The organism is Geobacillus sp. TFV-3 (genome assembly GCF_009901865.1).
Taxonomy (GTDB): domain Bacteria; phylum Bacillota; class Bacilli; order Bacillales; family Anoxybacillaceae; genus Geobacillus; species Geobacillus thermoleovorans_A.
The window spans coordinates 3170112-3285454 of sequence record NZ_MPSP01000001.1; the positions used below are offsets into that span (position 1 = coordinate 3170112).

The following is a 115343-nucleotide window of genomic DNA, read 5'->3' on the forward strand; positions in this document are numbered from 1 at the left end:
GCGCAGGCGCTCATGGAAAAGGCGAAAAAAGAAGGGGTGCCGATCCACGAACTCGTCGCCCAGACGCTGCTCACCGAAGCGGATGGACACGATGAGGCGGGAGAAGATGAGATCGCCATTCGCATTGATGTGCACCATCAGTTTCGGGCGTTCGTCCAACAGCTGCAAAACATCGACGAACTTCCCGCCGTCGCCGTGCCGCCGTCGTTTCGCGGCACGCTCCGCCCATATCAGCAGCGCGGCGTCGACTGGCTCGTCTTTTTGCGCCGCTTTGGCTTTGGCGCTTGCTTGGCCGATGACATGGGGCTTGGCAAAACGGTGCAACTCCTTGCCTATTTGACCTATGTAAAGGAAACGGAACGTCCGAACACACCGGCGCTTCTCATCTGCCCGACAAGCGTGATCGGCAACTGGCAAAAGGAATGCGCCCGCTTTACCCCAGACTTGCGCATCTATGTCCACCACGGACCGAACCGGGCGAAAAACGAAGCGTTCGCGCAAACGGCAGGCGAGGCCGATCTCGTCATGACGTCTTACAACCTTGCTCATTTGGATCATGACGATTTAAAACAGATGCACTGGCATACGATTTGCCTTGATGAAGCGCAAAACATCAAAAACGCGCAAACGAAACAAGCGCGCGCCATCCGCCGCCTGCATGGAAACCATAAAATCGCCTTGTCCGGCACGCCGGTTGAGAACCGGCTCGGCGAACTTTGGAGCATCTTCCACTTTCTCAACCCAGGCTATCTCGGCAGCCAAGCGGAATTTGAGCGCCGCTTTGCCGGACCGATCGAAAGAGAAGGGAATGCCCGCAAAAAAGCGGCGCTGCAGGCGCTCATCCGCCCGTTTTTGCTGCGGCGGACGAAAACGGATGAAGCCGTCGCCCTCAACTTGCCGGACAAAATCGAACAAAAAGAATATTGCCCGCTCACAGCCGAACAGGCGGCTTTGTACGAGCAGCTTGTCAACGACACGCTTGAACGGGCTAAAGAAGCCAGTCCGTTTGCGCGGCGCGGATTGATTTTGCAGATGTTAAACGGCATCAAACAAATTTGCGACCATCCCGCCCTCTATTTAAAAGAGCGCCATCCACGCCAGCTCGTCGAACGGTCGCACAAGCTCGAAAAGCTCATCGAACTCATCGAACAAATCCGCACCAACGACGAGTCGTGCCTCATCTTCACCCAATACGTGCGGATGGGCGAGATGATCCAAGAGCTGCTTTCCGACTTGTTTGACGAACCGGTGTTGTTTTTGCACGGCGGCGTCCCCAAACAAACGCGCGACCGGATGGTCGAGGAGTTTCAAGAACGCAAGGCGCCGATTTTCCTTTTATCGCTCAAAGCAGGCGGCACCGGGCTCAACTTGACAGCCGCCAACCACGTCATCCATTTCGACCGCTGGTGGAACCCGGCTGTGGAAAACCAAGCGACCGACCGCGCCTACCGCATCGGACAGACGAAATTCGTCCATGTCCATAAACTGATTGCGACAGGGACGATCGAGGAAAAAATCGACGAGATGCTCGAACAAAAGCAAGCGCTCGCTGACATCATCACCGAAGGCGAGGCGTGGATTACGGAATTGTCCGATGACGAACTGCGCGACTTGCTCGCCTTATCCGCGGCGGCGAAAGGAGGCGCTTGAGCATGGCGGAAGAAAAACCAAAACGGAAGAAAAAACCGATGGAAAATCCGTGGGAGAAATTGCTGAAACGAATGGAAGAAAAGCTGAAAGAGCGGGAAAAGCGGCAAAAGCAACCGTAAAGGGACATCACGCGGGCGATGAACGTCGCCCCGATCCCGTTGGACACCAAAACAGCGTGGGAACAATCCCACGCTGTTCGCTTTCAAGCCATCCTCTCGGCATCTTGTCAACGAAACAATTCAGCCATGTCGACCTCAAGCCCCGAAAAATAAACAGAGCGAACCGTTCCCGTTTTCACTTGAACATCCGCCTGCTCATATAGCCGTTCCTCATTGAGCACATACACCGTCACAGCCTGCTTCATCGGATTGACAATCCAATATTCATGAACGCCGCACGCCATGTACAAATTGAACTTTGTGACAAGATCGTGCGCCTGGTTCAACGGACTTAAAATCTCGACGATCAGCGGTGGAACCCCAATATACTTCGTTCCATCCAACCCTTTTTCGCCGCCAATGACCGTCAAGTCGGGAACGACCACATTTCGTTCCCCTGTTTGTTCATCAACAAGCTCCACATCAAGCGGCGCCGCCAACACATAGCACGGCTTTCCTCGAAAAAACAAACTGAACTGAAAATGAAGCCGGCTCGAGATGAGCTGATGCCGAACGCTTGGCGACGGGGTCATATACACGGCCCCATCAATATACTCTAAACGATCATCGCTTTGTTCACGCAGGACCCAATAGCGCTCATACGACACACCAGAAGCAAGCGGCAAAGACAAAGAAAGCCCCTCCCCATCCCCTTTTTTCTCAGTATACCGGATGGCTTCGTGAGGGAGCAATGGAGGAGAAAAATCGTTTCCCCTAAAAAAGCAACGCAACTCCGATTACCGCTCTGCCCTACCCCTACGAACAGGTGATGTTCAGGTCAAACCGAAGTCCTTCGCACAAGGCAAGAAACATGGCCGGCCAAATGTGAAAAAGGATCGGCCGCCAACCTTCCTCATCAAGAGAAGGTCTGTCGCACCGATCCTGTTCGCTAAACGGAAGCATACATCCGATCGAGCTCTTGCGCTTCGTATTTCACAAACGGGTCGATGAGCGAAATTTTTTGCGCTTCGGCATCGCCGACGCCGGCGTACAGCTCAGCGGTGCCGTCGCCTTTGCGGACGAGCCCCCCGCTGAAGACAACGTTCGCCAAATCCGGCCGTTTCGCCGGCCCGTCTAAAAAGTGGGAGCGAAGCGCAAGCAATTCCAGCTCAGAACGCTCCATCGTCTCTGGATTCAACACGAACACCATCGGGTAGTAATGGCGGTTGCCTTGCTCGTCAAAGCAAGCGATATGGCCGAGCGCCCCGACAAGCCCGTTTGAAAGCAAATGCGCCTCGTTCACGCCGCCCCATTCTTCATCCGTAAATTGGGCATCAAGAATCGGCGCTGCCTCGATCACTTCTGGCGTCAACTCATCAAGCGAAAAAATGCGGGTGAAACCGATTTTCCCGCGGCCGCCTTTTTCCCCTTGCGGTCGGGTGAAAACGCCGATCGAGCCATCTTTCAACTCAACCAGGCGGATGTCTTTCATTCCGCCCGGCCCTTCGGCGAACTTTTCTAAGCGGCGAATGTTAGGCCCGCGGTAAAAGACCGTTCTCCAGCTATGCTCGCCAACAAACACCGGATGCGGAAACGTCTCCACGCCGCCAAACACAAGCTGGCCGTGAATCCGCGACACGAACGGGTCTTGCAAGGCGAACACCGGCGCCCCTTCACGAGGGACCCAAACACCGTCGCGCTCGACAAAAAAGTACACTTCCGACTGCTCGCTGTCGCGCGACTCGACGCGCCCAGCGATCACCCATTCTCCCTCATCCTCAAACGGTGCGGAAATATTATAAACGTCTCGGCCCCCTACACCTGCAAAACGAAGTTTTTCCGGCTCAAACGGCTGTGGGGCCAGGCGGAATTCATCGACTAATACTTGACATGTCTTTAATGTTGGCGATTGGAATAACATGATCATCCCTCCGGATGGCGCCAAAAACGCCTACACGAGCATTTTTGGCCGTTTTTCCTGGTCGCGGTTCGAACAGGAAACCCCACTTCCTCTTCACACCGGCTTCGTCATTCGGACAACAAAGACGTTGCCACCTCCCGTCAGCCGGATCAGGAAGTCAATGAAACTCATTCATTCGTGTGTTCCTATTATAATATGATATGAGAAAGAAAGAAACACGTTATTCATTTCCAAAAAAAGAAGGGCCAACCGACGTCAAGGCCCTTTTTCTCCCTTTATTGGCGCTGTTGGACAAAATCGATGAATGCTTGATCAATATCCACGACCACAAACTCCACGTCCTCGACCGGCCCGAGCACCTCGACAAACAACCGCGCCACTTTTTCTTTGTCAAGGCCCCCGACACCTGTCCCCAACGCCGGCAGCGCCACCTTCTTGATCCCGTGCTCTCGGCAGTACGAGACAAGCTGCTCAAGACACAGGCGGACAATCTCATAGGATGTCTCCCCGGCCGGCTGCTTCATCGTCACTAAATGAATCACCCCGCGAAACGGCAGCGAGCCTGCCCCCGTCACATACAAGTCGCCTGGCTGTGGGTCTTGCGCCTGGCAGACGCGGATCGCCTCGTCCTCAATCACGCGTCCCCCCGCCCGGCGGATCGCCGCCGCCACCCCGCCGCCCATCGGCCCGATGCCGTTGGCGGCATTGCAAATGTACTCGACCCCTTCGACTTTCGTCAAATCGCCGACCATGGCACGAATCATCCGAACCCCTCCTTAGCGGTTTTGCGCAAAAACTCCTTAAGAACGACGGCATGGTTATGCTGCTCGTCTTTGGCGGCATACAACAGCGTCACCGTTCCGGAAAGCGAAAGCAGCTCCGTAATGAGCGCTTGCTTCGTCGTAACAGTCGCCAGCTCCTGTTCATACGTTCTCGCAAACTCGGCAAACCGCTCTGGCCGATGGCCAAACCATTGCTGGAGGGCAGTCTCTTTCACCAGCGGTCAAGGCACGCTTCGACCTTTGACACCACGGCCAAAGGCGGTCGACGAGAATGCGAATGCCGTCATCCCGTTCCGCTGGAATATAGATTCGCTTTGTTTGGAACACAGGTCCGTTTCCCTACTTTCCTTTACACCTCTACCTCGTCCCAGTTCACTTTCACCACTAACGAACCGCCCGTTCTCCTCAACATTTTTTCCAGCTTGATCCTATAGGTCGATTTTACAGCAGGCGTCCTCACACGCGTCGTGATAATTCGTCCTTCAAACCGATATCCAGACAACTTCTTGCCTAATTGTTCAACCGTTCGCGTTATTTGTCGCACAGCTTCCTCGAGATCAGACCCTTTTAACTCGACAAAAAACGCTCGGCTTTCTTCTAATACTAAAAATAGGAAATCACAACGCTTTCCCTCCATGAGCAAACAATCATCCACACGGTACAAAGCGACGTGCTTTTGCTGCTTGTTGACGAAACGGACTCCCCTCCCATTTTCTTCAACGACAGCCAACCTTCGATGATCACAGTATTGCAAACAATGTTCCCACTCTGCAATGGCCATGTTTATTTTCCCTCTTCCTCCGCCTCCATAAGCTCATCCAGCACACGGTTGATAGAAGATGATGCTTCATCGATCGCCTCAGCTTGAATTAACTGCAATTCATCATCGATAATGCTTCGATAGCAAAATCTCCCCCCCTCACTCTTAAGAATATAGGCCTTTACCCTCTCTGGAGAAAGACGCAACCTTCGGTCTACAATCGGATCCCCACGTCGATCCAGTTTTTTTCCGATTTTGGCAGCGTATAAATAAATATTAAAAGCAGACAAAATATATGGACTGTGAGTCGTAATCACGAGTGTACTATTCGTCACATTGAGCAGCAACGCAAACAAGGCAACCATTTCTTTTTGCGCGTTTGGATATAAGTGCGCCTCGGGTTCTTCAATTACCATAAAAACTTTCTGTCTTTCCAAAATAACTGTGAATATAAGCAACAAAATCCAAACGACTTCCTGTTGACCCGAAGATGAAAATTTCAGCTTTGTATACTCTTTTTCATTAAAAAAAATCCTTTCGCCATTGTCAGAGAACATGTACTTCCCTTTCATCACATCTTCGATCATCCCGATGGCCAATCGGATCGCCTCAAAATCAATTTTCTCTGTCGAAAATTTTTTTCGATCCTCAATAATCTCCTCCAGAGAATGCGAAAACATCTTCTTTAACAAATTAATCCGCTCGATGAACTGTTCTGTTAAAACATCGAGTTGCTGCGAGTTAATATCTTGCAACTGATCAGATAACGTGGCAACTAAACTTCTCCCCGCAGGAATAAAAATGGATGTTTTCGAATCGCCAAACACGTCATCAATCGATGTCTTCACGGTTTCCAAAACACTCTGTTGGCGCGCTTTCCAAGAGGAGACATTCCAAAAATCATCCAACCGTTGTTCTTGGTATTGCATTTCCTTTTTCATCTGAACAATATGTTTAAAGGTTTCTAAAATATCCTTTTTCAACGAATCGCTAAAGTGGATTTGTACATAACCGTCTTTTAAATCAAGGAGAACAAACTTTCCAGCACCATACTCATAACGAATATGAAACGGTTTCATATGTTTTGTCGTGCCAAAGTATCCAACAAACTTTCTCCGAAGACGTTTATTGAATTCAAAAAATGGGTTATTTTCTTCCATTTGACGGAATGAAATTAAATAATCTACCCATTCATCAGGAATTGATTGGAAGAAGAAGATAAGTTTACTAATCGTACTTTTTCCGCTCGCTTGGGGGCCGACCAAAATCGTAACATCGGTAATCTCCTCCTCAAACAGCTCGACAGGACCAAAATGCTCGATCCGGATGCGAGGCATACCTACCCTCCTCCCTCTAGAAAGCCAGTGGTTAAATGAAAATTTTGACTTGATAACAGCTTTTTTCAATTTGAGAAACCTTGCAAAATCCGTTTTTTCTCTGGTTGAGAACTACCAATTTACAGAGAACGACTGTTTTTTCACCACTCTTGCAGGCTTAGCCATATGGCCACAATCAACATTTCAACAAGCATGCTTTCCTCCACATACAACTGCCCAAAACAACCTGCAAATCAATCTTCACTAGCCACTCCTTATTGAATTAGCTGTTGGCTGATCCCTTCGCCTCGGCCACCACCCGCTCCAAAAATGAAAGCAAATCATCCCGCAGCTCCTCGTTTTGCAAGGCAAACTCAATCGTCGTTTCGATAAAGCCGAGCTTTTCGCCGACATCGTACCGCTTTCCTTCAAATTCATAGGCAAACACGCGCTGAATTTCATTCAGCCGCCCGATCGCATCCGTCAGCTGAATCTCCCCGCCTGCTCCTGCTTCCTGTTTCTCTAAAAACACGAAAATTTCCGGCGTCAACACGTAGCGGCCGACGATCGCCAAGTTCGACGGCGCTGTGCCCGGGGCTGGTTTTTCGACAAAGCGGCGCACTTGGTAGCGGCGTCCTTGCTGCTCGAGCGGGTCGATGATCCCGTAGCGATGCGTTTCTTCCTCCGGCACGCGCTTGACGCCGATCACCGAGCTGAACGTTTGTTCATATTGCTCAATGAGCTGTTTTAAACAAGGCTTTTCCGCCTGGACGATATCGTCGCCCAACAGCACCGCAAACGGCTCGTCTCCAATGAAATTGCGCGCGCACCAAACGGCGTGCCCCAGCCCTTTCGGCTCTTTTTGGCGAATGTAGTGGATGTCAACTTTCGACGGCTCTTTCACTTTCTCAAGCAGATCGAGCTTCCCTTTTTGCTTAAGCATCTGTTCAAGCTCAAACGCGTAGTCAAAATGGTCCTCGATCGCCCGTTTCCCTTTCCCGGTGACGATGATGATGTCCTCAATGCCTGAGGCGATGGCTTCTTCGACGATATATTGAATCGTCGGCTTATCAACGATCGGAAGCATCTCCTTCGGCATGGCCTTCGTCGCCGGCAAAAACCGCGTCCCCAACCCGGCTGCTGGAATGATCGCTTTGCGCACTTTCTTCATCTCTCATGGTTCCCCCTCTATCCAATGATCATCTGTTCTTTCAAGTCATGGCCAGTGTTGTTGATTTCCCAGTTGCGAACCAGCCATCAAAATGAACAAGTGCCGACTTGCCCCATGTATCGGCGTTGTTTTTATTATACCAAATCCTGTTGAATGGAAAAGAAACGAAATGGGGCCATACAGTTGGCCCGTTTAGGAAGACGGTGAGGGAGCGGAAACTATCGTTCAACAACATCGTTTGTCAAATCGGGAAATCCAGTCTCTTTATGAAACGACCGGTGAAAAACAACCATTTCTTCCGAAGAAGAGAAGGGCAACGCTTATAAAGTTTCTCAACTTGAAAACAGATATGATGGAGCTGCTTTTTTCATTCCGCCACCACCCATTCTAGAGCCTATTTCATGCACCGTATTTTCGCAACAAACCAAAAAAGAAACGCCCGGTCATCCAGGCGTTTCTGTTCTGATGCCGCAACGCGCGTCACCCTTTCACAAGCGAAGCCAAAATCTCGCTAAGCTTCAGCTCGACGCACGCCATCGACGTATCGGCGGCGCCGTAATACATTTTCACAATATCACCGTCAACGAGCGCACCGCACGAGAACACGACGCGGCCGAAAAACCCGTTCACCTCATAATCCGCTTCCGGCTCGACAAGCGGCCGCTCCGAGCGGGCGATGACTTTTGCCGGATCGTCCAAATCCAACAGCACCGCCCCCATGCAGTAGCGGTGGTCATCCGACGCGCCGTGGTACAACTCGAGCCAGCCGTGCTCTGTTTTGATCGGCACCGCCCCCCGCCGATGCGGGCGCTGTCCCACTTTCCTTCACGCAGACCGAACAAAAAGCGGTGATTCCCCCAATGAAGCAGATTCTCCGACTCGGCGATCCACACTTCGGGGCGGCCGTTGCTTCTTGGCACTGGGCGATGGAGGGCGTAATATTTGCCGTTGATCTTCTCCGGAAAAATGAGCACATCTTTGTTTTCCGGGGCGAAAATCATGCCGTGGTGCGTCACCGTCCGAAAATCCGTTGTCGACACCATCGCCTCGCCGACTCCTTTCGGCGAAACGGCGCTGAAGTAAATGTAATACGTGCCGTCCATGTACGTAATGCGCGGGTCTTCAATGCCAAACATCTCGAGCTCATTCGACGGGTAGACGAACGGACGGTCGTCGATCACAAACCGCCGCCCGTCCCGGCTCCGCGCGAGGCGCAAATACGAAAGCGACGTCAAATAGGCAAACCGATCGGCCCCCGCCTCTTTAATGACGCGCGGATCGGAAAAATCATAGCGCGGATCGTCTTTGCGAAATTCGTAAATATCGACCTTCCCCGTCTCTGGATTCCACACCGGCGCTTTCACAATGTTCGGATCATCCGAAACGGGCCGCTCGGCCACCCGAAGCAAAAGCAGCACTTCCCCTTGAAACATCGCCACCCCGGCGTTAAACGCCCCGATCACTTCAAACCCGTCGTGGTACGGCGGCACGTCTTTCGGCGTAATGAGCGGGTTTTCTTCGTAGCGGTAAAGGTGCATCGTCACCCCTGCCTTTCATATTTCGTAAATGGATCAACAATTGTTAGTTTTTGCGCTTCCGCATCACTCGTTCCAGCGTAAAAATCGGCCGTTCCGTCCCCTTTGCGAATCAACCCGCCGCTAAACACGACATCCACCAAATCCGGACGCTTCGCCGGGCCGTCGAGAAAATGGGATCTTGTCGCGATCAGCTCCATGTCCGACGCTTCCCCCGTATCGGGATTGAACGCGAACGCCATCGGATAATAATGACGGTTCCGCTCCTGATCAAAACAAGCGATATGGCCAAGGACGCCGACAAGCCCGTTATCAAGCAAATGCGCCTCATTGGCGCCGCCCCATTCTTCATCGGCAAATTGGCCGTCAATCAATGGAGCCCTCTCAATCGCCTCCACCGTCAACTCGTCAAGCGTGCCGATGCGGATGAAGCCGATTTTTCCGCGTCCGCCTTTTTCCCCTTGCGGACGGGTGAACACCCCGACCGACCCATCCCGCAGCTCAACAAGGCGGATGTCTTTCATCCCGTCGGGACCGGTGGAAAAATGCTCCAATTCCTTGATCGTTTTTCCACGGTAAAACACCGTCCGCCAATACAGCTTCCCGTGAAGCACGGGATGCGGAAACGTCTCCACGCCGCCAAACACGAGATGCCCGTGCACCCGCGAAACAAACGGATCCTGCAAAGCGAACACCGGCGCCCCTTCCCGCGGCACCCACGTTCCTTCACGCTCGACGAAAAAGTATACTTCTGATTGCTCGCTGTCTCTTGCCTCCACCCGTCCGGCAATGACCCATTCGCCATCGTCTTCGAACGGAGCGGAAATGTTGTACACATCGCGCCCTCCAACGCCGGCAAACACGAGCTTCTCCGCCCAAAGCGGCTGCGGCGCGCGCTGGAATTCCTCAAGCAGTGTCTTGCATGTTTTCATCGTCGGCGTCCTTGTCTGCATCACGTCTCTCCCTGCTCCCTCTTCCATCATGATGATTCTATTATTTTAATATGAACTGCATGCCTTCTTTAAAATTCCTGCTAAACAAAAGGAACAAAATCAAAATCGGCAGCGTGAGAAGCACCGAGGCGGCGTACATCGGCCCCGGGTATCCGCCGTACGGTCCAAACATTTGCGCCAACAAAACGTTTAACGTCAACATCTTTTCGTTATTCACCACAAGCATATCCCAAAGCAGTTCCACCCATCGTTCCATAAAAAGGAACAAGAAAATGATCGTTGTGATCGACCGCGACATCGGCCAGACAATGCGGCGAATGATGGTGAAATGGCCCGCTCCATCCATCTTGGCCGCTTCGATCAATTCATCGGGAATGCCGCGGAAAAAGTTCGTGTACATAAAGATGGCCCACAAGTTGACCGCCTTCGGCACGATCATCGCCCAATACGTGTTGTACCAACCGAAATACCGAACGATCAAAAACAGCGGAATGAGCAAAATGATCGATGGATAGAACATTTGAAACAAAATCGCGTTGTTGACCCACTGTCTTCCCTTAAATTTCACCTTCGACAACGCATAGCCGACCATCACCGCCGTCACGAGCATCAACAACGTTGACGCCGACGTGACGAGCAAACTGTTGAAAAACGCCCGAAGCCACGGCCGCGGCACGACATCTTCCCCGCCTTGAAACAGCCATTCATACGAACGAAGCGTCAATGATGACGGGATAAGCTTTCGGTCGACTTCATCCCATGGGGCGAGAGAACCTAACACCATATACAAATACGGAAACACCATGACGGCCAAAACGGCAAACGCCAACACATAAAGCAATCCGACCTTCCATGTTTTACTCCCAGCCATGTTTGCCACCCCATTTTTCCAACACCTTGCGAAAAACGAAAATCGACGCAAAGGTGACGATCGAATTGATGATCGCGACCGCTGTTCCGTAACCCGCATTCAGTTTTTCAAACGCCTGGTTGTAAATCTCCAGCTGCCACGTATGGGTCGCATACTCCGGCCCGCCGCCTGTCAGCACATACGGTTCGGTGAAAATGCCAAACATCAAGCCGACCGCCAAAATCGTCACAGTATAAAACGAAGGATACAGCATCGGAATCGTCACGTGCCAAACCCGCTTCCAGCCGACCGCCCCATCGATTTCGGCCGCTTCATACACTTCTTTCGGGATGCTCTCCAAGCCGGACAAAAACAGCAGCGCATAATATCCGACAAACTTCCACGCCATCATGAGCGCAATGACGAGCGGGGCTAATATCGGCGACCCAAGCCAGTCAACATCCCAGCCAAACGCGTCCCGCAAAAATTGATTCAACGGGCTGTTGTAGGAAATGACGCCTTTCACGACGATCGATGACGCCACCCCTGACGCCAAGTACGGCAAAAAATATCCGACGGCAAACAATCCTTTCCACCGAGGAAGATGGTGAAGGATCAGCGCCAAAAGCAGCGAGCCTGCAATCACGATCGGCACGAACATCAACATAAACTTATACGTCACCCAAAACGCCGCCCGCACGCTCGGGCTGAAGAAAGCGTCAATGAAGTTTTGCATTCCAACTGTCTCGTATTCTGGAGAAATCAAGTTCCAGTTCGTAAAAGCGAGATATAACGCCCAAAACAGGGGAATCAAAAAGAAAACAGCGGAATAGACAAGGTATGGGCTGGCAAGCAGCCAACCCACTTTTGACGCGTGTTTATTCATGTTATTTTAACACCCCATTGATCGCCTTTTCCATGTCCTCCCACGCTTTTTCTGGGGTTTTCTCGCCTTTGACGACCGGATTCAACGCCTCCTTGCCGATCAGCTCTTGAATCTCAACCATTTTCGCGTTGTCCATCGGCGGTATGGCGTTCGGAATGTTTTCCGCATACAGTTTCAGCTGCGGATTTTGTTCAAAATAGGAGACAAACGCCTCGTTCGTCGACAAGTCGTCCCGCGCCGGCGGCAAATTCGTTTCTTTCAGCCATTCCAAATCGTTTTGCGGGTCGGAATACACCCATTTGACAAAATCAAACGCGGCTTGTTGCTGCTCTTTCGTGGCCGAAGCGTAAATGACCAACCCTTTTGTATCGGCGAACGTTTTCGACTGCGACGGGTCCATGCCATCAGGCACAGGCGGCATCGACAAAATGTATTTCTCGTTAAACTTCATTTCCGGGAACTTCTCGGCCCAATACGGGAACGTCCACGGCCCTAAATCAGACATCACCGATGTACCGCTTTCAAACGGGTCTTTCGTCTCTTTCGTCAACACGAGCTTGTTTTTGCTTAAATCAGCGAAAAACTGGAGCGTCTTCACCCCTGCGTCACGATCCGCACTCAACTTGTTCCCATCGATGAAATGCGTCCCATTCGACGCCGCATTGTAAATCATGAAGAAGTCAAACCATCTCGCCCACCACGTCGGTTTGACCAAATCGGCTCTCGCCCATAGAAACTTGTTCGGATATTTTTCTTTCAGCTTTTTGCCGACTTCAATGACTTCGCTGTACGTCTTCGGCGGAGCGTTATATCCCAATTCTTTCAGAATATCGATTCGCCACCCAAACAGCATGGCGTTTGAGTAAATCGGCAGCACATATTGATGGCCATCGGCAAATTTCCATGTTGAAATCGTGCTCTTCATTTGCCGCTTGGCAATTACATCATCAAACCCTTCAATTTGGTCGAGCGGCACAATCGCCCGGCTGTCCGCCAGCTGTGCGGCAAACCCGCGGGAGATGTTTTCCGAAATGACCGGCGCGTTTCCCGCCGCAATCGCCGACTGAATCCCCGCCTCTGAAGAAGGGCTTTCCGGCATCGGCGATACTTTGATTTTCACGTTTTGATGCTCTTCCATATAGCGATCCGCCATCTTCTTCCAGAATGCTTGCTGCGTCGGGTTCGGCGCCGCCCAAAAATCAATTTGTACGGTCGATCCTCCCTTCTTCTGCCCTTGTTCCTTGTCCGTCTGTCCTTGACAACCTGTTCCAATCACCGCGGCAGCCATCAACAACGCAGCCAGCTTGAACCACTTGCGCTTGTTCATCGTCCATTCCCCCCTTGTATGGATGAGCAGTTGATAAAACGCTTACATAAACAAACGCCTCAGAAAACCCTCCCCTTCTCATGACAAATCACTGAGACGGACAACTTTGTCAACTAAAATTAAATGTTTTTATCACGTTACAATGACATTATTTCATGGTTTAAATGAATAGTCAACTTCTTTTTGCAGAAAAGACAAAAAAAGTAATGAACGTTGACATAAGGCATTAACTTGACAATTAATATTTGTAACGTTACAATACCGTTCCGTATATAATATATTTTTCCGGAGGTTTGCATGTCTTTCATTTTCACAAGGAGGTATACTTGAACTAAAGAAAGCAAGAAACCAAACGCCGCGAAAGCGGAAACAACCTTCAAGATTTCGATGTATACTTGAACTATGAGAAACGAGAAATCGCAATTGTCGCCCTTGTCGGCAAAAAATAGCGAACAAGTGGAGGTAGTGCATGAAAAAACGCGTCACCATGCAAGACATCGCCGATCGATTGAACATTTCCAAAAACTCGGTCTCGCAAGCGCTGCGCGGCAAAGAAGGAGTCAGCGAGGAAACGAGGGAACTTGTGAAGCGCGTGGCCAAAGAAATGGGGTATGAATATCCCGCCTCCCGCGCGAAATCGCGCGGCAAACCGCCGAAGCAAATCGCGCTCATCGCCTCCGACCGCACGTTTTCATTGAAATTTTTCGGCGAAATTTATTTAAGCATTGAACAGGAAGCGCTGTCACGCGGCATGAAGCTGCACATCCAATCGGTGAACAAAGAGCAAAAAGAACAGCTTCTTTTGCCTTCGTTCATCGAGGAAAAACAAGTCGACGGGGTGATCGTCCTTTCCCATATCAGCACCGAGTACATTCAACAAATCATCGCCACAGGCATCCCGACCGTCCTTGTCGACCATCACCACCCGAACATTCCAGCCGATGCGGTGCTGACGAACAATCGGTTCGGGGCGTATGCCGCCGTCCAGCATTTGTTGGAGCTCAACCATACCGACATCGCGTTTGTCGGCGACATCAACTACTCGCCGAGCTATCAAGAACGATATGAAGGGTATTTGTTGGCGCTGAAAGACTATGGGGTGAAACCGAACGAAGAGTGGATGTTCCGCCACGCGCAAGAGGACGAGACCGCCATCACGAGCTACATCCGCGGACTGAAACGGCAGCCGACCGCCTGGTTTTGCGTCAATGACGGACTTGGCTTTTTCGTCACCACCGGCCTGCAACAATACGGACTAAAAGTGCCCGATGACGTTTCCGTCTGCAGCTTTGACAACGGCCAGCTGTCGCAAATCGCGACGCCGAAAATCACAACCGTCGACATCGATTTGAAACGTTACGGCAAACGAGCGGTAGAGCTGTTGCGATGGCGGTGGGACAACCCGAACGAACCGTTCCAAGAAGTGTTATTGTCCACAAAACTGATCAAACGGGAATCGACCGCAACGAAACCAAAGCGCTAGGGCGGGGCTTTTGCCCCGCCTGTTTTACGAGCGGCGTGCGGTGGTTCATTCCCATTCACTTGAAGCCGCTTTGTTTCATTTCCTCAATCTCCGCCACAGGCAATCCGGTCAGTTCGTGAATCGTTTATGCGTCAAACCCTTTTATCAACACCCGTTTCGCAATGTGCCGTTTTTCCTGTTCCGCTCCCAATTTGCGTCCTTCCTTTCGGCCTTGAATTTTTCCCTTTTGCTCGTACGAAATGATCAATTCCAGCACGCGTTCTTTTTCTTTCGTCTCCATTTGTTCCACCTCGCTTCGGAGCTGTTGTTCTTCATCATCGGACAGCTTCACATACGTTTCAAAAAAGACGATCAACAAACGCTGTCTTGCCTCGTCTAGCTCGAGACGCACCAACATGCGCAAAAATTGCTTTTTCAGTTCCACTCGTTCATTTTCAGTATAACCCATTTTGCTAAGCAACGAAGCCGTCACCGGCTGCTACATCCCCACCTTCCTTCCCCCAGCCGCCATTTTCGCCCGGCGGAAGCGGGCGATCACATCATCCATTCCCCCGCTGCCAAACAACACGCCCACGACGATGAAAAGAAAACCAGCCAGCTGCATCGACGAAATCGGCTCGCCAAGCAGCCAATGCGCCCCAAGAAGCGAAAAGAACGGATTCAAGTTGATGAACACCGCCGATTCCGCAGGCCCGAGATGCTGCACGGCCTGGTTGTAAAACATATGGCCGAGCGCCGTCGCCAAAACGGCCGACGCGAGGAAAATCATCCAAAGCGGAAGCGTCCCTTCCTTCAAACTCGCCATCCCGCGCGGCTCGAGCACAAAACTTAAAACAAACAGCCATACCGACCCGAACAGAAGCATCCACCCGGTCATCACCCGCGCCTCGACCGTCGCCTTTTTGATCATAATAAAGCTGATCCCTTGCGCCAAGACAGCCAAAAAGACGTACACATCCCCAATGGACAAATGGCCAAGGCCTCCGTCGCCGCTCGCCACGACAAACACGACACCAAAAAACCCGAGCACGATGCCAAGCAGCCGAAACAACGTCGGCCGCTGTCCTAAAAATATGATCGCCAGCAGCGCTGTCACAAGCGGCACAAGCCCTAACACAAGACCCGCATTCACCGCCGTTGTCTTCGTCAACCCAACGGCAAGGAAAAAGTGGTGGGCGACGACGCTAAACAACGCGGCCAAGCCGATCTGTTTCGCCTCCTTCCAACCGACCTTTTGAAGCTTGCCGATCCCCCATAAAAACAAAAGCACGACCAACCCGGCCGTTAGAATGCGCAGCGCCGTCAACGCGACGGGCGAAAAATGCTCTACAAGAATTTTTAACGCCGTCACGTTCAACCCCCAAGCAACCATGATGGCGACCAGCAGCGCATAAATGGATGATTTCCGCATCGTTCTCTACCTCTCCTGCATACTCTGTTTTCAGCGGAACGCCAAAGGAAAAACGGAGCCGATTTACGCTCCGCTTAACTAGAGAAAAAGCACCGTGCAAGCAAAGATACTCGTTCCGCTTTCCCTCTCCTGCCATCTATTGTACTACATCACCGCCCATTTTTTGACGAAAATGCACGTTCTCTTCCCCATATTCCCGACCGTCTTGGCATATCATCGTACCAAGAGAGGAGAGAGGCTGATGTTCCCACGCTACCGACAAAAGAAGATCGCCGCAAGGACAGCTGTTCTCATTTTGGTCCTCGCCGCCGTTTGCGCCATCGTGCTGTCATTCGTTCTTTCGAGCGAACGCCGCGATGCAAGGCAAGTCGTCCAAACGTTTTACCACTACGAACAAGCAGGGGATTTTGGCAGCTCGTGGGAGCTGTTTCACCCGCTGATGAAAAAGAAATTCCCAAAAGACGTCTACATCCAACGCCGCACCCACGTCTTTATGCAAGATTTCGGCGCGAAAACGTTCGAATACCGCATCGATGACATCGAGTCGTTGCCTTCATGGTCGATGTCTGATAGAAGCAAGCCGCTCAAAAACGTCTACCGCGTCCGCGTCATCCAGACGTTCCATAGCGCCTTTGGCGTGTTCGAGATTCATCAAGATGTATTTGTCGCTAAGGAGAAAGGGGAATGGAAAATCCTGTTCCCTTACAACTCAAAGCGGTCTGCTTTCTCACACTAGGAAGCTGGTGACCGCTGTTTCCCTCCAATCAGCCGCCGGCAATTGACATTGAAATATAAAGGGCGAACGATCCGCACGTATCCGATCGGCGTCGGCAAAATGGTCACCGCCACACCCGTCGGCGATTTTGTCATCGTCAACCGCCAGCTGAATCCCGGCTGGCCGTTTGGCGCGATGTGGCTAAGCTTGTCCAAAATCCATTACGGCATTCACGGCACGAACGACCCGTCCTCGATCGGCAAATACGTATCAAAAGGATGCATCCGCATGCACAACAAAGACGTGCTCAAACTCGCTTCGATCGTCCCGAATGGAACGGAAGTGTTCATCCGGCCGTGAGGGCAAAACCAATGGTAATTCGCCATGACAGTCTGTTTTACCGGACATCCACTGACGAGAAACCGTTTTGTCTGCTGAGGAGTACTTTTTGAACAGTCTTGGATTTTAAGCAAGGCGGCCGTTCATCCGGAATGGACAACACTATTCCGTTCAAGGTGGAAGATGACAACCAATCGAACAAGCGGTATAATAGAGACAAAAATGAATGGAGCTGAGACAATGGCAGGCGGGATCTCGCATCACGCCAAGGACATCTTGTTCAAATCACTCAGCGCATTGTACCAAAACCAAGCCCTCGATGTATACGGACTTCACGGACTCCCGCGGATCAAAGCATTGCTTCCAACCGAATTTCCGTCCGTACGGGCGGATGAAAGACGCGCCGATACCGTATTTCTTCTCGAAGACGATTCCATTCTTCTCCTTGAGTATGAAAGCAACGAACGATTCATTGACAACCATTTGAAGTATTTGGATTATGCCTGTCGAATGCTTCACACATACTACCAACAGGAAAAACGAATCCGGCCGATTCGGATCGTCGTCCTTTACACAAGCGATGTCACAAACGCCCGCGAACAGCTTGACGCCGGAGACGTGCTTCTTTCCTCCAAAGCGGTGCTGCTTGGTGAATTCAACGGGGACGCGATTTTCCATGCCATCGAAGAAAAAGTCCGCAACGGCGAACCGCTCACCCCGGAAGAAACGATGAAGCTCATCCTCGTACCGCTCATGCACACCCGCTTCGACCGGCAAACGATGATCGAAAAAACGATCGAACTGGCCAAAACGATCGACGACGAACCGAAACAGCTGCACATCATCGCCGGCGTGCTGACCGCCACAGACAAATTCATCGACCGATCATACGCCGAAAAAGTAAAGGAGTGGATCAAAATGAACAAAGTGTTCCGTCTGTTAGTCGAAGAACTCGAACAAGAAAAAGAAGAAATGTTGAAGAAAGTGATGCAGGAAAAAGAACAAGCAGTACAAAGAGCGATGCAGGAAAAAGAACAAGCAGTACAAAGAGCGATGCAGGAAAAAGAACAAGCAGTGCAAAGAGCAATGCAAGAAAAAGAACAAGCAGTGCAAAGAGCGATGCAGGAAAAAGAACAAGCGATCAAGCAAACGGAAAAACGGAAGGCCATGGAAATCGCCAAAAATTTGCTTGACGTCCTGCCCATTCACGAGATCGCCAAACGAACCGGGCTGACCGTCGCCGAAGTCGCCGATTTAGCGAAGGAAATGGACAAATAGGCAGCGCAAAAGAGCCGCAACCACGCGGCTCTTTTCGTCGGCCCTTTGCCGCTCGGCAAGATCTCCATCTCTCTTGTTTCTCTAACAAAGGTGGTATAACCGATATAAACATCGAGGGAAAATCGAGGCGTACCAATGTTTTGGAGACAGTGGAAAACGGATCATCCCGGCCGCACAGTTTTTTTCACCATCCAAACTGGCCTTCTTTTCTCCAAATGAGAGAGCAGCTGAAAACCTAGTCGATTCGTATCGCAGAAAACATAACAAACGAGTTTGGAGAATAGGGGGACGCTCATACGGAAAATCATCACGAAGTGGAAACTCAAACCCTTTTGCTATAGAGAGACAGAGCTTCCAAGTCAATAATAGCTCCAATATAGAGAAGACAATCGAGGCCGATAATGGCATCTAACTCAACACCGTACTCCATCGCTCCCAATTCTACTTCAAAATGCTTGATTCCGATCGATCCGATCATCACCTCATCCACCGTCTTTGCGTAAACAAACTCCGTTCCCCCTACCCCGCTAATTCGATAAATGACATCATGTTCTTCCGGAACAATCCCGATCTTTGCGGCCTGATCTGCGAAGACGATCGTCCCTGTTGATCCAGTATCAACCAACGCTCTGCGGAACTCTATGGTCTTCCCTCGATGTGTGAGCCGCAATGCCGTGAGCAACAACCCGTCCTCTATATGAAGCGGCATCATCCCCTCCACCCCCCCCCGCCCATCTCCGTTCGGAAATATTGATTTCTTTCCGATTCGTGTGAAGAACGTACAATTCCCGATGAGGAGTTTCTTTATGAAGCCGCTTATATGCCCGCATGGCTTCCATTGGATCAGAAAACGCTTCGATCGGAACAATCTCATTTAAAATCCGTTTGTTGTCCTCATTGGTATAAGCATCCACCGCTTCGATCAACACCCAACGTGTAAATTATCACTTTATTTCGGAACAAAAGAGCCATTTTTTTGCACATTCTTTCAGAAAGCCCTCTCCCCTTTTCTGAAAGAATGTGCTAAATTTTTTGTGAATTATTTCGGAAGAGAAAATCCATCGGTTCAGAGGAGGGGAGGAGGACGTGATTCAATTTCATGACTTTGGCATTGACGTCCAAACGTATGCAGAGCGTGGAAAAGAAAACGACTTCCCTCTTCTGACACAGTGTCCGCATTGCCGGGCCAAGCGCCCGTTGCACCGCCACGGTTACTATGAGCGAAACGCATTGACCCCACATGGTGATTATCGCATTTGGATTGTCCGGTATCGCTGTCGGGAATGCTTGAAGACGGTGAGTGTGCTGCCTTCCTTTCTCCTCCCGTATTTTCAGTATACGTTGTCCGCCGTATGGCAAGTTGTGAAAGAACAGTTGGGATTGACCGAGGGGACGAACCAGGCTCCGTTCCTCCCGACAAAGGACGGCATCATCTTTTATGTCCGACGGTTCTACCGAAACCTATCAAACCTTCATAGCTTTTTTGCGAGGCGGTGGAGGATCATAGGCCCTATCGTGAAAAAAGAAAAGGAACGGGCTTCTTGGTGGATCCGGACGTTGGAGGAACACGGTCTCTATTCGGTCATCAGAGAGATGTGGGAGGACGGATTCCGACACCCTTTTGCAAATTAAATGGGATCCTTATTTTACATATATATCCTAAATTGGAAATGATTGATGTTCCCACAAACCTTTCCTATCGACGGAGAAAAAGCAATTCGGTACGATAAGGGCAGGAGGACCGGAACGGTCCTGATTCCAAGTGAGACCAGGAGGAGATTCGAATGGATGAGTCGATGAGACACGACATTGCCCTGTTTCGGTACGGGCTAATCGCTCCGTTGGTGAATGGGCAGGTGGAACCGAAGACGTATCTGAAAGAGGTGAGCGAGCGAGTGCACCATGTTCCCCACCAGGGCGACAAGCGAATCGCAGCCAAGACGATCCTCGATTGGTGCACCCGATACAAAAAAGGGGGCTTTGACGCCTTAAAGCCGAAGCGCCGTTCGGACCGCGGCCACTCAAGGCGTCTGTCGCCCGATGATGAGGATCATATTTTAGCCCTAAGAAAAGAACATCCCACCATGCCCGTGACGGTGTTCTACGAACACCTAATCGAGCAGGGGGAAATCCCAGAAAACCATACCTCTTACTTTACTATATACCGATTATTGAAAAAACACAACCTTGTCGGGAAAGAAATTTTGCCCATGCCGGAGCGAAAACGCTTTGCGTATGACCAGATCAATGAGCTTTGGCAAGGGGACTTATCCCATGGACAAACGATTCGAGTCAATGGGAAAGCCCAGAAAACGTTTTTGATCGCCTATATCGATGACTGCTCGCGGTTGGTGCCGTACGCGCAGTTTTTCCCTTCGGAGAAGTTTGACGGGCTGCGGATCGTCACGAAGGAAGCGGTGCTTCGTTGCGGGAAGCCGAAGCGCATTTACTCGGACAACGGGAAAATTTATCGATCCGAGGTGCTGCAGTATGCGTGCGCCGAGATGGGGATTACGCTCATCCACACCCAGCCGTATGATCCGCAAAGCAAAGGGAAAATCGAACGGTTCTTCCGCACCGTACAGACGCGGTTTTATCCGCTGCTGGAGTTGGATCCCCCGAAGTCGCTCGAAGAGCTGAACGAGCGCTTTTGGAGGTGGCTTGAAGAGGAGTATCATCGAAAACCGCACGCCTCACTGGACGGAAAAACGCCGCATGAGGTGTTTCAATCGCAAGTGCATCTCGTGTCGTTCATCGAAGATGGCGATTGGCTGGATGCGATTTTTCTGAAACGGGAGCACCGCAAGGTCAAAGCCGATGGAACGATCACCTTGAACAAGCAGCTGTATGAAGTGCCGCCCCAGTTCATTGGGCAATCGATTGAACTCCGCTATGATGAACGGGGCGTCTATGTGTACGAAGATGGAAGGAAGGTGGCGGAGGCCGTTCGAGTTCGTTTGGAGGACAACGCCTATGTAAAACGCCATCGGTCCCCGTTTGCGGCGATTCCGGCGAAGGAGGGAGAACACGGTGTATAAATCGTTTTACTCCCTTTCGCGGGAGCCGTTTGCGAAAGAAACAGACCCGTCCGAGGCGTATCAAGGGGCGCCATTTCAGGAAGCGTTGCGGGCGCTGGAGTACGTGAAACGAACCCGGGGGATCGGGCTGTTGATCGGAGAGCCGGGGGCGGGCAAGACGTTCGCCCTTCGGGCGCTGAAAGAGTCATTGAATCCATCATTGTATCATGTCGTCTACTTTCCGTTATCCACCGGAGGCGTGATGGATTTTTACCGTGGACTGGCCTTGGGATTAGGAGAGGAACCGAAGTACCGCAAGGTAGACCTCTTCCGCCAAATCCAGCAGGCGATCGAGCGATTGTATCATGAACGACGGATCACGCCGGTGTTCATTTTGGACGAGATGCATTTAGCAAAGGATGCATTTTTACAGGACATCGCCATCTTGTTCAACTTTGAGATGGATTCGACCAACCCATTTGTCTTGATTTTGGCCGGGCTGCCCCATTTACAGGGGAAGCTGCGGCTCAATCAGCACCGCCCTCTCGATCAGCGGATCATCATGCGATACCGGATGGGGCCGCTGGAGAAGGAAGAGGTGGCGGGCTACATCGAGCATCGGATGAAACAGGCCGGGGCGAAGCATCCGATCTTCACTCCATCGGCGTTAGAGGCGATTGCCCTGCAGTCGCGGGGATGGCCTCGGGTGATCAACACGTTGGCCACGACGTGCCTGTTATACGGGTATCAGCTGAAAAAGGACGCCATTGACGAAGAAGTGGTGCGCATGGCCGCAGAGGAAATGGGGTATTAGCACGAAAGGGGCCGAATCGGCCTCTTTTGTGCTTTCTCTTTTCCATCGGTCCATCAGGCGCGCTGGAAATCTTCATCTGAAAGAGCGTGCAAACGTTCCGAAAGAATGTGCAAAATCCGGAACAATCCGCAAAAATTTTGCACATTATTTCCGAATCCGCCTGAAATAATTTGAAAAAGGGATTCTGAAATAATGTGCTAATTTACACCCAACGGTTCGGAAACGCTTGACAAACGTCTTCCCATTTCATTCTGCTTTCCTCCTCTCCTTATTGTCCCATTCCATTCTTTCAGTATAACGCAGATTGCGCCATAAGACAGCATAAGGGAACGATTTTTCTATATCAGTAAAAGAGAGTGATCGAATCAATACGAAAGCAGCATCAATGGAAAGCAGGATTGGCCGGAATTTTGCTTGGAATCGCCGTCGTGGCCATTACCGATTCCGCCCTAATGAAAATCACCGCTCCCATCGTACGTATTTTCTATAGACCAAAACCTCTCTCATAAAGCATCAGCCCGTGCTGCTCACTCCACTTCCTTGCCCATCACCCGCTCGATCAGCCCCAACAAGGCAAGTCTTCTTTTTTCAAAAAACTGCTCGAAATCATCGGCTCTCATGGATGCGACATCAATGACATGCGTTTGCAATCGGACATTGGGATTTCCCGTCTGCAGCATCATTACCGCACCGATGGGATAAGAGAGAGAAACACTGATCAACAAATTTCGAATCCGCTCGTCATCCCAAACCCAGCCTCTCTGAAAATCGGGAAGTTGTGTTCGGCATTCTTGAATGCTTTCAAGCAAATCAAGCAGGCTCTCTACCGTGCTGTCAAACGTCGTAATAGCGCCCATTTTCTTCCTCATCGTTTCACGAAAAGTCCTCTCCCACACTACAATACGATTCAACAGCTTACCAATATTCCGTCATCCAAGCCATATTACTGCCCTCCACCACGTAAGATCGACATCCCCCTTTCCATGACGGCATCCCCGTTTTCAGGAAAACCACTTTTTTCCTTCAACAATTGTATTGCTCTTCCTTCTTCTGCTGTGAAACTTTTTACAGAAACATTCTCACCCCATCATCACCCTTGTGACCTTATGCCTAATCACGATCAAAGAAAATCAATGTTTGAATATAAAAACAAAATATTGTATATTTATAAATGAACACTTATTATCGATCGCGAGGGATCCGAATGCAAATCGACCATGCCGTCACCAGCGATGTAAAAGAGATGCATGCGCTCATTCAACACTATGCAAAAAAAGGGTTGGTGCTGCCCCGCTCGCTATTGTCCATCTACCAGCACTTGCAATGCATGTATGTCGCAAGGGAGAGCGGCCAAATCGTCGGAGTGGCTGGATTGCACATTTTGGGGCACGATCTTGGAGAAGTCCGTTCGTTAGTCGTGTCTCCCGATCACATGGGGAAAGGAATCGGCCGCATGCTCGTCAACCATATTGCCGACGAAGCAGCCAGACTCGGGGTGAAACGATTGATATCCTTCACCTACCAAGTCGAGTTCTTTCAAAAATGCGGATTTGAAGTCGTGGACAAATCAACGCTGCCGGAAAAAGTGTGGATTGACTGTGTCAACTGCCCGAAACTGGACTGTTGCGATGAAACGGCCATGATGAAATACATTTGATCCTCCTCCCACCTGCGCAACCGCGAAAAGGTGGGAGATTTGCTTGGAAACACTCGCTCCGAGGCAGGCGACGAACCAAGCCCTCGTCCGTCCCTTTTACATTCCTAAACATTAGTAAATGAAATAAACAAAGAATCTTCACCAAAAGTTGTACTTGACTATTTCAGATCCTGTCTTACTTGCACCCATAGGAAAAAACCGTAAATCATACATGACGGCTCAAGAAAACGCCTCGCTTGCCATGTACATGTTGTGTTAACGGGCCAATAATTTTGAATTTATTCAAAAAATTGGTAAAGAACATAATATAAAAACAATATACTATTAATGATAAGCGTAACAAACAAGATTTTATGGATCGTTGTTTTTCTCTCCCTCAAAAACTTAATTTGGAAAAATAAAAGTAGGATATTGAAAAAGGTAGGCACCAAAGTATAAAAATACCTTTCATCGCTAATTGATACTACGTTTGGATTAAACCGATAAATGAACGCATCGGAATGATGAATCATCAAGCTGAATAAAATAATAAACCATGAAATAACTAACAAGAGAACATTCATGAATATTCATCCTTTTTTGGAAAATATAAGTTTCATAAAAGTAAAAAAAGACAGCAAACTAATGATTAATCAACACTCCTAGATTTGATATCCTCAAAAAACAGAGCTGCCAAACAACGAGATTCACGGATTGCTGTTAACCAAAAAAACGATTCATCACCAAAAAGTTCCATGGGCAACGTTTTGCCCTCCACCCGGGCATGAAAATGACGCATCAAGGCGCGTGGATTTTCACGGAAAAGTATCATAGTCCGTACCGAAAACGGAAATTTTGTCGCGCTGGCCTAACAAGTGCTGCAAGACAAGCGGAATCAAATGCGTTTCCGGGTTATGGTCTTCGCCAATTCCCCCCGACTCGTGCGCCCCAGCGGCATTGAAATAGCGAAGGACGACATCGTCGAGCCCATAGCAGAGGCAAAATCGGCCAAAACTAATGGATTTGTTCGTTAATCATATGAAAATTAATATTCACCGGTATAAACTTCTTTATACGCTCAATATCCCGCTTCTTGTAGTCCATAATCACAATGCCAGTGATGACCTCATCCTCTTCAGAAAACCGGATAAACACACCAGGAGCTGCTTCGTCATCGTACGACACTTTTGGTTCGCCCAAATAAATATAAAGAACATCGTGATCATAGTCATAGGAGTATTTAACGTTTTCCTGTAAATTTTGGACGAACATAAATCGCACCTCCTGTCTCTTGGTTTAACCTGCTTTTGGCGATGACGGTAACAACGTCACCATACGCTTCGTCTTCATGGTCGACAATAACGACCAACGCCTTTAGCGACTTAAACTTAGGCAATTGCACAAGATCTATATATTTTTGTCTTGTATCATGCCGATCGTCCGGATTATTTGGCAATATAAAACAAGGATCTTGAATGACGCTCTTGACCATATCTTCTTGGCCTATAAACTCTTCCCTTGTATGATCCCCACCAACAATATGATAATTCCATGTTGTGCTTTTAAGCCGCACCTCTCTGCCTAGAGGGTCCTCAGTTATAAATATGTAGTCTGTATTGATCTTGTTACCTTCCATTATTGCTCACTCTTCACACCAATAATACCTAATTGCGAAAGTTCCTGAATCTTTTCCTTGCTTGGCGGGGAAGGGATTTCACCGAATATCTCTTCATACTGCTTAATGTAATTCAATAACAAATAGGCAAATTGTTTAGCGTGTTGTGGGCTCATAGTAACCTTTCCGAGGTATATATTCTCATCGGGCGATTGCTGTTGAAGATTAAGGATAATATCATGAAGACTCATACTTTAAACTAATGGAATTACAATAAACATTGAAGGGTCTCTTTTCCATATTCCCTTCCATATACCTTTCCTCTCCCTTTTAAAACGGTATTGTAATTATATTTTACACCTTAAAGAATTTTCTTGCACTCATTTCATTAGGGAAACCGCTGTATATAGAAAATGCCTATAAATAAACCGCCCCACCAAGGGGCGGCCTAATCATCGTCCTTTCCGCTGATGCCATTTCCACGCGCTTTCGATGGCTGACAAGTGACAGATACCCTCACCCCCTCATACCCTCACCCCCTCACAAATTCAGCATATTTTTTCTTCCGCTCTGTTTTTGTGCCTGAAAAGTAATCTAATAATGCATCCATATTCATAAATTTCGGAGGCAGCGATTTTGGATGCATATACAAATAAAAACTACTCCATCGGTAATGTTCCGGCGCATGCACCATATGAGCTTCTACAGGATTGAGATGAATATATCGACTCACTTCCAACATTCCGCTGTGATTGTCAATCAATTTACCATAATAACGCTTTTCAAATACATGTCCCGTCAAACGATAGCGAGTATTATAATAATTCGCATACCGTTTGTTCATGAGCGCCATGACTTTCGAAATCGGCTCCTGTTGTGAGCGCAGCTGCAGGTGAAAGTGATTCGTCATAAGGCAATATGCGGCTATTTCAAAAGGGATTTTTTCGTGAAGCTGGTGGAGGATATGGAGAAAAGCGAGAAAATCATTTGTTTCCTTGAATAGGGGATCACGCCGATTGCCGCGGCAAACGATATGATAAAACCGATGGGGCACCCAGATCCGCTTTTGCCGTCCCATTCTTTTTACCTCGCTGTTGCCTGTTGCTTCGTATATGTTTTCAGCCACCTTAGCGTCATCGCTTCCCAAAGCGATTCATCCGCTATCTCTTCGGTTCCCTTTAAATCGGAAATGGTCCTTGCCAGCCGAATGATTTTCGTTTGTACACGATTGCTCCATTGATGCTGGGATGCCCATTGCTGCAATAGATGTTGCTGCCTTTTGGCAAGCGGGCTTTTTTCCATTAATAACTCAAAAGGAACACGCCCATTCGTTATTTCTTTTCCGTAACGTTCATATTGCTTTCTTCTTGCTTCTTCTACTCTTTTCCTTATGGTTTCCGAAGATTCCGAAACCCTCGTTTCTTTGGTGAAATCAATGACTTCCAATGATAATAAAACATCCATCCGGTCATAAATCGGTCCGGAAACACGATTTCGATACGCTTGAATTTGTTTCGGACTACATGTGCAATAGCGCGTTCTTGAGCCTAAATATCCACACAGACATGGATTCATCGCCCCAAGCAAAATAAAGTCCGCGGGATATGTCACCGTCGACGAAATACGGCTAATCGTCACTTTCCCCGTCTCTAACGGCTGGCGAAGCATATCCAGCGTCTTTTTTGCAAATTCCGCCATTTCATCGAGAAACAAAACACCGCGATGTGCCAGCGACACTTCGCCAGGCTTTGGGTGCGTTCCCCCGCCAATTAAAGAAACCGATGAAGCGGAATGATGCGGATGACGAAAAGGCGGATGGCCGCTCTCGATTTTTTCCCCTGCCAGCTGGTACAAACTGATCACCTCTAACTGCGCATCATGTGAAAGGCTCGGCAAAATCGTCGGAAACGTTTCCGCCAACAAACTTTTCCCGCACCCAGGCGGTCCAACCATTAACACGTGATGTCCGCCTGCCGCTGCGATCTCCAATGCTCGCTTTGCTTGATGATGGCCAATAATCGATTGAAAATCCCGATGATGTTTTCGCTGGGAGTTCGTAATTTCAGGAGTGCGAAAAGCTGGGGATAACGAAAGAACACGTTGTCCTTGCAGATATTGCACCGTTTCTTCCAATGTCTGAACAAAGATACAATCGAGATCTTTCAAATGATGAAGCGGAAGTGTGGAATCATACGGAAGGTATACTTTTTGAAAACCGAGCTTCTTTGCCGCCAATATCGCTGGAAGCATGCCATCCACCGGCTGAATCGTTCCATCCAACGATAACGAACCTAAAAACGCTGCATCGGAGGAAACCGGCGCTGTCAGCTTGCCCATTTCCTTCAAAATCCCAATCGCCATCGCCAAATCAAACATCAGGCTATGCTTTTTCCGCTCCGGCGGAGACAAATGAACAACAAGCCTTTTATCAAAAAAGTCGCATCCGAAAGCATAAAGCGAAGCAAGAACACGTTTCTTTGCCTCTTTCACCGACGCATCCGGCAACCCAACAATCACCATCGCCGCAATCCCCGGCACCTCCTGCGCCTCCACCTGCACCCGATACCCTTCTAACCCCCTCAACCCAATGCTTAAAATCTTCACCGTCACTCATCCATCCCTCCCAATAACAGAACATTAGTTCTCACTCATCATTGTAATACCCTCCCCTTTACCTTTCAATTACCAATATTTCGACAAATTTCGGGTGGTGACAGGCACCACCCATGAATGGGCGTTCGTTGGTGATAACTTGCCGTACCCGGCGTTGGAATACCCGGTACACGACGAGCGCCAACAAAAACAGATATCCCAACACCAGCACCCGTTGCGGTTTCTTCACGTAAATTTCATCCGTAAAAAACGGATCCTTTAAGAAAGAGAAGTTCATCTCTACGTTCACTTGACCCTTATAGAGGGCTAAAATCTCCTTTCCGTCCATGGTTTTGTCCTGCCACTCGACCGGAACGGTCGTGACGAGGACAAAACGGGAAGCGCGGCGTTTTTCCTTTTCCCATGCTTCTTTATCCCATTCGATATCGAGATGAATCGTATAGACCGTCTCCTTTTCAGGTTCGGTTCCTTTTTTGGGGCGGCCACGTTTTACTTTCGTTCGTTCCGTTTCTTCGATCGTGAGTTAGAAAACAACCATTCACTGCCAATTCAATTTTTTGCCCATAAAAAAAGCAGCCCTACATTCAGGCTGCGTACATTTTTAAGATATGGTCTGTTTTGCGACGGATGCACCCTCTTCTAAACTATCACCCGTCCAATACACCAACAGAGAGGTGCGAAATGTTGGAAACCATTCATCAAACTTTTTGCGGAAAATTTCGCTTTGCAGCGGATCCGGCCTCCAGCCGGCGTGGTTAATATCATTGCGGTAGTCGCGAATATTACCTACAGTTTCAAGCAGTTTCGGATAGGAAAGCAGCTCCTTAATTGCCGGGAGATAGTCGTTATAGATTTGCGGGTCAATCATGGCGTCTTTTTCATTGCTGTTTACTTTCACCGCATATGTTAATATCTTGTCGCCAATTTCTCTTTCACTCATCTTTCTTGTGATAGCTTGCTCACTTGTTTTGTTGCTTTCCTCTGCTTGTTCGTTATTCTTCTTGGAAATGAACACTTTTTTCTTCCCGGTCGGATCCAATCCGTTTTTCAGGCAGATCGCCGTCGTGCACAGCTCGCTTGCCATCGTGTAGGCCTGCTGGGTCAAACCGTGGGAAATGCACCATTCAATCGCCGCTAGTCCCGAGCGGATATCATCTTCAGCAGCAAGCTGACGAATATCGCGCTGCATTTTTTCGTGCAGTTCGTTTAACGGACGAAACATCGGGCGGAGCGTCTCAACGGTCTGTAATTGTTCGATCGCCTGTAGCGCCGCTGCCGCCTTCCCGGCAATGAACGGCGCGCGGTTCGTCTGCAAAGAATTCGTCAGCTCCTGCAGCGTTTTCGCCATCTGGCTTATTGCTTTCAAATCCGATGTCGTTTTTTGTTCCTGGCGGCGGATCATCCGATCACGGTCATGAATCCATTCCACCATGGCTCTCGTATTTCCCGATTGAATATACGCATACACGTTCGTAATCCAATCTTGCATGTCAGCAAACGCAGTGACATCCACGATCGGCCATTCTTGCCATTTTAGTTCAGGATCAAATAATCCATGGTAAATTCCACGCACGCGAATCCGCTTCACCACCCGCGCGTAATGAAGCGTCAACAGCGCCAGCATTGGCTGATAGCGGAAAGAATGGGTAATGTCAAAAATAATTTCATCGCCTTCCTCTAGCGCGTTGCTCACAATTTCAAATACGTTCCAAACTTGATCGCCATGCAAGTCGGTAGGAATGGAAACGAACCGATAACGAAACGGTGCTCGTTGCTGCAAGGAATCGAATTCTTGCGATAAATTGGCTTCGTGTTTGTCCCGCGCTTCTTTGGTCACAAAAATGACCGCCTCATCGACAGCCGTTCCGTGCTGAAACAACACATCCAACACGGCGCACTGAATGTAAGGGGTTTCTGCCGCTTTTTTCTCCCCTAAATAGTAAACCGTCGGACGATATGTTCCCTTGCCTAAAAACGATAAAAACTTTATCATCATATCCCCCGTTTTTCATTTTACTTCCGCATGCAAAAACACTAAATGGTCGGTATGGTTAATATGGCGAATGAGCGTTTGCTTATTGTTCACGATAAAATGATGAATCGATGTGTCGGCCGAGTCGACGCGAAAGTCATGATGCAGCGGCAAGTTCATCACTTCTTTTAAAATCGCATTGATCGCGCGTGTTTAGTGCAAAATAAAAATACAGAGTTCTGCAACGAAACGTGCAGAGCCTAAGGCAAAGAAAAAAGGCTTGCCAGCCCCTAACATTTCCTCTACTGTGGAAGTTGTGAACACATAAACCAAACAGTGGAGGAGCGAAAGGATGCTGGCAATGCCCGAAATGAATCGTATCAGAAAACTGCGTGAAAAGAAAGGGTTATCGATTGCGGAAATTTCCCGCGAAACGGGATATAACTGGAGAACGGTCAAGAAATACGCGGATGGCGGCATTTCTGTCCAACCAACCATCAAACGCAAAAAGGGGATGATGGAGGAAGAAGGATACGGGCAAATCATTGATGACTGGTTGGAGGAGGATGCCAAGCTGCCGAGAAAACAACGGCGAACGAACAAGACGATGTTTGAAGCGCTTTGTCGTGACCATGGATTTCAAGGCTCGTATCGCACCGTTTGCGCGTACGTGCAAAAACGAAGACCGCAGCTCAAACTCGAGAAAGAACAGCGCTATGAACGACTTGAGCACCCGCCAGGCGAGGCGCAGGTGGATTTCGGGAAGATGACGGTGGTGACGAAGGAGGGGAAGGAAGAAGAACGATCGGTTTTGATCGTAAGCTTCCCGTATAGCAACGCTGCGTTTGCTTATCCGCTGCCGGCGGAAAACAGTGAATGCTTCCTCCATGGGTTGACGCAGCTGTTTCGTCAGGCTGGGGGAGTGCCAAAGGCATTGCGCATTGACAATTTGTCCGCGGCCATCGTGTCGATTCGAAAAGGGGGAGAACGCCAATTCACCGAGGCTTTTGAGAAATTTCAACTCTACTATCGGTTTGATGTACAAGTGTGCAATCCATACAGCGGACATGAGAAAGGAAATGCGGAGCGAAAAGTCTATTACACTCGCAACCTTTGTTTCGTCCCGGCTCCGTTGATCGAGTCGGATCCGGAGCTGGTGGAGTGGCTGCATCGCAAGATGGTCGAGGACCGAAACCGCCCTCATTATGAAAAGGGGCGGTTGATAGAGGAGCTATGGCAGGAAGAGCGGCCGGAGCTGTTGGCGTTGCCGGAACAAGATCTTCGGATCTTCTCCCTCGATCACGCTTACGTGAATAAGTACGGAGAAGTGATGGTGGATGGGAAGGCGTTCGTCGTCCATGGCCTGTCCGTCCCCAACCGGGTATTGGTGAAAAAAGAGTGGGATCGTTTCTTTGTGCTCTCTCCTGACGGAGGCATACATCTTGAGATGCCAAGGCCGTATACGAACGTGAAACGCGAGATCCCTTGGAAAGAGATTTTCGCTGAGTGGGAGACCAAACCCCGGGTTGTCGGGCATTCCCGATACCGGGCGTACTTGCCGGAAGCGATCCGAACGTATCTGGCTGGCACCCCGCCCCAGGTGGCGGCCCGTTTGAAAGGGCTGCGAGCGCTGTTGGATCGTTGCACGCTTTATGAAATCGCCCAGTGGCTCGAGGAGAGTCAGCGATGGGACTTGGCTCCTCATGAAATCGGGGTGTTGATGGAAGCCGAGCAATCCCATTACCCGGCCAAGTGGGAAGAATCGTACACCCCTTCCGTCCTGATCGACTATGAAACGGATTTAACGGTGTATGATCAACGTCTTCACCCCGTTCGGGAAGGGGGTGTCCAGGGATGAGAGCAGAGGTGAAAGAGATTTGTAAAGCGCTGCATTTGGCCTATATCGCGGATCGATTCGAGGAGGTGATGTTCGAAACGAAAGAGCAGTTTTTGCGGGATGTATTGGCGCTGGAGCTGTCGTGCCGCCAGCAGGCGAAACAGGCCCGGCTGATCAAGAAAGCCAAGTTTCGGGAGTTGAAATGGCTGAAGGATTACGAATGGTCGGATCACATCCACTGGCCGACCACGACATCGAAGAAGGAATTGTGTGACCTTCGCTTTTTGGAGCGAAAGCAAAACGTTCTGCTTTTAGGCTCGCCCGGGACAGGAAAAACCCATCTCGCCACAGCGCTCGGCATCCAGGCGTGCCAACAAGGCCATGAGGTTCGGTTTTTCCGCGTCGCGGATCTCGTCGCCCAGCTGGAAGAGGCATTGAAAAATGGCACGCTCGGGCGGCTGAAACGAAGCATCGATGCGTGCGAACTGTTGATATTGGATGAACTCGGCTATGTGCCGTTTCAAAAGCAAGGATCGGAGCTGTTGTTTCATATTATCGCCGACTGTTATGAGCGAAAAAGCGTCATCGTGACGTCGAATCTGGAATTTGGACAGTGGAATCGGGTGTTTGGGGACAACCGCTTGACAGCTGCGCTGGTGGATCGCTTGGTTCACCATGCCCACATCCTGGCCTTTACGGGAGAGAGCTATCGACTGCGGAACGCTCTCTCCGCGATCCAGCCGTCCTCTTCCCCCGGTCTGGAACCTTAAGTCTTGAGCTGGCAAGCCTATGTATTTTTTCTTGCACTTCTCTGCATTTTTTGCTTGCAAAAAACACGCGCGTCCGTGCGTGACCAAACATACCGTTTGCCCTTGATGCTTTTGCACAAGTTCGTAAAACAATTCAACAATGCGTTGATGAAACTGTGCCTCTGATTCTCCGTCATACGCTTTATTGTAGACGACCCGCCGCAACGGAACAGGGTATAAAATTTCCGCTTCCTCCTTGGTCAGGCCGCTCGGTTTTCCGTAGTTCATCGCCCTGAGGTCATCGACGACGATCGGCGTCAAGCCAAGTTCATTAGCGATGTGCTCCGCGGTCTGACGCGCCCGCATGAGCGAGCTGGCATAGAGCGCGTCGATTTTTGGATAATGTTCTTTTAGATGTTTCGCCACCAGTTTCGATTGCTTATGGCCCGTTTCAGTTAATTCAAAGTCTGCCCAGCCTTCGATCCGCTTCTCTTTTTCGCCGACGTGCTGACCGTGACGGACTAAAATAAACTCTACGCTGCTGTTATGCGAATTTTCGGCTTCCGGTTGGAAGCGCTGGTACAGTTCGACAATGGCGGCGTTGACCTGCAGTTCATCTTCCGCGGTTGTTTCAATGGCAAACAACCATGTTTTCCCTTCCTGGCCGTAAGAGCCTTCAATCACTCCAAGCCGATCTGCCCGATGAAAAGCCATTGGTCCGAATACTTCGGATTTGACTCCCGTGATGCGGACATGACGGACAAACGGCAGCTGGTTAATGCTTTCTAAAATCGTCTGCAAGCGAAGCGGCAAGTCGTTTGACATTCCCTGCACCGCTTGGGTGGTTGCTTCTAACGAGCGCGGCGGCAAATAAAATGCTCCCTGTTCCTTAAAGCGGCTCCATAACGTTTCATGCATTAAAATGCCGACCGACGACAAACGAATTTGCCCGCTTGCCTGTTCTTCTATCAACCCTTTTAGGGCGGATAAATCCGTATGTTCTGGTAGTAGTTTCGTAGACATGACTCCGAGCTGGTACAAGTCGCGGAATAGATGGAAATGTTTCAGCCAAATTTTATAGTCAAAAAACACTGGCATTTCCGGAAGCGGAATGACGGAGGAAAATCCTTCGAACTGATAGTAAACAGGAATTTTCAATACTTGCCCAATCAAGCCGGCGAAAGAAATTTGCGCCTTATATCCTCCCGTTGCGTTAATGACGCATTCCTTTTCCCCCTCCGGCACCACGCCCACGATTTGCACGATAATTTTCACTAAATTGCGCAGCCCTTCATCGCGAAACAGATCGGGCATTTCCCCGTTTAAATGTTCAACGGAAAACGTATGTACATGGCGGAACAGCGGCTGAAAATATGCTTTTAAAATCCGGCTGATTTTTGCGCCTTCAGCTGTATCGGAAGCGAGCAAATATCAATTTTGCGGGTCACTGACGATTCCTTCGCGAAGCAATGATGTAATAGAGGACATTTCCGCACAAAGCTTCTCATGATCTTCTAACTCGTACAACTGTTTGACAATTTCCTCTATCGGCGCATCAAAAGAAATGTTATGGCGTTTCAGTCCGCCTAACAAGGAAATACCGACGGTGGCAATCACCGTTTTCTTCATCGTCTTTCTCCTCCCCTATTGAAACCATAGTACATATTGTCCCAAACCAAACGTCACCGCTTTTCCAACATGAAAGCGCTCTGTAAATAAAAGGAGCGGCAACCACCGGTCCAACGCATCGGTCCGTTCAAGGGCCACGATGGCTTTCATTCCGCCGATTTTCATCATTTTTTGCTGGCGCATCGAATATCTCGTTACATCTTCCCATGTACATTGTATCACCGAAACAGAGTGCTCCGCTATAAGGGGAAGTGGCTCACTAGGTTCACTAGAAAGCAAGTCATACAGACGGTAAAGCTGCCAAACGCGATGGTTCACTTGCCATAGAAACTCGTTAATGGAAAACGTGCGCAATACTTTTCCTTTCCGCATCATGCGCAGCGGAGTAATAAATTGGATGAGTATCTTTTCATACGGTTTTTCTTTCGGAAAAAGTATGTCATTTCTGGCTTTACTACATCGTAATCTTCCCAAATGGCTTCCGTTGCCGTCTCAGTACGTTGGTAAACCGCCTTTAAGCGGAAAAAGACCCGGTCACTTCCAAAAGGATAATGATGGAACTTTTCAAATACGCCTAGGAAGTGCATGGCAAAACCGGCCGCTGACGGACCGAGCAGCAGCAGCTCAAACTCTAGCTCCTGCCCCGCCTGAAAAGACGTGCGGTAATCGTGGCAGCGCACAATATACGGATGCGGCACTGTCCCGCCAATATTCAGCTTTTTTACCGCCTCGTCAGGCGATTCAAATAATAATGCATACGCGCAGGAATGGCGAAACTCGCACGCAGCACAAGGCTACTGCAAATCATAGCAACATACCTGCTGCTTAATCGGGTGGTGACAGGCACCAAACTATGTTGCCCGGACCTTGATCGCTTTCTGCCCAATCGCTATAGTCGGTGCCATCGATCACATCCACGATTCCGACCGCCAACGTTCCTACAGCTACCGTTTTGGCAATGTTGGTCAATCCATTTTTGATCTTTTTCTCATCGTCATCGCCCAGTCCTTCATAGACCTCTTTTCCGTTTTGGTATGTATGTTTGGCCGTCACGTATACTCCTTTAGCCGTGCGCGAAATCGATTCACCGATGTTTCCAAGGCCCTTTTCTATCTTCGCTTCATCTTTTTGAATGATGCCAGGCGCCGTATTCCATACACCGTCTACCGCTTGGCCAAACGTATCGCCGGCAAACTCAGACGCTTTTTTCACGCCATCGCCTACCTCTTTGATCTATTGGCTGCCTGTTATTTCACCGACAACATTCACCGCCCCACCTATCACCGCTCCCGTTGCTTTCCCTGCCAATCTGCCGAGTTCCCGAAAAAAACTCAATTTGATCTCCTCCATATTCTTGATATTGACACCCATCTTTTTATTTCGACACTTTTCCTCTTAATCCTTTTCCCTCCAGCAAATTTCTATAAAAATATACCTACGATTTATGTACACTACTCCATATCCCTTGACCGTCATGCATAGTTTGGCTAATCTGTTATATATAGAATATTCAATCATATATGACCATAAATAAACAAACCGCCCTTAACAAGGGCGGCTTGATCATTTGGATCCTTTCCGCTGATGCCATTTCCACGCGCTTTCGATGATTTGCTCCAACGAATATTCCGCTTTCCAGCCAAGTTCTTCATCAATTTTTTGTGAATAAGGCGTCAAGGCGCGCCGGGTCGCCCGGACGGCGGGCGGTGGATTCAATGACGGCTTTGCGGCCGGTGACTTTTTCACATGTTTCCATCACTTCTTTAACGGAATAGCCTAAGCCGTTGCCAAGGTGGTAAGCGGCGGTTTTCTTTTTGCCTGACAACAATGCTTCCAACGCTAAAGTATGCGCCTTCGCTAAGTCGGTCACATGGATATAGTCGCGAATGCATGTCTCGTCTTGTGCCGAAAACGGAAATTTTGTCGCGCTGGCCTAACAAGTGCTGCAAGACAAGCGGAATCAAATGCGTTTCCGGGTTATGGTCTTCGCCAATTTCTCCCGACTTGTACGCCCAGCGGCATTGAAATAGCGAAGGACGACATCGCCGAGCCCATAGCAGAGGCAAAATCGGCCAAAACTAATGGATTTGTTCGTTAATCATATGAAAATTAATACCCGTGGTGCTAGATAAACTCAAACAAGCATAAATATAGCCCTTGCCTGCGGATCTCCTGTAGAATGAAAGTGCCAACCATCATTCGAAAGGAGAATCCCCATGCAAGAGCACTTTCATTTTACTACAGATCGAGCCAAGATTTAAAAGCAATATGCCGCCATTTGTATCCATTCAGCCCAATACTAGTGAGATTTTCAGAATCCAGCACCAATAGGGCATTTCCCGTATCGAAAATGCCTTAGGAGGAATGGAGAATCGTTTGAAGAGACTCCCCGCTTAGAAGTCTTTGCAACGATTCCCAAGCCGGCTTTCCGTGTTTTTGCAGGGTAGACATGACGCTGCGAATGGTGCAGAAAGCCTCCGCATCGTCTTCCTGACGAAACGTTCCGGAAATTTTTTGTTTGACTTTCACCATCCGCAAATCGCGCTCGGCTTGGTTGTTGTCAAACGGCACTTCTTTCTTTCGCAGGAAGAGAAGCGCTTCTTGCTTGCGCTTTTCTAGACGCTGGATGAAATTCTGCGCGTTGCGGACGCCTTCATGCTTGCCTTGTCGGCAACGTTCCTCGAGTTCTCGGCGGCCATTCGCTAGAAGCTCGTCGTACACGGCTTCCCAATACCGGACTTCCTCCTCCGGCAGCGCTCCGCCCGCGTTCTCCACCGCCTGTTTCATCTTCAACAGCGCTTCGCTCATCTCTTTCGACCATGAATGGCCGTAAAGTTCTGTATATGCCCGAAGCTCCCGGAGATGATGGGCGTGGCAAAGGGCATGGCTCGCCTCTGTGTACATCGGGTGCACCGAATACGCATCGTGCACCATCGTTCCTTTGTACCGTGGCAAGAGCCCGATGTCGTCCGTCGCTTGCTTTCCACGGGAACGATGAAGCCCGTATCGGGTGACCTTGGCAGTGGAAGCCACATGCACCCATTGGTTCTTTCCGTTCACACGCAGACTCGTTTCATCGACGTGCAACGTCTTGGAAGCGAGCAGCGCCGCTTCCATCTCTTCAAGCGCTGCTTCGAACACAGGGAGCCGTCGCGACTGTGCCTGCACTCATCGAATGATCGACTAGCGCTTTGACCATCTCCGTGACACGCTCGTACGGGATCAACTGCGCATGATTCCAGTATAAAATGAGCGAAGTGATGACCGGTCCATATTGTACATGATGGGTTACATAGAAAGGGAACTCCGCCTGCTGGACAAGTCGGCATTCCGGACAACGCTTGATTTCCCGCTCATGTTGAGTCACTTCCATTCGAACCACAGGGAGGTCGAACACTTGGCGAATGTCTGCCTGAAGTGGAGCGACATGTTTGAAAGAGTGACCACACCCTTTGCATTGGGTCACGCGGTGAAGGACTCGGTGGTCAGGATTGGGGACTTGACGGAGCGTCGTTCCTCGGTGCCCCGGCTGCCCTCCCGGCTGTTTCTCCGACGGTTGGCGAGAAGGAGATTTCGCCGCAAACCGGTCAGAAGACGGCGGCAAATGGCTGTTGGTGCTGTTTTTTTTCGTACGGGCTTCTAATTCTGCGATACGTGTTTTTAGTTGTTGGTTTTCTTGACGCAGCTGCTCGTTTTCTCGGATGAGTGTTTCAATCGTTTGGGCTTGGTGTTCGATTTTGGCCACCATGCTTTCGAGTGTGAAGACCGCTTGTTGGAAATCAAAAACAACGTTTGCCATTGTGTTCACCTCCCTTGTCTAGGATGGTACTAGTATAGACAAGGGGAGCAGAAATAAACCCGATCTCGTAAACTTTTTCTATGTAATGGCTGAACAGTTACGATCAAAAGAGACCCAGGAATCTTTTCTTCTTGACCCGTTCCGGCTCTTCGCGGAACACCGATTGGCCGCGGACGAGCAGTTCGGCATTTTCTTGGAAGTAATAGACGGCGCTCGATCCATATTCCTTGCGGATGGCGTCATACGCTGCGCGGAGGCGAAACGGCCGTGTGTTCATGTTATGGGCGTCCGAAGCGATGAAATGGGCTAAGTTCGCCTCGATGAGTTGAAACGAGAACATTTTGATTTTCTTGCCGAAATGGCCGGTAATGCTTGACGCCGTCAATTGGGCCAAGGCTCCGCGTTTGATGAGTTGGTATAGCCGATCGGGTTGTTCCATGATTTCCGCATTCCGCTCTGGGTGGACGATAATAGGGATGATGCCTTTCACTTGCAGGTCAAACAGCAACTGTTCCGCGTATTTCGGCACATGATCGGGTGGAAACTCGATCAGTATGTAGGACGTATCAGCGATCGTCATCACCTCTTGCCGAGCCAGGCCGTCCAGCAAATCCCCGTGGATGCGCACTTCCTGGCCAGGAAGCACGGTCAAGGCGATGCTGCGCCGCTTCAGTTCATCATTCAGCTCTGCTGATTTGGTAAGGACAAACGGTTTCGGATTGTTGTAGCTTCCATTCTGGTGATGAAGAGTGGCGATGATGGTCGTGATCCCTTCCCCCACCGCTGCCTGTGCCATGGGCAATGGCGTCTTCCATCGTTTTGGCCCCATCATCCATACCGGGTAAGATGTGACTATGAATGTCGATCATCGTCACTCCTCCTTATTTTTTCGCTCTACTAAACACCTATTATGGTAACATAGGAAAAACAGTCTATCAATGAATGAAATTTGTCGAAAGTCGTCGGAATGGAAACTACATTCCTTTGATTGAGGCGCAAGCTGGAGGCCCCCTAACGTTGCTTCTAGTTGCCTTCTCTCAGAAAACAGTCTATAATCGAAATGATATGCACGAAAATTTCTCAATGGAAAAGGAAGAATGCCCATGAGAGCAGAACGTCGAAAAAAGAAGAAAACATGGCTTCGCTGGGTGGCGGGATTGTGCGTAGTGCTATTGGCGGGAGTAGGGATGTTCGCCTATTCCGTTTATCATAATGTGAAACAAACAGCGAATGAAATGCATGAACAAGTAAACTGGAAGTCGAAAAAACGGGACGAGGACGTGTCGTTTAAACGGAAGACGCCGATTTCGATTTTATTGATCGGCGTCGATGAACGGAAAGGAGACCGCGGGCGTGCGGACTCGCTGATCGTCATGACAGTCAATCCAAACAAACAGTCGATTGACATGCTGAGCGTGCCGCGCGATACGAGAACGGAGATTATCGGAAAAGGGACGGAAGATAAAATCAACCACTCGTACGCCTTCGGCGGGGTCGAAATGGCGATGGCGACTGTTGAGCATTTTTTGGACATCCCGATCGATTATTACATTAAAGTGAACATGGAAGGATTCCGCGACATCGTCGATGCCGTCGGCGGGGTGACGGTGAACAATCCATTCACTTTTACGTATGAAGGAACGCACTTCCCGAAAGGCGAGATTACATTAAACGGGGACGAAGCGCTAAAATATTCGCGCATGCGGAAAGAAGATCCGCGCGGCGATTTCGGGCGCCAGGACCGGCAAAAGCAGATCATCCAAGCGATTATCGAGAAAGGCGCCAGCTTCTCGTCGTTAACGAACTACAGCGACGTGCTCGCAGCGATCGGAAAAAATGTGAAAACAAACTTGACGTTTGAGGAAATGAAAGAAATTCAAGCGAATTACAAAGACGCCCGCAAACAGATCAAACAGCTCCACATCACCGGCCAAGGGACGAAAATCAACGGCATTTATTACTTGATCGTGCCGGAGAGCGAACGGCTGGCAATTTCGAACGAGTTGAAAGAGCACTTGGAGCTGAAAGCGACGGCAGTGAAGTAAATGAGGGAGGGTGTCCCAAAAGAATCGGGACACCATTTCTTATTTCTGTATGATAGTAGAGATAAATAATTCATAATACACAATATATTGTATTTCTTTTGAGAGGATTGACGCTTTTGGGTCAGCCCCTTTTCATTGAGCGATGAAGTGCCTAGCGAGCTTTGTTCGGATCGTCCGATACTGTTGCGCGATGGACGATTTCGGATTGTCGACGGTAATTAGCTTCTGTTTCGCTTTTGTGTCGTGCTTTCCGGTTTTACGAACCTATGGTTTCACCTCTTATTTACGGAATGGTGACTTAGTGTTTCATGTTTGAATGGTGACTTAGTGTTTCATGTTTTGATTTAAATCGACTCGATCATGCTGACAGCACCAGCAGTGTACTATATCTAACAGAAATTTTATCCAATTTCTACCAATAAAAAAGCTGCCGAACAGGCAGCTTCCATGCGGTTATTCATCTTTATTGTCTTTATCATTCGCATCCCGCGGATCTTCAATCGGGTCTTCGCGGTCCGGAACTGCGTCGCGCTCATCGTCGCCCGGTCCGTTGTTCGTGTCGTCTCCCGGCGGGAGTTGGTTGTTTTGGTTGTCGTTCAGATCGGTATCGCGGGTGTCCGGGATGCCGTCATTGTCTTTGTCGTTGTCGACGTTATCGTTTTGGTTGATGTCATCGGCCGGGTTCATGTCTTGATCGTTGACATCGTTTTGATTGTTGTTCGGCGGCGGCGGATTGTTGTTGTCGCGGTTCATATTGCATCCAGCCGCTAAAAAGAGGGCGACAAGGGCGCTGAACAACCGGATCAACAGCGCTTTTTTCTTCATCCTATCGGCTCCTTTCTGTTTGTTGTTGTGACCTTATGTAAGGCCGGTCCTTGTTTATCTTTCCCAGAAAGAAACTTTTCATTCGTTCGCGATATAGCGCAGCCGACAAGAAAAAACGCGCTCCCCAAAGGAACGCGTTTTGTTCAGTCAGCTGGTTTGTCGCCAAGGGCGAACATCAACTCCGTTTCGCAGACGAGCTCACCGTCGACGGTAGCGACGCCTTTGCCTTTGCCGATAGCGCCGCGGGCGCGGAGAATTTCCACTTCCAAGCGGAGCTGGTCGCCCGGTTTGACTTGCTTTTTAAAGCGGCAGTTGTCGATGCCGGCGAAAAAGGCGAGGCGGCCGCGGTTTTCCTCGCTTTGCAGGAGGACGACGGCGCCGACTTGGGCGAGCGCTTCGACGATCAACACGCCGGGCATGACCGGGTATTCAGGGAAGTGGCCGGCGAAGAACGATTCGTTGGCGCTCACGTTTTTGATGCCGACGGCGCGCTTGCCTTCTTCGATTTCAAGAATGCGATCAACGAGCAAAAAAGGGTAGCGATGCGGGATGATGGACTGGATTTGCTGGATGTCAAGCATGGGCAAACTCCTTTCTCTCGTTTGGCGGCTTCATCAGCCGCGGTCCGTTCCTTTCTCGACGATATCGATGATGTGCTTCCATGTGGACGGGCGGAATACATCGAGCGGCTTCCCATCGCCGATGGCGCTGTAGCCGACGACCGCGCCGGCGGCGAGGCTTGCGGCCATCAAGATGATCACGATGATCAGCCGAAGCCAGATTGGGATGAGCCGGGTGCGGACGAACCGGCGCGGCGCGGCCGCCTTCCCTTCCGGCGGAAGGGCTTTGGCTTCTGGTTCGGCGGGAGCCGGCGGGCTCTTTCTCACTCGGCCTTTCCGCCTCGCCATCCGTGAAGACGGCGCGTGCATAGGTTCTTGATGCCTCTCGTCACTCATAGCGATCCTCCTTATGAGGAGCGCATGCCGTTAATCAGCCCGAGCATTTGTTCGGAGATGGAAATGGCGCGGGCGTTCAGCTGATACGCTCGGCTTGTCGCCATCAGGCCGACCATTTCCTCGCCAAGGTCGACGTTCGACTGTTCCAAGGCGCCTTGCTTGACGCTGATTTGGCCGCGCAAGTTGCCGTTGAGCTCCCGTGCAGCGCCGGAAACGGCTGGCGAGGTAAAGAAGTTTTCGCCTTGCGCTTCCAAAAGCTGCGGGCGGTCAATGGCCGTGACGCCAAGGTTGACGCGGGCGACGACGCGTCCTGCGGCATCAGTTGCCGTCAGCGTCCCGGTAGGGGACAGCTGAAAACCGGTTGCTCCGGCGGGAAGCTCGATGGGCTCGTTCGCTTCATCGAGCACCGGGCGGCCATCGCTCGTGACAAGGGCGAGGCGCCCATCCATCGGCGTGATATAAAAGTTGCCGGCGCGGGTGTAGCCGATCGTTTCCGCGCCGTTTGGATCGGTCAGACGGACGCGAAACCATTGGTTTTCGGCCGTCAAAGCAAAATCCAAGGGGCGTCCGGTCTCGACAAGCGCGCCTTGCTTGGTGATCAGCATCGTCGAAGCGAGGCGCGCCCCGTTGCCGTAGCGCACGCCCGCCGGCGTTTGCCGGGGCGCTTCGTCGTTCGGCAGGCGGTCGATTTGCTGGGTCAAAAGCTCGGCGAAGCTCGCTTCGCGCCGTTTAAAGCCGACGGTGTTGCTGTTGGCGATGTTATGGCTTAGCGTATCGAGCCGCTGCTGCAGGGCGTTCATCGTGTTGGCGGCGGTGAGCATCGAACGAAGCACGGGCTTGTCCTCCTTTTGTCATCATTTCAGGCGGCCGACTTCGTTGACCGCCTTGTCCAAGCTGCGGTCGTACGCTTGGACGATTTTTTGGTTTGCTTCAAACGTGCGGTAGGCGGCGAGCAAATCGGTCATCGTCCGCTCGATGTCGACGTTTGATCGCTCAAGAAAACGCTGTTTCACCGTATACGTCACATTGCCGGGCGCCTGCGGCAGCAGGCCTATCGTGCTGCGGAATAAACCGTTTCCTTCCTTCACCAACGCTTGCGGGTTGGCGGCGAATGCGACGCCGAGACGGGCGGCCGCTCCGTTCTCATCGATGATCGTTCCGTCGTCGCGAACAGAAAACCGCTCGCTTGAAAGCGGAATGCGCCTGCCGTTGTCATCAAGCACATACCAGCCCTCTTGCGTCGTCAAGTAGCCGTCCGGGCTCAAGGTGAAATGGCCGTTTCTTGTGTAGCGGACTTCGCCCTCGCCCATTTCGACGGCAAAAAACAGCGCGCCGCGCTGCCCGCTCGCCCGGTCGACGGGGACTTGTCCGTCCACAAGGGCAACATCGGTCGCCAAGCCGGTTTCCGTTACATCCCCTTGGCGGAAGTTCGGGATGAGCTCTTGCATATAGACGCCCGTGACGAGCGGCCCAATGACGGTTTGCGTCGGGATGGCGCGCCTTGGGGCGGCCGGTTGATCCTCGAGGCGGCTCATCAGCAGTTCCGGAAACGCTCTCATGGCAGCCGCATCAGCTTTGTATCCCGGCGTTTCGGCGTTCGCTAGATTGTTCGTCAACCAATCGACGCGCCGCTCTTGCGCCAACATGCCGCTGGCGGCGGTGTACAACCCTCTCAACATGACTAGCACCTCACTTGTCCAATCGATCAGAAAAAGCCGCGACCGCTCTTTAGGCAACGGCGGATGGGGGCCATATGGTCAAGCGGGCGGCGCGTTGCCCTGCCGCGCCGCTTCTTTCTCTCTTCATTATAAGCAGGCAAGGGCAGCCGCGGCATCCCCCGCCCTTCCTTTTTTGTCCTGATTGTCCGGGCAACAGCTGCGGACGTTTTGATCACGCCTTGAAAACATCGTTCTTCCAAGGCGGGCTCCTGAATCCCTACGCAGGTTGGCCTTTTGCGGTTTCCCCTTCCCGCTTTTTCGAGGTCCGGTGATTTCGTGCAAATTACTGCTTGACTGCACCTGTTTTTCAATTAGAGAAACCTGCGAAATCAGCTTTCGTTTTTAATGAAATGCCGCTGATTTGCATGCGGCAGCCGTTTTTTCACCGGCCTTTTAGATCAGCTGCGATGTCGGCGCCCGATCGATGTTTTCCAGCATAATCCCGGTGCCGAGGGCGACGCAGTCCATCGGGTTTTCGGCGACGAACACCGGCAGTTTCAACTCTTCCGCTAAAAGCAGGTCGATGCCGTGCAAGAGTGCCCCGCCCCCTGTCAAAATGACGCCGCGGTCGATAATATCCGCCGACAATTCCGGCGGTGTGCGCTCGAGCACACTTTTGGCGGCTTGTACAATCAACGACACCGGCTCGCGCAACGCTCGTTCGATCTCCTCCGACCGGATGGTGATCGTGCGCGGCAGTCCGGTGACGAGATCGCGCCCGCGGACGTCGATTTCTTCGGACCGTGCGCCTGGGAATACCGTTGCGACTTTAATTTTGATTTCTTCGGCCGTTCGCTCCCCGATCAGCAACTTATATTCACGCTTGATGTAGTTTAAAATTTCCAAGTCGAACTTGTCCCCAGCCATTTTAATGGAAGAGGCGGTGACAATGTCTCCCATCGAGAGAACCGCCACGTCGGTCGTGCCACCGCCAATATCGACGACCATGTTTCCGCACGGCTGAAAAATGTCCATTCCGGCGCCAATGGCTGCGACTTTCGGCTCTTCCTCCAAGTACACTTTTTTGCCGCCGCTTTTTTCCGCTGCCTCTTTGATCGCTTTCCGTTCCACGGATGTCGTGTTCGTCGGGCAACAAATCAAAATGCGCGGTTTGGCGAAAAAGCCTTTTAGGTCGAGCTTGCTTAAGAAATGCTTCAGCATCGCTTCGGTAATGTCAAAATCGGCGATGACGCCGTCTTTGAGCGGCCGAATGGCAACAATATTCCCAGGAGTACGTCCGACCATTCGTCGTGCTTCTTCGCCGACTGCCAGCACTTTGTTCGTATGTTTATCGATCGCCACGACGGACGGCTCATTGAGCACGATGCCTTTGCCTTTGACGAAAATGAGGACGTTCGCCGTGCCTAGGTCAATGCCGATGTCTCGTGAAAACATATGACTTGCTCCTCCTTGCCTCTGCCCTGAAATCATTCCTAATTGTTTATTTTACCATATTTTCTTGCCGGAATGATACTGCAAACGGCAGATGGCAAGGAAAAAGTCAGTTGTTTTTCACTGCCTGCTTTTTATACTTTTTCTTCGTTGCCTCCCCGCCGCGCAAATGGCGGATCGATTTATGGTAATCGAGAATTTGTTTGACTTCTTGGGCCAGCTCCGGGTTGATTTCCGGCAGCCGCTCGGTCAAGTCTTTATGGACGGTGCTTTTGGATACGCCAAATTCTTTCGCAATGACGCGAACGGTTTTCCTCGTCTCCACGATATACTTGCCAATCTTGATTGTACGCTCTTTGATGTAATCGTGCACACCACTCGCCCTCCCTAAGTTGGATGTGAGAAGTGAGAAGTGTGAAATGAGACTCGTCTTGCCAATGATGAGCGCCGCTTTCGTTGGATGTCTTAGAAGCGTCTTCATCGCGTCGCTTGCCGGTTGTGAACGATCCCCACCTCAACCACTCTCATTGCTGTTCAATTTGTAACATTTTATTAGACAAATCGGGCATATATACCAGAAATATCAAGGCGGACAACGGTTTTTTCACAGTTTTTTGCCGATTGTAACGAAGAGGAAATGGGAAACGACTATAATATAGAAAAGCCAAAGGAGGAGCGAGAATGGGAAAAGGAAAGACGATTGGCATCATTGGGGCGCTCGTGGGAATAGCAGCGGCGAGTGCGTTGTTCATGTACACAAACAGCAGTGATCGACCGCAGGCGAAAGACGATTTGCTTGGCCCCGCTCCCGCGGGCAAACCGGCCCAAGCGGGGGGAAAAGGAATCATTGCTGGGACGCTTGAGCCGTCATTGAGATATGAGAAGGAAAACGGCGCCTATGTGTTTACATTCACAGTGAAAAACCAAACCGAACGCGTGCAAACGGTGACATTCACGAGCGGAAAAAAATACGATTACATCTTGTATCGCGACGGACAGAAGGTGAAGCAGTTCAGCGAAGGGAAAATGTTTGCGCAAATTTATGAGGAACGGCCGTTAAAACAGGGGGAAGAGCTGTCGTTTCAGGAAACGTTCCGCGACCTAGAGCCGGGGACGTATACGCTCGAGTGGTGGCTCGCTGACCGAAATTGGCCGAATGCAAGAGCGAAAGTGACGTTTACGGTCGAGTGAAGGCGCTGCCGGTTTTGCCTTCGCGGCTGTTGCCGCGCTCGCCATTCGGCGTCTAAATGAGGAAACGCTCCTGTCCCGAGCGCTTTTTGCGGCCTTTTCCAACAGGAATTTCTGCATTGATGTTCTTTTTTGCCCGCACTGCGACAAAAAGAGGGATGCTCATCCAAGGATGACGCATCCCGTTGCAGCGCCGAAAGGATTTTCCCTGCATTACAACAAAAAGAACGCCCCGTACACAAGCGACAAGGCGATGACGTACGCCGGGTGCAGGCGCCATTTGCCAAACATCAAAAAGGCGCTGGCGGCGGCAAGAAACACCGTTCGGCCGAGCCCGGCCCCTTCATACGACTCACGGAAAAAGTCGATGGCCATGAGCGCAAGCATCACGGCGATCGCTGGGCGGATATAGGCGGTAAGCCGCTTCACTTGCGGCGCGTCTTTCCATTTGTACAACAGTTGCAAGAGCGCCAGCAGCAAAATGAGCGAGGGAGCGACGCTGGCAAACACGGCGACAATAGCGCCAAGGACGCCAGCCTGTTCGTATCCAATATAGCCAGCCATTTTCGTTGCAATGGGGCCGGGAAGAGAGTTGCCAAGCGCCAGCACTTCGCTGAACTCGTTGACCGTCATCCAGCCGTAGCGGTCAACGACTTCGTGTTCGATGAGCGGAATGGAAGCCGGGCAGCCGCCGTAGCCGAGAATGCCGGGCCAAAAAAAAGGCGAGAAACAAATGCCATTGGTTCATCGAAGTCATCCCTTTATCGTGAGTCTCACCAAGCGGTGACTGCACCGTCCGTGCGCGGCTCCGTCCCGGCGGCGAGCACGCCGGTGTCAGGATCGCGCCAAATGATTTGCCCGCGGCCGAACGGACCTCCGTCAAGCGCCACACGGATGTCATGCCCTTTGCGGGCGAGCGCTTCGGCGATATGGCGCGGGAAGTGCGGCTCCACCAACACCGTTTTCCCTTCCATCCATTGCCAACGTGGCGCATCGAGCGCCGCTTGCGGGTTCAAGTCAAAATCGACCGTGTTCATGATCACTTGCAAATGCCCTTGCGGCTGCATGAATCCGCCCATGACGCCGAACGGACCGACCGGCGCGCCGCCTTTGGTCAAAAAGCCAGGGATGATCGTATGATATGGCTTTTTCCGCGGCGCCAGCCCGTTCGGATGGCGCTCATCGAAGACAAAGTTATGGCCGCGGTTGTGCAAGGCGATGCCGGTGCCTGGGACGACGAGGCCCGAACCGAAGCCCATATAGTTGCTTTGGATGAATGATACCATATTGCCTTCGCCGTCGGCGGCGGCCAAATAGACCGTTCCGCCTTTTGGCGGCGTCCCCGGCTCCGGTGTGAGCGCCTCCTCGCCGATTTGCGCCCGGCGCGCGGCGGCAAACGACTCCGACAACAGCTCGTTTGGGCTGCAGCTCATATAGCGGCGGTCGGCGATGTACGCTTTCCCATCGGCAAAGGCAAGCTTCATCGCCTCGATTTGCCGGTGGTGCGTCTCGACATCCGGGACACTTGGCACGTCAAACCCGTTCATGATGTTTAACGCCATTAAGGCCACAAGCCCTTGGCCGTTCGGCGGAATTTCCCACACCTCATAGCCGCGGTAGGAGACCGAGATCGGCTCCACCCATTCCGCCTCGTACTCGGCGAGGTCATCCGCCGCCAAAAAGCCGCCGTATTGCTTCGAGAAAGCAGCCATTTTTTCCGCCAGCTCGCCGCGGTAAAAGCTTTCTGCCTCGGTCTCAGCGATCAAGCGAAGCGTCGCGGCATGATCTGGTGACGCCCACATCTCGCCGATCTTCGGCGCGCGGCCGCCCGGCGCAAACGTTGCAAACCAGGCGGCGAACTCCGGCCCACGAAGCGCTTCTTTGTATGTACGGAACGCCGCAGCCCAGTACTTTCCGAGCACGGGCGACACCGGGTAGCCGTTTTCCGCATAGGCGATCGCCGGCGCGAGCGTTTCCGCAAGCGGCAGGCGGCCAAAGCGTTTTGACAGCGCCGCCCACGCCGCCGGCGCCCCCGGAACGGTCACCGGAGCGAAGCCGTATTTCGGCATCTCCGTATAGCCGCGCTCTTTGAGCGCTCCAATCGAGATCGCTTTCGGCGCATAGCCGCTTGCGTTCAATCCATACAGCTTCCCGTTCGTCCAAACAAGGGCGAACGCATCGCCGCCGATGCCGTTCGATGTCGGCTCCACGACCGTTAAACAGGCGGCCGCGGCGATCGCCGCATCAATGGCATTGCCGCCTTTTTTCAACACATCAAGCCCCGCTTGCGCCGCGAGCGGCTGCGACGTTGCGACGACGCCGTTTTTGGCAAACACCGTCATCCGCTGCGATGGGTATGGGTGGTATAGGAAGTCCATGGCAACCCCTCCTCACTTCACTTCATGGCAAGCAACGACAACGGTCGATGTCATCTAGTTTCACTGCCTTGTCACCCGCCTAGCATCCATTTTCTATCATTATACCCGTTCCGGCTGCCAGGTTGAAAGCTTTTTCATCCCTCTAGGGCGCAACATGACGATGAAAAAAGGCCCGCCCGTTTGTCTTGGCAAACGGACAAGCCTTTTCGTCGCGTTTTTCGTTTCCTCTTGCTCGACGTTTTGTCGATTACGCTCTTGCCATGCCGATCGAGGCGTCTGGCGTTTTGTAGGACGAAGCGTCGCTGTTTTCGTCTTGATTGTTGTCGCTTGGCGCCGTCGAATGGTCGTCAGCCGGCGCTTGTTCATTCGCTGGGTTTTCGTCTGTCGGCGCTGTTTCGTCGCTTGGCATCAATTCTTTTTCTTTGCTCGTGGCGGCGCGATCGCTTCCTGCGTTGTCTTCCGCTTTGTCAGTCAAAGCCGTCAACGGTTTGTCGACATAATCAATCGGATTCACCGCCCGGCCGTCTTTGCGAATTTCAAAGTGGACGTGGATGCCGGCTTCTTTGTTGAATTCGCTTTGCCCTGCCTTGCCGATCACTTCGCCTTGTTTCACCGTGTCGCCGGCTTCGACTTTCACATCAGCGAGCGATTGATAGACGGTCGTGACCCCTTGTTCATGGTTGATTTCGACAACGTAGCCCAAAATCGGGTCTTTTTCCGCTTTCGTCACCGTTCCGCTTAAGGAAGCGGTGACATCAAACGTTTTGCCGTCTTGGCGCACAAGATCGATGCCTTGGTTCGGGTGGTACGTATGATCATAAAAGACGAGGGCTGCTTCCTGTTCTGCTTCCGATGCTTTGTCATCGTAGAATGGCGTTTTCACTTGCACCGCATTCGGATCCAGCACCGGCATCGCAATCGTTTCGACCGTTTCATTGACCGGAACAGCTGGATTTTCTTGCTGGGCGGTGCCGTTTTTCGCCACGTTGTCTCTGCCCGTATTCTCCTCTTTGCCCAATTGGAACCAAAGCGCACCAGCGACGATCAATGCGGCAGACGATAAATAGATCGCCGGAAACACCCAACGTTTGCGGAACAGACGCTTCAGCGACGATTGTTTTTGTTCCTCTCTCATGTTCATCACCTCAGCAACCATTTTGAACAGAAAGAGGAAAAGATATACACATAGAAAACAATTTTTTCACTTATTTTTTGACATTCGGCTAGATTTTATACAAAAAAATGAGGGGCGTCTCCCTGCCGCTTGCCCCGAAAGTTTGACAGAAAAACCGGGGCGCAGAACCCCGGTTCATCCATTTTTCGCGGTCAATTTGTTTAAAAACGCCGTCGCCGACGAAATATGGACACCGCGGTAATAATATTTGACGATGTCAGCGTACGTTTTCCCTTCTTTGGCCATAAAGTTGGCTCCGTATTGGCTCATGCCGACGCCATGACCATAGCCTTTCGTCGTAATGACGATGTCATCTCCATTGCGCACCCAGGTGAAATCACTCGACGGCAATCCGAGCCGTTCACGCACATCGCGGCCCGTAAACGTCTTGCCGCCGATCTTCACTTCGCCGACGCGGCGGCCGGGAGTGCGCGATACAATGACGCCGACTGAGCCGTCAGCGGGCAGTTCGACCCCCAGTCTTCGCTCGAATTCCGCCACTGGCATCGTTTTTTGCTGGTAAAACTTTGGGGATTGTTTGTCCCATGGGCTGGCGACGCTTTTTAAATACGGAAAATCGCTTTGCCAATAGGCTTCGGAATTTTCTGTATAGCCGTTGCTTGTCGAAAAAAACAGTGCCTCGATCGGCTCGTTGTTGTATGTCAAAATTTGTCCTTGCGTGTCCATCACCGCTTTTGTCACTTTTTTCATTTTCCAATCGTAGTCGCTGCCCCATAGTTTTCGCAGTTCGTCATCGCTGTAATAGACTTGATGAGCCACTGTGTCAGTCACATTCGCTCCTTTTGGCAGGCGAAATGGCTGGTTGGCGAGCAATTGCTTCACGATGTACGTTCTGGCTGTCAACGCTTGCGCCTTTAATGCCTCGAGTTCAAATTCGGCCGGCATTTCCGCCGCCACGACGCCGATGACATATTGCTCAAGGGGAATATGTTCGACGCGTTGTTCTTTGCTTCGATAGACCGCCACGTCGATGGACGGCCCTTCGGCTGCCTGCGATCGCTGGACTTGTTCTTGCTTGTGCAGTTGTTCGGCCAATTTGGCCACCTTCCCGTCATAAAATGGAAGAACGAGCGCCGTCGGAATGACGAGGATGGCGACAAACAGCGAGAGAGCGAGCGCCATCACCGGTTTCAATCGTTTCACCATAGCCGAGCCCCCAATATGCATTTTCCAAGCACAAGCGGACATCGTGAATGAATGCCTGCGTTGGCTTCGGTTCGTTACTATAGTTATGGGCTCGGACAAGTATATATGACAGTTTTCTTTCCAGCCAAAACCTCCATGAGCGCGTTTCGCATCCCGCCTAAAAGGATGGTGAAAAACAACGGATTCGCTCGGTTTGGGAGAAATCGCAAGGAATGACGCTATGGCGTTTCAAGGTTTTTCCATTGGAGAAACACTGTTGGAGAACAGCATTTCCCCTTTAAATCACCCGCCTTCTAAACATGAAGCCGTTGAACTGAACGGCGGCGATGAAACAAACCGCTTTTCGAAAGCACATGTTTCACCACTGCCGCAGCTTGCCGCGCGCGATGCAATCAAGCTTATGGAGAAACTTCATACAGACGGTCTTTCTCTGAGCTTCAAGACAGGCCGTCAGGAACGAACGGTTATTTTTTACCGGCCGTCGACGGTCGCCTGTGTTCCAAGAAAAAACGACCATTCCCTGCTCAAAGGCAGTTCACGGTCGTTTTTTCGCTCGTTATCCGTTCCATTGGATCGTTTGAATTTGGTCGAATTGTTCCGCTTCTTCACGGACGCGTTCAATGTCAGCCCCAAGCGCAGCCAACTTTTCATGGAAGCGGACGTACCCGCGGTCGAGATGACGAAGCTCGGTCACACGCGTGTAGCCGTCCGCCGCGAGTCCAGCCAAAATCAACGCCGCCGCTGCGCGCAAATCGGTGGCCGCCACTTCGGCGCCTTGCAGCTGGCACGGGCCATTGATAATGACGGAACGCCCTTCAATTTTAATGTCGGCGTTCATGCGCCGGAATTCCTCCACATGCATGAAGCGGTTTTCAAAGACGGTCTCCGTAATCATGCTCGTGCCTTCCGCTTTCAACAAGAGAGCCATCATTTGCGACTGCATGTCGGTCGGAAAGCCCGGGTATGGCATCGTTTTAATGTCAACGGCTTTCAGCTTTTCCGAACCAACAACGCGCACGCCGCTTTCCTCTTCAATGATGGTCACACCCATTTCTTCGAGTTTGGCGATCAGCGAGCCTAAATGTTCCGGAACGGCTCCTTGCACGAGGACATTGCCGCCGGTGATCGCCGCCGCCACCATAAACGTGCCGGCTTCGATGCGGTCCGGAATGACCGTATGCGTTGTGCCGACGAGCTCGTCAACTCCCTCGATTCGAATCGTTCCGGTGCCGGCGCCGCGCACTTTGGCGCCCATCGCGTTCAAAAAGTTTGCCAAATCGACGATTTCCGGCTCTTTGGCGCAGTTTTCGATCACAGTCGTGCCTTCCGCGAGCACGGCGGCCATCATAATGTTTTCCGTCGCCCCGACGCTTGGAAAGTCCAAATAAATTTTGGCGCCGCGGAGCCGTCCGTTCACTTCCGCATCGATAAAGCCATTGCCGACTTTCACAGACGCGCCCATCGCTTCAAATCCTTTTAAATGTTGGTCGATCGGGCGCGAGCCAATGGCACAGCCGCCCGGCAGCGCCACGCGAGCTCGGCCGTTGCGCGCCAACAGCGGCCCCATGACCAACACCGACGCGCGCATTTTTCGCACATATTCAAACGGCGCTTCCACTGTCAACGGACCGGTGGCGTCAACGGTGACCGTCTCGCCGGCAATGTGCACGTCGGCGCCTAAATAACGGAGCACTTCACTGATTGTATATACATCGGAAAGAGCAGGCACATCATGAATCGTACTTGTTCCTTTCGTAGCCAATAAAGTGGCAGCGATGACGGGCAAAACGGCATTTTTTGCGCCTTCCACTTTGACGGTGCCGCTCAACCGGTTTCCGCCACGGACGATGATCTTTTCCAAGGTATTCCCCTCCGCGTCCAATTTCTCTATATTAGTATTCAATGGTAATGATTGGGGTTCCAGCAACGACGCGCGTCTTGCCGCCCAAACTTTTCCTCAAGGCGAGTTGCAGGTTGATCGGCTGATGATTGGCGGCCGGGAGAACGTTCTTCCACTGCCCAGTATATGCAGACAGGGAAACGAGTGACTCTTCCCGCAGCCACTCGACAGGCGTCGCGTGGAAATCGCGAAGCAATTGAGAGGCTTGGTCGAACAAACCACCTTCCATATTACCACTGAACTCGCCTTCCATACAAGCAAAAAATGTAGGATGGTTCACAAATAGTCCGTTCGTCGTTTTTTCAATGTGCCTTTTTATGTCTTTCCAACCAGCTTGGCTCCATGTTGGGCCTGCCGCTTCATAGAGGATATACGTTTGCGGCGTTCCATTTGTGACGGTCATCACGAGCTGGATTTGTTCACGAAAGAAGGAATGGTCGTTCGTGCCGATCGCCTTTTGCCAATGGCTAGTTTGGTGGAACGTCCAGCGAAAGGAGCGGTATGTTTGTTTGAACTCCGCCATTTTTTTGAAAAAGTCCGCATCATTTTGAATATCGTGGGCATACTCTCTTGTGTACACGCCCCAGCGGCCGAGCGAGGCACCGTGCTGCGCCAAGGTGTGCGCCATCATTTCCAACGGTTCGGACCATTCGTTCCCCTGCGCGCCTTCCGTCCGATATTGCCCTGCGGCCAACGACAAGACCGCAGCGACGAGCGCCATCAGCCAACAGATTGGATTTTTTCTCATCTTCGTTCCCTTCCTCTCCTTACTTGTTATTGTTGCCACCGGGCAAGGGAACATACGTCAAAAAAATCGACAACCGCCGATTTTTGAAATCGCTTTCATAAATAAACTTTCATAAATAAACATCAAAGCGGAGGGCAAACGGCCGAGAATCTATGGAAGAAGGGGCAGGACGGGGAGCAAAGAGGCGGCAAGAACCGATCACAGAGAGCGGGCAAGCAGGCAGTTGGAGGGGGAGCCGAAGCACCGCGGCGCCCCGGCCTCTTTAATCGCGGAATAAATACGGCAAATCGGTTGACCAAGCCCAATAATCGAGGAAAAAGTTCGCCACCGTCGAGCCGATGGCAATCGTCAATAAAATGTACAGCAGCCGCCCTTGAACGACGCGGTTGGGCCGAAGCAACACCTCGAGCCGCACCGCCTGCAGCGTCCACCACGTCACCGCTAGAAACACCAAATGAACGATAATCGAAATCAACGCTTGTTGGCCGATGGCCGGCATCATCAAGTTTCACCTCTTTCCCAAGCATATGTGAAACAGCGCATGCAAAGCATTTCCTCTTTTTCGGAACGCAACGAGCAGCCAAAGCACTTCAATTCGTTTCGAAAACAAGTGAGCTCTTCTCCCCCGAAACAGAGAAAGCGGCGCATCCAAGGCGCTCTTCGCCCCAACACAAAGCCAGCGGGATGATGATTCCCCTCTTTCTATGAAACGATAAAAATGCGCAGGCCTTGAAACTTCTTGCTAGGTGGAAAGCAAACATTGCTCAATGAAGCTTTCCTGCGCAAAGCAAGCAGCCCATCCCCTCCTTTCCAAACGAAGCCGGCGACGCAAAAAAAGAGGAGAGGCATTCTCCCTCTCCCTTTATTCTACCGTTACGGCAAAAAATCGCCAAAATGCCTGAACTGAGCGAGCACATCGTAAGCAAGCCCCGGCGCCCAGCCGATCGCCAACGTTCCGAGCGCGCAAAGGACGACGGCGGTCGACAGCCCGGCCGGCAGCCGGCCAAGCGGCGCCGTGAACGTCGGGCGGAAAAAGAGCTGGACAATCAAATTGAAATAATACACATAAGAGATGACGGTCGTGATCGCCATCACCGCAGCGAGCACATAATGGCCCGGCTCTGTGACGACAAGGCCGATGAAAATATGCAGCTTGGCGATAAAGCCAGCCGTTCCTGGGATGCCGGCGAGCGAGAGCAAAAACAGCCCGAGCGCCGCAGCCAGCAGCGGACGGTGCCGATATAAGCCGGTGAGTCCATCCAAATCATCGGATCCGGTTTCATTGACCATATGAGCAATAATGGCAAACACCCCGATGTTCATCAGCGTATAGACGAGCAAATACATCCAGAGCGAATCGATCATCGCCCATGACATCGCGGCAAACCCGGCGAGCAAGTAGCCGGCGTGGGCGATGCCTGAGTAGGCGAGCAGCCGCTTTAAACTCCGTTGCCGAAGCGCCACGACGCTGCCGATGATCATCGTCAATCCGGCTAACACGGTGATGACCGGCTGCATCGACAAAAGAAGCGATGATGGGTCACGGCCTTCAGACGGCGCCGCGGCAAAGATCGTCACCAGCAAACGGAGAAGAAGGACAAAGCCGGCCGTTTTCGACACGACAGCAAAAAACGCGGTCGCTGGAACGGGCGCCCCTTCATACACGTCCGGCGCCCACATATGAAACGGAACGGTCGCCAGCTTAAACGAAACGCCGATGAGCAAAAGGAGAAACGCCAAAGCAAGCATGTATGGCTCGTTTGTCTCCTGCAAACGGCGCGCGATGCCGCCGAGATTCGTCGTTCCCGTCAAGCCGAACACATAGCTCATGCCAAACAGCATGATGGCGGTGGCGATGCCGCCGTTGATGACGTATTTGAGCGCCGCCTCATTCGACGAAGGCGCTGTTTTGCGCAAGCCGGCCAAAATGTAGGACGACACCGAGAGCAGCTCAATGCTTACAAATAATGTAAGCAAGTCGCCGCTGGACGCCACCATCATCGCCCCAAGCAGGGCAAACAGCATCATATAGGCAAACTCGCCGCGGTGCGGACTGCCTTCTTTCGGCGCCCATTCGGCCACTAAAAGCAGAGCGAGCGCTCCGCCAGCCAACAAAATGAGCTTGAACGCTTTGGCGAACGCATCGAGCCGAAACGTATCATGCAAAATCGACGCCGGCTCGGCCGGGATCATCGCCGCTGTCGCGATCATCGCGAGCACCGCCGCCGCCGCGGCGCCCCAAGCAAGCGGCCGGCGGCTTCGATCACTCGGCAGCGCCAAGTCCATCACCAACAGCGCTATGGCGGCCGCGAGGACGATCCATTCGGGCGCCATCATGCTCCAGTCGGATTGCCATACATCGTTCATGTGATCACCCTCCTAGCCCGTTCATCATCGTCTCTACGACGGCCGCAAGCGGCGCGGCCAATAGCTGCGGATAGACGCCGACGACCACGATCAACGCGACGAGGATGAACGCCGGCGCCGCTTCTTTCCCTCGCAAGTCGACGGCAGCCCGATGCGCCTCAATCTCCCCCGCCTCCAATCTTGAACCCATGACCGCCTCTTTACGGCCGCGGCCGAATGTGATGTCAAGAACAGCCTTGAGCGAGTAGGCGGCAGCCAAAATCAATCCCAGCGCCCCTACGGCGGCAAGAGCCGGCTTCGTTTGAAACAGCCCGAGAAACGACGTGAATTCACCAACAAATCCCGCCAGCCCCGGCAGACCGAGCAAAGCGAGCGCCGCTGTGAGCAAATACCCCGAAAAGAGCGGCATCGCTTTCGTCAGTCCCCCAAGCCGGTGGATGTCCGTTGTTCCGATTCGATGAACGAGAACGCCGACAAGCAAAAACGACAAGGCCGAGATGAGACCGTGAGCGACCGATTGAAAGACCGCTCCTTGAATGCCGGCCTCATTCAACGCGCCGAGGCCGATGAGCACAACCCCCATATGCGACACGCTCGAGTAGGCGAGCACGCGCTTCAGTTCGCGCTGGCGAAGCGCCAACAGCGCGCCGTACAGCACGTTGATGACGCCAAATAGAGCAAGAACGCCGGCAAACGAGCGGAACTCGTCCGGAAACAAGCCGACCCCGAAGCGAATCATCCCATACGCTGCGATTTTCAGCAACACCCCGGCATGAAGCATCACCACCGGCGGCGGCGCTTCGACGTGGACGCGGATGAGCCAGCGGTGGAACGGAACAGACGGCAGCTTGACGGCAAATGCCAACAGCAGCCCGCCGACCAGCCAGCGACGCCCTTCCTCCGTCAGCGGCGCAATCAGTTGCCCTTCCGCCGCTGGATTATGTAACATTTCATGAAGCAAGGCAAAGTTCGCTGTTCCAGTTCGGCCAAGCAACACCGCGATCACGACAAGCAACAAAGCCGATCCGAGCCCGTTGTACAACAAGTAGCTGTACGCCGCCCGCTCGCGCTCAAACCCGCCCCACTTGCCGACGAGAAAAAACATGGCGACCAACGTCACTTCTAAGAAGAGGAAAAACCAAACGAAATTGGCGGCGGAAAATACGCCGAGCATGCCAATCTCAAGCGCCAACAGCCAGAGAAAATACCCTTTTTTCTCCGTTTTGACAAGCATCGACGCCAAAGCGGCCAACGTCGACAACGCCGCGGTCAGAACGATAAAGACAAGCGACAGCCCGTCGATGCCGAGCTCATAGCGGATCACATACGCCGCGTCCGTCAAAAACGGCAGGTCAGTAAGCCGCACCCAGTCCCGCGCTTCATCGAGCCGCTCGAGGCGAAACCCGCGTCCAGACTGGATGAAAGCGAACAACGCCAAAATGAGCGGCGGCAAGGTGGCAGCTGTTCCGAGCCATTGAATCATTCGTTCATCCGTTTTGCGGACAAACATCAGCAACACGATGCCCAACAGCGGCGAAAAGACGAGCAGCGACAAAAACATCATAGCCAGCCCCCCCTGTCAAGGCGAAAATGACGACCAAAATCGCCAATCCGGCCACCGTCACCGCCCCATACGTCTGCGCCTGCCCGTTTTGCCCGCGCGACCCAGCCGAAGCAGCCGCGCCAACGATGCCGGCGGCAAGCCGGGCGAGCCCTTCAACAAGGAAGCGGTCGACATACGCCAACAGGCGGCTGATGAATGACACGAGCGCCACAACCGTCAAACGGTAGATGTCATCGATATAGTAGCAGCGGCGCAACAGCTCATCGATATACGGAACGCGGGCGGACAGCCAATCGCGCGGCACGGTCCGCTTCCCGTACATCAGCCAAGCAAGAAGAATCCCGGCGAGCGACAAGGCGGTGGCCATAACGGCGATCCATCCCGGCGCCGCTTCATGACGATACGCTCCATCTGTCAACCATTCGCCAAGGAACGAGCCAAACCACGGCGTTTGCATGTATCCGGATGCAATCGACAGCACGCCGAGCACAAGCATTGGCGCCACCATCGAAGCCGGTGCTTCATGAGCATCCTCATGATGCCGCGCTTTGCCGGCAAAGACGAGGAAAAAGAGCCGGAACATATAAAACGACGTCAACAGCGCGGCAGCGGCCGCGAGCCAAAAGAGGAGGCGCGGCCCGTTCGTCCAGGCGGCGGCCAAAATTTCGTCCTTGCTGAAAAAACCGGCAAACAGCGGCACCCCGCTGATCGACAGCGCCCCGATGAGGAATAGCGGCGCGGTCCATGGCAGCCGCCGCCAAAGCCCTCCCATTTCCTCGATGTTTTGCGTACGCACGGCATGGATGACGCTCCCGGCGGCCAAAAAGAGGAGCGCTTTAAAGAAGGCGTGCGTCGTCAAATGGAAGATGGCCGCGACATAGCTGCCCGCGCCCAGCGCCAACATCATATAGCCGAGCTGGCTGACCGTCGAATAGGCGAGGACGCGCTTAATGTCCGTCTGCACCAAGCCGATCGTCGCAGCGAAAATGGCCGTCACCCCGCCGATCGTCGCCACGGTCATCATGGCTATACGGCTTGCTTCATACAGCGGAAACAAGGCCGCCACAAGATACACCCCAGCCGCCACCATCGTCGCGGCGTGGATGAGCGCCGACACTGGCGTCGGGCCTTCCATCGCGTCCGGAAGCCATGTATGGAGCGGAAATTGCCCCGATTTGCCGATGGCGCCGATGAAAATCGAGATGGCCGCAAGCGTCGTCATCCCCGGCGACAGCGTGCCGTCGCCGACGGCGCGGAAAATGTCATCGTAATCAAAGCTGTGCGTTTGCCAAAAGAGCAACATCATGCCGATGAAAAAGCCAACATCGCCGATGCGTGTCATGATGAACGCTTTTTTGGCCGCCGCTTTTGCTTCTTCCTTATAGAAGTAAAAACCGATCAGCAAAAACGACCCGAGCCCGACGAGCTCCCAAAAGATGTACGCCTGCAGCAAATTCGGCGACAGCACAAGACCGAGCATTGCAAACGTAAACAACCCTAAGTACGCATAAAACGTCGAAAACCGCTCATCTCCAACCATGTACCCTTGCGAATACACATGAACGAGCCAGCTGACCAGCGCGACGACGACAAGCATCCAAGCGTTTAGCGCGGTGACGGAAATCCCGACCGTCAACGTCACGCCGCCTATCGTCATCCATGTCCAATTCGCCTCATACGTCGACCCGCCGAGACGGTCCGCAAGCACGGCGAGCGCCAAAAGCAAAGATAACAACGTCGCGGCGATGCCGACATAGGCGCTTGCTTGTTTCCATCTCCGTCCGAACAGCAGCAACAGAATGAACGAACCAAGCGGGAACAGCGGCACAACCCAAGCTAGGTTCATCATCGTTCCCATCCCCTTCTCTAATGTTTCAACGAATTCGCTTCATCGACTTGAACCGTCTTCCGGCTGCGGTAAAAAGCGATGAGCGCGGCTAAACCGACAGCCGCTTCCGCCGCCGCCACAGCGATCGCAAACAGCGCGAACACGTGCCCGTGAACGCTGGGATGGGCGCCGTATTTGGCAAACGCGACGAAATTGATGTTGACCGCATTCAACATCAGCTCAATGCAGATGAGCACAATGACCGTATTCCGCTTCGTGAGCGCTCCGTACAGCCCGATGCAAAATAAGATGAGGGAAAGCGCCAAATAAGCCGATAGTGTCATGGATCTCCTGCCCCCTTGCCGTCTTTTTTCGCCAGCACGATCGCGCCAATTAAAGCGACAAGCAAAATGACGGACACGATTTCAAACGGAATCGTATAATACGAGTAAAGCAACTTGCCGATCGCTTTAGCGTTGTCGTCCGAAAGCGCGCTGCCGTCAGCGCCAAAGTCGAGCCGGCGGATGCCGAAGTAGACGGCAAGGCCGAAGGCGATGACGGAGATGGCGGCAACCGTTTTATGCCAGACGCCGCCAGTCGTTTGGCGCTCCTTCTCATCTCTATGATGGCGCGTCAGCATGATGGCAAACAGCATGATGATCGTGATGGCTCCGGAATAAATGAGCACTTGCACGACAGCGACGAATTCAGCGGACAACAGCACGTACAGCCCGGCAATGCCTAAAAACGTCATGACAAGAGCGACGACCATGTGGACGACGTTCGTCAGCTGGAGCATTGTCACCCCGCCCGCAATCGCCGCGAGGGCAAGCAAGAAAAAGGCGATGTCTGTTCCGCTCACGGCTTATTCTCCCTTCTTATGTTCGTATCGTTTTCATCCAGCCAGGCCAAATCTTTATACAGAGCGTCGCGGCTGTATTCGGCGAGCTCAAAGTTGTTCGTCATGACAATCGCTTCCGTCGGGCACACTTCCGTGCACAAATCGCATAAAATGCAAATTTCAAAGTTGATGTTGTACGTCTCAATCACTTTCCCTTTTTTCGCCGGGTCCGGGTGCTTTTTCCCGGTCAGCTGGATGCATTCGGTCGGGCAAATGTTGACACACTGGTTGCACACGATGCATTTTTCCGGATAAAACTTTTGGATGCCGCGAAACCGATCCGGGAGCGGGAGCGGTTCGTGCGGGTAATCGTACGTCACCTTTTCGCGCGTCAATTCCTTTAATGTATACGCTAATCCTTTCATCAACCCGATCATCCGTCTACCCCTCTCATGGGAAAATGGCGTTCCGACACGACCTTTGTCCGAAGGAGGAGGCCATGCTCATGGGCGGCTGCCCCTTCCTGGCAAGGCAAGTTGCTTTGTTCCTTTAGAAAAACCACGCCTTGACGACCGCCGTCAACACGATATTGACGAGCGAAAGCGGAAGCAGCACTTTCCAGGCGAACTCCATCAGCTGGTCGGCGCGCACGCGCGGAAATGTGGCGCGAAACCAAATGAGGACGAAAACGAACGCACAAAACTTCAACGCAAACCAGACAGCCCCAGGAATCCAGCCGAGAAACGCGACCGGATGCCAGCCGCCGAGAAACAAAATCGTCACGAGCGCCGCCATCGCGAACATGTACACATACTCGGCGAGCATAAAGAACGCCCAACGGAACCCGGAATATTCGACATGGAACCCCGCGACCAGCTCGGACTCCGCCTCCGGCAAGTCAAACGGTGTCCGGTTCAACTCGGCCACCGCGGCAATGAAGAAGATCAAAAACGCCAGAGGTTGGGCGAAAATGAACCAGACGTCTTTTTGCGCCGCAACGATGTCGACCAAATTCATGCTTCCAGCCAAAAGCACGACGCCAAGCGCCGACATGACGAGCGGAATCTCATAGGAAATCATTTGCGCCGCCGCGCGCATGCCGCCAAGCAGAGCGTATTTGTTGTTTGACGCCCAACCGGCGGCGACAACGCCGACGGTCGTCAAGCCGGAGACAGCAATATAATACAGCAGGCCGACGCCGATATCGGCGAACCGGAACGCATCGGTAAACGGCAGCACTGCCAACACCATAAACGACGGCGTAAAGGCGATGATCGGCGCCAGCACGTAGAGCGGACGGTCGGCCGCTTTTGGGATCGTGTCTTCTTTCAACAACAGCTTCAATACGTCCGCGACGGTTTGCAATAGCCCGAAGCGGCCGCCGACTTGGTTCGGGCCGATGCGCCCTTGCATAAACCCCATCACTTTCCGTTCGGCCAAAATGGCGTACGTAACAAAAGCGAGCACGACCGCCAACAACAGCGCCCCAAGCCCGAAAAACAGGGCGATGTTCGACCAGCTTGGCGTGGATTCAAGCCATTGCTCCATCATCCGTCGACCTCCCCTAGCACAATGTCAATCGACCCCAAAATGGCGATGACATTGGCTAAGTTTTCTCCTTTGAGCAGCTTCGGGAGTATTTGCAAGTTGTAAAACGACGGGCGCCGGAATTTGAGGCGGTACGGCTCCTTTTTTCCGTCGCTCGCAATATAGCAGCCAATCTCGCCGCGCGGCGCTTCGATGCGGACGAACGTCTCTCCAGGCGGCGCTTTAATGATGCGGGGCACTTTTCCCATGATCGGCCCCTCAGGCGGAAATTGCTCGCACGCCTGCTCGATGATGCGGAGCGACTGTTCGATTTCCGCCATTCGGCATTCATAGCGGGCGAGGCAGTCGCCGCTGTCGCGCACCGGCACGTCAAAATCAAAGCGGTCATAGATCGAATACGGTTCGTCTTTGCGCAAATCCCATTTGACGCCGGTCGACCGCAAGTTGACGCCGCTCAGCGAATAGCTGATCGCCTCTTCTTTCGTATACCGCCCGACGCCGGCGACGCGCTGGCGGAAAATTTCATTGCCAGTGACAAGCTCATGATAGCCGTGAAGTTTCTCCCGCATGTACGGAACAAACTGCTTCACTTTGTCAATCCAACCGTCCGGCGCATCCCATTTGACGCCGCCGATGCGCATATAGTTGAACGTCAACCGCGCTCCAGACAGCTCATTTAATAGATTAATAATCATTTCCCGTTCGCGGAACGCGTACAAAAACGGGCTCGTCGCGCCAAGGTCAAGCAAGTACGTCCCCCACCAGACGAGGTGGCTGGCGATCCGCCCGAGCTCCATGGCGAGAACGCGCAAATATTCAGCCCGCTCCGGCACTTCAATGCCCATCATCGTTTCGACCGCATGGCAAAGCACGTAGTTGTTCGTCATCGCCGACAAGTAGTCCATCCGGTCGGTGTACGGGATGATTTGCGTATATTGCAGCCCTTCGGCGATCTTTTCCGTTCCACGGTGCAAATAGCCGATGACCGGCGTCGCTTCTTGAATGATCTCGCCGTCAATTTTTAAAATGAGGCGGAACACCCCGTGCGTGCTCGGGTGTTGAGGGCCGACGTTCAAAATCATTTCCTCTGTGCGCAGCATCATCTACACCTCCGCATCATACGGCTCGTAATCTTTGCGCAGCGGATGCCCGACCCATTGTTCGCCCAGGAAGATGCGGATCAAGTTCGGGTGGCCGCGGAAACGGATGCCAAGCAAATCGTACGCTTCGCACTCCGGCCAGTTCGCCCCAGGCCAAAGGGGAACGAGCGAATCAATTTCCGGATTGTCGCGCTCGATTTTGACTTTCAGCGCCACCGGCTGCCGGTTCGGGTATGAGTACAAATGGACGTACACTTCCATATGGGTCTGAAAATCGGTGCCGTGCAGCTCGGATAGGTAATCAAACTGAAGTTGTTCATGGCCTTTTAACAACTCAGCGACTTGGTAGTACGCCTCTTTTTTCACGACAAGCGTCGGCATGTCTTTCGCGAGCCGATTGATGTACGCGTCCTCAAGCACATCCGGCCCGAGATGCTCATGAATGACGCGGACATATTTCTCAAGCAGCGGATCGTTCGGCGACGGGGCGGCAGACCGTCCGGTCCCTCCATCAGTTTCTTCGGCCTTCGCCCGGGCGGCCGCTGCCGCTTTTTGTTTCGCTCCCTCATCGTCAGCGCCGCCTTGTTGCTTCGCCAAGGCCGCCGCCCGCGCTTTTGCCGCGGCCGCGGCTTTCGCTTTCGCCGCGGCGGCCGCTTTTTGCTTGGCCAGTTCGTCATCGTTGCCGGACGCTTCCACCGCTTTTTGTTTAGCTAATGCAGCGGCTCTCGCCTTCGCTGCCGCGGCTGCCTTTTTCTTTGCCAGCTCAAGATCGTCCTTCGCTCCACCTCCCGCGGCTGCCGCCTCGCGTTGCTTCCGCAATTCCGCCGCCCGCGCTTCCTCCGCCGCTCGTTTTTTGGCCAAGGCCAGATCGTCAGCCGATGCTGATTTTGCTGCCTCTCCTTTCGTTGTTTCGATCTGGCTGTCATTTGAGTTTAGATGGGAGTTCAAACTGCCCGTTTCGGCGGTTGACTTGGCCTGTTCATCTGCCTGCCTAGCCGCAAGCCGTTCACGCGCCAGCTGTTTTGCCCGCTCGGCCGCTTCCTTTTTTTGCTGGGCCAAATCTTTTTCCTCACCCATCGATTACAGCACCTTCTTCCCCGTTTTGGCTTCCAAGCGGATTTTTTCTTTCAATTTATGAATGCCGTAGATGAGCGCTGCCGGATTCGGCGGACAGCCCGGTATGTACACGTCAACCGGAACGATCTGATCCACGCCTTTAACGACGCTGTACGATTTGATGTACGGGCCGCCGGCTGTCGCGCAAGAACCCATGGCAATGACCCATTTCGGTTCGGGCATTTGGTCATACAATCGGCGCAAGAGCGGCGCCATTTTTTTCGTCACCGTGCCCGAGACGATCATGACGTCCGCCTGCCGCGGCGAGGCGCGGAAAAACGAGCCGAACCGGTCGAGGTCGTAATGAGCGCCGCCGACTGCCATCATCTCGATGGCGCAACAGGCAAGGCCGAACGTCAACGGCCAAAGCGAACTGCTTCGGGCCCATCCTTTCAACTGTTCGAACGTCGTCAAAAAGACGTTTCGCTTTACCTCTTCCATTTCAGTTTTGGAAAATCCTTCCCATTTCACATCCATCGTAACACCTTCTTTTTCCAAGCATAGATAAGGCCAATGGCAAGCAAAACGATGAAAATGATCATTTCCACCAACGCGAACAAACCGAGTTGGTCATAGACAACAGCCCACGGGTACAAAAACACCGTCTCAATATCGAAAATGACAAACAGCAAGGCAAATAAGTAGTACCGAACTTGGAACTGAACGCGCGAGTCGTGAAAGGGATTGTTACCGCTTTCATACGTTGTCGCCTTTGCATCACTCGGCACGTGCGGCCGCAGCAATCGTCCGGCCGTGAGCGCCCCGATCGGCAACAGCACACCGAGGCAAAGGAAGACGAAGATGATCAAATAACTGTTTGCATAGATGTTGCTCACCGAGCTCGCCCCCTTTCGATTTACTACATACGTATGGTGTTAATGATGGAATTTTTCAATAATTCCTTCGATTTCATTATAACATTTATATCCAGCTGTGTCAGCAAAACTTCAAATTAACACTGTCAACACCGTATCCATTAATGTAAGCGCTTCAAATTTGTTGAAACGACGGAATGCTAGGAAACAGCGAACGACGCGGTTCAGTCGTGGCTAAAGCCGCCCGGTCTGCCGTATCATTCGCATCTACATTTTGAATGCTCTCCCACCTACGCTCACGCTTAGAGATGGGAGGACTCCGATTCATCCTGCACTGACGTTCACTCGTGGAAGTGGGGGGCTCTCGGTTTAAGATGATAAAAAGCCCGGACGGAACATTTTCCCCCCTCTCAAGCGCTTCCTCTTAGCACCGGCTGATTCCTTGATCGTCCTTCAAAAAGAACGAAAAAAGAGAGAGCGTTTGCCCTCTCCTTGACAGATGATTCTTCGGTTTTCATCAAAAAAAGCAGAGGAAAAACTCCCCTGCTTTTTACTTCATTTCGGCAACGTTCAAACGGTTCATGGCGCGTTTTAACGCCAGTTCGGCCCGCTTGAAGTCGATGTCATCCTGCTGGCTTTGCAGGCGGCGCTCCGCCCGCTCTTTCGCTGCTTTGGCGCGCAGGACGTCAATGTCTTCCGCCCGTTCAGCAGCTTGAGCCAAAATCGTCACTTTGTCCGGGCGGACTTCCAAAAAGCCGCCGCTGACGGCAATGTATTGCGTTTTGCCGTCTTTTTTCAGCCGGGCCGCGCTGATCTCGAGCGGAGCGACAAGCGGAATGTGCCCCGGCAAAATGCCGAGCTCACCGCTCTTCGCTTTGACGCTGACCATCTCAACATCGTCTTCGTACACCGGGCCATCAGGCGTGACGACGCTCACGTGGATCGTTTTCATGGTCCAATCCCCCTATCCCGGGTCACACTTCGACACCCATCGCTTTCGCTTTTTCAACGACTTCTTCAATGCGGCCGACTAAGCGGAACGCATCTTCCGGAAGATGGTCGTATTTGCCTTCCAAAATTTCTTTAAAGCCGCGCACCGTTTCTTTCACCGGCACGTAGGAGCCCGGTTGGCCTGTGAACTGCTCCGCCACGTGGAAGTTTTGCGACAAGAAGAACTGGATGCGGCGGGCGCGGTGAACGACGAGTTTGTCTTCATCCGACAGTTCGTCCATCCCTAAGATAGCGATGATGTCTTGCAATTCTTTATAACGTTGCAGCGTTTGCTGCACTTTGCGGGCGACTTGGTAGTGCTCCTCGCCGACGATTTCCGGCGCCAATGCACGCGATGTCGAGGCGAGCGGGTCAACGGCCGGATAAATCCCCATCTCCGCGAGCTTCCGCTCCAAGTTCGTCGTCGCATCCAAGTGCGAGAACGTCGTTGCCGGAGCCGGGTCCGTATAGTCGTCGGCCGGGACGTAAATCGCTTGGATCGAGGTGATCGAGCCTTTCGCCGTCGACGTGATTCGCTCTTGCAATTGACCCATCTCCGTCGCCAGTGTCGGTTGGTAACCAACGGCTGACGGCATGCGGCCTAACAGCGCCGATACTTCCGAACCGGCCTGCGTGAAGCGGAAAATGTTGTCGATAAAGAGCAACACGTCTTGACCTTGCTCATCGCGGAAGTATTCGGCCATCGTCAAGCCGGTCAACGCGACGCGCATCCGGGCGCCCGGCGGCTCGTTCATTTGTCCGAACACCATGGCTGTTTTGCTGATGACGCCGGAATCTTTCATCTCATGATACAAGTCGTTTCCTTCACGCGTCCGTTCGCCGACGCCAGCGAAGACGGAAATCCCGCCGTGCTCTTGAGCGATGTTGTGGATCAGCTCTTGGATCAAGACCGTTTTCCCTACCCCAGCGCCGCCGAATAGGCCGATTTTTCCACCTTTAATGTACGGCGCGAGCAAGTCAACGACTTTAATTCCCGTTTCCAAAATTTCGACTTCGGTCGCCAGTTCTTCGAATTTTGGCGCCGGACGGTGAATCGGGTCGCGGCGGGCGTCAGCCGGAATGTCGCCTTCCAAGTCGATCGGCTCGCCTAAGACGTTGAACACGCGGCCAAGCGTCACTTCGCCGACCGGCACCGAAATCGGCGCACCGGTGTCGATGACTTCCATGCCGCGGATAAGGCCGTCTGTGGACGCCATCGCGATCGTCCGTACCGTATCGTCGCCAAGATGCAAGGCGACTTCCAATGTCAAGTCGATGTCGACTTCGTTTTCGTTGCGCGCTTTATGTTGAATTTTCAGGGCGTTGTAGATCGCCGGCAAGTGGCCGTTTTCGAACTTGACGTCTACAACCGGACCCATGACTTGGATAACGCGTCCTCTTGTCATCGTTTTCCCTCCTAACTTGCTAGTCCGCTATTGCAAGGCGTTTGCTCCGGCGACAATTTCCGTAATCTCTTGCGTAATCGCCGCTTGGCGAGCGCGGTTGTAGGAAAGCGTCAATGTGCGAATGAGCTCGTTCGCATTGTCCGTTGCGTTCTTCATCGCCGTCATGCGGGCGGCGTGTTCGCTTGCTTTTGCATCGAGCAATGCGCCGTAAATGAGGCTTTCCGCATACTGCGGCAATAAGACGTCCAAAATTTCTTCTTGCGACGGTTCAAATTCGTACACCGTTCGTTGCTTATTCTCCGCCAAGTCGGTGAGCGGCAGAAGCTTCCGTTCCGTCACCTCTTGCTGGATCGCGCTCACGTAATGGTTGTAATACATATACAGCTCGTCAAACGTACCATCGGCGAATAACCCCACCGTTTGGCGGGCGATTTCTTTAATATCGGCAAACGACGGCTGATCCGGCAAGCGGGTAATATCGAGAATGACGGGCATGTTCCGCTTGCGGAAAAAGCTCAACCCGACGCGGCCGATGACGATGATCGCATATTCGTCCGGAGAAGCATGGCGTTTTTGGATCGTTTGGTACACGAGGCGCAGCACGTTGCTGTTGTACGCGCCAGCCAGACCGCGATCCGACGTGATCACAAGATACCCGGTCTTTTTCACCGGACGCGAAACGAGCATCGGATGCGAAGCACCCCCGGCGCCAAGCGCCACATTGGCCACGACTTCTTGGATTTTTTCCATATATGGAACGAACGATTTCGCGTTTTGCTCCGCGCGGTTCAGCTTCGACGTCGAGACCATTTCCATCGCTTTTGTAATTTGGCTCGTCTTCTTCGTCGCGTTGATGCGCGTTTTAATATCGCGTAACGATGCCAAAGGTTTCACCACCTTTTTGCTGCACGGGTTCTAACAGGCGAGAGGGGGCGATATGCCCCCGCCGGCCTTATTGTGAAACGACAAACGTTTTCTTGAACGCTTCGATCGCTTTGTTGATATCTTCCTCGTTCGGAAGGTCTTTCGTCGTGCGGATGTGCTCAAGCAAGTGCTGGCCGTTTTGGTCGAGCCACAAGTAAAACTCTTTTTCAAACCGGCGTACATCTTCAACCGGAATGTCATCCAAAAAGCCGCGCGTCAACGCGTAGATGATCAATACTTGTTTTTCGACTGGAATCGGCTGATGCAAATCTTGCTTCAGCACTTCGACCGTGCGCGCCCCGCGGGCGAGTTTCGCTTGCGTCGCCTTGTCGAGGTCGGAGCCGAATTGGGCGAACGCTTCGAGCTCACGGTAAGCGGCCAAGTCCAAACGGAGCGTCCCGGCAACTTTTTTCATCGCTTTGATTTGCGCCGCCCCACCGACGCGCGAAACGGACAACCCTGCGTTGATCGCTGGGCGGACGCCGGAGAAGAACAAATCCGATTGCAAGAAAATTTGCCCGTCCGTAATCGAGATGACGTTCGTCGGAATGTACGCGGAGATGTCGCCCGCTTGCGTTTCGACGAACGGAAGCGCGGTCAACGAACCGCCGCCTTTGGCATCGCTCAATTTCGCTGCGCGCTCAAGCAGGCGGGAGTGCAAGTAGAAAATATCCCCTGGATACGCTTCACGACCCGGCGGACGGCGAAGCAAGAGCGACAATTCGCGGTATGCCGCGGCTTGTTTCGACAAGTCGTCATAGACGACCAACACGTGTTGACCTTTATACATGAAATACTCGCCCATCGTCACACCCGCATACGGCGCCAAGAACAAAAGCGGAGCCGGCTGCGAAGCCGAAGCGGTGACGACGATCGTATAGTCGAGCGCGCCGTGTTTGCGGAGTGTTTCCACAACGGTGCGGACCGTCGATTCTTTTTGCCCGATGGCGACGTAAATACAAATCATGTTTTGACCTTTTTGGTTGATGATTGTGTCAATGGCGACAGACGTTTTCCCCGTTTGCCGGTCGCCGATGATGAGCTCGCGCTGGCCGCGGCCGATCGGCACGAGCGCGTCGATCGCTTTAATCCCGGTTTGCAGCGGCTCATGAACCGATCTCCGGTCCATAACGCCCGGCGCCGGGCTTTCGATCGGGCGCGTCTCCGTCGTTTCCACCGGCCCTAATCCGTCAACCGGCTGGCCGAGCGGGTTGACGACGCGGCCGATGAGCGCTTCCCCAACAGGCACTTCCATGATCCGGCCTGTGCGGCGCACTTCGTCTCCTTCTTTAATGCCGGTGTACGGTCCTAAAATAACGATACCGACGTTGTTTTCTTCCAAGTTCAACGCCATGCCCATCACGCCGTTGGCAAACTCGACGAGCTCGCCGGACATGACGTTGTCGAGCCCATGAGCGCGCGCGATCCCGTCGCCGACTTGGATGACGGTGCCGACGTCGCTCACTTGGATTTGCGATTCATAGTTTTCGATCTGCTGCTTAATGAGCGCGCTGATTTCTTCCGCTCGAATGCTCATGCCTTTCACCCCTGTCTTCAAATGTTAGCCGATCAGCTGCCGCCGAATCCGTTCAAGCTGCCCGCTGACGCTGCCATCGTAAATGCGGTTGCCGATGCGCAGCTTCACGCCGCCGATGAGGTCCGGATCGATGATATTTTCAATCTCAAGCGTCTGTTTGCCGACTTTTTGAGCAAAGACGTCGGAAAGCGCCCGCAGTTCTTCATCCGTCAACGGCCGCGCCGAATAGGCGACCGCCTTGGCAATGCCGCGCGCATCGTCGACGAGGGCGAGAAATTGTTCCGCCAGCTCAGGCACAAGGCCGAAACGATGGCGCTCAAGAAGAAGGAGAAGCGTGTTTTGCACCGGGGTGGACACACCGGCGAATGCTTCACGGATGAGCGCTTTTTTCTGATCGAAGGAAAGTTTCGGATACGAAAGAAGCGATAAAAACTCGCCGTTTTCCGCCAACGCCTGGCGCACGGCGCGAACGTCCTCTTCGATTCGGTCAAGCTGCCCTTGTTCGAGCGCGATTCGGAACAAAGCCGATGCATACCGTTTGGCGATCACTTCTTGGTTCATCGCGCTCCTCCTACCTCTTCAACGTCTTTGATGTACGCTTCAATCAGCTTGCGTTGATCTTGCTCGGTCAGCTCTTTTTCAATCACTTTTGAAGCGATCAAGACAGACAACGAGGCCACTTGTTCACGGAGCGCCGCCATCGCCTGTTCTTTTTCACGCTCGATTTCTTTTTTCGCCGCTTCTTTCACCCGTTCCGCTTCCGCACGGGCCGAGGCGACAATTTGTTCTTTCTGCTCTTCAGCCAGCTTGCGCGCGTTTTCAATGAGCGCTTGCGCTTCTTGGCGCGACTGCTTCATCAGTTCGCGCTGTTCTTCAAGAAGTTTTTCTGCTTCTTGACGGCGTTTTTCCGCTTGGTCAATTTCGTTCGCGATATGTTCTTCACGTTGTTTCATGATATTCATTAACGGCTGCCAAGCGAATTTGCGCAACAAGGCCAGCAAAATGATGAACATCAGCAATTGGTAAATAATCGTGCCGCCGCTGATGCCATGCGCCGCTTCGCCGAGCACCCATACGTTTGCCTTCCACAACACCGCGTTTCACTCCTTTCGACAGCTGTCGCACCAAGGCGATCTCGCAAAATTGCACATAAAGGAATGGCGAAGGTGATCGTTGACACGAACTTCGCCATCACTTTCCATTATCGATTTCTTATCGACCTAAGTAAATGAACGAGAAGACGACACCGATGATCGGAAGCGCCTCAACCAACGCAACCCCGATGAACATCGTCGTTTGCAAAACGGGACGCAATTCCGGTTGACGGGCAATCCCTTCGATGGTACGGCTGACGATTAACCCGTTGCCGATGCCGGCGCCTAACGCCCCCAAACCTACCGCAATCGCAGCTGCAAGTACACCCAAACTCATGTTGATAGTTCCTCCTTCGCAATGTTAAAGTAATGTTTCACAAGTCTTACTATGAAAGGAATGCTCAATGGTCATGACTGACCTTATGAGCCATATAAACCATGGTCAGCATTGTAAAAATGAACGCCTGAATAGAGCCGACAAAAATGCTGAACGCTTGCCACACCATCATCGGGACGGCTGCGCCAACAGCGCCAAGCACACCGTAATGCGTGCCAAGGCTGGCGAGCAAGCCAAGCAAAATTTCTCCAGCGTAAATGTTCCCGAAAAGACGCAAACCAAGCGTCAATGTGTTGGCAAACTCTTCAATGATTTTAAGAGGGAACAACCAGGCGACTGGACGGGTGTAATCGCGCAAATATTCGGACGCTCCTTTCATTTTGACGCCATAATAGTGGGTGAGGGCGACGACCATCACCGCCAGCGTCAACGTAACGGTCGCATCCGCGGTCGGCGATTTCCACCAAAGTTCGCCGTTGACATGGACGGAAAATGGCAGTCCAAGCATATTGGCCACAAATACATACATGATGAGCGTGACGCCCAGCGTCAAAAAGCGGCCGCCCGTTTGCCAATCCATCGTGCTGTTGATGATGCCTCTGACAAAATCAAAGACCCACTCCATAAAATTTTGCATTCCCGTCGGGCGCAACTGAAGCGAGCGAGTAGCCGCAACAGCAATGATGAACACGATTAAGCTCGTGATCGTAATCATCAACATATCTGATAAATTAAACGTAAGGCCTAAAAATTCGACAAGCGGCGCTTTATGCTCCATCCTCTCTCACCTCGCTTTCATGCCTACAGCTTGTCGTTTTTCCATTTGTGAAAGAAGAAATCTATTATAATGACAATGTAGGATGTCATTAATCCCAAAACGGTTGGCACGATATCGAAATGTTGCGGATGCGTCAGAACAATAACAGCGGTCAATGCGGCAAGCGCCAAACGCGACAAGGTGCCTAATGTGCGCACTTTTTTCCGCGCCGCTACCGCTTGTCCAAATTTTTCGATTTTCCAAGTCAAGTTCCAAACCATGAGGAGGCTGATCGATGTGCCGAGAATCAAGCTGAGAAAAACGGTTTTATACGGCGTAAATCCAAAGCCGAGCGTATAGATGGCGAGCAAATACAATATGTACCGAACTTGCCGCCAAAACATCGCTTGAAGACTTCCCATTTTATTACTCCTCAGAGGAATATTGGCGGATCAAGCGCAACATGGCATACACGCCGGCCGCCAGTCCGAGCAAGAGGCCGATGATCAAAAAGATCGGCTCGGTGCCAAACCGATCATCGATCCATCTCCCTCCGAAAACGCCGACCAAAATGGAACCGACAAGTTGGGAGACGATGGCGGACATCAATGCCATGGCTTGAAACGGGTGGCGCTGTTTTGGGGACATGCCAACACACCCTTTAACATAATGAAAACCTTCTCAATCTACCCCTTGTAAAGGATACAATACGGCCTGGTCAATGTCAATGTGTTTCCACGCAAAACCTCATTCACATAGGGCAAATATTAATAATTTGTGACAATTTCTCATTTTCCTCTCACAATGATGATGTATAATGATATATTTTATTTTTAGCCTATTTTCCTTCTCATTATCCTGTATACTTGGTCTTGCAAACGAAGCGGTTTCTCAGCGCCATCTTTCAGCCCCAGCCTAGTCGATGCAAACGCTTAACTGACGCATGGACAAGGCATCTTCTCCGCCCGCTCGATAGAATGTGAGCCCCGCGCGGCGCGGGGCGCTTTGCAACGGTTATTTTGTGCCAAACAGCCGGTCGCCGGCGTCGCCGAGACCAGGGACAATATAACCGTGGTCGTTCAGTCGTTCATCAAGGGCGGCGATGTAAATGTCCACGTCCGGGTGGGCCGTTTCCACCGCTTTGACTCCTTCCGGCGCTGCGATCAGGCACATAAATTTAATGCTTTTCGCCCCCCGCTTTTTCAGCGCATCGATCGCCGCCACCGCTGATCCGCCGGTTGCAAGCATCGGGTCGACGATGATAAAGTCGCGCTCTTCGACATCGCTCGGCAGCTTGACGTAATATTCAACCGGCTTTAATGTTTGGGGATCGCGGTACAAGCCGATATGGCCGACTTTCGCCGCCGGGATGAGCTTCAGGATGCCGTCAACCATGCCGATGCCGGCGCGCAAAATTGGAATGACGCCCAGTTTTTTTCCAGCTATCACTTTCGCTCTGGCTTTGCTGACGGGGGTTTCGATCTCGACTTCCTCAAGCGGCAGATCGCGTGTAATTTCAAACGCCATCAACGTCGCCACCTCATCGACAAGCTCGCGAAATTCTTTCGTGCCCGTATTCTTGTCGCGGATGTAGGTCAATTTATGCTGGATGAGCGGATGATCAAAGACGTACACTTTTCCCATGGGTCAACTCTCCTCTTCCGTATGTATGCGCTGCACTTCTATAAATTTTACTGGAAAACGAGCGCCTGTTCAACTGCCGAACGAACGGAAAAAGGCGCACCGCCAAGTCCGGAGGCGGTGCACCGTACGGTTTCGGATGAATTGGCGGCGCTTAGTCTTGATAGAGCGGAAACTTTTCCGTCAAAGCGGTGACGCGTTGGCGCGCTTCCTCAAGCGCTTGTTCGCTGCCGGCATTTTTCAGCACAAGGCCGATGATGGCGGCGATTTCGTCCATCTCTTCCAATCCGAAGCCGCGCGTCGTGACCGCGGCCGTGCCGATGCGGATGCCGCTTGTGACAAACGGGCTTTCCGGATCGTACGGAATCGTGTTTTTGTTGACCGTAATCCCGACCTCATCGAGCACTTTTTCCGCCGTTTTCCCGGTCAGCTGCTGCGGGCGCAAATCGACAAGCAACAAATGGTTGTCCGTGCCGCCCGAGATCAGGGTGAATCCTTCGTTTTGCAAGGCGGCGGCGAGCCGTTTTGCGTTCTCGACGACGCGCTTTGCGTACACTTTAAAGTCGTCTTGCAGCGCCTCGCCGAGCGCGACGGCTTTCGCGGCGATGACATGCATAAGCGGACCGCCTTGAATGCCAGGGAAAATCGCTTTGTCGATTTGTTTAGCGAACTGTTCTTGGCATAAAATCATCCCGCCGCGCGGGCCTCGCAACGTTTTGTGCGTCGTCGTCGTGACAAAATGGGCGTACGGCACCGGATTCGGATGAAGACCTGCCGCAACAAGACCGGCAATATGGGCCATGTCAACCATTAAATAGGCGCCGACTTCATCGGCAATCTCGCGGAACTTGGCGAAGTCGATGATGCGCGGATAGGCGCTCGCGCCGGCGACGATCAACTTCGGTCGGTGAAGACGCGCTTTTTCGCGCACGTCGTCATAGTCAATGACATGCGTTTCCGGGTCGACGCCGTATTCGACGAAGTTGTACTGAATGCCGCTGAAATTGACCGGGCTGCCATGCGTCAAATGGCCGCCGTGCGACAAGTTCATGCCAAGCACCGTGTCGCCGTGCTCCAAAACGGTGAAATAGACGGCCATGTTCGCCTGCGCCCCGGAATGCGGCTGAACGTTCGCATGCTCCGCTCCGAACAATTGCTTCGCCCGCTCGCGCGCCAAATCTTCGACGATGTCGACATATTCACAACCGCCGTAGTAGCGGCGGCCCGGATAGCCTTCGGCATATTTGTTCGTCAACACCGACCCTTGCGCTTCCATGACTGCGCGGCTGACAAAGTTTTCCGAGGCGATCAGCTCAATTTTCGCATGTTGCCGTTTCCGCTCTTGTTCAATGGCGGCGAACACTTGCGGATCTTGTTGTGGCAAGTAATTCATCAATAGCTCCCCCTTGTGCAAAATCAGTGAATATTCTTTTTTATTTTATCAGCTTCAGCAAGGCAAATTCAAAGAAAAAATGAATGAAATCTCTAGAAAGAACAGGAATCATTCGGATTTTCCAACGAGTAGACCGCGCGGGCGCCTCCGATCAGCTTCGGCCGCGTTTTCGCCAGCGTCACGCACGCCGATCCAATGTGCTTCACCGAAACGCGCACGGGAACGGCGACCGGCTTCAAATGCATGCCGATGAGCGTATGGCCGATGTCAATGCCGGCATCGGCGCGAATCGCTTCGACGACGACCGGGTCGGCGAGCTTTCGGTAAGCGTAGGCAGCCATCGCCCCGCCCGCTTTCGGCACCGGAACGACCGAGACGATCTCCAACCCGTGAGCTTTGGCAGTTTCCCGTTCAACAACAAGCGCGCGATTTAAATGTTCGCAACATTGAAATGCGAGCGCAACACCCATTTCGCGCCGCCATGCGTCAAGCTCGGCAAACAGTATGGCCGCAACGTCCATCGATCCGGCCGTGCCGATCCGCTCGCCAAGCACCTCGCTCGTGCTGCAGCCAATCACAACAACATCGCCGCGGCCAAGCGGCGCCTGTTGGCGAAATTCATGCAAGATGGCTTGCCATTGCTGCCGCCATTCGGTCAATCGTGCGTCCATGCCCTCTTCCCCTCCTTCGTTCGTTTTTATCCATGCTGCCATTGACGAACACGGGCACTTTCGACGGTGATTCGTCTAAACTGAGTCCAGCTCCGGGGATGCCTGCGATGATCACGAATATGTCGTTTTCCTAGAGGGATGGTGAAAAACGACCGATTTCGCCGAACCCGTTGCTTTCGGATGAAAGGGAAGCGTTGATTTTACAGGACTTCTCAATTTGAGAAGGGAGTCCGTTTTCCGCGACTTTTCACTAAATCACCAGCCTTCTAGAGGGATGGTGAAAAAACAACCGTTTCCCCCTGAATCGACAGTTCTCAAGAAAAGAGAAGGACATGCCTGACCGTAAAAAAATGAAAAAATGAAAAAATGAAAAAAATAAACAAGAGACTTTTGTAGCAAGGGGATGGTAAACGTTTTCGCTGCATCTATATACATTTCCTTGCAGCCGCCATCCTCATGAAGCAAGACGCCCACAGCCGGCATGGGCCGCACGGCGTCCCCCGCTTATGGCTCGCAGGCCGCATCCGCTCCGATGCGTCCCTCGTTCTGCCTACAAATGCTTGTTTTCATAGTCGGCGATTTTGCCGATCCGCCGCGCATGGCGTCCGCCTTCAAATTCGGTCTCAAGCCATGCCTTGGCGATTTCGCGCGCCAGGCCGGGGCCGATGACGCGCTCCCCCATCGCGAGAATGTTGCTGTCGTTATGCATGCGCGTCAGCTTGGCGCTGTAGACGTCGTGGCAAAGGGCGCAACGCACCCCTTTCACTTTGTTGGCGGCGATCGTCATGCCGATGCCGGTGCCGCAGATCAAAATGCCGCGATCAAATTCGCCGCGCGCCACTTTTTCAGCGACGGGAAGCGCATAATCCGGGTAATCGACCGATGTTTCACAATCGCAGCCAAAATCGGTGTACTCGATTCCCATTTCATCCAACAGTGCTTTAATTTCCTCACGAATGCGAATTCCACCATGGTCGGAAGCAATAGCGACTTTCATCACGTTCGGGCGAGGAGCCCTAGGCTTCGCCGTGATAGCGAAAGCCAGGGAGGAATCGCCCTTCCCCCTTTCGATGAATCATGTTTGCATGTGCATCAACGAGTGCGGAACCGGGCGACAGCCGTCTGCAATTGTTCGGCCTGTTCAACCAATTCGCCAGCCAGCTTATGCACATCGTTGATCGATGCGGCCTGCTCTTCGGTCGCCGCCGCAACTTCGAGCGCGCCGGCGGACGTCTGCTCAGCGATCGCCGCCACTTCTTGCGTCTGCGCCGCAGCCCTCTCCATATGCCCCATTTGACGCTTCGCCAACTCAGCGATGTCATGGACGGCGCGGATCACTTCATCGGCTGAGGCCGCCATGGCCGCAATGGACTCATTCGTGCGTTCCCCTTTCGCCGCCTCAGCGTTTGCAGCGGCCGCCTGCTTGTCCATTTGCGCCACCACACGGGCGACTTCGTTTTGAATGTTGCCGACCAACTCCGCGATTTGCTTAACCGCCTTGGCGCTCTCATCAGCCAGTTTGCGCACTTCCTCAGCAACGACGGCAAACCCCCGGCCGTGCTCGCCGGCGCGGGCTGCCTCAATGGAAGCATTGAGCGCAAGCAAGTTCGTCTGTTCAGCGATGTCAGCAACAAGCAACGTAATGTTGCCAATTTGATTAGCGTGTGCTTCTAGCTGCTCGACAGCCGCCCGCGACCGTTCTTGATCGTCAGCCAGCTGATCGATGCCGTTAATAAGCGAATGGGTGATATCGCGGCTTGCCTGCAGCGTTTTGGCCATCTCATATACCGACTGTTCCGCACGCTCGGCCGTTTCTTTTACTTGTACTGCGATGGCGAGCACATCCTCAACCGCCGAAGCCGCTTCTTGGATCGCCTCGGCCGAAGACGCCGCCCCTTTGGAAATATCGTCAATGGTCGCTGCAATATCGCGTGCACGGTTTGACACTGTTTCGGACGCCTGCCTCATTTCCGCCGTCTTTTCCGTCGTGCGCGCTGCGCTCTCTTCCACATTGGCGACGACTGCGCGCAAATGGCCAAGCATCCGGTTGAACGCGACAGCCAGCGAGCGAATTTCGTCATGGGAAGAGGGCAACGGAACATCCTCATCGATATGTCCTTCCGTCGCCTTTGCCGCCGCTTCCTCGAGCCGTTGCAGCGGCCTTGTAATCCAGCCAGCGGCCAAATAGGCAAGCACTCCAGACCAAAAGATGCCAAGGAGCAACACGATCATCGTAAACACACTTTTGTTCCACGAGGCGAACCAATGATCATACAAAACGTACAAGAAAAAGGCGCTCGTTGAATACGTGATCAGCGCCAACGCTGTCGTAAAAACGACGAGCTTCAGGCGCAAACCGAACCGATGACTTGTTCCCCCCATTTGTGTTCCCCCTCACTTGTCGACCTCATTATTCTGTTTTCAACTTTTCCGCCAAGCGGTCAATGAGCTTCTCCAGCTCATCGCGCGCCGCCCGGTACACTTCAATCGACCCGCCGAACGGATCGGCGATGTCTCCGTCTGTTCCCGAGACGAACTGCTTCAACGTAAACGTTTTGTCCTTCGCTTCTGGGAAACGCTCGACGATCATTTCTCTATGGCCGGATGTCATCGCCAGCACGTGCGTCGCCCAGTCGATATGCTCTTTTTTCAGCTGTGAGGAGCGGTGGGCCGCTTCGATTCCTTTTTCCTTCAACACCGCCTTGGCATGAACCGACGCCTCGCTCCCTTCCGCCGCAAACACGCCGGCCGATTTCACCTCGACACCGGGCAGTTGCTTATTTTCCAACAATGCAGCCGCCATCGGGCTCCGGCACGTATTGCCTGTGCAGACGAACAAAATGCGGTATGGCATGCAACCACCTCTTCACACTAATGGCTTACCATCAATATACCATAGCGAAAAGAGCAAAAAAAGCAGGCAGTCCGCTTTTTTCCACGGAAGGAAAACCGCCTGCCGCCGTTTATAGAAAAAGCAGCTTGAGCCCGAACGCCAGCAAAATGCTGCCGCCAAGCGCTTCGCTGTAAGAACCGAGCCATTGCTGAAAATGGCGGCCGACAAAAAGCCCAACCCATGTCAGCACCATGCTGAACAGACCAAACAGAAAAATCGCCACCATCGTCCGCGCTCCGAAAATGCCGAGGCTCAGCCCGACGGAAAAGCTGTCTAGGCTGACGCTGAAGGCAAAAAAAAGCAATCCCACCCCACGCGGAAACAGCGGCAAGCCGTCATCCCTCCGGAACGAGGTGATGATCATTTGCCCGCCAAGCCATAACAGCAACGCCCCGCCCGCGTATGTCGCGACACTTCCGAACTCGCGCGACAGCAGGCGGCCGACGGCCATGCCGACAAGCGGCATGAGAATATGAAACAAACCGATCGTCAACCCAATATAAAACATTTGCCGCAGCCGAAGGCGCAACAGCCCCATTCCCAACGCGACTGAAAACGCGTCCATGCCCAGCGCCAGCGCCATCATTGACAGCGCGATGATTTCGCCGATGAATACGCTCATGTTTCTTCCCTCCCGGACCGGCCTTATTGCTAACATATGCACGTCCAAGGCAGTTTAGAAGCAGGGCGGGCAACCAATGGGGCCCGCCTGATTGACGGGCGGACGGAAAAGAAAAAGCCGGCCCGCAACAGACCGGTTTGGCGTTTGGAAACGGCATCCCCCAAGCCTCTAGATGCCATTTGAACCTTACCGTTTGCAGCTTTTGCAGAGCCATTTTCTCGACTGCCGCACGACTGAACAACGCCGCTTCCAAACCCATACATGGATCTGTGAAGCGCATGGTCGTTCGGACGAAGAAGCCTGCGGCTTGCCTCCGACCATCCAAAAAATAGACAAGCTGCTTTTTCAGCCAGGATATGTGAAACTTGTTCGTTGCATCTATACAGACGGCCGTCCTTTCACTTCCGCTGTTCGCTGATGGCGCGTCCGCCGGCCGCTTTACGGAGCCGGTTCATGATCGCCGCACCGATTCCTTCTTCCGGAAACGCCTCGCTGTAAATGAGATCGACGCTCGTTTCATCAAATCGGCGCAGCGTGTCGTACAGCCGGCTCGCGACCGTCTCAAGCGCCTGGCGCGTTCCGCACGGCAGCACGATATCGGCCGCATACTGATCCCGGTTTTCCTCGGTCGTCAACACGCCGACCGTTTTCCCTTCCGCCCGGCTTTCATCGACAAGCCGCTGCAAAAATGCGGGCGAGCCGGCGACGATCCAAAGCGGCGCTTTCGGCGCATAATGCGTATATTTCATCCCCGGCGCTTTCGGCGCCGCCTCGCCGTCCACAGCAGCGGCCTCTTCAACGCGGCCGATCGCTTCAATAAGCACCTCTTTCGTCACCCCTCCCGGGCGCAAAATCGTCGGCACCTCCCCACTGCAATCGAGCACCGTCGATTCAACGCCCACGCCGGTCGGCCCGCCGTCGATCACCCCGGCGATCCGCCCGTCTAAATCGGCAAGCACGTGCGCCGCCGTCGTCGGACTCGGCCTTCCTGACCGATTCGCGCTCGGGGCGGCCAACGCCAATCCGCTCGCCTCGATCAACGCCAACGCCAGCGGGTGATCCGGCATGCGCACCGCCACCGTCGGCAGCCCGGCCGTCACCCGTTCAGACACCGCTCCGACCCGTTTTGGCAATACTAACGTGAGCGGTCCTGGCCAAAATCGTTCCATCAACGTTTTCGCCACGGGCGGGATCGAGGCGGCTACCGCCTCCACTTGGGCCATGCTGGCGACATGAACGATGAGCGGATTGTCGCTCGGCCGCCCTTTGGCGGCGAAAATTTTTTCCACCGCGGCTGTATTGGCCGCATCTGCCCCCAACCCGTACACTGTTTCCGTCGGGAATGCGATGACTTCCCCGGCCCGCAACCATTCAACCGCCTCTCGTATTTGTGGATAAAATCGCCGTTTATCAACAATATTATCCACAATCCAAACGTTTGTTCTCAATTATTTCACCTTCTCCATCGCCGTGATTCGCCTTGAAAATGGCGGATTTTTTTACAAGCGTCAGATTGACGCCCGGCGCCTTTCCACAGTTATGCACAAACTGTGAATAAACTTGTTATTTTTGTGGATAAATTTGTGGATAGATGCTTATGGAATGAGATGGCTGAGCCACTCTTTGAAGAAAAATTTCACTTCCACCGGCTGTTCCGGCTCGGCCATGACGACGAAAGACGACTCGCGACCATCAGCTTTCCCTTCGCTCTGCCCATGATCGGCAGAAGAATCGGGGCGATCTTCGTTTTCCACTGTTGCATCCTTCTCCTCTTTCGGTTCATTCGGTTCGGCAGTCGCTCGATTCGCCGCCATCATTACGGCATCGCTGTTGGAAAAGTCAAGAAAACAAAGCGGCGGGAACAAAACGCACCACCAATTTGCTCCTTTTCCTTCTCCGAGTGTGATCAGCACGGCATCATAGACGCCCGCTGGATACACGTAGTTGCCGTACACTTTCGTCGGAAAATGAACTGGGCCAAACTCCACTTTGTACGTTTGATCGCTTTGTTCATCGCGCAACACGCGGGCGACCGTCTGCTCGATGTCCGGCAGGTGAGAGCGAATGGCGCGCTTCGCTTCCTCGAACGAGGTGAGTTCGGCCACCCAACCGTTGATTTGCGCATTGACCGCATCGCGCACTTTTCGCTTCAATTGTTGGTCTTCATCAGCATCGCTGTTGGCTAAAATGCGCAGGCGGATTGCCTCATTCGGGATGGGGACCGCCGCGTTCGCCCCGACGTCCGTCTTATGGCCGTACAGCTCGAGGAGTACACCTGTCGTTAATAGAATGATATATAAACATATGGCAATGGCATTTCCTTTGATGGTCATGATCAGCACCGTCCTTTCACCTTTCATTGTGGACGGCGCCGCTCATTTTTAAACCTATCAATCTAACACTTTTTCCCGTTTTTCGGACGCGTCATGTACACCATCCGGTCTTTGCCGTTGAGGTCAAAAGCGACTTCCACTTCGGCCTCTGGAAACGCTGCAGCCAAGAGCGCCGCCACTGCTTCCCCTTGCCCGGCGCCGACTTCAAACGCAGCAAGCGCCGGCGCGCCGAGTACAAGCGGCAACTCGCGGGCAAAGCGGCGGTAAAAATCGAGCCCGTCGCGGCCGCCAAAAAGCGCCGTGTGCGGCTCATAGTCTTTGACGACCGGGGAAAGCAAAGCGGCGTCGGCCTCCGCAATATACGGCGGATTGGAGACGACGACGTCAACCTTCCGCCCCGCGGCAATCAATGGCTGAAGCAAATCCCCCCATAAAAAGGAAACGTCCGCCCCAAGCCGCCGGGCGTTTTCCTTGGCGACCGCGAGCGCTTCTTCGGAAATGTCGATGGCGGTTACCGACAGCCGCTCGTCTTCGAGCGCCAGCGTGATGGCGATCGCCCCGCTGCCAGTGCCGACGTCAACGACATCGATCCGCTTCCGACCGGCAAATAGGCGCGACACCCGCTTTAGAACGCCAAGCACCAGTTCTTCCGTTTCCGGGCGCGGGATTAACACATGGCGGTTGACGAGAAACGACCGGCCGTAAAACGATTCATAGCCGATCAAATATTGAATCGGCACGTGATCGACCGCATGGCGGCGCACGTCGGCCGCAAACCGTTCATATACCGCTTCGTCGACCGGCTCGCGCCAGCGGGCGAACAGTCCGGCCCGATCGGTGCGCAAATGGTGGCACAATAGCCACTCCGCCGTCCGCTCCTCTTTTCCATGGGCGCGCAAAAAAGAAGAAGCCCAGGCGAGGACTTCATGTACGTTACGACGCATCGTTCGCTTGCTCCAATTTTTTCGCTTGGTCGTCCAAAATGAGCGCCTCGATGATTTCATCCAAATGCCCATCGAGCACTTGATCAAGCTTTTGGATCGTGAGCCCGATGCGGTGGTCGGTGACGCGGTTTTGCGGGAAGTTGTACGTGCGAATGCGTTCAGAACGATCGCCGGTGCCGACAGCTTGCTTGCGCGTTTGGTCGTATTCAGCGCGCGCTTCTTGCTGGTATTTGTCGTAAATGCGGGCGCGCAATACTTTCATCGCTTTTTCTTTGTTTTTGATTTGCGATTTTTCGTCTTGACATGTAACGACAATGCCAGTCGGAATATGGGTAAGGCGCACGGCCGACATCGTCGTGTTGACGCTTTGCCCGCCCGGTCCGCTTGAGGCGAACGTGTCGACGCGAATGTCTTTTTCATTGATTTCGACTTCGATTTCTTCCATCTCCGGCAGGCAGGCGACTGTCGCCGTCGACGTATGGATGCGCCCGCCTGACTCCGTTTCCGGGACGCGCTGGACGCGGTGCGCGCCGTTTTCAAACTTCAGCTTTGAATACGCCCCTTTGCCATTGATCATAAAAATGATTTCTTTATAGCCGCCGAGGCCAGTCGGGCTCGCTTCGATCACTTCCGTCTTCCACCCTTGCGATTCCGCATAGCGCGTATACATCCGGTACAAGTCGCCGGCAAACAGCGCCGCCTCTTCACCGCCGGCGGCCGCGCGGATTTCCATAATGACGTTTTTCTCATCGTTCGGATCTTTCGGCAAAAGCAATACTTTCAGCTTTTCAACGAGCGCCTCTTCCCGTTCTTCCAGCTCGCCGATTTCCTCTTTCACCATCTCGCGCAGCTCCGGCTCCAGCTTTTCTTCGAGCATCGCTTTCGCTTGGGCGAGCTGCTCGCGAACCGATTTGTATTCGCGGTACGTTTGCACCGTTTCTTCCAAATCCGCCTGCTCTTTCGAATAATCGCGCAGCTTTTTCGGATCATTGATGACGTCGGGGTCCATCAACAGTTCATTGAGCTTTTCATACCGTTGCTCCACAGCTTCCAACCGATCAAACACATCATTCACCTCTGTTTTTTCCACACAGTCTAATTTTAGATTATAGCATGAAAGGAAGCCAAACAAAAACCCCGCTTTTGGCAAGCGGGGGCTCTCAGTTGACGTGCACGATGATCTCGTATGTCGGGATCGCTTTGGTCAGCAGCTTGTCAATGCGTTGCGCCTCGCGCTGCCGCTCCTCGTCAGACAGCTCTTCCGATGCATCAACGGTCACATACATATTGCCGCCATGAAACCAGATGGAGTCGGCTTGGTAATCGGTGTACCGCTCAATGAGTTGCGCTGCCTTGCGCGTATCGGCGCGCTGGTTTTCGCTTCCTTCCGTCAAGCTGATAAAATTCGGGTTTTGCCGCACGTTTTCCGGATCGTCGAAGTTGTTGTACAAGTCTCTGTCAGCGTCGATCTTCGGCCGCCCGTCCGTCATCAGCCGCGCGCCGTTTTTGTCCTCGCTTTGCTGGCGGTAGGACGGATGATCCGGATTCAACGAACAGGCCGAAAGCAGGAAGATCATTCCTAACAGCCAGATGCGTCTCATCCTTTTTCGCCTCCTTAGCTGTTAGGATGTCCATGATCGCCCGTCAATGATACACGGCAATCCATAAATCTTTCTGCCATCATTCGTCTATTTTGCGGCGAATGAATAAAAGGGGCAGCCTAGTCGAGCGAACGACCAATGATGGACAAGCCGCATGCCAAACGCTTTTTCCTCCCATAGCGAATGGACGCACGAGACGGGCGAGGATGATGTCGCCGCTTCCGCCCTTCTCAGTCGGCGAAATATACGAATATGCGCCGTTTCCATCAACGATGGCGGCGCTTCGCCACTGCGCCGATGAAAGCGGCCAAACCACATCAGTGACCGCCTCACCATCACTCACCCGTATGTCCAGCAAGCGGGCGGTTGTATCGCTTTTTCGGTTTGCCGGGCACCTCATGGTGATGGCGGCAGCGCGGCTCATACGTTTCACTGGCGCCGACGAGAATCACCGGATCGTCATAAGAGGCGGGCGCACCGTTAATGAGCCGCTGCGTCCGGCTGGCCGGGGAACCGCATACCGTGCAAACCGCCTGCAGCTTTGTCACCGATTCAGCGATCGCCATCAACGCCGGCACGGGGCCAAACGGTTCGCCGCGAAAATCTTGGTCGAGCCCCGCGGCGATGACGCGGCAGCCGCAATCAGCAAGCGTTTGCACGACATCGATGATGTCGTCGGAAAAAAACTGTACTTCATCGATAGCGACGACGTCGGTGGCGGCGGAAATGTAGCGGAACATTTCCGCCGGCGTCGCGACCGGAATGGCGATCACCGAATTGCCGTTGTGCGACACGACTGCATCTTCGCTATAACGATTGTCGATCGTTGGCTTGAACACTTTCACTTCCTGCTTGGCAAACTGAGCACGGCGGACGCGGCGAATCAATTCTTCTGATTTGCCGGAAAACATGCATCCACAAATGACCTCAAGCCAGCCGGACTGCGTCATCACGTACATCGGGGCCTCTCCTTTCACATAGCACTGTCCTCAAACCATCGGCTGCCCGTGCCGTCTGCCATCGCGACGATCAGCGGGCCTTCCATCTGCTCTCACGAAAAAGCAGGCAAGTTTCGCTTGCCTGCTTTCGTCACGTCCTTGTTACTGAAGGCCGTATTTTTTATTGAATTTATCCACGCGGCCCGCTGCCGTAACGAATTTTTGTTTGCCCGTGAAGAACGGATGGCATTCCGAGCAAATCTCCACGCGCAGTTCGTCTTTGACCGAACCGCTTTCGAATTCGTTGCCGCATGCGCAGCGGACGATGACTTTTTTGTACTCTGGATGGATGCCTTGTTTCATCGTTTTCATCTCCTTCCGCCCTGTATCTTATCGAAACAGAGTGATTCGTAGCATGGAACGCTTCATGCTTATGCGCGCCCGCCCATTTGGCAAGGCGCAGCGCATGGAACAGCCGGGACTCCGCCGAAGCGAAGCCGGCCGGTGGAAATCACGGATCGCACAAACCAAAAGGCGCCAGCCAAAACACACATGTCAAGATTATAACAGCTTTTCTGTCAGTTTGCAACGGGCGATTCGCGGCAAATTCCGCCAACTGCCTACAGACGGAGCGGGCCGCCCTGTTTCCACTCCTGATCGAGCAAGGCGAAAAACTCTTCGTTTGACTGCGTCCGACGCAATTTGTTCAAAAACCGCTCGATAAAGTCGGGGGAATCGGCCATCGTTTTGCGGATCGCCCACAGCTTTTCCAAATGTTCTTTCGGGATGAGCAGCTCCTCTTTGCGCGTTCCTGAACGGCGAATGTCGATCGCCGGAAAAATGCGGCGCTCGGCGAGCGAGCGGTCAAGATGGAGCTCCATATTGCCGGTGCCTTTAAATTCCTCGTAAATGACGTCATCCATGCGCGATCCAGTGTCAATGAGGGCGGTCGCCAAAATCGTCAAGCTGCCGCCTTCTTCGATGTTGCGCGCGGCGCCGAAAAACCGCTTCGGACGGTGGAACGCCGCCGGGTCGATCCCGCCGGAGAGCGTGCGCCCGCTCGGCGGAATGACTAAGTTGTACGCCCGGGCGAGGCGGGTGATGCTGTCCATTAAAATGACGACATCGCGCTTATGCTCGACTAATCGCATCGCCCGTTCTAAGACAAGCTCGGCCACTTTAATATGGTTTTCCGGCACCTCATCAAACGTCGAGCTGACGACGTCGCCTTGCACCGACCGCTCGATGTCGGTCACTTCTTCCGGCCGTTCGTCAATGAGCAAAACGATCAGCTCGACATCCGGGTGGTTCGTGGTGATGCTGTTGGCGATTTCTTTCAGCAGCATCGTCTTGCCAGCTTTCGGCGGCGCGACGATCAAACCGCGCTGGCCAAAGCCGACGGGAGCGATCAAGTCGATGATGCGGGTCGACAGCTTGTCCGGCGTTGTCTCCAGCTTCATTTGCCGATTCGGGTAAAGCGGCGTCAACGCCGGAAAGTGAACGCGCTCCTTCGCGACTTCCGGGTCTTCTCCGTTGACCGCTTCGACATGAAGCAAGCCGAAGTAGCGTTCATTTTCTTTCGGCGGCCGCACTTTGCCGGATACTTTATCCCCGTTGCGCAAATCAAAACGACGGATTTGGGAAGCGGAAATGTAAATGTCTTCCGAGCTCGGGGAGTAGTTGATCGGGCGCAAAAAGCCGAATCCTTCCGACGGAATGATTTCGAGGATGCCTTCCATGAAAAAGAGGCCGTCTTGTTCGGCACGCGCTTTCAAAATCGCAAAAATAAGCTCCTTTTTCGTCAACTTGCTGTAGTATGAAATTTTGTATTGTCTGGCGAGCTCATACAGCTCCTTCAATTTCATGTTTTCTAATGCTGCTAACGTTAATTCCATCTTGACACCACGCTTTGCAAATTTTCCTATTCTCCCATCGTTCGTGTTCGGACGTATTGGTCATCAATTCGACAGGCGAAGGGATTCATTCCGAAGATGATGAAGGCTGATAAATGAAAGAAGTAGAATGGCAGAGCTTATTTTTGCATAAGTAACACGACTATTTTACCCTTTTTCTCTCTTTTTAATCAATCTTTTTTTGTTTTCCGCGCCGGGCGACGCTTTGGCGCCCGGCTGGAAGACGGGAGATGATTGGATCACTGCGTTTGGTTTTTCGGCAGCCATGCCGCATATGGCAGATCATTTGATGACTAAGTTCGGTTTTTTCTTCAAGCTGTGCCGCCCTTCGATGAAGCGGACCGTGCCGGACTTGGCGCGCATGACGACGGAGTGGGTGAGGCCGTAGGCCCCTTTCAGCCGCACGCCGCGCAGCAGCTCGCCGTCGGTGACGCCGGTGGCGGCAAAAATCGCGTCGTCTCCTTTCACCAAATCGTCCATGCGAAGCACTTTGTTGACGTCAATGCCCATTTGTTTGCATCGCTCGACTTCAGCGTCGTTTTGCGGCAGCAGCTTCCCTTGCAGTTCACCGCCAAGGCATTTCAAAGCGACCGCCGCAAGCACTCCTTCTGGCGCGCCGCCCGAGCCGAACAAAATGTCAACGCCGGTATGGTCGAACGCCGTGTTAATGGCGGCGGCGACATCGCCGTCATTGATAAGCTTAATGCGGGCGCCGGCTTCTCGCAGCTCATGAATGAGACGCTCATGGCGCGGACGGTTGAGGACAACCGCGACAACGTCTTCAATATCTTTGTTTTTCGCCTTTGCCACCGCTTTTAAATTGTCGATGATCGGCGCCTCAATGTCAATCATCCCGACCGCTTCCGGCCCAACGGCGATTTTCTCCATGTACATGTCCGGCGCATGAAGCAGATGACCATGGTCAGCGACAGCGACGACCGCCAATGCATTCCAGCCCCCGGAAGCGACGATGTTCGTTCCTTCAAGCGGGTCGACAGCGACATCGACGCGCGGCCCATAGCCGTTGCCGAGCTTTTCCCCGATATACAGCATCGGCGCTTCGTCCATTTCCCCTTCTCCGATGACGACGGTGCCTTTCATCGGCACGGTGTCAAACACATCACGCATCGCCGACGTCGCGGCGTCATCAGCCTCATTCTTTTTCCCACGCCCCATCCAGCGGGCGGCGGCAAGCGCCGCCGCTTCGGTGACGCGCACGAGTTCCATCGATAAGCTTCGTTCCATCGTCGTTCTCCCCTTCCCCTTTGTCGACTGGACATTACGCGTTTTTCACTTGCTCGATTTCTTCATCGGTCATTTTCTCGCGCCAAATGGTAGCGCCGATGTCGGACAGTTTTTCGACGAGGTTGCTGTAGCCGCGGTCAATATGCTCGACGCCGGTGATCTCCGTCACCCCGTCGGCCATCAGCCCGGCAATGACAAGCGCCGCCCCGGCGCGCAAATCACTCGCCTTCACTTTCGCCCCTTGCAGTTTGACCGGGCCGGTGACGATGGCTGAGCGGCCTTCGACTTTTACATTGGCGTTCATGCGCCGCAATTCATCGACATGCTTGAAGCGGGCGCTGTAAATCGTGTCGGTGACAACGCTTGTGCCGCTGGCTTTTGTCAGCAGCACGGTAAACGGTTGCTGCAGATCAGTTGGGAAGCCCGGATAGACGAGCGTCTTGACGTCAACCGCTTTCAAAACATCGGTGCCGCTGACGAGAACTTGATCTTCCCCCGTCTCCACGCGAACCCCCATCTCACGCAGTTTCGCCGTCAGCGATTCGACGTGCTGCGGGATGACGTTGTCAACGACGACTTCGCCATTGGTGGCCGCGGCGGCAATCATGTACGTCCCAGCTTCAATCCGATCCGGGATGATGGCATGGCGGCAGCCCGATAATTTTTCGACGCCGTCAATGCGGATCACATCGGTGCCGGCTCCTTTGATTTTCGCGCCCATATTCGAAAGCAATGTCGCTACATCGATGATTTCCGGCTCTTTCGCCGCATTTTCGATAATCGTCCGTCCTTTGGCGCGCACCGCCGCCAGCATGATGTTGATCGTCGCGCCGACGCTGACCACGTCCAAAAAAATGCGGGCTCCGCGCAGCTCCTCGGCGCGCAAATAAATGGCGCCCTGCTCGTTCGTTACGGTGGCGCCCAGCGCCTCAAACCCTTTGATATGCTGGTCAATCGGGCGCGGACCGAGATGACATCCGCCCGGCAAGCCGACAACCGCTTTTTTGAAGCGGCCAAGCATCGCCCCCATCAAATAGTAGGAGGCGCGCAGCTTTTTCACCTTCCCATTCGGAAGCGGCATAGACACCATATTTGTCGGGTCGATGACCGCCTCTTTGCCGTCAAACGAAAACGAGCCGCCGATTTCTTCGATCAAGCTTCCTAAAATGTGCACGTCGGAAATGTCCGGCAACCCCTCGATCGTCACCGGCGAATCGGCCAAAATGGCTGCAGGAATCAAAGCGACCGCGCTGTTTTTCGCACCGCTCACTTTGATCGTTCCCCGCAGCCGATCTCCGCCGATAATTTTGATTTTATCCATCGTCGTCTCCCTTCTTTGCTCGGAAGTTGGCTTCACCCCTGGGACGAAAAAGCAAAGCCGGGCGGGCTCATCACTCCCGGCCTGACCGCGGCAGAGCGAGCCCGCTTCACCCAAGAGGCAAACGGCTTACTTTCATTTTTGCCGATTCCAGTCGGCGAGAAACTTCTCAATTCCTTGATCGGTCAGCGGATGGTTGAACAACTGCATAAGCACCTTGTACGGAACCGTGGCAATATGCGCCCCGCGCAACGCCGCTTCCGTCACATGGTGCGGATGGCGGATCGAAGCGGCGATGATTTCCGTTTCAATGCCATGAATGTTGAAAATCTCAGCGATGGTGGAAATGAGCTCTAAACCGTTATGGCCGATGTCATCGAGGCGGCCGAGGAACGGAGAGACGTACGTCGCGCCGGCGCGTGCGGCCAAGAGCGCTTGGTTGGCGGTGAACACAAGCGTCACGTTCGTTTGAATCCCTTTTTCGCTGAACGCCCTGACTGCTTTTAAGCCTTCCGGCGTCATCGGCACTTTGATCGTAATGTTCGGGGCGATTTTCGCCAGCTCTTCGCCTTCCGCGATCATGCCAGCAGCATCGGTCGAAATGACTTCAGCACTGACCGAGCCAGAAACGATCGATGTAATTTCGCGCAACCGATCATGGAACGATACGTTTTCTTTCGCCACGAGGCTCGGGTTGGTCGTGACGCCGGCCAAAATGCCGAGTTCATGGGCATGTTTGATTTCTTCCAAGTTGGCGGTGTCAATAAAAAATTTCATGCTGGACCCTCCTTGTTATTCGTTGCACATGCAACGGCAGCCGCGCGGCGGCCAAACGCCGCCCGCGAAGCCGATTCATCGCGCTGCTTTTCCGGACGAGCCGAACTCGCGCATTTTGCCGATGACCGTCGCTTTGATGGCATCGCGGCCCGGGCCGATGATTTTGCGCGGATCATAGACGTTCGGGTCTTTCGCGAGCAGTTCGCGGACGACTTTGGTAAACGCCATTTGGTTTTCGGTATTGACGTTGATTTTCGATGTGCCAAGGGAGATCGCGCGTTGAATTTGTTCGGTCGGAATGCCGGTGCCGCCGTGGAGCACAAGCGGAACGCCGGTTAAATCGCGGATTTGTTCCATTTCGGCAAATCCGAGCTTCGGCTCTCCTTTGTACGGGCCGTGCACAGAACCGAGCGCCGGGGCGAGACAGTCGACGCCTGTCCGTTTGACAAGCTCTTCGCACTCTTTCGGGTCGGCGTAAATGATCCCTTCTCCGACGACGTCGTCTTCCTGCCCGCCGACGATGCCGAGTTCCGCTTCGACCGAAACGCCGCGCGCATGAGCATATTCAACGACTTGCGAGGTGATGCGGACGTTTTCTTCAAATGGATGGTGGGAGGCGTCAATCATAACCGAGGTGAACCCGGCGTCAATCGCCGCTTTGCATTTTTCAAAACTCGATCCATGGTCGAGATGGATGGCGACCGGAACGGTGATGTTCATGTCTTCCATTAACCCTTTGACCATATTGACGACCGTTTTGAATCCGCTCATATAGCGGGCCGCCCCTTCGGAGACGCCAAGGATGACCGGCGATTGTTCCTCTTCGGCCGCCGCTAAAATGGCTTGTGTCCATTCCAAGTTGTTAATGTTAAATTGACCGACCGCGTATTTGCCGCGCAGCGCCTCGTTGAGCATCTCTTTCATCGATACTAACGGCATGGTTACATCCTCCTTAGCTGATCGTCGTCTTTGTCGCCCTGGCGGTGACTGGGTCCACAGGCGCAAAATCCATCTACGTTATAAGCATACCAACTTGCCGGCAAAACGGCAACATTTCCACCCTTTATTCTCCTAAAGACGACAGCGTCATCCATGTCCATCGATGCGCTTTCTTTGCCAAAGGAAAGCCGCTCGTCGATGGCGCTGTCTAGGCGGTCATGTATTTTTTGACGGCAGCGCGCAAATCGTCAATATCAAACGGCTTGGCAAAATGCATCAGCGCCCCGAGCTCTTTCGTTTCTTGAATCATATCGAGCTCCCCGTAGGCGGTCATGATGATCACCTTAATATCCGGATCAATCTCTTTCAACCGTTTTAAAATTTCAATGCCGTCCATGCCAGGAATTTTCATATCAAGAAGCACAAGATCGGGGTGATGTTTGCGGGCGATTTCGAGCGCCTGCATGCCGTTGGCGGCCTGATACGTTACATACCCCTCCCGCTGAAACACTTCGTTGAGCAAAATGCGGATGCCGTATTGGTCGTCGACAATTAAAATTTGGTTTCCCACCGTTATGCACCTCTATTCTCTGTTTTCTCTCTATTAATGTTTCGCATTTGGCCAACCCATTTCCTGCTTGCTTTTCTTGTTGTTTGCCGATTTTGTATAATAGCGGCGAAGGGAGGCCGAACCGTGAAAATTTTAACGACGCAAACGATCGGATTGTTGCAAAAAATCGCCGCGGACGAAGAATGGGCGCTTGAAGACGGGGCGCGCCTGCTCGCTCAGGCCGCCATCGGTGATGGGCGCATTTGGCTGTATGGCATCGGTGAACTCGATGCGGTCGTCACCGCCGCGCTTCTTGGCCCCGATCCGCTGCCGAAAGCCAAACGGCTTGAGCCGACAGCAGCCGATGACTGGCAGGAAACGGACCGAGCGCTTCTATTTGCCCGCTTTTCCGCCGATCCTGAGGCCATTCGCCTCGTCGAACAGCTGCAGGCGCACGGCGTCGATGCAGTGGCCGTCGCGGCGCTCGTCAAGGATGAACCCGGACTGGCCGATACAGCCACCGTCTTTATCGACAGCAAACTTTCCCGCCCGCTCGTGCCGACCGAAGACGGCCGCCGCATCGGCATGCCGACGATCATCACCGCTTCATTCATCTACTACGGACTGCGCGTTTTGCTCGATGAAATTTTGACGGAATATGAATAACAGCCGCCATTACGACCTGCCAAAGGCCAAGAGGCATAGAAACCGCCCTAAAAACGGCGCCTGATCAATGGGCATCGTGCTTGACAAGATGAAACAGATCCAAAAAAGAAAGGGGTCTGAACCCAAAAGGCCGTTCTACGGCTTTTTTGGGACAGCCCCTTTTTCGTCACTCTTTCAGCGATGCTCTGACAAACTCGCGGAACAGCGGCTGCGGCCGCGTCGGACGCGAGGTGAATTCCGGATGGAATTGCGCGGCGACGAACCACGGATGATCCTTGAGTTCGATCACTTCAACCAACCGTCCGTCCGGGCTCGTGCCGGAAAAGACGAAGCCGTGCTCTTCCATGATCGCCCGGTATTGGTTGTTGAATTCGTACCGATGGCGATGGCGCTCGTAAATGACTTCATCCCCGTAGGCGGCGTAGGCAAGCGTCCCTTCCTGCAACTTGCATGGATACAAGCCGAGGCGGAGCGTGCCGCCTAAATCCTCGACATCCTTCTGCTCCGGAAGCAAGTCGATGATCGGATGCGGCGTGTTCGGGTCAAACTCGGACGAATGGGCGCCGGACAACCCGACAACATGGCGAGCAAATTCAATCGAGGCGAGCTGCATTCCTAAGCAAATGCCCAAAAACGGCACGCGCTGCTCGCGGGCGTAGCGGATCGCCTCAATCTTCCCTTCGACCCCGCGGTCGCCGAACCCGCCCGGAACTAAAATGCCGTCCACCTCTTTCAACAGGTCGGCTACATTGTCACGCGTCACATGCTCAGCATTGATCCACTGAATATCAATGTCGGTGTCAAACGCATACCCCGCATGACGGAGCGCCTCAACAACAGAAATATACGCGTCCGGAAGCTCGACGTATTTGCCGACCAAAGCGATTTTCGTCGTTTTCGATAAGTTGCGCACTTTCTCCACAAGCGCCTTCCATTCGGTCATATCCGCTTCGCCGCAGTTGAGGCGCAAATGTTCGCACACGATTTGGTCCAGTTTTTGTTCTTGAAGCATAAGGGGAACCGCATACAGCGTGTCGGCATCGCGCGCCTCGATGACCGCTTTCGGATCGATATCGCAAAAGAGGGCGATTTTCTCTTTCATTTCCTGCGGCATCGGCATTTCCGTGCGCACGACGATGACGTTCGGCTGAATGCCGAGGCTGCGCAATTCTTTCACGCTGTGCTGCGTCGGCTTCGTTTTCATTTCACCCGCCGCCTTGATGTACGGCACGAGCGTGCAGTGAATGTACATGACGTTTTCGCGTCCAACATCGCTTTTAATTTGGCGGATCGCTTCTAAAAACGGAAGCGATTCAATATCGCCGACCGTGCCGCCGATCTCCGTAATGACGACATCGGCGTTCGTCTCTCTTCCGGCCCGGAAGACACGCTCTTTAATTTCATTGGTAATGTGCGGAATGACTTGCACCGTGCCGCCTAGATAATCGCCGCGGCGCTCTTTGCGGATGACGGCGGAATAAATTTTTCCTGTCGTCACGTTGCTGTATTTGTTTAAATTAATATCGATGAACCGTTCATAATGCCCTAAATCCAAATCCGTCTCTGCACCGTCGTCTGTGACGAACACCTCGCCGTGCTGATACGGGCTCATCGTCCCTGGATCGACGTTAATGTACGGGTCAAACTTTTGGATTGTCACGTTCAACCCACGGTTTTTCAACAAACGTCCAAGCGAAGCCGCCGTAATCCCTTTCCCGAGCGAGGAAACAACGCCGCCCGTCACAAAAATGTATTTCGTCATTTTGTCTTCCCCCTTGCCGAAATTGCGATAACAGTTTCAGTGTTTGCGAAAGGCGCAAATAAAAAACGCTCCGCTTACCGTACGTAAGGGAGCGATCAATTTGTTCGTTTTCAAGAGCCCAACACACATTGTACCGGGTTCTCCTGGCAAAGTCAAGCGGTTATTCGTCTTCCTCCGGCTCTTCGAGATCAAGCTCTTCATCAAGCGGCGCATCATCCAGCTCAAACTCTTCTTCGCCGAGAATGTCATCGTCAAACGCGACATCTTCGTCCAGATCAAATTCTTCATCTTCCAAGAGCTCGTCTTCATCCAACTCGAGCTCTTCCTCATCATATTCATCCAAATCGTCGTAATCGAGATCTTCATCTTCAAGCAACTCATCGTATTCATCGTATTCATCGTCAAGCGCTTTTTTCTTCTTCTTCGGCTTGACGATCATCACCGTTTCGTCTTCTGTCTGGTCAAACGGATACCACGCGCGCAATCCCCAGACGTTTTCCCCAACGCAAATAAACCGGCCGTCGATGTTTAAATCGGTGTAATATTGGGCCAGCCGCGCCTCCACCTCTTCTTCCGATATGCCGGCCAGCGCTGCTGCTTCACGAACGAGTTGATCAAACGGCAGCGCCTCCCGCTTGTCAAGCAAAATGAGGTTCGCCAGCTCGACGAACGACATCTCCTGCAAATCCTCCGGCGAGTATTGCTGCTGCAGGCTCAAGTTCAGCACTCCCCTTCTATATTAATGAAACAAATGAATGCAAGTGGAATACATACCATTCATTATAAACAAATTGTCGGGGTTTATGCTACCCATTTGCCGAAAAAAGCAAAGGAGGGCAGCCCTGCGGCGAGGGTGACCCTCCTCCCGATTCCGACCTATCCGTTGTCACAATCACCTTTTGTTCACACCGTTCCACTTTTCCTTACGAAGCCCATTCGTCTTCATCTTTTAGCTCAATCCGCGTTCCGTTCTCGTTTCGCCTCCGGCGGGCCAGTGCGCCAACAGCCGCTCATTCTACCAATCTGCTAAAATTCAATGGACCGTTATCCATTGTGATCGAGGCCATCCATCCAAAGCTGCGAACAACGGAACGCCCTTGAATTACATATTACGCCGGTATTGTCCGCCGACTTCGTACAAGGCGCGGGTGATTTGTCCAAGGCTGGCCGTTTTAACCGTTTCCATCAATTCTTCGAAAATGTTGCCGCCGCTTGTCGCCACTTGCTTCAACCGCTCAAGCGCCGGGCCGGCTTTGTCTTTGTTCCGCTCTTGGAATTCGCGCAAGTTGCGGATTTGCGTTTCTTTTTCCTCATACGTCGCCCGGGCGAGCTGAATGTTGTTCAGCTCCTCTTCTGACGGCGGATTCGGATTCAAGAACGTGTTGACGCCGATGATCGGCAGTTCACCGCTATGTTTCTTCGTTTCGTAGTAAAGCGATTCATCTTGAATTTTGCCTCGCTGGTATTGCATTTCCATCGCCCCAAGCACGCCGCCGCGGTCGTTCAGCCGTTCAAACTCTTGCAACACCGCTTCTTCGACCAAGTCGGTCAACTCTTCAATGATGAACGACCCTTGGAGCGGGTTTTCGTTTTTGGTCAAGCCAAACTCTTTCGTGATAATGAGTTGGATCGCCATCGCCCGACGGACCGACTCTTCGGTCGGTGTCGTGATCGCTTCATCATAGGCGTTCGTATGCAGTGAGTTGCAGTTGTCATAAATCGCCAACAGCGCCTGCAGCGTCGTGCGGATGTCGTTGAAGTCGATCTCCTGTGCGTGCAATGAACGGCCGGACGTTTGGATATGGTATTTCAGTTTCTGGCTCCGTTCGTTGGCGCCGTATTTTTCACGCATGACGATAGCCCAAATGCGGCGGGCGACGCGGCCGATGACCGAATACTCCGGATCGAGGCCATTGCTGAAGAAAAACGACAAGTTCGGCGCAAAATCGTCAATGTGCATGCCGCGGCTCAAGTAATACTCGACATACGTAAAGCCGTTCGCAAGCGTAAACGCTAGCTGCGTGATCGGGTTTGCCCCCGCCTCGGCGATATGGTAGCCGGAGATCGACACCGAATAGTAGTTGCGAACGCGGTGCTTGATGAAATACTCTTGAATGTCGCCCATCATTTTTAAGGCGAAATCGGTCGAGAAAATGCACGTGTTTTGCCCTTGGTCTTCCTTCAAAATATCGGCTTGCACCGTGCCGCGCACCGTTTGCAGCGTCCATTCTTTCACTTGTTCATATTCTTCCGGCGTGAGCGGGCGGCCAAGCTCGGCTTCCTTTTTCTCGACTTGCTGGTCGATCGCCGTATTCATAAACATCGCGAGCAAAATCGGAGCCGGGCCGTTGATCGTCATCGACACGGATGTGAGCGGGTCGCACAAATCAAACCCTTTGTACAGCTTTTTCATGTCATCCAACGTGCAGACGCTGACGCCGCTTTCCCCGATTTTGCCGAAAATATCCGGTCGGTAGTCCGGGTCTTCGCCATAGAGCGTCACGGAGTCAAACGCCGTGCTGAGCCGCTTCGCCTTGTCTTCTTTGCACAAATAATGGAAGCGGCGGTTCGTGCGCTCCGGCGTCCCTTCGCCGGCAAACTGCCGCTTCGGATCCTCCCCTTGGCGCTTGAACGGGAAGACGCCGGCCGTATACGGGAACGATCCCGGAACGTTTTCTTTATACACCCAGCGCAAAATCTCTCCGTAGTCTTTGAATTTCGGCAAAATGACTTTCGGAATGTCCAAACCGGACAACGTTTTCGTCGTCAGTTCAGTCACGATTTCTTTATCGCGCACTTTCGTGACAAATTGTTTTGCCGCATATTTCGCTTTCGTTTCTTCCCATGTTGCCAAAATGCGCTTCGATTCCGGCGTCAATTTCGCCTCATAATCCGCTTTGAGCGTCTCGAGCGCGCGGATGACGTCTTCCGCTTCGCCCCGTTCCTTCGCCGCTTCGATGGCCCCCTCGATTTGGAAGAGGCGTCGGGCCACCTCGACTTGCTGCTCGGCGCGGCGGTGGTACGAACGGACCGTTTCCGCGATTTCGCGCAAATAGTAACGGCGCTCGTTCGGAATGATGACATTATGCTTTTCGACATTGGCGACCGTTTTCAAGTTTGTTTTCCAATTCGTTCCTGCTTTTTGATTGATCGTCTCCACAAGCGCGACAAAGAGCGTATTCGTGCCTGGGTCGTTAAACTGGCTGGCGATTGTACCGTACACCGGCATTTCCGAAACATCGCGGTCAAACAGCTGATGGCTGCGCTGATATTGTTTTTGCACTTGCCGTTTTGCGTCTTCTGACCCTTTGCGCTCGAATTTATTAATGACAATCAAATCGGCATAGTCGATCATGTCGATTTTCTCAAGCTGCGTCGGCGCGCCGAACTCGCTTGTCATGACGTACATCGACACGTCGCACACTTCGGTAATGGCGGCGTCGCCTTGGCCGATCCCGCTCGTTTCAATGATGACAAGATCAAATCCGGCCGCTTTGACAACCGAAATGGCATCGCGAATCGCCGGCGACAGTTCCGTGCGGGAATGGCGCGTGGCCAAGCTTCTCATGTAAACGCGCGGCGAGTTGATCGAGTTCATCCGGATGCGGTCGCCCAACAGCGCCCCGCCCGTTTTTTGCTTCGTCGGGTCGACGGACAAGATCGCGATTTTGATATCCGGAATTTCGTTTAAAAAGCGGCGGACGAGCTCATCGGTGAGCGAGCTTTTCCCTGCCCCGCCTGTGCCGGTGATGCCAAGCACCGGGACGCGCTTCTCGAGCGCCTTCACTTGTTCGATGGCCGCTTCCGCCGCCGCGGCCGCCTCTTTGTTTTCCCCCTCGGCGCGATATTCGCACAGCGTAATGAGACGGGCGATCGCCTGCACATCACCCGACGCGAGCCGTTCGACTTCATCGGTCACCGCCGTCACGGTCGGAAAATCGCACTCCTCAAGCATGACGTTGATCATCCCTTGCAAACCGAGGCGCCGCCCGTCTTCCGGCGAGAAAATGCGGGCGATGCCGTATTCGTGCAGCTCTTTGATCTCGCGCGGGATGATGACGCCGCCCCCGCCGCCGTAAATGCGGATGTGGGATGCTCCCCGCTCTTGGAGAAGATCGTACATATATTTAAAAAATTCCATATGCCCGCCTTGATACGAGGAAACGGCAATCCCTTGCACATCTTCCTGAATGGCGGCATTTACAATCTCTTCCACAGAGCGGTTATGGCCCAAATGGATGACCTCGGCGCCGCTCGCCTGCAAAATGCGGCGCATAATGTTGATTGAGGCGTCATGACCGTCAAACAAGCTCGATGCGGTCACAAAGCGGACGTGATGCTTCGGGCGGTAAATGTGCGCCATCGTTTCTCCTCCCCCTTTTAGACTCGCTGTTTCTCCATAATCCCCTTTAATAAAAACTCAGTTTGCAGTTCGATATATTCATCGAGTGTATACATTTTTCGCAGCACCCAACGGCGGAACGCCCACATTTGCCCAAGAACGACGATGTTGTGGGCAAACAGGCGGATTTCGCTTTCAGAAAGCTGCAGCGCCCCGTTCTCAACGCATGCGCGCAAAATATGTTCGAAAATGGCCGCCATATCGAGTTCTTTATTCAACACATACGGCAGCGATTCTTTGCTTAGCGCTTTCACTTCTTGGTACATGACAAGCACTTCGTCGTCCAGTTCATCCACGACCCGGAAATAGTGGGCAATGGCGCGCCTCAGCCCTTCGATCGTGCCGTGGTGGGCCCCGATGTCTTGTTCCGTCCGCTCCCGCACTTCGTCGTAAATGCGGTCGCACACGAGATAGAGGACGTCTTCTTTCTTGCGGATGTACTCGTACAACGTGCCGATGCTGAAGCCAGACGCTTTGGCGATCTCTCTTGTCGTCGTTTGGTGGAACCCTTTTTGTTTAAACAAGGAAATCGCGCCTTTGATCATCTCATTGCGTCGTTTTTTTACGAGCTTTTCGTCTTTAACCGATGCAATCACTTCCCGTTTTTTCATATTCGTTGTCTCTCCCCCATTCCCATTTGACGGCAGGGCGGCGACCCGCCCCATGCCGATCCGTGCGCCCTTCCCCAAAGCGCCAAGCGACCGTTCAGATCGAAATGAAATGACGCACAATGTCTCAATCGCGCGCCAACACGAATGAGTTGACGCGCAATGTTTAATTGCGTGTCAACACGAATGAGTTGACGTGCAATGTTTAATTGCGTGTCAACACGAATGAGTTGACGCGCAATGTTTAATTGCGTGTCAACATGCGCGAAATGACAAGGCGCTGGATTTCTTGCGTTCCTTCGTAAATTTGCGTAATCTTCGCGTCGCGCATAAACCGCTCGACCGGGTAGTCTTTCGTGTAGCCGTTGCCGCCGAAAATTTGCACCGCCTCGACCGTCACTTTCATCGCCGTGTCGCCGGCAAACAGTTTCGCCATGGCGGATGCTTTGCCGTACGGCAAGCCATTCGACTCCAACCATGCCGCTTGATAGGTCAAGAGCCGCGCCGCTTCAATGGCCGTCGCCATGTCAGCGAGCTTGAAGGCGACCCCTTGCTGCTCGATGATCGGTTTGCCGAACTGGACGCGCTGTTTCGCATAGTCCACCGCCGCATCGAGCGCGCCCTGGGCAATGCCGACCGCTTGGGCGGCGATGCCGTTGCGACCGCCATCGAGCGTCATCATGGCGATTTTAAACCCTTCTCCTTCTTGACCGAGTAAGTTTTCTTTCGGAATGCGGCAGTCTTCAAAAATGAGCTCCGTCGTCGGCGACGAACGAATGCCGAGTTTCTTTTCTTTTTTGCCGAACGAAAAGCCCGGCGTTCCTTTTTCCACGATAAAGGCGCTGATCCCTTTATGCCGCTTTTCCGGATCGGTCACGGCAAACACGACGTAAATTTCCGCTTCGCCGCCGTTGGTGATCCATACTTTTGAACCTTTTAAAATGTAATGATCCCCGTCTTTTACCGCACGCGTTCTCATCGAGGCGACATCCGACCCCGCCCCCGGCTCGGACAGAGCATATGCCCCAAGTTTTTCCCCAGTCGCTAAGGCGCGCAAATACTTCCGCTTTTGTTCTTCGTTGCCGAACTTGTAAATCGGCCAGCTGGCGAGCGATATATGCGCGGAGAGCGTCACCCCGGTCGAGGCACAGACGCGCGACAGCTCCTCAACCGCGATGACATAAGCTAAATAATCGCCGCCAATGCCGCCGTATTCTTCCGGCCACGGAATGCCTGTCAAGCCAAGTTCGGCCATTTTATTGAAAATGCCGCGGTCAAACCGCTCTTCTTCGTCGCGTTCAGCGGCAGTCGGCGCTACTTCGTTTTCGGCAAATTCGCGCACCATTTTTCGCAGCATTTCATGTTCTTCGCTCAATCGAAAGTTCATCTCGTCATTCCCCCGTTTTCCTATATATCCGAAATCCTCGTCCCCCGTGCTAGCGTGATCACCGTTTTCCAAAGACAGACAACGAATCGTTGTTTGGAAAAGAGAATAGGATCGCTCCGGCTGCACAACAAAACGCAGCAAAAGACAGAGCTCCATGTTTATGCCTCGATCCCTGAAGGCGGTATTGTTCAGCCTTCCAACAGAACAACCGTCGGCTTGCCTTCGACAGTCGAAAATGGACAAACCACTTTTCCATCAAGGATATGTTAAACTTCTTTGTTGCATCTATATGGTTCGGATTGGTTCATCAACATGCCTGGCTACAAATGTTTGCTGATCACGATGCGCTGAATTTCGCTCGTTCCTTCGTAAATTTGCGTAATTTTCGCGTCACGGAACAATCGTTCGACCGGGTAGTCTTTCGTGTAGCCGTTGCCGCCGAAAATTTGCACCGCCTCGATGGCATTGTCCATCGCAGTTTGTGAAGCGAAGAGCTTCGCCATCGACGCCTCTTTTCCGCACGGCAGCCCTTGCGCGCGCAGCCAAGCGGCGCGATAGACGAGCCATTTCGCCGCTTCCGCCGCCGTTGCCATATCGGCAAGCTTGAAAGCGACGCCTTGCTGCTCGATGATCGGTTTGCCAAACTGCACCCGCTCTTTCGCGTAGGCGACTGCATGTTCGACTGCCGCCTCGGCGATGCCGAGCGCTTGGGCAGCAATGCCGATCCGACCGACGTCAAGGTTGGCCATTGCGATTTTAAATCCTTCTCCTTCTTCACCGAGCAAGTTTTCCGCCGGCACTTCAGCATCTTCAAACGTAATGGTCACCGTTCGCGACCCATGCAGCCCCATCTTCTTCTCATCTTTGCCGATCGACATCCCTGGCGTCCCTTTTTCCACAATAAACGCGGAAATGCCGCGGCTTCCGGCTTCTTCCGAATTCGTGCGGGCGAAGACGATGTACGTATCCGCCTCTCCGCCGTTGGTGATGAAAATTTTCGATCCGTTCAAGATATAGCGATCGCCGCGGCGCACCGCTTTTGTCTTCAAGCTTTTTGCGTCCGAGCCGGCGCTCGGTTCAGTAAGGCAAAACGCCCCCAAGTACTCACCTCGGGCGAGCTTTGTCACGTATTTTTGTTTCTGCTCTTCGGTGCCGAAATACAAGATCGGGTTCGTGCCGACCGACGTATGCACTGATAAGATGACACCGACGGTCGGGCTCACTTTCGAAATTTCATGAATGGCGATGATGTACGAAACAAAGTCCATACCCGCGCCGCCGTATTGTTCGGGCACGGTGATGCCCATGAGACCGAGTTCCGCCATTTTCGCTAAAATCGGGCGCGGAAACTCTCCTTGTTCCATACGCTCGACAAATGGGGCAATCTCTGCCGCGGCGAACTCGCGCACCATTTGCCGCATCATTTCCTGCTCTTCGGTGAAGCGAAATTCCATGAAATGGCCTCCTTCCGATGTCGCTGACACAATGGTGTTTTCAGGCGCTTCTCCGCTCCATGGGGCAGCCAGCAGGCAGCTGAACGATTCTATAGATTTGCCTTAATTATAGGCCGCAAAACAGCGTTCCCGCATGCACCCAACGTGCGGCGTTACGGTCGGCAGACAGCATAGCGGGCGCCGCCCCCGCACATTGCAGCACGCTTCGGCATTGTCCTGGAGCGACGCCAAGCGGTTTATTCATACGTGTAAAATCCGCGGCCCGTCTTGCGGCCGAGCCAGCCGGCTTTCACATATTTGCGCAAGAGCGGGCATGGGCGGTATTTGTCATCCCCGAACCCCTCATGAAGCGTTTCCATAATGTATAAGCACGTATCGAGCCCGATAAAATCAGCGAGCGTCAACGGACCCATCGGATGGTTCATGCCGAGCTTCATCACTTCATCGATGGCTTCTTTGGTCGCCACCCCTTCGTACAAGGCATAAATCGCTTCGTTGATCATCGGCATGAGGACGCGGTTCGAAATAAAGCCCGGAAAGTCGTTCACTTCGACCGGCACTTTGCCGAGCTTGCGGGCCACGGCTTCGATCGTTTCATACACGTCATCAGCCGTCGCCAAACCGCGGATAATTTCGACGAGCTTCATCACCGGCACCGGGTTCATAAAGTGCATGCCGATCACTTTCTCTGGCCGTTTCGTTGCAGCGGCAATTTCCGTAATCGGCAGCGACGACGTGTTCGACGCTAAAATCGCCTCCGGGCGGGCGAGCGCATCGAGCTCGGCGAACAGCTTTGTTTTCACGTCCATGTTTTCGATGACCGCTTCAATGACAAGATCCGCTTCAGCGGCGGCATGCAAGTCGGTCGAGCGGGCAAGCCGCTCGAGCGCGGCGTCTTTGTCCGCCGCTGTCATTTTTCCTTTTTCCACTTGGCGGGCGAGCCCTTTTTCGATGTTGGCTATTCCTTTGTCCAACTGCGCCTCGCTAATGTCGTACAAAAACACTTGATAGCCGGCGACGGCGCACACTTGAGCGATTCCGGACCCCATCTGTCCGGCGCCGACGACCATGATTGTTTTCACATCCATCTTCTGTTCCCCCTATCGTCCGCTTTGCGTTTCTTGTCCCGCGCTCAAACTCATATGCCTCAGCCGCCAACAACCAACGGCAACCGGTCTTTGCATCGTCATCACAACAACCCTTTGGTGTCAACCGTTGATAGGGCGGCTGTTGCGGCAATGAACAACGTGCCGCGCGCTGCGACAGAGACAGCAGCGGTATGCCGCACCATGACGCGATGCCTCATGACGCAACGCTTGAGGCAGACAGACGTGGACACGCCGCGTCCTATGCCTTGGCGCAACGCGGGAAGGCGGGGGCAGAATGCCGCATGCCCGCCGCCCCGCTCGTTATACCTCGACCAAGATGGCATCGCCTTGGCCGCCGCCGCTGCAGATGGCAGCGATGCCGAGGCCGCCGCCGCGGCGTTTCAGCTCATAAATGAGCGTGAGAATGATGCGCGCCCCGCTCGCGCCGATCGGATGGCCGAGGGCGACGGCGCCGCCGTTGACGTTTACTTTTTCTGGGTCAAGCCCAGCGATTTGAATGGCCGCCAATGCGACAGCGGCAAACGCTTCGTTCACTTCAAACAAGGCAATGTCGTGGACCGTATTTCCTGCTTTGCGGAGCAGCTCATTGATGACAAGTCCCGGCGTTTTCGGGAAGTCTTTCGCCTCGACGGCGATGGCGGTGTGGGCGACGACCGTCGCAAGCGGCTTGAGCCCCTCTTTGGCGGCGCGCTCCTCGCTCATCAAAACAAGCGCGGCGGCGCCGTCGTTGACGCCCGGGGCGTTGCCGGCGGTGATTGTCCCTTCCGGGTCAAACACCGGCGGCAGTTTCGCCAATGCTTCAAGCGACGTGTCTTTGCGCGGCGCCTCGTCGCGTTCGACGACAAGCGGCTCCCCTTTGCGCTGCGGAATCGTCACCGGAACGATCTCTTCCGCGAGCCGGCCGGCTTCGATGGCGGCAATGGCGCGCATATGGCTGCGGTACGCCCACTCATCCTGCGCCTCGCGTGTAATGCCAAGTTCACGCGCTGTATTCCCGCCATAAACGCCCATATGAACACCCGTAAAGCTGCAAGTGAGGCCGTCATACACCATTAAATCTTTCACCGTGCTGTCGCCCATTCGCAGCCCCCATCGGGCCTTCGGCAACACGTACGGAGCGTTGCTCATCGACTCCATGCCGCCCGCGACGACGACATCGGCTTCGCCTAAACGGATGAGCTGATCCGCGAGCGTCACGGCGCGCATGCCCGATGCGCATACTTTATTGACCGTCTCGGTGCGAACATGCCAAGGAATGCCGGCATGGCGCATCGCCTGCCGTGACGGGAGCTGCCCTTGCCCCCCTTGCAGAACCGTGCCTAAAATGACATGATCGACTTGTTCTGCGCTCACGTCCGCGCGGGCAAGCGCTTCTTTCACGGCAATGCCGCCGAGTTCTGATGCTGACAACGCTTGCAAAGAACCGCCCAATTTTCCGAACGGGGTGCGCGCCCCACTGACAATCACCGTTTTGCCCATCTTCCTCTCCCCTTCTCGTTGAATAAGAAAGCGATTACAAAACGCAGACTGAACGCTCGCTCGATAGCGGTGCGAAAGAGAAGGTGTACAACGGTACACCCTCTCCTCTGCTCTTATTCACTATTTTAAAAAATAAAAATTGTCTGCGCAACTATTTTTACGATGCGGCTTCCTCTTTTTCTTCCCCGAACACCGATTTCGCCAACAGTTCGGCGACATCGTACGTAGAGACGCGGTCTTCCACTTCCTTGGCTTTCGTTCCATCGGTCAACATGGTCAAGCAGTACGGACAGCCGGAGCTGATGACCGTCGGGTTGACGGCGAGCGCTTGCTCCGTACGGGCGACGTTGATCCGGTTGCCGGTCGTCTCCTCCATCCACATGAGGCCGCCGCCGGCGCCGCAGCACATGCCGCGTTCGCGGTTGCGCTCCATTTCGACCAGCTCGACGCCCGGGATGGCGCGCAAAATTTTCCTTGGGGCGTCATAGACGTCATTGTAGCGTCCTAAGTAGCACGAGTCATGGAACGTAATGCGTTCATTCACCGGATGTTTCGGCACGAGCCGCCCTTCTTCGATGAGCTTGGCGAGCAGCTCGGTATGATGATACACTTCCGCTTCGAACCCAAAATCCGGGTATTCGTTTTTGAACGTGTTGTAGGCGTGCGGGTCGATCGTCACGATTTTCTTGACGCCCGCTTTTTCAAACTCAGCGATGTTGTTCGTCGCCAACTCTTGGAATAAAAATTCATTCCCTAACCGGCGCGGCGTATCGCCCGAGTTTTTCTCCTTGTTGCCTAAAATCGCAAACTTGACGCCCGCTTCGTTCAGCAGTTTGGCAAAAGCGAGGGCGATTTTTTGGCTCCGGCTGTCATACGACCCCATCGAGCCGACCCAGAACAAGTACTCGATCTCTTCGCCCGCTTTCGCCGCTTCTTTGACGGTCGGCACATGCACATCATCGCGCAGCTCGCGCCAGTTTTCCCGTTCTTTTCGGTTCAAGCCCCACGGATTGCCTTGGCGCTCGATGTTCGTCATCGCCCGCTGCGCATCCGGATTCATTCTCCCTTCCGTCAAGACAAGGTAGCGGCGCAAATCGATGATCTTATCAACGTGCTCATTCATGACCGGACATTGATCCTCACAGTTGCGGCACGTCGTACAGGCCCAAATCTCTTCTTCGGTGATGACATCGCCGATGAGGCTCGGCATTTCGATCGCCGCCGCCTGCTCCGACGCCGCGGCGAACGCGAGCTGATTGCCCCTTGTGTTTTTGAAAGCGAACGCTGGCACCCATGGCGCGCGGGACGTGACCACCGCCCCTTTTTCCGTCAAATGGTCGCGCAGTTTTAAAATCAAGTCCATCGGAGACAACATTTTCCCTGTCCCGGTCGCCGGACACATGCTTGTGCAACGGCCGCACTCGACACAGGCGTACAAGTCGATCAGCTGCTTTTGCGTAAAATCTTCAATTTTGCCGACGCCAAACGACTCTTGCCCCTCGTCTTCAAAGTTGATCGGCGCAAGCTTCGGCCGCGTCAATCGGCTGAAAAAGACGTTGATCGGCGCAGCGATCAAATGGGCGTGCTTTGATTGCGGCACGTACACGAGGAACGTGAGCAAAATCAACAGATGCACCCACCAGGCGATAAAGAAGAGCACCGCCGCTCCGGTTTCGCCGACCCATGAAAACATGGCAGCGATGAGCGAGGCGACCGGCTCGCTCCATCCCGCTTCTTCGCCGTGCCAAATGATGCTCATCCCGTTGCCGAACAACACCGACAGCATGAGCCCGGCGATAAAGATGAGGACAAGCCCGGCTTTGAAGTCGCGCTTTAAACGGACGAGCTTTTCAATATAACGGCGGTAAAAGGCGGCGAGCACCGCGATCAAAATAAGCAAGGTGACGATTTCTTGGAAAAACGTAAATCCCGCATACAGCGGCCCAAGCGGCAAATGCGCCCCCGGCGCAAGCCCTTTGATGATGAAATCAATCGCGCCAAATTGGACAAGAATAAAGCCATAGAAAAAGACGACGTGGATCAGTCCGCTTTTTTTGTCCTTGAGCAGTTTTTTCTGGCCGAACACGTTGACCCAGATGTTTCGCAGCCGTTCTTTTACTTTGTGGTCAAACTCGACTTTTTTGCCGAGTTTGATGTACATCGCCCGCGTTTTGACGACATACGCAAACAAGTAGATTGCGTAAGCGGTTACAAGCAAAAACGCGAGCCAGTTCACCACCAACAAGGCATTCATCTTCTCTCTCCTTCCCCCCGCTTTTCGAGCGAATGTGTTGCCATAACAAAAGAAATTTTCAGAATTCGCTTTATGTCTATTGTACAAATGAATGAGCATTCAGTCAATAGCCTTTTTTCACCCAAGCCGCGAAAACTTCTCCTTTGCAACAGAGCAATCGCCGGGGAATCATTGATTTGTTCCGCCCTCTATAGACTTCCATGACGAAAAATATTCGGTTCATCACCACAACGTGCACTGGACAAATGGGACGTTTCCTTGAGCCACTATGCATCCAAAATATCGATTTACTAATTTCTTCCTTACAGGCGTAAGAAAGGTGTGTTCTGAAACAGTCAAGTACAACTTTGGGTGAAGAGCGGATCTTCACCACAAAGTGTACTTGACAAAGAAAGACGATCATGAGAAAGAAAACCAAAACAGCTTTTTTCCTTTTTATACCACACCTCTCTTTGAGCAACATTGCCATGATGTTTATCTTTAAAAGTCAAGCATATCTTTTGGTGATGAACATTAGGAGACAAAAAATTCATCAATATGGGAATTTTATTCATTTGGAGTTCGGGTACGTTCACGATAGAGGCAATTTGAAACGTTTTGCGCGTTCTCGGGCACATTAATAAATACCGAATCAACATAGGAGGAGATGGGATGGTCGTCATTTCCGTCATTTCCATCGTATTGCTGCTCGTTTATCTTGATGACAAGCTTGGACAGTTCATCTTCCGCAATGGGCGCAAAAAAGTCGTCTACCCGGAGCGGAGAAGCGATATTTCCCTCTATATCAATGGCAGGCATTTATTTTCTGATTACTTCGCTGAACTAGGCCGCGCCCGCGATCATATTCACGTCTTGTTTTACATTATAAAAAATGACGAAACGAGCGCGCCATTTTTCCAAATTTTGAAGGAAAAAGCAGCTGCCGGCGTGAAAGTGCGAGTGTTGACCGATTGGGTCGGCAGCTTTGGACTGCCGAAAGCGCTCATCCATTCGCTCAAGGAAAGCGGGGTGGAGTTCGCCTATGCCCGAAAGCCGCGCTTTCCGTTTTTCATTTACCGCCTCAACCGCCGCAACCATCGAAAAATTACGGTCATCGACGGGCGGGTCGGCTACATCGGCGGCTTTAACATCGGCCGCGAATACAACGGAAAAGACGCCAACTTCGGCGAATGGCGCGATTACCACTTAAAAGTGAACGGCGAAGGGGTTCACGACTTGCAAGAACAGTTTTTGCACGATTGGGAAGAAGCAACGGGCCGGATGGTGTCTGACAAACATCGCTACTTCCCGCCGCTTCCGGCTGGCGCCATTCGCCATCAGCTCGTCGCCACCAACGGCGCTGCCCTTGAAGAACAGTTTATCGAGATCATCCGCCAGGCGAAAAAAGAAATTATGATCGGCAGCCCATACTTCATTCCAAGCCAGCCGCTGTTTCACGAGCTGATGGAAGCGCTTCGGCGCGGAGTGCGTGTGACCGTCCTTGTGCCGCTGAAGGCGGACCATTTATTTGTCAAAGAGGCTGCCTATCCGTACTTTTATCGACTCTTGAAAGCCGGCGCGCGCATTTACCGCTTTTACCAAGGATTTTACCATGCAAAAACACTCGTCATCGATGAGGAGTGGTGTGACGTCGGCACAGCGAATTTCGATCGGCGCAGCTTGTTTTTGAACGGCGAAATCAACTGCTATGTATTTGACCGCGCGTTTACCTGCCTCGTCAAACGGGCGATCGAGCGCGATTTACTGCGCGCCGAGCCGCTGACGGTCGACTTTTGGCACAAACGCTCGCTTCTTGACCGCGGCAAACAGTCGATTTCCCAGCTTATCTCTGCCTGGCTTTGACCGGTTTTACGGGGCATTTCCGAAAAAAAACGGGTCAACCAAAAAAACCCGGCGGGCGCTGCTGGCCGCCTGATGCCGCCAAAACTGCGCCGGCCGGGATTCTGCTCCCTGTTTCTCGATGGTCTTAGTCATGAAGCGTTCGCTTATTTCCAAAACGCCGTGAACCAGTGAAACAACCGCATGCCGAGATACACCCCGACGATGCCGGCGATGCCGGCCAACGCCGGGGGAGCGGGAATCGGCAGACGGAACAGCGTGAACAAAAAACCTACGATCATGCCTGTCAGAAGCGACAGCACGATTTCCTTCATGAGATTCGTCCTCCACTCTCGTTTTTCTTTAGAATGCCCAAAAAAGAGGGGGCGCTCTCTTTGATGCCCCCTCGTTCGTTTACATTTGTTCCGGCGCTGAAACGCCAATAAGCGCTAACGCATTTTGCAGCGTAATTTGCACCGCCTTGACAAGCGCGAGGCGGGCTTTTGTTTTTTCGATGTTGTCCAGATCAAGAACTTTTTCCGCGTTATAAAAGCTATGGAGAGCGGAAGCCAAATCGAATGCATAGGCGGTGACGCGATGCGGCATCCGCTTGAGCGCCGCCTCGGCGACGACATCAGGGAAATCGCCGAGCACTTTGAGCAGCTCGATTTCCTTTTCCGTTTCCACAAGATGGCCAAGCGCCAAGTCGCCGTCATAGGAAATGTGTTGTTCCTCCGCTTGGCGAAGAATGCTCGAAACGCGGGCGTGCGCGTATTGGACGTAGTAAACCGGGTTTTCATTCGACTGCGACATGGCCAAGTCCATGTCAAAATCTAAATGCGTATCGCCCGAGCGCATCGCAAAGAAATAGCGAACGGCGTCGACGCCGACTTCTTCCATGAGCTCGCGCATCGTCACCGCCTTGCCGGTGCGCTTGCTCATTTTGACGCGCTCACCGTTTTGGTATAGGTTCACCATTTGAATGATTTCCACTTCAAGCGCCTCCGGATCGTAGCCGAGCGCCGCGATCGCCGCCTTCATGCGCGGAATGTAGCCGTGGTGGTCCGCTCCCCAAATGTTGATGAGCTTTTTGAACCCGCGCCGCAGCTTGTCTTGATGGTAGGCGATGTCCGGAAGCAAGTACGTATATGTGCCGTCCTGCTTAATTAAGACGCGATCTTTATCGTCCCCAAACGCCGTCGAACGGAACCAAGTCGCCCCGTCCTGCTCGTAAATGTAGCCGCGCTCGCGCAAAGTGGAAAGCGCTTCGTCGATTTTTCCGCTTTCATACAACGATGTTTCCGAATACCAGACGTCAAACGGCACACGGAAGTCGGCCAAGTCTTTCTTGATTTTCTCAAGCTCATAGCGAAGGCCGTACTCGCGGAAAAAGGCAAGCCGCTCGTCTTCCTCCATTTCGACAAATCGATCGCCGTACTCTTCGGCAAGCTTTTTGCCGATTTCGACGATATCGTCACCGTAATAGCCGTCCTCCGGCAGCGGCATATCAACACCGAGCGCCTGAAAATAACGGGCTTCGACCGATTTCGCTAAATTGTAAATTTGCTTGCCGGCATCATTAATGTAATATTCGCGCGTGACGTCAAACCCGGCTTTCGCCAAAATGTTGCAAAGCGAATCGCCGACCGCGGCGCCGCGGGCATGGCCTAAATGCAGGTCTCCGGTTGGATTGGCCGAGACGAACTCGACTTGCACTTTTTCCCCGTTGCCGACGTTCGATTCGCCATACGCTTGTCCCGCCTGCAAAATCGCGGGCACGACCGCCGTCAAATAGCGGTTGTCCATGTAAAAGTTGATAAACCCTGGCCCGGCGATCTCAATGCGGGCAACCGACATGCGTTCGCTGTCAAGCTGCCCGACGATGGCTTCGGCGATCGCCCGCGGCGGTTTTTTCGCGATGCGGGCGAGCTGCATGGCGATGTTCGTCGAGTAGTCGCCATGCGCTTTGTCGCGTGGCACCTCAAGCAACACTTCCGGCAGTTCGTCGGCTGAAGCCAGTCCTGCTCTTACCGCCGCCTGGCGGATTTCTTCTTTCATCTTTTCTTTGATTTGTCCGACAATGTTCACCGCTTATACCCCCTTAAATGTCAACGTCAACGTATGGCGTCCGCTTCGCTCATCGCCTAGCGTCAGTTCATAAGAAAGAAAGAGCCGCCCCTTTTTCCGCTGTTCATCATAGTGAAACTCTATGGCGCTCGTTTTGGCCGCCAGCGCCCATCGCCCAAACGCTGTCCTATAATGGCCCGGCGTTTCCTGGCGACGGCGGAACGTTTGTCTCATCTCGACCGCCCCGGAGCGAATGACAGCGACTTCCTCAGGCGCGATTTTCACCGTCGTTTTCACCCGTCCGAGTTCGTTTTCTTCTTCAAATTGCAAATAACCTGCTTTTCCTTTTATGTAGTACATGCCGTCCGCTTCGAGCACGACCGTCTCTTGACGCGCACCGTCACGTATGACGGTCACTTGGCGGAGGCTCACCGGGATGCCATTTGTCTCTTTCATCTTGATCAGCACACCTTTGCGAGCAAAACAGTCATAATTTATAGTATAAAGAACTGTTCCGCCCCATTCAAGGGGGGACAAAACAGATGGCCGATTCTGCCCCGGTTGGCATGCAAAAGGTTCCAAAGCCGAAAAGGCTGGTGATTTAATCAGGAAATGTGGCTTAACAACGGTGTTTCTCAAATTGAGAAACACCATAAATAGTGCTCTTCTTTTCACTCGAGAACCATAGATTTAGGAAAATGGTTTTTTTACCACCCCTCGAAACCAAAGAAAAAAGCGCCCTCGCGAAACCGCGATTTAGGCGCTTTTCCCTATTTTCATTTGGCCACCCAGCCGAGCAGCATTTCTCTCACAAGCTTGCTCGCCGTATTGGCTGTCTGTTCGGAATGGTCGTAAATCGGCGCGACTTCCACCAAATCGGCACCAACGACTCGCACATCGGAGCGGGCGATCTCATGAATGGCCGAAAGCAACTCTTTTGACGTAATGCCGCCGGCGTCCACCGTCCCGGTGCCTGGGGCATGGGCAGGGTCGAGCACATCGATGTCGATCGTCACATACACCGCACGGCCGGCCAGCTTCGGCAGCACCGAGCGAAGCGGTTCAAGCACCTCAAACTTGGCGATGTACATGCCGTTTTCTTTTGCCCATTCAAACTCTTCCTTCATGCCGGAGCGGATGCCGAACGAAAAGACATTTGTCGGACCGATCAGGTCAGCGACTTTGCGGATCGGCGTCGCGTGCGACAGCGGCTCGCCTTCGTAATGTTCGCGCAAGTCCGTATGAGCGTCCATATGAATGACCGCCAAATCCGGATATTTCCCATACACCGCTTTAATGACCGGCCAGGAAACGAGATGCTCCCCACCGAGGCCGAGCGGGAACTTGCCGGCGTCAAGCACCTTTTTCACGAACTGTTCAATCAGCTCCAAACTGCGGGCCGCATTGCCAAATGGAAGCGGAATGTCGCCGGCGTCAAAGTAGCGGATGTCTTTGAGTTCGCGGTCCAAATATGGGCTGTACTCCTCAAGACCGATCGACACTTCGCGGATGCGGGCCGGGCCGAACCGCGAGCCAGGCCGGTAGCTGACCGTCCAGTCCATCGGCATCCCGTAAATGACGGCTTCGCTTTCTTCAAAATTCGGATGGCTGCCAATAAACACGTTGCCCGAATAGGCTTCATCAAATCGCATCGCCTGCGCCCCCTTACTTCGTTAAATCCGCGACAAATTTCGGCAAGACGAAACACGCTTTGTGCAACTCTTTCGTATAATATTTCGTATCAATGTCATGGAATCGGTCGTCGCTCACGGCGAGCGGGTCGTATTTTTTCGAGCCGAGCGTAAACGTCCAGAGCCCGCTCGGATACGTCGGAATGTTCGCCGTATACAAACGGGTGATCGGGAATATTTCCTTCACGTCGCGATAAACGTTGCGGATCAAATCCGCTTTAAACCACGGATTGTCCGTTTGGGCGACGAAAATGCCGTCTTCCTTCAACGCGTTGGCGATGCCGGCGTAAAACCCTTTTGTAAACAAGTTGACCGCCGGACCGACCGGTTCGGTCGAGTCAACCATAATGACGTCATACTCGTTTTCGCTTTTGGCGATATGCATAAACCCGTCATCGACTTTCACTTCGACGCGCGGGTCATCGAGTTTGCCGGCAATCTCCGGCAAGTAGGTTTTCGAACACTCGATCACTTTGCCGTCGATTTCGACAAGCGTCGCTTTTTTGACGCTTGGATGCTTCAGCACTTCGCGGATGACGCCGCCGTCGCCGCCGCCGACGACAAGCACGTTTTCCGGATTGGGGTGGGTGAACAACGGCACGTGGGCGACCATTTCATGATAGACGAACTCGTCTTTTTGCGTCGTCATGACCATGCCGTCGAGCAAAAGCATGTTGCCAAACTCCGCTGTTTCCACCATATCAAGTTTTTGGAACGGCGTTTGTTCTGTATGTAAAGTGCGGATGATGCGTGCGGTGATGCCAAAATGCTCCGTTTGCTTTTCGGTGAACCAAAGTTCCATCGGTAACATCCTTTCTCCGAGCGTTGCTTACTATACAAGTTTTCCTTAGCCAGCGAAAAACTAAACATGAAAAAGTATAGAGCAATCTAGCAAAAATGCAAGAGGAACAAGTTTAAAATAAAAAATTTTTTTTCATACTGATAAGAAAAAGCGGAAAACCTCGCTGGCGAAGCCTTGACAAAAGCAAGGCGGCGCATTCAGCCGGGCGTCCGCCCGCATGTCTGAAACAACGCCAAAACCGTTGAGGTGATGCGCAATGGAACCGATCCCAGGCAGCCGTTTTCGCGGCACGTGGAAATATGTGCGCGCCGCCGTCTTTATCGGCTTTTTTCTCGCCATCTTTGCCTTCGCCGCTCTCGGGAGCTTTGTGCTGTTCGCGAAAATCGAAGGCGCACCGCCGGTCGCCGTGCCGCAGACGACGATTTTTTATGCCGCTGATGGCAGCAAAATCGGGGAAAGCGACCATGGGCAAAAACGCTACTGGGTTCGGCTCAAAGACATATCCCCGCATGTCATCGAAGCGACGATCGCCGTTGAAGACCGGAAGTTTTACGAGCATCACGGGTTTGATTTGAAGCGAATCGCCGCCGCAATCATTGCGAATGTAGAGGCGATGGCAAAAGTCGAAGGGGCGAGCACGATCACCCAGCAATATGCACGCAACTTGTTTTTGACGCATGAAAAAACGTGGTCGCGAAAAATCCAGGAAGCATTGTACACTATCCGGCTTGAAGCCAACTACAGCAAAGATCAAATTTTGGAAGGCTATTTAAACACGATTTACTACGGCCATGGGGCCTACGGCATTGAAGCAGCGGCTCGCTACTATTTCGGCAAGCACGCGAGCGAGCTGACGCTCAGCGAGGCAGCGATGCTGGCCGGCATTCCAAAGGGCCCGTACTATTATTCGCCGCTTGTGAACGAAGAGCGGGCAAAAGCACGGCAAAAAATCGTGCTCGCCTCCATGGTGGCAGCTGGCTACATCAGCCGCAAAGAAGCGGAGCAAGCGTACCGCGACAAGCTCGTCTATGCCCGGCATGAGAAACAGGAACAGCTGATCGCTCCGTATTTCCAAGATGTGATTAAACAGCAGCTTCGCGCGAAACTCGGCCTTGATGAGCGGACGATTGAGCTTGGGGGGCTGCGCGTCTATACGACGCTCGATCGGCGCCTGCAGCGGATTGCCGAAGAGCAAATCCGCCGCATCATCGACCCGCACTCCGCCATTCAAGCAGCGCTTGTGGCGATGGATCCACGCACCGGAGAAGTGAAGGCGCTCATCGGCGGACGCAACTACGAAGAGAGCCCGTTCAATCGGGCCGTGCAGGCGGAACGCCAACCAGGTTCGACATTTAAGCCGTTTTTGTATTATGCGGCGATCGAGCAAGGATTCACCCCATCGACCCAACTGCGCAGCGAACTGACGACATTTACGTTTAACGGCGGCCGATCGTCGTATACGCCGCATAATTACAACGACTACTATGCCAACGGCCCGATCACGCTCGCTCAGGCGCTCGCTGTATCCGATAACGTCTTTGCGGTGAAAACGCTCCAGTTCATCGGCGCCGACAAACTTGTCGAAACAGCGAAAGCGCTCGGCATTACAAGCAGATTGAAAGCAGTGCCGTCGTTGGCGCTCGGCACCTCGCCGGTGAAGGTGATCGACATGGTGGCCGCGTACAGCACGCTGGCCAACTACGGCAAGCAAACCGAGCCGGTGTTTATTCAAAAAGTCGTGGATGCAAACGGAAACGTACTGTATGAACATAAGCCGGAGAGCCGGCAAGTGCTCGACCGCGACGCCGCGTTTGTGACGACCCATTTAATGACCGGGATGTTCGACCCGAAGTTAAACGGCTATACAACCGTCACCGGGCAGTCAATCATCGATGACATCACGCGTCCGTACGCCGGCAAGTCGGGAACGACGAAAACGGACAGTTGGATGATCGGGTTCGCCCCGCAGCTGGTCGCCGGCGTCTGGACCGGCTACGACCGCGGAGAAACGATGGATCGTCCTGCCGAAAGGCAATACGCCAAACAAATATGGGTTCGCTTTATGGAACAAAGCCTCGCCGGCGAGCCGAAACAATCGTTCAAGCCGACCAAAGGCGTCATCGGCGTCTACATCGACCCGCAAAACGGCAAGCTGGCCACGGACGCTTGTCCAGTGAAACGAAAAACATACTATC

At 53.0% G+C, this 115343-nt stretch carries 108 protein-coding genes and 12 pseudogenes (2 of these 120 cut by a window edge); 17 read left to right on the forward strand and 103 right to left on the reverse strand.

Annotation, left to right across the window (positions count from 1 at the left end; translation table 11 throughout):
* A protein-coding gene (locus tag BJQ97_RS16065; protein WP_160157346.1) for a DEAD/DEAH box helicase crosses the window boundary here: on the forward strand, positions 1-1650 show its 3' portion. Its footprint begins 1113 nt before the window's first position; the window shows 1650 of its 2763 coding nt (coding positions 1114-2763); the start codon falls outside the window, past its left edge; its stop codon occupies positions 1648-1650.
* Positions 1651-1876: 226 nt separating this feature from the next.
* Here the strand turns inward: BJQ97_RS16065 and BJQ97_RS16070 are convergent, their stop codons facing one another.
* From BJQ97_RS16070 to BJQ97_RS16125, 12 genes and pseudogenes are all read right to left on the reverse strand, one after another.
* A complete protein-coding gene (locus BJQ97_RS16070; RefSeq protein ID WP_160157347.1) occupies positions 1877-2440 on the reverse strand; it encodes a Uma2 family endonuclease in 564 nt (187 codons plus the stop codon).
* A gap of 257 nt (positions 2441-2697) precedes the next feature.
* Entirely contained in the window at positions 2698-3669 is a 972-nt protein-coding gene (locus BJQ97_RS16075; protein ID WP_160157348.1) for an MTP-1 family protein, read from the reverse strand.
* A gap of 275 nt (positions 3670-3944) precedes the next feature.
* The gene (locus tag BJQ97_RS16080; protein WP_160157349.1) at positions 3945-4433 is read right to left on the reverse strand and encodes a macro domain-containing protein; all 489 of its coding nucleotides are present in this window, start codon (positions 4431-4433) and stop codon (positions 3945-3947) included.
* Positions 4430-4778 (reverse strand): annotated as a pseudogene (locus tag BJQ97_RS16085) (DUF488 domain-containing protein). The gene BJQ97_RS16080 and the pseudogene BJQ97_RS16085 overlap by 4 nt, the downstream one beginning before the upstream one ends.
* A gap of 22 nt (positions 4779-4800) precedes the next feature.
* Positions 4801-5232: a hypothetical protein gene (locus BJQ97_RS16090; protein WP_160157350.1), complete on the reverse strand. Its 432-nt coding sequence runs from the start codon at positions 5230-5232 to the stop codon at positions 4801-4803.
* 2 nt (positions 5233-5234) lie between these two features.
* Positions 5235-6548: an AAA family ATPase gene (locus BJQ97_RS16095; protein ID WP_160157351.1), complete on the reverse strand. Its 1314-nt coding sequence runs from the start codon at positions 6546-6548 to the stop codon at positions 5235-5237.
* A gap of 262 nt (positions 6549-6810) precedes the next feature.
* On the reverse strand, positions 6811-7698 hold the full coding sequence (gene galU / locus BJQ97_RS16100) for a UTP--glucose-1-phosphate uridylyltransferase GalU (protein WP_160157352.1): 888 nt from the start codon (positions 7696-7698) through the stop codon (positions 6811-6813).
* A 480-nt stretch (positions 7699-8178) separates the two neighbouring features.
* Positions 8179-9236 (reverse strand): annotated as a pseudogene (locus tag BJQ97_RS16105) (BtaManbiosPhlase).
* Positions 9237-9238: 2 nt separating this feature from the next.
* Entirely contained in the window at positions 9239-10186 is a 948-nt protein-coding gene (locus BJQ97_RS16110) for an MTP-1 family protein (protein ID WP_160157353.1), read from the reverse strand.
* Between the two features lie 40 nt (positions 10187-10226).
* Positions 10227-11057 (reverse strand): carbohydrate ABC transporter permease, encoded by an 831-nt coding sequence (locus BJQ97_RS16115; RefSeq protein WP_160157354.1) that lies wholly within the window; start codon positions 11055-11057, stop codon positions 10227-10229.
* Positions 11044-11922 (reverse strand): carbohydrate ABC transporter permease, encoded by an 879-nt coding sequence (locus tag BJQ97_RS16120; protein WP_160157355.1) that lies wholly within the window; start codon positions 11920-11922, stop codon positions 11044-11046. The genes BJQ97_RS16115 and BJQ97_RS16120 overlap by 14 nt, the downstream gene beginning before the upstream one ends.
* A gap of 1 nt (position 11923) precedes the next feature.
* On the reverse strand, positions 11924-13249 hold the full coding sequence (locus BJQ97_RS16125; RefSeq protein ID WP_160157356.1) for an extracellular solute-binding protein: 1326 nt from the start codon (positions 13247-13249) through the stop codon (positions 11924-11926).
* Positions 13250-13718: 469 nt separating this feature from the next.
* Between BJQ97_RS16125 and BJQ97_RS16130 the strand changes: the two genes are divergently transcribed.
* Positions 13719-14732, forward strand: coding sequence for a substrate-binding domain-containing protein (locus tag BJQ97_RS16130; protein WP_160157357.1), 1014 nt, complete (start codon positions 13719-13721; stop codon positions 14730-14732).
* A gap of 55 nt (positions 14733-14787) precedes the next feature.
* Here the strand turns inward: BJQ97_RS16130 and BJQ97_RS16135 are convergent.
* Positions 14788-15207, reverse strand: a pseudogene (locus BJQ97_RS16135) (RpnC/YadD family protein); the annotation flags it as partial.
* 3 nt (positions 15208-15210) lie between these two features.
* Positions 15211-16143 carry a DMT family transporter gene (locus tag BJQ97_RS16140; RefSeq protein WP_160157358.1) on the reverse strand — a complete coding sequence of 311 codons (933 nt, stop codon included), beginning with the start codon at positions 16141-16143 and terminating at the stop codon, positions 15211-15213.
* Positions 16144-16384: 241 nt separating this feature from the next.
* On the opposite strand from BJQ97_RS16140, the gene BJQ97_RS16145 reads away from it, so the two are divergent.
* The 3 genes and pseudogenes from BJQ97_RS16145 (at position 16385) to BJQ97_RS16155 (ending at position 18475) form a co-directional block, all read left to right on the forward strand.
* The gene (locus BJQ97_RS16145; RefSeq protein ID WP_160157359.1) at positions 16385-16879 is read left to right on the forward strand and encodes a hypothetical protein; all 495 of its coding nucleotides are present in this window, start codon (positions 16385-16387) and stop codon (positions 16877-16879) included.
* 27 nt (positions 16880-16906) lie between these two features.
* A pseudogene (locus tag BJQ97_RS16150) lies at positions 16907-17218 on the forward strand (L,D-transpeptidase); the annotation flags it as partial.
* Positions 17219-17437: 219 nt separating this feature from the next.
* Positions 17438-18475, forward strand: coding sequence for an RpnC/YadD family protein (locus BJQ97_RS16155; protein ID WP_160157360.1), 1038 nt, complete (start codon positions 17438-17440; stop codon positions 18473-18475).
* 322 nt (positions 18476-18797) lie between these two features.
* Here the strand turns inward: BJQ97_RS16155 and BJQ97_RS16160 are convergent, their stop codons facing one another.
* Complete coding sequence (locus BJQ97_RS16160) at positions 18798-19187, reverse strand: retropepsin-like aspartic protease (RefSeq protein ID WP_160157361.1); 390 nt, start codon at positions 19185-19187, stop codon at positions 18798-18800.
* Between the two features lie 374 nt (positions 19188-19561).
* On the opposite strand from BJQ97_RS16160, the gene BJQ97_RS17785 reads away from it, so the two are divergent.
* The 3 genes from BJQ97_RS17785 (at position 19562) to BJQ97_RS16175 (ending at position 22306) form a co-directional block, all read left to right on the forward strand.
* Positions 19562-20107 carry a DUF6431 domain-containing protein gene (locus BJQ97_RS17785; RefSeq protein ID WP_015864164.1) on the forward strand — a complete coding sequence of 182 codons (546 nt, stop codon included), beginning with the start codon at positions 19562-19564 and terminating at the stop codon, positions 20105-20107.
* 152 nt (positions 20108-20259) lie between these two features.
* Positions 20260-21513, forward strand: a complete 1254-nt coding sequence (locus tag BJQ97_RS16170) for an IS481 family transposase (protein WP_160157362.1) — start codon at positions 20260-20262, stop codon at positions 21511-21513.
* Positions 21506-22306, forward strand: coding sequence for an ExeA family protein (locus BJQ97_RS16175; RefSeq protein ID WP_015864165.1), 801 nt, complete (start codon positions 21506-21508; stop codon positions 22304-22306). The genes BJQ97_RS16170 and BJQ97_RS16175 overlap by 8 nt, the downstream gene beginning before the upstream one ends.
* 527 nt (positions 22307-22833) lie before the next feature.
* Here the strand turns inward: BJQ97_RS16175 and BJQ97_RS17790 are convergent.
* Positions 22834-23163: a GmrSD restriction endonuclease domain-containing protein gene (locus BJQ97_RS17790; RefSeq protein WP_160157363.1), complete on the reverse strand. Its 330-nt coding sequence runs from the start codon at positions 23161-23163 to the stop codon at positions 22834-22836.
* 347 nt (positions 23164-23510) lie between these two features.
* Between BJQ97_RS17790 and BJQ97_RS16185 the strand changes: the two genes are divergently transcribed.
* Complete coding sequence (locus BJQ97_RS16185; RefSeq protein WP_160157364.1) at positions 23511-23963, forward strand: N-acetyltransferase; 453 nt, start codon at positions 23511-23513, stop codon at positions 23961-23963.
* A gap of 803 nt (positions 23964-24766) precedes the next feature.
* Here the strand turns inward: BJQ97_RS16185 and BJQ97_RS17795 are convergent.
* The 9 genes and pseudogenes from BJQ97_RS17795 to BJQ97_RS16230 all read right to left on the reverse strand — a co-directional run.
* Positions 24767-24928: pseudogene (locus BJQ97_RS17795) on the reverse strand (UDP-glucose 4-epimerase GalE); the annotation flags it as partial.
* 28 nt (positions 24929-24956) lie between these two features.
* Entirely contained in the window at positions 24957-25214 is a 258-nt protein-coding gene (locus BJQ97_RS16195) for a DUF2283 domain-containing protein (RefSeq protein WP_011888351.1), read from the reverse strand.
* Positions 25183-25578, reverse strand: a complete 396-nt coding sequence (locus BJQ97_RS16200; RefSeq protein WP_160157365.1) for a hypothetical protein — start codon at positions 25576-25578, stop codon at positions 25183-25185. Before BJQ97_RS16200 ends, BJQ97_RS16195 begins: the two co-directional genes overlap by 32 nt.
* Positions 25578-25808 (reverse strand): DUF3467 domain-containing protein, encoded by a 231-nt coding sequence (locus BJQ97_RS18110; RefSeq protein ID WP_328718916.1) that lies wholly within the window; start codon positions 25806-25808, stop codon positions 25578-25580. The genes BJQ97_RS16200 and BJQ97_RS18110 overlap by 1 nt, the downstream gene beginning before the upstream one ends.
* A gap of 281 nt (positions 25809-26089) precedes the next feature.
* Entirely contained in the window at positions 26090-26635 is a 546-nt protein-coding gene (locus tag BJQ97_RS16210) for a transposase (RefSeq protein WP_160157366.1), read from the reverse strand.
* 5 nt (positions 26636-26640) lie between these two features.
* Positions 26641-28167: a YifB family Mg chelatase-like AAA ATPase gene (locus BJQ97_RS16215; RefSeq protein WP_160157367.1), complete on the reverse strand. Its 1527-nt coding sequence runs from the start codon at positions 28165-28167 to the stop codon at positions 26641-26643.
* A gap of 112 nt (positions 28168-28279) precedes the next feature.
* Positions 28280-28687: pseudogene (locus BJQ97_RS16220) on the reverse strand (IS1634 family transposase); the annotation flags it as partial.
* An 84-nt stretch (positions 28688-28771) separates the two neighbouring features.
* Positions 28772-30166, reverse strand: coding sequence for a TIGR02221 family CRISPR-associated protein (gene csx2 / locus BJQ97_RS16225; RefSeq protein WP_236567308.1), 1395 nt, complete (start codon positions 30164-30166; stop codon positions 28772-28774).
* Positions 30167-30178: 12 nt separating this feature from the next.
* Complete coding sequence (locus tag BJQ97_RS16230) at positions 30179-30316, reverse strand: hypothetical protein (RefSeq protein ID WP_160157369.1); 138 nt, start codon at positions 30314-30316, stop codon at positions 30179-30181.
* A 178-nt stretch (positions 30317-30494) separates the two neighbouring features.
* On the opposite strand from BJQ97_RS16230, the gene istA reads away from it, so the two are divergent.
* Positions 30495-32000, forward strand: a complete 1506-nt coding sequence (gene istA / locus BJQ97_RS16235; RefSeq protein ID WP_160155321.1) for an IS21 family transposase — start codon at positions 30495-30497, stop codon at positions 31998-32000.
* Entirely contained in the window at positions 31997-32749 is a 753-nt protein-coding gene (gene istB, locus BJQ97_RS17800) for an IS21-like element helper ATPase IstB (RefSeq protein ID WP_021322668.1), read from the forward strand. Before istA ends, istB begins: the two co-directional genes overlap by 4 nt.
* Before the next feature lie 75 nt (positions 32750-32824).
* On the opposite strand, the pseudogene BJQ97_RS18205 reads toward istB, so the two are convergent.
* From BJQ97_RS18205 to cas6, 3 genes and pseudogenes are all read right to left on the reverse strand, one after another.
* Positions 32825-34156: pseudogene (locus BJQ97_RS18205) on the reverse strand (histidine phosphatase family protein); the annotation flags it as partial.
* A gap of 3 nt (positions 34157-34159) precedes the next feature.
* On the reverse strand, positions 34160-34357 hold the full coding sequence (locus BJQ97_RS16250; RefSeq protein ID WP_160157371.1) for a hypothetical protein: 198 nt from the start codon (positions 34355-34357) through the stop codon (positions 34160-34162).
* A gap of 15 nt (positions 34358-34372) precedes the next feature.
* Positions 34373-34732, reverse strand: a complete 360-nt coding sequence (gene cas6 / locus BJQ97_RS16255) for a CRISPR system precrRNA processing endoribonuclease RAMP protein Cas6 (protein WP_328719216.1) — start codon at positions 34730-34732, stop codon at positions 34373-34375.
* On the opposite strand from cas6, the gene BJQ97_RS17805 reads away from it, so the two are divergent.
* Positions 34695-35186, forward strand: coding sequence for a hypothetical protein (locus BJQ97_RS17805; RefSeq protein WP_236567408.1), 492 nt, complete (start codon positions 34695-34697; stop codon positions 35184-35186). The two genes, cas6 and BJQ97_RS17805, sit on opposite strands and share 38 nt — an antisense overlap.
* On the opposite strand, the gene BJQ97_RS16260 is transcribed toward BJQ97_RS17805, so the two are convergent.
* The 4 genes and pseudogenes from BJQ97_RS16260 to BJQ97_RS16275 all read right to left on the reverse strand — a co-directional run bounded on the left by BJQ97_RS16260 (position 35183) and on the right by BJQ97_RS16275 (position 39025).
* Positions 35183-35569, reverse strand: a complete 387-nt coding sequence (locus BJQ97_RS16260) for a hypothetical protein (protein WP_160157373.1) — start codon at positions 35567-35569, stop codon at positions 35183-35185. The two genes, BJQ97_RS17805 and BJQ97_RS16260, sit on opposite strands and share 4 nt — an antisense overlap.
* A gap of 351 nt (positions 35570-35920) precedes the next feature.
* Positions 35921-36436: pseudogene (locus BJQ97_RS16265) on the reverse strand (GDP-mannose 4,6-dehydratase); the annotation flags it as partial.
* Positions 36437-36712: 276 nt separating this feature from the next.
* Positions 36713-38156 (reverse strand): annotated as a pseudogene (gene tnpC / locus BJQ97_RS16270) (IS66 family transposase).
* A 103-nt stretch (positions 38157-38259) separates the two neighbouring features.
* Positions 38260-39025, reverse strand: a pseudogene (locus BJQ97_RS16275) (tyrosine-protein phosphatase).
* Between the two features lie 234 nt (positions 39026-39259).
* On the opposite strand from BJQ97_RS16275, the gene tagU reads away from it, so the two are divergent.
* Positions 39260-40201 (forward strand): polyisoprenyl-teichoic acid--peptidoglycan teichoic acid transferase TagU, encoded by a 942-nt coding sequence (gene tagU / locus BJQ97_RS16280; RefSeq protein ID WP_160157374.1) that lies wholly within the window; start codon positions 39260-39262, stop codon positions 40199-40201.
* 453 nt (positions 40202-40654) lie between these two features.
* On the opposite strand, the gene BJQ97_RS16285 is transcribed toward tagU, so the two are convergent.
* From BJQ97_RS16285 to spoIIID, 8 genes are all read right to left on the reverse strand, one after another.
* The gene (locus BJQ97_RS16285; protein ID WP_160157375.1) at positions 40655-41026 is read right to left on the reverse strand and encodes a hypothetical protein; all 372 of its coding nucleotides are present in this window, start codon (positions 41024-41026) and stop codon (positions 40655-40657) included.
* Between the two features lie 143 nt (positions 41027-41169).
* Positions 41170-41607, reverse strand: a complete 438-nt coding sequence (gene fabZ / locus BJQ97_RS16290; RefSeq protein ID WP_160157376.1) for a 3-hydroxyacyl-ACP dehydratase FabZ — start codon at positions 41605-41607, stop codon at positions 41170-41172.
* A gap of 33 nt (positions 41608-41640) precedes the next feature.
* On the reverse strand, positions 41641-41982 hold the full coding sequence (locus BJQ97_RS16295; RefSeq protein WP_160157377.1) for a DNA-directed RNA polymerase subunit beta: 342 nt from the start codon (positions 41980-41982) through the stop codon (positions 41641-41643).
* An 11-nt stretch (positions 41983-41993) separates the two neighbouring features.
* The gene (locus tag BJQ97_RS16300; RefSeq protein WP_160157378.1) at positions 41994-42815 is read right to left on the reverse strand and encodes a flagellar hook-basal body protein; all 822 of its coding nucleotides are present in this window, start codon (positions 42813-42815) and stop codon (positions 41994-41996) included.
* A gap of 21 nt (positions 42816-42836) precedes the next feature.
* Positions 42837-43661, reverse strand: coding sequence for a flagellar hook-basal body protein (locus BJQ97_RS16305; protein WP_160157379.1), 825 nt, complete (start codon positions 43659-43661; stop codon positions 42837-42839).
* A 26-nt stretch (positions 43662-43687) separates the two neighbouring features.
* Entirely contained in the window at positions 43688-43816 is a 129-nt protein-coding gene (locus BJQ97_RS17980; RefSeq protein ID WP_268892812.1) for a hypothetical protein, read from the reverse strand.
* Positions 43817-44093: 277 nt separating this feature from the next.
* On the reverse strand, positions 44094-45095 hold the full coding sequence (mreB, locus tag BJQ97_RS16310; RefSeq protein WP_160157380.1) for a rod shape-determining protein: 1002 nt from the start codon (positions 45093-45095) through the stop codon (positions 44094-44096).
* Between the two features lie 106 nt (positions 45096-45201).
* Entirely contained in the window at positions 45202-45465 is a 264-nt protein-coding gene (spoIIID, locus tag BJQ97_RS16315; protein ID WP_008880665.1) for a sporulation transcriptional regulator SpoIIID, read from the reverse strand.
* Between the two features lie 308 nt (positions 45466-45773).
* Between spoIIID and BJQ97_RS16320 the strand changes: the two genes are divergently transcribed.
* Positions 45774-46283, forward strand: a complete 510-nt coding sequence (locus BJQ97_RS16320; protein ID WP_160157381.1) for a BsuPI-related putative proteinase inhibitor — start codon at positions 45774-45776, stop codon at positions 46281-46283.
* A gap of 210 nt (positions 46284-46493) precedes the next feature.
* Here the strand turns inward: BJQ97_RS16320 and BJQ97_RS16325 are convergent.
* The 49 genes and pseudogenes from BJQ97_RS16325 to BJQ97_RS16565 all read right to left on the reverse strand — a co-directional run bounded on the left by BJQ97_RS16325 (position 46494) and on the right by BJQ97_RS16565 (position 91670).
* Positions 46494-47028: pseudogene (locus tag BJQ97_RS16325) on the reverse strand (chromate transporter).
* 25 nt (positions 47029-47053) lie between these two features.
* Complete coding sequence (locus tag BJQ97_RS16330; RefSeq protein ID WP_160157382.1) at positions 47054-48658, reverse strand: gamma-glutamyltransferase family protein; 1605 nt, start codon at positions 48656-48658, stop codon at positions 47054-47056.
* Positions 48659-48905: 247 nt separating this feature from the next.
* Positions 48906-49793, reverse strand: coding sequence for a stage II sporulation protein SpoIIQ (spoIIQ, locus tag BJQ97_RS16335; protein WP_160157383.1), 888 nt, complete (start codon positions 49791-49793; stop codon positions 48906-48908).
* Positions 49794-49967: 174 nt separating this feature from the next.
* Positions 49968-50999 (reverse strand): stage II sporulation protein D, encoded by a 1032-nt coding sequence (spoIID, locus tag BJQ97_RS16340; protein ID WP_160157384.1) that lies wholly within the window; start codon positions 50997-50999, stop codon positions 49968-49970.
* A 556-nt stretch (positions 51000-51555) separates the two neighbouring features.
* The gene (murA, locus tag BJQ97_RS16345) at positions 51556-52860 is read right to left on the reverse strand and encodes a UDP-N-acetylglucosamine 1-carboxyvinyltransferase (protein ID WP_160157385.1); all 1305 of its coding nucleotides are present in this window, start codon (positions 52858-52860) and stop codon (positions 51556-51558) included.
* 31 nt (positions 52861-52891) lie between these two features.
* Positions 52892-53647, reverse strand: coding sequence for a YwmB family TATA-box binding protein (locus BJQ97_RS16350; protein WP_160157386.1), 756 nt, complete (start codon positions 53645-53647; stop codon positions 52892-52894).
* A 262-nt stretch (positions 53648-53909) separates the two neighbouring features.
* Positions 53910-54149: a DUF1146 family protein gene (locus BJQ97_RS16355; protein ID WP_160157387.1), complete on the reverse strand. Its 240-nt coding sequence runs from the start codon at positions 54147-54149 to the stop codon at positions 53910-53912.
* Between the two features lie 371 nt (positions 54150-54520).
* Positions 54521-56014 (reverse strand): NADH-quinone oxidoreductase subunit NuoN, encoded by a 1494-nt coding sequence (gene nuoN / locus BJQ97_RS16360; RefSeq protein WP_160157388.1) that lies wholly within the window; start codon positions 56012-56014, stop codon positions 54521-54523.
* A 4-nt stretch (positions 56015-56018) separates the two neighbouring features.
* The gene (locus tag BJQ97_RS16365; protein WP_160157389.1) at positions 56019-57578 is read right to left on the reverse strand and encodes an NADH-quinone oxidoreductase subunit M; all 1560 of its coding nucleotides are present in this window, start codon (positions 57576-57578) and stop codon (positions 56019-56021) included.
* A gap of 7 nt (positions 57579-57585) precedes the next feature.
* A pseudogene (nuoL, locus tag BJQ97_RS16370) lies at positions 57586-59427 on the reverse strand (NADH-quinone oxidoreductase subunit L); the annotation flags it as partial.
* Between the two features lie 17 nt (positions 59428-59444).
* Positions 59445-59750, reverse strand: a complete 306-nt coding sequence (gene nuoK / locus BJQ97_RS16375; RefSeq protein WP_160157390.1) for an NADH-quinone oxidoreductase subunit NuoK — start codon at positions 59748-59750, stop codon at positions 59445-59447.
* Positions 59747-60268 carry an NADH-quinone oxidoreductase subunit J gene (locus BJQ97_RS16380; RefSeq protein ID WP_160157391.1) on the reverse strand — a complete coding sequence of 174 codons (522 nt, stop codon included), beginning with the start codon at positions 60266-60268 and terminating at the stop codon, positions 59747-59749. The genes nuoK and BJQ97_RS16380 overlap by 4 nt, the downstream gene beginning before the upstream one ends.
* A complete protein-coding gene (gene nuoI / locus BJQ97_RS16385) occupies positions 60265-60684 on the reverse strand; it encodes an NADH-quinone oxidoreductase subunit NuoI (protein WP_044732821.1) in 420 nt (139 codons plus the stop codon). The genes BJQ97_RS16380 and nuoI overlap by 4 nt, the downstream gene beginning before the upstream one ends.
* A gap of 112 nt (positions 60685-60796) precedes the next feature.
* Positions 60797-61798: an NADH-quinone oxidoreductase subunit NuoH gene (gene nuoH, locus BJQ97_RS16390; protein WP_160157392.1), complete on the reverse strand. Its 1002-nt coding sequence runs from the start codon at positions 61796-61798 to the stop codon at positions 60797-60799.
* Positions 61795-62895, reverse strand: a complete 1101-nt coding sequence (locus BJQ97_RS16395) for an NADH-quinone oxidoreductase subunit D (RefSeq protein ID WP_160157650.1) — start codon at positions 62893-62895, stop codon at positions 61795-61797. Before BJQ97_RS16395 ends, nuoH begins: the two co-directional genes overlap by 4 nt.
* Positions 62896-62898: 3 nt before the next feature.
* Entirely contained in the window at positions 62899-63972 is a 1074-nt protein-coding gene (locus BJQ97_RS16400; protein WP_160157393.1) for an NADH-quinone oxidoreductase subunit C, read from the reverse strand.
* Positions 63973-63975: 3 nt separating this feature from the next.
* Complete coding sequence (locus tag BJQ97_RS16405; RefSeq protein WP_160157394.1) at positions 63976-64488, reverse strand: NuoB/complex I 20 kDa subunit family protein; 513 nt, start codon at positions 64486-64488, stop codon at positions 63976-63978.
* Positions 64479-64847: an NADH-quinone oxidoreductase subunit A gene (locus BJQ97_RS16410; RefSeq protein WP_160157395.1), complete on the reverse strand. Its 369-nt coding sequence runs from the start codon at positions 64845-64847 to the stop codon at positions 64479-64481. The genes BJQ97_RS16405 and BJQ97_RS16410 overlap by 10 nt, the downstream gene beginning before the upstream one ends.
* A 529-nt stretch (positions 64848-65376) precedes the next feature.
* Entirely contained in the window at positions 65377-65778 is a 402-nt protein-coding gene (locus tag BJQ97_RS16415; RefSeq protein WP_160157396.1) for a F0F1 ATP synthase subunit epsilon, read from the reverse strand.
* A 22-nt stretch (positions 65779-65800) separates the two neighbouring features.
* Positions 65801-67222 (reverse strand): F0F1 ATP synthase subunit beta, encoded by a 1422-nt coding sequence (gene atpD / locus BJQ97_RS16420; protein WP_011232825.1) that lies wholly within the window; start codon positions 67220-67222, stop codon positions 65801-65803.
* 27 nt (positions 67223-67249) lie between these two features.
* Positions 67250-68107, reverse strand: a complete 858-nt coding sequence (gene atpG / locus BJQ97_RS16425; RefSeq protein ID WP_160157397.1) for an ATP synthase F1 subunit gamma — start codon at positions 68105-68107, stop codon at positions 67250-67252.
* Between the two features lie 67 nt (positions 68108-68174).
* Positions 68175-69683: a F0F1 ATP synthase subunit alpha gene (gene atpA / locus BJQ97_RS16430; protein WP_160157398.1), complete on the reverse strand. Its 1509-nt coding sequence runs from the start codon at positions 69681-69683 to the stop codon at positions 68175-68177.
* Between the two features lie 24 nt (positions 69684-69707).
* On the reverse strand, positions 69708-70244 hold the full coding sequence (locus tag BJQ97_RS16435; RefSeq protein ID WP_160157399.1) for a F0F1 ATP synthase subunit delta: 537 nt from the start codon (positions 70242-70244) through the stop codon (positions 69708-69710).
* Positions 70241-70774: a F0F1 ATP synthase subunit B gene (locus BJQ97_RS16440; RefSeq protein ID WP_197072005.1), complete on the reverse strand. Its 534-nt coding sequence runs from the start codon at positions 70772-70774 to the stop codon at positions 70241-70243. Before BJQ97_RS16440 ends, BJQ97_RS16435 begins: the two co-directional genes overlap by 4 nt.
* A gap of 121 nt (positions 70775-70895) precedes the next feature.
* A complete protein-coding gene (gene atpE, locus BJQ97_RS16445; protein WP_011232830.1) occupies positions 70896-71114 on the reverse strand; it encodes a F0F1 ATP synthase subunit C in 219 nt (72 codons plus the stop codon).
* 64 nt (positions 71115-71178) lie between these two features.
* Complete coding sequence (gene atpB / locus BJQ97_RS16450; RefSeq protein WP_160157400.1) at positions 71179-71892, reverse strand: F0F1 ATP synthase subunit A; 714 nt, start codon at positions 71890-71892, stop codon at positions 71179-71181.
* A gap of 23 nt (positions 71893-71915) precedes the next feature.
* Entirely contained in the window at positions 71916-72293 is a 378-nt protein-coding gene (locus BJQ97_RS16455) for an ATP synthase subunit I (protein WP_160157401.1), read from the reverse strand.
* 4 nt (positions 72294-72297) lie between these two features.
* The gene (locus BJQ97_RS16460) at positions 72298-72519 is read right to left on the reverse strand and encodes an AtpZ/AtpI family protein (RefSeq protein WP_160157402.1); all 222 of its coding nucleotides are present in this window, start codon (positions 72517-72519) and stop codon (positions 72298-72300) included.
* 366 nt (positions 72520-72885) lie between these two features.
* Complete coding sequence (gene upp / locus BJQ97_RS16465) at positions 72886-73515, reverse strand: uracil phosphoribosyltransferase (protein ID WP_011232835.1); 630 nt, start codon at positions 73513-73515, stop codon at positions 72886-72888.
* Between the two features lie 151 nt (positions 73516-73666).
* Positions 73667-74905, reverse strand: coding sequence for a serine hydroxymethyltransferase (gene glyA, locus BJQ97_RS16470; protein ID WP_160157403.1), 1239 nt, complete (start codon positions 74903-74905; stop codon positions 73667-73669).
* Between the two features lie 92 nt (positions 74906-74997).
* Complete coding sequence (locus tag BJQ97_RS16475; RefSeq protein ID WP_160157404.1) at positions 74998-75576, reverse strand: TIGR01440 family protein; 579 nt, start codon at positions 75574-75576, stop codon at positions 74998-75000.
* 550 nt (positions 75577-76126) lie between these two features.
* Positions 76127-76573: a ribose 5-phosphate isomerase B gene (rpiB, locus tag BJQ97_RS16480; protein WP_023633289.1), complete on the reverse strand. Its 447-nt coding sequence runs from the start codon at positions 76571-76573 to the stop codon at positions 76127-76129.
* A gap of 95 nt (positions 76574-76668) precedes the next feature.
* A complete protein-coding gene (locus BJQ97_RS16485; RefSeq protein ID WP_160157405.1) occupies positions 76669-77958 on the reverse strand; it encodes a methyl-accepting chemotaxis protein in 1290 nt (429 codons plus the stop codon).
* 28 nt (positions 77959-77986) lie between these two features.
* Entirely contained in the window at positions 77987-78430 is a 444-nt protein-coding gene (locus tag BJQ97_RS16490) for a low molecular weight protein arginine phosphatase (protein WP_160157406.1), read from the reverse strand.
* Between the two features lie 109 nt (positions 78431-78539).
* Positions 78540-79091 carry a manganese efflux pump MntP gene (locus BJQ97_RS16495; RefSeq protein WP_160157407.1) on the reverse strand — a complete coding sequence of 184 codons (552 nt, stop codon included), beginning with the start codon at positions 79089-79091 and terminating at the stop codon, positions 78540-78542.
* 398 nt (positions 79092-79489) lie between these two features.
* The gene (locus BJQ97_RS16500) at positions 79490-80539 is read right to left on the reverse strand and encodes an L-threonylcarbamoyladenylate synthase (RefSeq protein ID WP_160157408.1); all 1050 of its coding nucleotides are present in this window, start codon (positions 80537-80539) and stop codon (positions 79490-79492) included.
* 147 nt (positions 80540-80686) lie between these two features.
* The gene (spoIIR, locus tag BJQ97_RS16505; RefSeq protein ID WP_160157409.1) at positions 80687-81451 is read right to left on the reverse strand and encodes a stage II sporulation protein R; all 765 of its coding nucleotides are present in this window, start codon (positions 81449-81451) and stop codon (positions 80687-80689) included.
* A gap of 35 nt (positions 81452-81486) precedes the next feature.
* The gene (prmC, locus tag BJQ97_RS16510) at positions 81487-82368 is read right to left on the reverse strand and encodes a peptide chain release factor N(5)-glutamine methyltransferase (protein WP_160157410.1); all 882 of its coding nucleotides are present in this window, start codon (positions 82366-82368) and stop codon (positions 81487-81489) included.
* Positions 82358-83434, reverse strand: coding sequence for a peptide chain release factor 1 (prfA, locus tag BJQ97_RS16515; protein ID WP_160157411.1), 1077 nt, complete (start codon positions 83432-83434; stop codon positions 82358-82360). The genes prmC and prfA overlap by 11 nt, the downstream gene beginning before the upstream one ends.
* A 94-nt stretch (positions 83435-83528) precedes the next feature.
* Positions 83529-83969, reverse strand: a complete 441-nt coding sequence (locus BJQ97_RS16520; protein ID WP_160157412.1) for a hypothetical protein — start codon at positions 83967-83969, stop codon at positions 83529-83531.
* 79 nt (positions 83970-84048) lie between these two features.
* On the reverse strand, positions 84049-84285 hold the full coding sequence (locus tag BJQ97_RS16525) for a hypothetical protein (RefSeq protein WP_160157413.1): 237 nt from the start codon (positions 84283-84285) through the stop codon (positions 84049-84051).
* 19 nt (positions 84286-84304) lie between these two features.
* Positions 84305-84928, reverse strand: coding sequence for a thymidine kinase (locus tag BJQ97_RS16530; RefSeq protein WP_160157414.1), 624 nt, complete (start codon positions 84926-84928; stop codon positions 84305-84307).
* A 141-nt stretch (positions 84929-85069) separates the two neighbouring features.
* On the reverse strand, positions 85070-85270 hold the full coding sequence (gene rpmE / locus BJQ97_RS16535) for a 50S ribosomal protein L31 (protein ID WP_031406629.1): 201 nt from the start codon (positions 85268-85270) through the stop codon (positions 85070-85072).
* Positions 85271-85527: 257 nt separating this feature from the next.
* Positions 85528-86802 (reverse strand): transcription termination factor Rho, encoded by a 1275-nt coding sequence (rho, locus tag BJQ97_RS16540; RefSeq protein WP_044732844.1) that lies wholly within the window; start codon positions 86800-86802, stop codon positions 85528-85530.
* A gap of 300 nt (positions 86803-87102) precedes the next feature.
* Positions 87103-88065 (reverse strand): class II fructose-bisphosphatase, encoded by a 963-nt coding sequence (gene glpX / locus BJQ97_RS16545; RefSeq protein WP_160157415.1) that lies wholly within the window; start codon positions 88063-88065, stop codon positions 87103-87105.
* Positions 88066-88099: 34 nt separating this feature from the next.
* Positions 88100-89386, reverse strand: a complete 1287-nt coding sequence (locus BJQ97_RS16550) for a UDP-N-acetylglucosamine 1-carboxyvinyltransferase (protein ID WP_160157416.1) — start codon at positions 89384-89386, stop codon at positions 88100-88102.
* Between the two features lie 132 nt (positions 89387-89518).
* Complete coding sequence (gene fsa, locus BJQ97_RS16555; RefSeq protein ID WP_160157417.1) at positions 89519-90160, reverse strand: fructose-6-phosphate aldolase; 642 nt, start codon at positions 90158-90160, stop codon at positions 89519-89521.
* Between the two features lie 75 nt (positions 90161-90235).
* On the reverse strand, positions 90236-91099 hold the full coding sequence (locus tag BJQ97_RS16560; protein WP_160157418.1) for a class II fructose-bisphosphate aldolase: 864 nt from the start codon (positions 91097-91099) through the stop codon (positions 90236-90238).
* Between the two features lie 208 nt (positions 91100-91307).
* On the reverse strand, positions 91308-91670 hold the full coding sequence (locus BJQ97_RS16565) for a response regulator (RefSeq protein ID WP_160157419.1): 363 nt from the start codon (positions 91668-91670) through the stop codon (positions 91308-91310).
* 123 nt (positions 91671-91793) lie between these two features.
* Here BJQ97_RS16565 and BJQ97_RS16570 point away from each other — a divergent pair, with 123 nt between their 5' ends.
* The gene (locus BJQ97_RS16570) at positions 91794-92315 is read left to right on the forward strand and encodes a DUF2529 domain-containing protein (RefSeq protein ID WP_160157420.1); all 522 of its coding nucleotides are present in this window, start codon (positions 91794-91796) and stop codon (positions 92313-92315) included.
* 166 nt (positions 92316-92481) lie between these two features.
* On the opposite strand, the gene BJQ97_RS16575 is transcribed toward BJQ97_RS16570, so the two are convergent.
* From BJQ97_RS16575 to BJQ97_RS16620, 9 genes are all read right to left on the reverse strand, one after another.
* Entirely contained in the window at positions 92482-94077 is a 1596-nt protein-coding gene (locus BJQ97_RS16575; protein ID WP_160157421.1) for a CTP synthase, read from the reverse strand.
* Between the two features lie 160 nt (positions 94078-94237).
* Positions 94238-94795 (reverse strand): DNA-directed RNA polymerase subunit delta, encoded by a 558-nt coding sequence (rpoE, locus tag BJQ97_RS16580; RefSeq protein WP_160157422.1) that lies wholly within the window; start codon positions 94793-94795, stop codon positions 94238-94240.
* A 384-nt stretch (positions 94796-95179) separates the two neighbouring features.
* A complete protein-coding gene (gene icmF / locus BJQ97_RS16585) occupies positions 95180-98440 on the reverse strand; it encodes a fused isobutyryl-CoA mutase/GTPase IcmF (RefSeq protein WP_160157423.1) in 3261 nt (1086 codons plus the stop codon).
* Between the two features lie 17 nt (positions 98441-98457).
* Entirely contained in the window at positions 98458-99090 is a 633-nt protein-coding gene (locus BJQ97_RS16590) for a TetR/AcrR family transcriptional regulator (protein WP_044732852.1), read from the reverse strand.
* Positions 99091-99331: 241 nt separating this feature from the next.
* Positions 99332-100474: an acyl-CoA dehydrogenase gene (locus BJQ97_RS16595; protein ID WP_160157424.1), complete on the reverse strand. Its 1143-nt coding sequence runs from the start codon at positions 100472-100474 to the stop codon at positions 99332-99334.
* A 320-nt stretch (positions 100475-100794) separates the two neighbouring features.
* The gene (locus tag BJQ97_RS16600) at positions 100795-101928 is read right to left on the reverse strand and encodes an acyl-CoA dehydrogenase (protein WP_160157425.1); all 1134 of its coding nucleotides are present in this window, start codon (positions 101926-101928) and stop codon (positions 100795-100797) included.
* 236 nt (positions 101929-102164) lie between these two features.
* Positions 102165-103016, reverse strand: coding sequence for a 3-hydroxybutyryl-CoA dehydrogenase (locus BJQ97_RS16605; RefSeq protein ID WP_160157426.1), 852 nt, complete (start codon positions 103014-103016; stop codon positions 102165-102167).
* A gap of 321 nt (positions 103017-103337) precedes the next feature.
* Positions 103338-104516: an acetyl-CoA C-acetyltransferase gene (locus BJQ97_RS16615; RefSeq protein WP_160157427.1), complete on the reverse strand. Its 1179-nt coding sequence runs from the start codon at positions 104514-104516 to the stop codon at positions 103338-103340.
* Between the two features lie 157 nt (positions 104517-104673).
* Positions 104674-106770 carry a heterodisulfide reductase-related iron-sulfur binding cluster gene (locus tag BJQ97_RS16620; RefSeq protein WP_144329637.1) on the reverse strand — a complete coding sequence of 699 codons (2097 nt, stop codon included), beginning with the start codon at positions 106768-106770 and terminating at the stop codon, positions 104674-104676.
* 651 nt (positions 106771-107421) lie between these two features.
* Between BJQ97_RS16620 and cls the strand changes: the two genes are divergently transcribed.
* A complete protein-coding gene (gene cls, locus BJQ97_RS16625; protein ID WP_160157428.1) occupies positions 107422-108612 on the forward strand; it encodes a cardiolipin synthase in 1191 nt (396 codons plus the stop codon).
* Between the two features lie 143 nt (positions 108613-108755).
* Here cls and BJQ97_RS16630 read toward each other — a convergent pair whose 3' ends face one another.
* The 5 genes from BJQ97_RS16630 to speE form a co-directional block, all read right to left on the reverse strand.
* Positions 108756-108923, reverse strand: a complete 168-nt coding sequence (locus BJQ97_RS16630) for a XapX domain-containing protein (RefSeq protein ID WP_144329635.1) — start codon at positions 108921-108923, stop codon at positions 108756-108758.
* A 79-nt stretch (positions 108924-109002) separates the two neighbouring features.
* Positions 109003-110676, reverse strand: a complete 1674-nt coding sequence (gene argS, locus BJQ97_RS16635; protein WP_160157429.1) for an arginine--tRNA ligase — start codon at positions 110674-110676, stop codon at positions 109003-109005.
* 3 nt (positions 110677-110679) lie between these two features.
* Positions 110680-111111, reverse strand: coding sequence for a YwiB family protein (locus tag BJQ97_RS16640; RefSeq protein WP_160157430.1), 432 nt, complete (start codon positions 111109-111111; stop codon positions 110680-110682).
* 320 nt (positions 111112-111431) lie between these two features.
* On the reverse strand, positions 111432-112307 hold the full coding sequence (speB, locus tag BJQ97_RS16645) for an agmatinase (protein WP_160157431.1): 876 nt from the start codon (positions 112305-112307) through the stop codon (positions 111432-111434).
* Positions 112308-112320: 13 nt separating this feature from the next.
* The gene (speE, locus tag BJQ97_RS16650; RefSeq protein ID WP_160157432.1) at positions 112321-113148 is read right to left on the reverse strand and encodes a polyamine aminopropyltransferase; all 828 of its coding nucleotides are present in this window, start codon (positions 113146-113148) and stop codon (positions 112321-112323) included.
* 256 nt (positions 113149-113404) lie between these two features.
* Between speE and BJQ97_RS16655 the strand changes: the two genes are divergently transcribed.
* Positions 113405-115343, forward strand: the 5' portion of a protein-coding gene (locus BJQ97_RS16655) for a transglycosylase domain-containing protein (protein WP_160157433.1). Its footprint extends 107 nt past the window's final position; 1939 of the gene's 2046 nt are visible here — the first part of the coding sequence; its start codon is at positions 113405-113407; its stop codon lies beyond the right edge, outside the window.

Coding starts and splice junctions, on each gene's coding strand:
- BJQ97_RS16075 (WP_160157348.1), bottom strand. CDS start 3,669: ATGTTATTCCAATCGCCAACATTAAAGACATGTCAAGTATTAGTCGAT.
- BJQ97_RS16080 (WP_160157349.1), bottom strand. CDS start 4,433: ATGATTCGTGCCATGGTCGGCGATTTGACGAAAGTCGAAGGGGTCGAG.
- BJQ97_RS16090 (WP_160157350.1), bottom strand. CDS start 5,232: ATGGCCATTGCAGAGTGGGAACATTGTTTGCAATACTGTGATCATCGA.
- BJQ97_RS16095 (WP_160157351.1), bottom strand. CDS start 6,548: ATGCCTCGCATCCGGATCGAGCATTTTGGTCCTGTCGAGCTGTTTGAG.
- galU (WP_160157352.1), bottom strand. CDS start 7,698: ATGAAGAAAGTGCGCAAAGCGATCATTCCAGCAGCCGGGTTGGGGACG.
- BJQ97_RS16110 (WP_160157353.1), bottom strand. CDS start 10,186: ATGCAGACAAGGACGCCGACGATGAAAACATGCAAGACACTGCTTGAG.
- BJQ97_RS16115 (WP_160157354.1), bottom strand. CDS start 11,057: ATGGCTGGGAGTAAAACATGGAAGGTCGGATTGCTTTATGTGTTGGCG.
- BJQ97_RS16120 (WP_160157355.1), bottom strand. CDS start 11,922: ATGAATAAACACGCGTCAAAAGTGGGTTGGCTGCTTGCCAGCCCATAC.
- BJQ97_RS16125 (WP_160157356.1), bottom strand. CDS start 13,249: ATGAACAAGCGCAAGTGGTTCAAGCTGGCTGCGTTGTTGATGGCTGCC.
- BJQ97_RS16130 (WP_160157357.1), top strand. CDS start 13,719: ATGAAAAAACGCGTCACCATGCAAGACATCGCCGATCGATTGAACATT.
- BJQ97_RS16140 (WP_160157358.1), bottom strand. CDS start 16,143: ATGCGGAAATCATCCATTTATGCGCTGCTGGTCGCCATCATGGTTGCT.
- BJQ97_RS16145 (WP_160157359.1), top strand. CDS start 16,385: ATGTTCCCACGCTACCGACAAAAGAAGATCGCCGCAAGGACAGCTGTT.
- BJQ97_RS16155 (WP_160157360.1), top strand. CDS start 17,438: ATGGCAGGCGGGATCTCGCATCACGCCAAGGACATCTTGTTCAAATCA.
- BJQ97_RS16160 (WP_160157361.1), bottom strand. CDS start 19,187: ATGATGCCGCTTCATATAGAGGACGGGTTGTTGCTCACGGCATTGCGG.
- BJQ97_RS16170 (WP_160157362.1), top strand. CDS start 20,260: ATGGATGAGTCGATGAGACACGACATTGCCCTGTTTCGGTACGGGCTA.
- BJQ97_RS17790 (WP_160157363.1), bottom strand. CDS start 23,163: ATGGGCGCTATTACGACGTTTGACAGCACGGTAGAGAGCCTGCTTGAT.
- BJQ97_RS16185 (WP_160157364.1), top strand. CDS start 23,511: ATGCAAATCGACCATGCCGTCACCAGCGATGTAAAAGAGATGCATGCG.
- BJQ97_RS16195 (WP_011888351.1), bottom strand. CDS start 25,214: ATGTTCGTCCAAAATTTACAGGAAAACGTTAAATACTCCTATGACTAT.
- BJQ97_RS16200 (WP_160157365.1), bottom strand. CDS start 25,578: ATGGAAGGTAACAAGATCAATACAGACTACATATTTATAACTGAGGAC.
- BJQ97_RS18110 (WP_328718916.1), bottom strand. CDS start 25,808: ATGAGTCTTCATGATATTATCCTTAATCTTCAACAGCAATCGCCCGAT.
- BJQ97_RS16210 (WP_160157366.1), bottom strand. CDS start 26,635: ATGGGACGGCAAAAGCGGATCTGGGTGCCCCATCGGTTTTATCATATC.
- csx2 (WP_236567308.1), bottom strand. CDS start 30,166: ATGATGATAAAGTTTTTATCGTTTTTAGGCAAGGGAACATATCGTCCG.
- istA (WP_160155321.1), top strand. CDS start 30,495: ATGCTGGCAATGCCCGAAATGAATCGTATCAGAAAACTGCGTGAAAAG.
- istB (WP_021322668.1), top strand. CDS start 31,997: ATGAGAGCAGAGGTGAAAGAGATTTGTAAAGCGCTGCATTTGGCCTAT.
- BJQ97_RS16250 (WP_160157371.1), bottom strand. CDS start 34,357: ATGAAGAAAACGGTGATTGCCACCGTCGGTATTTCCTTGTTAGGCGGA.
- BJQ97_RS17805 (WP_236567408.1), top strand. CDS start 34,695: ATGGAAAACGTGCGCAATACTTTTCCTTTCCGCATCATGCGCAGCGGA.
- cas6 (WP_328719216.1), bottom strand. CDS start 34,732: ATGATGCGGAAAGGAAAAGTATTGCGCACGTTTTCCATTAACGAGTTT.
- tagU (WP_160157374.1), top strand. CDS start 39,260: ATGAGAGCAGAACGTCGAAAAAAGAAGAAAACATGGCTTCGCTGGGTG.
- BJQ97_RS16285 (WP_160157375.1), bottom strand. CDS start 41,026: ATGAAGAAAAAAGCGCTGTTGATCCGGTTGTTCAGCGCCCTTGTCGCC.
- fabZ (WP_160157376.1), bottom strand. CDS start 41,607: ATGCTTGACATCCAGCAAATCCAGTCCATCATCCCGCATCGCTACCCT.
- BJQ97_RS16295 (WP_160157377.1), bottom strand. CDS start 41,982: ATGAGTGACGAGAGGCATCAAGAACCTATGCACGCGCCGTCTTCACGG.
- BJQ97_RS16305 (WP_160157379.1), bottom strand. CDS start 43,661: ATGTTGAGAGGGTTGTACACCGCCGCCAGCGGCATGTTGGCGCAAGAG.
- BJQ97_RS17980 (WP_268892812.1), bottom strand. CDS start 43,816: ATGCCGCGGCTGCCCTTGCCTGCTTATAATGAAGAGAGAAAGAAGCGG.
- mreB (WP_160157380.1), bottom strand. CDS start 45,095: ATGTTTTCACGAGACATCGGCATTGACCTAGGCACGGCGAACGTCCTC.
- BJQ97_RS16320 (WP_160157381.1), top strand. CDS start 45,774: ATGGGAAAAGGAAAGACGATTGGCATCATTGGGGCGCTCGTGGGAATA.
- BJQ97_RS16330 (WP_160157382.1), bottom strand. CDS start 48,658: ATGGACTTCCTATACCACCCATACCCATCGCAGCGGATGACGGTGTTT.
- spoIIQ (WP_160157383.1), bottom strand. CDS start 49,793: ATGAGAGAGGAACAAAAACAATCGTCGCTGAAGCGTCTGTTCCGCAAA.
- spoIID (WP_160157384.1), bottom strand. CDS start 50,999: ATGGTGAAACGATTGAAACCGGTGATGGCGCTCGCTCTCTCGCTGTTT.
- BJQ97_RS16350 (WP_160157386.1), bottom strand. CDS start 53,647: ATGAGAAAAAATCCAATCTGTTGGCTGATGGCGCTCGTCGCTGCGGTC.
- BJQ97_RS16355 (WP_160157387.1), bottom strand. CDS start 54,149: ATGATGCCGGCCATCGGCCAACAAGCGTTGATTTCGATTATCGTTCAT.
- nuoN (WP_160157388.1), bottom strand. CDS start 56,014: ATGAACGATGTATGGCAATCCGACTGGAGCATGATGGCGCCCGAATGG.
- BJQ97_RS16365 (WP_160157389.1), bottom strand. CDS start 57,578: ATGATGTTTTTGTCGCTGCTCGTCTTTTCGCCGCTGTTGGGCATCGTG.
- nuoK (WP_160157390.1), bottom strand. CDS start 59,750: ATGACACTATCGGCTTATTTGGCGCTTTCCCTCATCTTATTTTGCATC.
- nuoI (WP_044732821.1), bottom strand. CDS start 60,684: ATGATCGGGTTGATGAAAGGATTAGCGTATACATTAAAGGAATTGACG.
- nuoH (WP_160157392.1), bottom strand. CDS start 61,798: ATGATGGAGCAATGGCTTGAATCCACGCCAAGCTGGTCGAACATCGCC.
- BJQ97_RS16395 (WP_160157650.1), bottom strand. CDS start 62,895: ATGCTGCGCACAGAGGAAATGATTTTGAACGTCGGCCCTCAACACCCG.
- BJQ97_RS16400 (WP_160157393.1), bottom strand. CDS start 63,972: ATGGGTGAGGAAAAAGATTTGGCCCAGCAAAAAAAGGAAGCGGCCGAG.
- BJQ97_RS16405 (WP_160157394.1), bottom strand. CDS start 64,488: ATGGATGTGAAATGGGAAGGATTTTCCAAAACTGAAATGGAAGAGGTA.
- BJQ97_RS16415 (WP_160157396.1), bottom strand. CDS start 65,778: ATGAAAACGATCCACGTGAGCGTCGTCACGCCTGATGGCCCGGTGTAC.
- atpD (WP_011232825.1), bottom strand. CDS start 67,222: ATGACAAGAGGACGCGTTATCCAAGTCATGGGTCCGGTTGTAGACGTC.
- atpA (WP_160157398.1), bottom strand. CDS start 69,683: ATGAGCATTCGAGCGGAAGAAATCAGCGCGCTCATTAAGCAGCAGATC.
- BJQ97_RS16435 (WP_160157399.1), bottom strand. CDS start 70,244: ATGAACCAAGAAGTGATCGCCAAACGGTATGCATCGGCTTTGTTCCGA.
- atpE (WP_011232830.1), bottom strand. CDS start 71,114: ATGAGTTTGGGTGTACTTGCAGCTGCGATTGCGGTAGGTTTGGGGGCG.
- atpB (WP_160157400.1), bottom strand. CDS start 71,892: ATGGAGCATAAAGCGCCGCTTGTCGAATTTTTAGGCCTTACGTTTAAT.
- BJQ97_RS16455 (WP_160157401.1), bottom strand. CDS start 72,293: ATGGGAAGTCTTCAAGCGATGTTTTGGCGGCAAGTTCGGTACATATTG.
- BJQ97_RS16460 (WP_160157402.1), bottom strand. CDS start 72,519: ATGTCCCCAAAACAGCGCCACCCGTTTCAAGCCATGGCATTGATGTCC.
- upp (WP_011232835.1), bottom strand. CDS start 73,515: ATGGGAAAAGTGTACGTCTTTGATCATCCGCTCATCCAGCATAAATTG.
- glyA (WP_160157403.1), bottom strand. CDS start 74,905: ATGAATTACTTGCCACAACAAGATCCGCAAGTGTTCGCCGCCATTGAA.
- BJQ97_RS16475 (WP_160157404.1), bottom strand. CDS start 75,576: ATGGACGCACGATTGACCGAATGGCGGCAGCAATGGCAAGCCATCTTG.
- rpiB (WP_023633289.1), bottom strand. CDS start 76,573: ATGAAAGTCGCTATTGCTTCCGACCATGGTGGAATTCGCATTCGTGAG.
- BJQ97_RS16485 (WP_160157405.1), bottom strand. CDS start 77,958: ATGGGGGGAACAAGTCATCGGTTCGGTTTGCGCCTGAAGCTCGTCGTT.
- BJQ97_RS16490 (WP_160157406.1), bottom strand. CDS start 78,430: ATGCCATACCGCATTTTGTTCGTCTGCACAGGCAATACGTGCCGGAGC.
- BJQ97_RS16495 (WP_160157407.1), bottom strand. CDS start 79,091: ATGAGCGTATTCATCGGCGAAATCATCGCGCTGTCAATGATGGCGCTG.
- spoIIR (WP_160157409.1), bottom strand. CDS start 81,451: ATGAAAGGTGAAAGGACGGTGCTGATCATGACCATCAAAGGAAATGCC.
- prmC (WP_160157410.1), bottom strand. CDS start 82,368: ATGCGTCGTAACGTACATGAAGTCCTCGCCTGGGCTTCTTCTTTTTTG.
- BJQ97_RS16520 (WP_160157412.1), bottom strand. CDS start 83,969: ATGAGACGCATCTGGCTGTTAGGAATGATCTTCCTGCTTTCGGCCTGT.
- BJQ97_RS16530 (WP_160157414.1), bottom strand. CDS start 84,928: ATGTACGTGATGACGCAGTCCGGCTGGCTTGAGGTCATTTGTGGATGC.
- rpmE (WP_031406629.1), bottom strand. CDS start 85,270: ATGAAACAAGGCATCCATCCAGAGTACAAAAAAGTCATCGTCCGCTGC.
- rho (WP_044732844.1), bottom strand. CDS start 86,802: ATGGAATTAACGTTAGCAGCATTAGAAAACATGAAATTGAAGGAGCTG.
- glpX (WP_160157415.1), bottom strand. CDS start 88,065: ATGGAACGAAGCTTATCGATGGAACTCGTGCGCGTCACCGAAGCGGCG.
- BJQ97_RS16550 (WP_160157416.1), bottom strand. CDS start 89,386: ATGGATAAAATCAAAATTATCGGCGGAGATCGGCTGCGGGGAACGATC.
- fsa (WP_160157417.1), bottom strand. CDS start 90,160: ATGAAATTTTTTATTGACACCGCCAACTTGGAAGAAATCAAACATGCC.
- BJQ97_RS16560 (WP_160157418.1), bottom strand. CDS start 91,099: ATGCCGTTAGTATCGATGAAAGAGATGCTCAACGAGGCGCTGCGCGGC.
- BJQ97_RS16575 (WP_160157421.1), bottom strand. CDS start 94,077: ATGACGAAATACATTTTTGTGACGGGCGGCGTTGTTTCCTCGCTCGGG.
- icmF (WP_160157423.1), bottom strand. CDS start 98,440: ATGGCGCACATTTACCGCCCGAAGCATCACGTCCGCTTTGTGACCGCA.
- BJQ97_RS16590 (WP_044732852.1), bottom strand. CDS start 99,090: ATGAAAAAACGGGAAGTGATTGCATCGGTTAAAGACGAAAAGCTCGTA.
- BJQ97_RS16595 (WP_160157424.1), bottom strand. CDS start 100,474: ATGAACTTTCGATTGAGCGAAGAACATGAAATGCTGCGAAAAATGGTG.
- BJQ97_RS16600 (WP_160157425.1), bottom strand. CDS start 101,928: ATGGAATTTCGCTTCACCGAAGAGCAGGAAATGATGCGGCAAATGGTG.
- BJQ97_RS16605 (WP_160157426.1), bottom strand. CDS start 103,016: ATGGATGTGAAAACAATCATGGTCGTCGGCGCCGGACAGATGGGGTCC.
- BJQ97_RS16615 (WP_160157427.1), bottom strand. CDS start 104,516: ATGGGCAAAACGGTGATTGTCAGTGGGGCGCGCACCCCGTTCGGAAAA.
- BJQ97_RS16620 (WP_144329637.1), bottom strand. CDS start 106,770: ATGAATGCCTTGTTGGTGGTGAACTGGCTCGCGTTTTTGCTTGTAACC.
- cls (WP_160157428.1), top strand. CDS start 107,422: ATGGTCGTCATTTCCGTCATTTCCATCGTATTGCTGCTCGTTTATCTT.
- BJQ97_RS16630 (WP_144329635.1), bottom strand. CDS start 108,923: ATGAAGGAAATCGTGCTGTCGCTTCTGACAGGCATGATCGTAGGTTTT.
- BJQ97_RS16640 (WP_160157430.1), bottom strand. CDS start 111,111: ATGAAAGAGACAAATGGCATCCCGGTGAGCCTCCGCCAAGTGACCGTC.
- speB (WP_160157431.1), bottom strand. CDS start 112,307: ATGCGATTTGATGAAGCCTATTCGGGCAACGTGTTTATTGGCAGCCAT.
- speE (WP_160157432.1), bottom strand. CDS start 113,148: ATGGAACTTTGGTTCACCGAAAAGCAAACGGAGCATTTTGGCATCACC.